The organism is Chelatococcus asaccharovorans (assembly GCF_003201475.1).
Taxonomy (GTDB): Bacteria; Pseudomonadota; Alphaproteobacteria; order Rhizobiales; family Beijerinckiaceae; genus Chelatococcus; species Chelatococcus asaccharovorans.
The window spans coordinates 1-115,343 of record NZ_QJJK01000014.1 but is presented as its reverse complement, the minus strand read 5'-3'; the positions used below and the strand labels follow the sequence as shown (position 1 = coordinate 115,343).

Sequence of the window (115,343 nt, the reverse complement as noted above, 5' to 3'; positions counted from 1 at the left end):
TCATTGCCATCGGCTACACGATGGTTTTCGGCATCATCGGCATGGTCAACTTTGCTCATGGCGATATTTTCATGCTTTCAGCCTTTATTGCGCTGATCTTCTTCATTTTCCTTACAAGCTGGCTCGGCATTGGCTCCATCGCCATCGCCCTCCTTATCGTGCTCGTCCTGGCCATGATCCTGACATCGCTCTGGGGATGGGCCGTCGAGCGCATCGCCTATCGCCCATTGCGCGGCTCCTTCCGGCTCGCTCCCCTGATCTCGGCGATCGGCGTTTCCATCTTTCTGTCCAATTTCGTCCAGGTTGTGCAAGGCGCGCGCAACAAGTCCATTCCGCCCATGGTCAATGGCGGCATAACCCTGTTCGAGGACAACGGCTATGCTGTCACTCTGGCGTACAAGCAAATCATCATCATGGCGGCGACTGCCGTTCTGCTCACGATATTTTGGTATGTCGTGCAGAAAACGCCGCTCGGCCGTGCGCAGCGTGCCTGTGAGCAGGACCGGAAGATGGCGGCACTGCTCGGCATCAACGTCGATCGCACGATCTCGCTCACATTCGTGATGGGCGCGGCGCTCGCGGCTGTCGCGGGGACCATGTATCTCCTCTATTATGGTGTGGTGAGCTTCTCGGATGGTTTCGTCCCCGGCGTCAAGGCGTTTACGGCGGCCGTCCTCGGCGGCATCGGCTCCCTTCCCGGCGCCGTCCTCGGCGGCCTGATCATTGGGCTCGTGGAGACCCTGTGGTCCGCCTATTTCTCGATCGAATACAAGGACGTCGCGGCGTTCTCCATCCTGGCAATCGTCCTGATCTTCATGCCGTCCGGCATCCTCGGACGACCGGAAGTCGAAAAGGTCTGAGATGCGCGAGGAGACTGAGCGATGAATGCCCCCTCCGCTGCGCCGACGACGGGGTCCCCCCCGCACGCTGCCACCAGGCCGGGGCAAGGTGGCAGCGAATTCCTCCCCGCGGTCAAGAATGCAGCCCTTGCCGCCCTGGTGATGCTCGGCCTCTCGATCCCGATCATCGCCTTCCGCACGGAAAACAGTATGGCCAACGAGCTCATACTGCTTCCGCGCTGGCGCGTCGTCGCCGTCCTCTGCCTGATCGTCTTCGCCGTTCGGCTCCTGCTCAATCTCGGCGGCATTCACATCGCCCGCCGGCGCTCGGCGAAACGCCGGGAAATCCTGGTCACGCGCGTCGAAGCGCCGACGACGCTCGGCCAGAGAATCTTCTTCTACGCTGCCCCGGTCCTGCTCGGCGTAGCCATCGGCTATCCGCTGATCACCACCCTCGTGAATGGCGGGCTCAGCGAATCCCGCTACTGGATCGACCTCGGCATTCTGGTGCTGACCTATGTGATGCTCGGCTGGGGCCTCAATATCGTGGTGGGACTAGCTGGCCTGCTCGATCTCGGCTATGTCGCGTTCTATGCGGTCGGCGCCTATTCCTATGCGCTTCTCGCAATCACCTTCGGGCTGTCGTTCTGGATCTGCCTGCCCGTCGCCGGCATCCTCGCGGCTTTGTGGGGCATCATGCTCGGCTTTCCCGTGTTGCGCCTGCGCGGTGATTATCTGGCGATCGTGACGCTCGCCTTCGGTGAGATCATCCGCCTTGTGCTGATCAATTGGGTTGATCTGACGAACGGCGGCGCCGGCATCGCGTCCATTCCGCGCGTCTCCTTCTTCGGCATCCCATTCACGGCCGACGAGGATGGCTTCGCGGCCACCTTCGGCCTTGAGTTCAGCACCATGCATCGCATCGTGTTTCTCTATTATCTCATCCTGGTGCTGGCGCTCGTCACCAATATCGTCACCATGCGCTTGCGGCGCCTTCCGGTGGGACGCGCATGGGAAGCGTTGCGCGAGGATGAGATCGCCTGCCGCTCGCTCGGCATCAACACCACCAGCACCAAGCTCACTGCCTTTGCCATCGGGGCCATGTTCGGCGGCTTTGCCGGGGCGTTCTTCGCCGTGCGTCAAGGGTTCATTTCGCCGGAAAGCTTCAACTTCCTTGAGTCGGCGATCATCCTGTCGATCGTCGTGCTCGGCGGCATGGGCAGCCAGATGGGCGTCGCCATCGCGGCGACCGCCATGGTCGCGGGGCCGGAAATGCTGCGCAATCTCGGCTTCCTCAGCGCCGTCTTCGGCGACGGCTTTGATCCGAATGAATATCGCCTGCTCCTGTTTGGCGCAGCGATGGTGGCAATGATGGTCTGGCGACCGCGCGGTCTCGTCTCGCACCGCGATCCCTCCATCGTGCTGGGGGAGCGCAAGGCCATTTCAGGCGCCCTGGTCAAGGAGGGCCACGGATGATGGCCAACCCAGATCTTGTTTCCAGCACGGATACCATCCTGACCGTCGATCACCTCACCATGCGTTTCGGTGGATTGATTGCGATCAATGACCTTTCCTTCAAGGCCCGGCGTGGAGAGATCACCGCCCTGATCGGGCCGAACGGTGCCGGCAAGACCACGGTCTTCAACTGCATCACCGGCTTCTACAAGCCGACCGAGGGCATGATCACCCTCACCCATACGGACGGCTCTCACTATCTCCTGGAGCGCCTGCCCGGCCATAGTGTGTCCTGGAAGGCCAAGGTCGCCCGCACCTTCCAGAACATCCGCCTGTTCTCCGGCATGACCATTCTCGAGAACCTGCTGGTCGCCCAGCACAACCGTCTGATGATCGCCTCCGGCTTCACCATCGGCGGGCTGATCGGCCTGCCGAATTTCAGGCGCGCGGAGGGCGAAGCGGTCGACAAGGCCAAATACTGGCTGGAGAAGGTCGGCCTCACGGACCGTGCCGACGATCCCGCTGGCGATCTGCCCTATGGCGCCCAGCGCCGGCTGGAAATCGCCCGCGCCATGTGCACCGGGCCCGTGCTGCTGTGCCTGGATGAGCCTGCGGCGGGGCTCAATCCCCGGGAAAGCCTGGAGCTGAACGAACTCCTCCTGTCCATCCGCGAGATCGACAAGACCTCCCTGCTGCTCATCGAACATGACATGTCCGTCGTCATGCAGATTTCCGATCATGTCGTGGTTCTCGACTACGGCACGAAGATCGCCGACGGCCTGCCCGAGGCGGTGCGCAACGACCCCAAGGTCATCGCCGCCTATCTCGGCGTCGAAGATGATGACGTCGAAAAGATCGAGGCACAGGTCGGCCTATGAGCGAAGCAAACAGCACCGCGCAAGCCCCCGCGCAGGCCTCCCCGCAAGCCGCACCGGCTGCAAGACCCCTGCTCACCATTCGTGGCGTCAAGACGTTCTACGGCAATATCATTGCGCTCAAGGGCGTCGATATCGATGTCAACGAGGGCGAGATCGTCACCCTGATCGGCGCCAATGGCGCGGGCAAGTCCACGCTGATGATGACGATCTTCGGCAATCCGCGCGCGCGCGAGGGAACCATCACTTATGCCGGCAACGAGATCACGCGTATGGCGACCCACGACATCGCCAAGCTGAACATTGCCCAATCGCCCGAGGGGCGGCGCATCTTCCCGCGCATGACGGTGTTCGAGAACCTGCAGATGGGTGCCTCGATCAACGCCTTCGCGCATTTCGAGCAGGATCTCGAACGCGTCTGCTCGATTTTCCCGCGCCTGAAGGAACGTCTGCACCAGCGCGGCGGCACCCTTTCGGGCGGCGAGCAGCAGATGCTCGCCATTGCCCGCGCGTTGATGAGCCGGCCGAAGCTCCTTTTGCTCGATGAGCCGTCGCTGGGGCTGGCGCCGCTCGTCGTACGACAGATCTTCGATGTGATCCGCGAGCTGAACCGCGAGGGCATGACGATCTTCCTCGTCGAACAGAACGCCTATCACGCCTTGAAGCTCGCCCACCGCGCCTATGTCATGGTGACGGGTTCCATCACCCTGTCAGGCACCGGGAAGGAGCTTCTCGCCGATCCGCAGGTGAGAGCGGCTTATCTCGAAGGCGGGAGGCACTGAGATGCAGGGGATCCTTTATGAGGAACCGTCGTTCTGGCTCTTTGCGCTGGTAACCTGCGTCATGGGGGGCTGGGCCGCGTGGATGACCGGCCGTGCCGTCGCCAAGACTTGGGGAACCGTGGCACAATGCGTCGTCTACCTGATGGGCCTTGGCTTGGCCGTGCGGTTCATCCACTTCGCATTGTTTCACGGAACGCTGCTTTCCGTGCATTATTATATCGTCGATACAATCGTCGTCGGCGCGATCGGCCTGGCAGGCTACCGATATACACGCGCGCGCCAGATGACGACGCAATATCGCTGGCTCTATGAACGGACCGGCGCATTCAGTTGGCGGGAGCGCCCGGAAGGCCGCGCCGATCAAAGCAGCGCTTAAAATTCGGGGTGAATACTGGCCGAAAGGTGAACAACGGCCAGTCGGAATCCGGATGACTTCGGGAAGAAAAGGCGCGACAGTTGTATTCAGGACGGGCCGAAGCCCGTCGTGCGAAGTCCCCAGGCTTCGGGGGAAATCCAGAGGAGTTGCCGTATGAATAAGAATTTTCTATTGGCAAGCGTGGCGCTGGGTTTGGGCTTGGCTTACAGCGGAATGGCGCTGGCCGATGTGAAAATGGGCGTGGCAGGCCCGATCACCGGCGCGAACGCGGCATTCGGCGCCCAGCTCAAGAACGGCGCCGAACAGGCCGTGGCAGACATCAACAAGGCTGGCGGCATTCTCGGCGAGAAGATCGTTCTGTCGGTCGGCGATGATGTATCCGATCCCAAGCAGGGCGTATCGGTCGCCAACAAATTCGCCGGTGAGGGCGTGAAGTTCGTCATCGGACATTTCAATTCCGGCGTGTCGATCCCGGCGTCCGAGGTCTATAACGAAGCGGGCATCGTCGCCATTTCGCCGGCTTCGACCAATCCGACCTTGACCGAGCGTAAGCTGTGGAACGTTTTCCGCACCTGCGGCCGGGACGATCAGCAGGGTGCCGTCGCCGGCGCCTATCTCGCCGACAAGTTCAAGGGCAAGAACGTCGCCGTCGTTCACGACAAGACGCCTTATGGCAAGGGCCTCGCCGACGAGACGCAAAAGGCGATGGAAGGCAAGGGCGTCAAGGCCGTCCTCTATGAGGGCATCAACACGGGCGACAAGGACTACTCGGCGCTCGTATCGAAGCTGAAGGCGGCGAATGTCGATGTCGTCTACTATGGCGGGCTGCACACGGAAGCGGGCCTCATCATCCGCCAGATGCGGGACCAGGGCCTCAAGGCGCCGCTGATGTCGGGCGACGGCATCGTCTCGAGCGAGTTCGTATCGATCGCCGGCCCCGGTGCGGAAGGCACGCTGATGACCTTCGCGCCGGATCCGCGCAAGAACCCGGCGGCGAAATCCGTTGTCGAGGCCTTCAAGGCGAAGAATTACGACCCCGAAGCTTACACCCTGTATTCCTATGCGGGCGTGCAAGTCATCAAACAGGCGGCCGAGGCGGCTAAATCCCTCGACCCGAAGAAAGTGGCGGAAGTGATCCACTCCGGCAAGGTCTTCAAGACCGTTCTCGGCGATCTCTCCTTCGACAAGAAGGGTGATATCACCCGTCCGGACTATGTCATGTATGTCTGGAAAAAGGACGCTGACGGCAAGATCGGCTACGCCGGCAACGAACTGACCAACTGATCTTTCGGGATCTTGCCCATTTGGGCGCCCGCCTCAGGTGACTGGGGCGGGCTTTTTCGTTGCAGCGGGCTTTAGGCGTTCAGCGACTGCGGCTCGATCGCCAGTTCCTTTTTGAGGCGCGCCCATGTCGCCTGCTCGAAGCGCTCCGGCCAGGCGATGCCGCGCGCCACTGCAAGCGCGCGTGCCCGGGGCAAATAGGCGGCCGCATAGGCGAGATAGGCCGGTATGATCGCCTCGCGGCGCGGGGTCAGCGCAGGCAGCGCTGCCAGAAGATCCTTCTGCTCGGCCGTGATCAGCCTGTTCAGATGCAGCGCGCCGCCCCTGTTGGGCGCGTCAGTCTCCTCGATCAGGAGATCAATCAGCAGATTGCGAAGGTGAAAGGCGCCCGTGACGGAATTGATATATTCCGCCCGCCCCAGCGCAAGCGGAAGCAGCCCCAGGATCCGGATGAACTCTTCGAACTGCCACTTCAAGCGTTTCGGCTCCGAACCACGTGGTCCCGACGAATGCGGCAGTCTTTCGTAGATGCCCTGGTGATCGAACAGCACTTTCAAGCTGTTGCGGGACAGCGCCGCCGTCTGCGCAGGCGTCGCGATCTGGACGTCGACGCGCAGCCATTCGGCGGTGACGGCGTTGATCAGCATCGGCTTGGCCTGCCGGTCCCACCAGAGAACGATTTCACCCGTCCGGCTGACGGCATCATGCCAGAGGCTGGCGAATGCGTCGGTCGGGCCGTCTGTGGTTACGGCGACGAAATCGAGATCGCTGTAGGCATCCTCGAGGCCTACGCCGAAGCTGCCGCCCAGATAAAGCGCCAGAACGTCCGGCTTGTCTTCGAGCGTCTGCGCTATGGTCGTGATCGCTGCGGCATTGTCCATGATCCCGGCTCCCGCTCCAGAGGCATGTTTGACAGGTACATGGTGCGGCCCCGATGGAGCAACCCCGGTCATGTCGGGCGCGATGGCTTCGTGGGAGTCGGCCACATGCCCTTCAGGACGACGGCGGCTTAGAGCATAATCCGCCCGGAGTGAAACGAGGATCGATAAGATTATACTTGAAATAAAAGAGGTTAGAGCGTCGATCTGATGCGATCAGATCGAAACGCGCCCTAGCCGAGTTGCCCGAGCGCCGGAAACGTCTCCAGCAGCCAGAAGGACATGTTGGTGATGCTGCCGGTGAGAAAGGCGATGCCGGTGACGACGAGGAGCGCCCCCATCGCCTTTTCGACGAGCGCGAGACGCGTGCGCATGCGCTTCAGGAAGGCGATGAACGGCGGCATCGCAAAGGCCGCGATGAGGAACGGGATGCCGAGGCCGGCCGAATAGATGGCGAGCAGCAATGCGCCCTGGCCGGCGGAATCCTCCGAGCCGGCCACCGCGAGAATCGCCGCGAGAATCGGCCCGATGCAGGGCGTCCAGCCGAGTGCGAAGGCAAGGCCCATCACATAGGCGCCGCCGAGGCCGGCCGGCTTCCGCACGGTCACGCGCGCCTCGCGATAGAGGAAGGCGAGGCGGAAAACACCCAGGAAATGCAGGCCCATGATGATGATCGCCGCGCCCGCGAGCGTGCCGAGGATATGCACGTATTGACGGAAGACCTGGCCGAGCGCCGAGGCGGTCGCGCCGAGCAGCACGAAGACCGTGGAGAAGCCGAGCACGAACAGCAGCGCGGTGACCAGGACCCGCCGCGTGACCTTCGGCGCGGCGCCCGCCCCGAGTTCGTCGATGGTCGTTCCGGCGAGATAGGTGAGATAGGGCGGGACGAGCGGCAGCACGCAGGGACTGAGGAAGCTCAGCAACCCGGCAAGCGCGGCAGCAGAGAAGGACACATGGGTCATGGCGGCAGTTCTAGCGAGCGCCCCTCAGTGGCGGAAGGGTGCATAGCGCCACATTGCACGAATGTGAGCGATGCACCCCGAAGGCGGGGGACGTCTATTGAAACCGACGCCGCATTTCGGGCAGTGTGCGCGCAGTTCGCGCCGCAACAGCATCACCGGGGGACCCCAATGAGCGACCGTCGCAACCTCATCACCGACGTCGCGGGCATCCGCGTCGGCAACGCCCACAACGAGGCGCTCGCCTCCGGCGTCACGGTCGCGCTCTTCGACGGCCCGACCACCGCCTCCTGGGTCGCCGTCGGCGGCGGCCCCGCGGCCCGCGACACCGGCTGCCTCGAGCCCGACACGGTTGCCGAAGGGGTCGACGCCATCGTCCTGTCCGGCGGGTCCGGCTTCGGCCTCGATGCGGCCGGCGGCGTCCAGGCCTGGCTGCGCGCGCATGAGCGCGGCTTTCTCGTCGGCTCCGTACGCGTGCCGCTCGTCCCGCAGGCGATCTGCTTCGACCTTTTGAACGGCGGCGACAAGGACTGGGGCCGCTACCCGCCGTATCGCGAGCTGGGCTATGCGGCCTGCGAAGCCATATCCGAAGACTTCGCGCTCGGAACCGTCGGCGGGGGCTATGGCGCGACCACGGTCAATCTCAAGGGCGGCCTCGGTTCGGCCAGCGCCGTCACGGCCAATGGCTTCACCGTGGGGGCCATGGTGGTCGTCAATGCCATCGGCTCCGCGGTCATCGACAGCGGCCCGCATTTCTGGGCCGCGGGCTATGAGGTGGAGGCCGAGTTCGGCGGCCTCGGCCTGCCATCCCATGTGCGCCCGGAGATGCGGCCGATGCACTGGAAAGGCGGCCCGCAGCCGGCCACCACCATCGCCATCGTGGCGACCGATGCCATCCTCGACAAGGCGATGGCCAAGCGCCTCGCCATGGCCGCCCAGACCGGCCTCGCCAAGGGGCTGCGGCTGTCGCATGCGCTCTTCGACGGCGACACCGTCTTCGCGGCGGCCACGGGCCGCAAACCGCTGGTCGACCGCTACAACGACATCATCGAGATCGGTGCCACCGCCGCCGATTGCCTGGCCCGCGCGATTGCCCGCGGCGTCTACGAGGCAACCGCCCTGCCCTTCCCGGAATCCCTGCCGGCCTGGCGGGACAAGTTCGGCCGGAGCTCCTGAGCCGGCGAGCAGTGGCGCGAGGGCCGATCACTTTCGTCCCCTCTCCACCCAGCACGGCAGTTGCCGTGTTGGGCTCTACCAGAATGCCAAGTTGGCAACAGCCAGCTTGGCTTGGGAGAGGTGGGAGCCTCACCCATAGGTTGGAGCCGCAAACGCCGATCGGTAGCGTCCCCTCTCCCGTTCGGGAGAGGGACAGGGTGAGGGTTACGACCGAAACTGCAAAGCACGTGCCCCCTCACCCGCTCGCTACGCGAGCGACCTCTCCCCGCCGGGGAGAGGCGGGAGCCCTGTCACCACGCCGTAGGCGCAAACGCCTATCGCTGGCGCCCCCTCCCGCCTCTCAGAACCGATCGACCCGGAAAGGCGTCGGATCGACGAAGGGCGTCTCGCCCGTGATCATCTCCGCGACCAGCCGGCCCGTCACCGGGCCGAGCGTCAGCCCATGATGGGCGTGGCCGAACGAGAACCAGAGATTAGGATGGCGCGGCGCCTTGCCGATGATCGGCATCATGTCCGGCGTGCAAGGGCGCGCGCCCATCCAGGGCTCGTTGTCGAGCCGCTCAGCCAGCGGGAAAAACTCCCGCGCGATCGGCTCGGCACGCGCGAGCTGCACCGGCGTCTTCATGCCGTCACGGCGCGCGAATTCAGCGCCCGTGGTCAGGCGGATGCCGCGGGCCATGGGCACGAGGAAGTAGCCGCGCTCGGTGTCGAGCACGGGATGGTTGAGCTTCGCGTCCCCCGCCGGCCGGTAATGCATGTGATAGCCGCGCTTCACCGCGAGCGGCAGCCGGTAGCCGAGCGGCTTCGTCACCATGTCCGCCCAGGGTCCGAGTGCCACGACCGCCGCACCGGCCGTCAGCGGCCCCTCGGGCGTCACGACACGCCAGCCCTGGCCCACATTCTCCAAGGTCGCGGCATTCCCCTGGACATAGCGGCCGCCGAGTGCCGCGAAATGGTCGAAATAGGCAACAGCCAGCCCGTGCGGGTCGTTGATCGTCGTGGGCTCGGTCCAGTGCAACCCGCCGATCAGGACCGGCGCGAGATGCGGCTCCTCCGCCTCCAGCGTCGGCAGATCGAGCGCGCGATAGGCGAGCCCGAACTCCCGATGCCAGCGCTCCGCCTCGGCGAGCCTGAGATCACGCTGCTGCGGCGTGCGGAAGACCTTGAACCAGCCCTCGCGCTTGAAGTAGTGCGTGGCATTCGCCTCGCGCGCCAATGCGTCGTGCTCGCTCACGCAATGGGCGATCAGCGTGGCATATTTCTTGGCGATGGCCGCATGGCGGGCCGGGCGGGAATGATGCCAGTATTTCCAGAGGAAGGGCGCGAGATCGAGCAGTGCCGAGGGATGGTAATGCGCATCGATCGTGCGATTGAGGCCGTAGCGGAGCAACGCACCGAAATCATGGGGGAAGCCGTAGGGATAAACCCCCTCGCTCTGCACCAGTCCGGCATTGCCGAAGGAGGTCTCCTGTGCCGGGCCGCGGCGATCGAGGAGCACGACGGAACGACCACGCTTCTGGAGATGAAGAGCGACGGAAATACCAACGATGCCCGCGCCAAGCACCACGACGTCAGATTGCATGGAAACCCTCGATAACCGCGCTGTATAATGACGCGCCTGCATAGCTTTTTCAGCGCCGAAACACCACCTCCTTGAGGCTTGATCGACGCCTGTGATTTGCCGCTCTGCGGCGGGCATGCTACCTGCCGATCTCGCACATCCCAACCGGTCCTCTTGGCAGCAACGGCAACCCTATCGATGAATCGCCCCATAACCATCGCCCCTTCGATCCTCGCCGCCGATTTCGCCCGCTTCGGCGAAGAGGTGCGTGCTATCGACGCGGCCGGCGCCGACTGGATCCATGTGGATGTGATGGACGGCCATTTCGTGCCGAATATCAGCTTCGGCCCCGAGGTCGTGCGCGCCATCCGCCCGCTCACCACGAAAACGCTCGACGTGCATCTGATGATCGCGCCGGTCGACCCCTATCTCGAGGCCTTCGCCAAGGCCGGCGCCGACCTGATCACCGTTCATGCAGAGGCAGGCCCGCATCTCCATCGCTCGCTGCAGACGATCCGCGCGCTGGGCAAGAAGGCCGGCGTCGCGCTCAATCCCGCGACACCGCCTGTCGCCGTCGCCCATGTGCTTGATCTCGTCGATCTCGTGCTGGTGATGAGCGTCAATCCGGGCTTCGGCGGGCAGAGCTTCATTCCCTCCGCCGTGGAGAAGGTCGCCGCGATCCGCGCCATGACGGCGGGCCGCAGCATCCATATCGAGGTCGACGGCGGCATGACCGCCGAGACGGCCCCGCTCGTCGCCGCAGCGGGTGCCGACGTGCTCGTCGCCGGCTCGGCGGTCTTCAAGGACGGCGCCCCCCATTATGCCGGCCATATCGCGGCCATTCGCAAGGCGGCCGAGACCGCGCGCGGCGAATGGGCGTGAGGCCCGCGCGGCCCTATAAGGTTTCATAAGCCAGGCCGCCGCGGCTAACGTGCAGCAGCCTTGTTCAACTGAGGAATAGGTGATGATCCCCCGCTACTCCCGCCCCGAGATGGTTGCCATCTGGTCGCCCGAAACGAAGTTTCGCATCTGGTTCGAGATCGAGGCTCATGCCACGACGGCGCTGGCGGATCTCGGCGTGGTGCCCAGGGAGGCGGCTGACAAGGTCTGGGAGAAAGGCTCCACCGCCACCTTCGACGTCGCGCGCATCGACGCCATCGAGCGCGAGGTCAAGCACGACGTCATCGCCTTCCTCACCCATCTCTCCGAGATCGTCGGGCCGGAAGCGCGCTTCGTGCACCAGGGCATGACGTCCTCGGACGTGCTCGACACCTGCTTCAACGTGCAGCTCGTCAAGGCGAGCGACATCCTCCTCAAGGATATCGACACATTGCTCGCGGCGCTGGAGCGGCGCGCCTTCGAATACAAGATGACGCCGACCATCGGCCGCTCGCACGGCATCCACGCCGAGCCCGTCACCTTCGGCCTGAAGCTCGCCCAGGCCTATGCCGAGTTCAAGCGCAACCGCGACCGCCTGGTGGCAGCCCGCGAGGAAGTCGCGACCTGCGCGATCTCCGGCGCCGTCGGCACCTTCGCCAATATCGACCCGCGCATCGAGGCCTATGTGGCCGAGAAAATGGGGCTTTCGGTCGAGCCGGTCTCGACCCAGGTCATCCCGCGTGATCGCCATGCGATGTTCTTCGCGACACTCGGCGTGATCGCCTCCTCGATCGAGCGGCTGGCCACCGAGATCCGCCACCTCCAGCGCTCGGAAGTCTACGAGGCCGAGGAGTTCTTCTCGGCAGGCCAGAAGGGCTCCTCCGCGATGCCCCACAAGCGCAACCCGGTGCTGACGGAAAATCTCACCGGCCTCGCCCGGATGGTGCGCAGCTATGCCCTGCCGGCCATGGAGAACGTGGCGCTCTGGCACGAGCGCGACATCTCCCATTCCTCGGTCGAGCGGATGATCGGGCCGGATGCGACCGTCACCCTCGACTTCGCGCTGGCGCGGCTCGCCGGCGTCATCGACAAGCTCGTCGTCTATCCCGAAAACATGCAGAAGAACCTCGACCGGCTCGGCGGGCTCGTGCATTCCCAGCGCGTGATGCTGGCGCTGACCCAGAAGGGCGTGAGCCGGGAGGACGCCTATCGCCTCGTACAGCGCAACGCCATGCCTGTCTGGCGCGGCGAAGGCGACTTCCTGACCTTGTTGAAGAACGACCCCGAAGTGATTCAACGGATTCCGGAATCCGAACTCGAGGCCTGCTTCGACCTCACCTATCACCTCAAGCACGTCGATACGATCTTCAACCGCGTCTTCGGCCGAAGCTGAGGGATCCCCATGCGCGCCGCCGATCTCGATATCCTGTTCGTGCCGGGCCTCGACGGCTCCGGGCCGGATCACTGGCAGACCCGGTGGGAGGAGAAACTGTCGACCGGCGCGCGGGTGGAGCAGGACGATTGGTCCCGGCTCGCGCTCTCGCCCTGGCGGGAGCGATTGGTGGAACGGGTCGCTGGTGCGACGCGGCCGGTCGTGCTCGTCGCCCATAGCGCGGGCGTCGCGGCGGTGGCCCATGCCGCTCCGCATCTGCCGGCGGGTGTGGTCAAGGGCGCCTTTCTCGTCTCGCCGCCAAGCCGCCGTGTCTTGCGGGATCTGAATGCTTGCGCGGCGGATTTTGCCGACGTGCCGGACATCGCGCTGCCCTTCCCCGCGCTGCTGGTGGCGAGCCGGACGGATCCCTATGCGAGCTTCGCGGAGGCCGAGGCCTATGCGCGCGCTTGGGGCGCGGAGCTCGCTGACGCGGGCGACAGCGGCCATATCAACGCGGAATCAGGCCATGGCCCCTGGCCGGAAGGCTTGATGCGTTTCGCCGGCTTCCTCAAGCAGCTCGGCTGACCGCATTCAGGCGGCTTGCGTTGATCGGGGGCCCAGAGCAGGTCCGTCGTCCGCGGACTTGCTCCGCGTGAGGGATAGACGGGCAAATTCATCGCCTTTGGATGGTATCAGACGATTCCATCCAAGCCGGATTTCGTTCTCGCCCTTGCCGGGACGACCCGGCAGGTTCATCCGAAACCGGTGGGGACGGCCCTGCCTCTGACGGAGCATCCCATCATGTCGTCCCCGGTCATAGCATGGGTCTATCTCTTCATCGCCGGCCTCTTCGAGGTGGGCTGGGCGATCGGTCTCAAATATACCGACGGCTTCACGCGTCTTTGGCCGACAGTGTTCACCGCCGCATCCATGGTCATCAGCGTGATCCTGCTGGGGCTCGCGCTCAAAACGCTGCCCGTCGGGACCGGCTATGCCGTCTGGACCGGCATCGGCACCGTCGGCACCGCCATTCTTGGAATCGTGCTGTTCGGCGATCCCGCCACCGTGGCGCGCCTCGGTGCCATCGCGATGATCGTGGCCGGGATCATCGGGCTGAAGGTTCTTTAGAGCATGCTGATTTATACGGAGCCACCGTGTCATTCCGGGACGGGCCGACAGGCCCGAGCCCGGAATGACAACGTGCCCCCTTCAAAACACAGCGGACTCTAGAGCATTTTCGAGCGAAGTGGACACCGGTTCGCGTGAAGAAAATGCGCTAAAACAAAGACATGGAGCATTTTCGCGATTCGGAGAAACGCGAAAATGCTCTAGCTGTTGTCGGCCGAAAGCAGGCTGCCGACCTTGAAGAGAACGCCGGCGATAGCCGCACCGATCAGCGGCGCCACAATGAACAGCCACACCTGCCCGAGTGCCCCCGGATTGGTTCCCGCGCCAACGATGGCAGGGCCAAGCGAGCGGGCCGGATTGACCGAGGTTCCGGTGATATTGATGCCGACGAGATGGACGGCGACCAGGGTGAAGCCGATGGCAAGGCCGGCGAACTGGGAGGGAGCGCCGGATTGCGTGACGCCGAGAATGCACACCAGAAACAGAAAGGTCGCAACCACCTCGAAGATCAAGGCGGAGGTCAGATTATACTCACCGAAATGGCCAGCGCCCCAGCCGTTTTGGCCGAGACCGCCATTCCAGCCGGACGCCTTGCCGGACAGGATGAGATAGAGCACCACGGCGGCGACAAGCGCCCCCAGGACCTGCGCGATCCAGTACACGATCAGGTCTCCGGCCGACATGCGCCCGGCAACGAAGACGCCGAGACTGACCGCCGGGTTGATATGACACCCGGATATCGGCCCGATACCATAGGCCATGGCCACGATCGACAGACCGAACGCCGTCGCAATGCCCAACACATCAATCGCCGTCGGCCCGGTCCCCATCCCCGCAATAACTGCCGCGCCGCAGCCGAAAAAAACAAGAGCGAATGTTCCGACGAACTCAGCCGCTGCCTTTTTCATGAGTAGTCCCTCATAAACCGCCGGATCCCCACCGGCATGCAAAAGCTAAGCGACGGCCGTGATAATCTGTCCATCCTCCCATGAGCACGCGCGCATAAAAGTTGTGCAGTGGCTCATCAAGGGCATGGTCTTTATACGCATAAGATGTACTTTTGATATGGAACAATCATAGGATGTGAAAAAACCCTCTGATATCCATGAAATATACGAACTTATGAGTTGATCTCGGCGAATCACCCGACGCGTGGCGGCACTGAACACCTGCAGCGCGTGCCGCGTGCCCGAAAATCAAGGCCTCTTGCGGACGAACCGCTGTTCCAGAACCTCCTTCCCCCATTGGGCGCCGCGGCGTTCCTCGACGCAGTCAAAGCCGTTCGCCTCGTAGAGGTGGCGGGCAGCAGTGAGACCCGCAAAGGTCCATAGATGCGTCTCGGCAAAGCCCGCGTCGTCGGCAAAAGCCAGCGCGGACGCAATGAGCCTCCTCCCGACACCGCCGCCGCGCACAGAATCGTCGACGATGAACCAGCGCAGATGCGCGATCCCTGGTCCGGGTCCCTGTGCCATGTCCTCGCCATCGATGGCGACCGAACCCACGATCTCGCCCGCGCGCATCGCCACCCAGATCGCGTTCACCGGATTCTCCAGGCGGTCGCAGAATGCGGCGAGGCCGCCGGCCACAACGGATTCGAACCTTCGGCCAAAGCCCGACGTGCGCGCATAATAGAGCGCATGCATCTGTGTGATGCGCGCGATCAGTCCCGTGCGGTAGCCGGACGCGATGTCGATATGTGACGAGCCGGACGGGCGCCCGGTAACGCCGTCCGACAGCGCCGCGGCATAGAGGCGAAGGCCGTCGAGCACGATCCGGTCCTGTCCGGGTTGAAGTCGCGCGAGCGCATCCACGATCTGAGAGCGGGCGAAATCGTGGATCGCCGCGACGCGCTCTCGTCCCGCGGCGCTCAATGACAGACGCTTGCGCCTACCGTCCGTTTCCTCGGCCGTCTCCGTCACGTCTCCCGACAGGACAAGCTTGCGCAACATCCGGCTGACGCTCGATTTCTCAAGGCGCAGACGTGCGCCAAGGTCATTCGCCGTCAGGCCCTCGCACGCCTCGATTTCAATCAGCGCATGCACGGCGGACGGCGAAAGGTCCGTGCCCGCGAAAGGACCGCCCATGAAACCAAGCGCGCGGACAATCCGGCGCGAGGCGATCCGGACAGGGTCGACGACAGATGGAAGGGCAGTCATGCGGGATCCCTATAGTTGCATGATACAACTATATGGATAATCCCCGCCGGGACAAGCCCTGAAAGAGCGACCGCTCCCCTTCTGTCGCGAATCCTGACTGCGCGAGAGACCCAATAAAAAAGCCGCCCGAAGGCGGCTTTCTCGAAACGGCAGAACCGTTGATCAGCGCGAATAGAATTCGATGATCAGGTTCGGTTCCATCTGCACGGGATACGGCACGTCCGACAGGGTCGGCACGCGCACGAACTTCGCGACCATCTTGGAATGGTCTGCCTCGACATAATCCGGCACATCACGCTCGGCGAGGCCCACGCTCTCCAGCACGATGACGAGCTGCTTGGAGGCTTCCTTGACCTCGATCACATCGCCGGCCTTCACGAGGTAGCTCGGGATGTTGACGCGACGGCCATTGACCTTCACATGGCCATGGTTGACGAACTGGCGGGCGGCGAACACCGTCGGCACTAATTTGGCACGATAGACCACCGCGTCCAGACGGCGCTCGAGCAGACCGATGAGGTTCTCGCCGGAGTCACCCTTGAGGCGGATAGCCTCCTGGTAGTAGCGGCGGAACTGCTTCTCGGAGATCGAGCCGTAGTAACCCTTGAGCTTCTGCTTGGCGCGCAGCTGCGTGCCATAATCCGAAAGCTTGCCCTTGCGGCGCTGGCCATGCTGGCCGGGGCCGTATTCGCGGCGATTCACGGGGCTCTTCGGACGGCCCCAGATGTTCTGGCCAAGACGGCGATCAATCTTGTGCTTCGCCGCAATTCTCTTCGACATCGCGTGTCCTCTCGACAACGAGCTGGTTGAGGAACGCGCCCTCCTCTTCACCCATCCGACCGGGATGGACAACGACAGATCCGGCGGGCCGGATCACGGGTGCGCAAAAAAGCAACACGCGGGCTGGGAAGCCCGCGCGAGCTGAGGTTCTCTATGGCGATCGGCGGGCGAAGTCAAGCACGCGCAGACGTCAGGCGCGTGACGCAGCCAGGGCCACGGCAACGGCCGGCTCGCTCCCGGCGAGCGGCATGGCATCGACGACGATATCCGGCAGCCCCCGCGCGGCAAGCGCAGCGCGGAGCCGGTCGGTGACGATCGCGCCGCCCGTGAAGACCGCTTTGGCGGGAGGTGACGCACCGGTCTCGCCAAGATGGGGTGCGAAGCCCTGCTCCAGAAGGAGCTGGACCGCGCGGCGGGCGATCGCCGGCGCCGAATCGATCCATGTGACGGGCCAGGGCGCGAGCCGCTCGAGCTCGGCCTGCAGCAGGGGATAATGCGTGCAGGCGAGTACGACGACATCCGTGCGCGCGCCCTCATCCACGACGAAGGCCGGCGCGATCTCCGCTGCAATAGCGACGTCGCCGACGGGCTGACCCGTCAGGGCGTCCTCGGCAAGCCCGGCGAGCCCCGGCGCGCCCACGAGGGTGACCGTGCAATCGGCGGCAAAACTCGCAATGAGCCCCTGCGTATAGTCGCGCTTCACGGTGCCGGCCGTCGCCAGCACGCTGATGCGCTTGCTTGCGCTCGTCGCCGCAGCCGGCTTGATCGCGGGCACGGTGCCGACGAAGGGCAGGCTGTAGCGGGCACGCAGACCGGGCAGCACCAGCGTCGAAGCGGTATTGCAGGCAATCACCACGATGTCGGGCTCATGCTGCGCGATCAGCCGGTCCATGACCCGATCGACCCGCGCGATGAGATCGCTCTCGCCCAGACGTCCATAGGGAAAACCCGCATCATCGGCGGCATAGACGAAATGCGCGTCGGGCCGCGCTTTGCGCAATTCGGCGAACACGGTCAGGCCGCCGAGCCCGGAATCGAAGACCAGCACCTTTGGCGGCCGCAGCGGCATGACGGCCGGCCGAAAGGCCGCGTCCGCGGGACGATCGATACGCATCAGGGCCTATCCTCGATCACACCCATTGATGACCAGATTCCAGCATATCGCGCGATGTCCGTTACCGAAGCCTTGAAATTGCGTCGGAATTCCGCACGGGACGGGAAATTATGATGATGCGTCGTCCGGCCCGGCCTGCGGATCCGCGGCCGGAGGCATCGCGGCCCCGGCATGCCGGCCTGGGTGAGGCGCGTTGCGCCCCCCGCGCCGGCCATTGACCAGTGCGACGACGGCGCCGCGCAGGGTGCGCAGATCCTGCTCGGTCATCTTCATCCGGTGAAAGATGTTGCGCAGGTTGCGGATCATCCCGGGCTTCTTGGGCGCCGGCACGAAGAAGCCGCAGCTGTCCAGTTCACCTTCGAGATAGTCGAAAAACGACAGGAGACCTTCACGGGTCGGGGGCGGCGAGCGCTCCGGCGTCGCAAAAAGAAGCGCGGTGCCGTTCATCTTCATCCACTCATAGCCCAGGAGCAGGACGGCCTGGGCGAGATTGAGCGAGGCGAAGGCGGGATTCACCGGGAAGGTCACGACCGCGTCGGCAAGCGCGATGGCATCATTCTCGAGCCCGGATCGCTCGCGGCCGAAGAGAATGCCGACGCCTTCCCCAAGCGCGCTGCGCCGCGCGACGTCGGCCATGGCCTCATCGGCCCCGAGGATTTGCTTCATCTGGCCGCGCTCGCGCGCGGTCGTCGCCAAAACAAAGTTGAGGTCGGCGATGGCCGCCGGCACGTCGGGATACACCCGCGCCGCATTGAGAATGTGCACCGCGCCAGCCGCGGCGGCTTCCGCCTGCGCATTGGGGAAGGCGTCGCGCGGCGCCACCAGCCGAAGGTCCGACAGGCCGAAATTCGCCATGGCCCGGGCAGCCATGCCGATATTTTCCCCGAGCTGCGGCGCGACGAGAATGATCGCCGGTCCGCCGCTGATCATTGCCTTCGAGCGATCCGTGCCAGCCATTCTTTCTCCGGGCGCCGATTCCAAGCTGCGTGTATCGAGGGTCTCTCGGAGAAGGCATATAGAACATGTCGGCCCGCCGAGGGAACCGACAGCTCGGCAATTCCCGACGCAGCGCCCTCGGCTCAGGCGCGATCCCCATCGACGATATCGACGATGCAGTACCGCGCGTCGCGACCACGACCGAGGCCCTCTTCACCCTGCTCCACTTTGGGACCAGGCGCTCTCCGGTCTCTTCACCAGTCGGCAAGGGAATTCCAGCATCCTATAGGTGTATTGCGAATTCGATACAGCCATAGCGGTTAGCGGATAACGGCGATGTCCCCGCTCGGATCTTCCCCTTGCAGGCGTTGGCGTGGCGGGCTCTGTCGCTCCCTCTGCGCCCTCCTGCGCAGCCGGACCGGCAATGTCGCGATCCTGTTTGCGCTCCTGAGCATCCCGATGATCGGCGCCACCGGCGTGGCCATCGACTATGCCCGGGCGCAATCGATGCAAACCCGCCTGCGAAGCGCGCTCGACGCGGCTGTGCTGGCCGGCGTCACCCAGGAGGCCGGCCACCAGGTCGATAAAGCACGGGCCGTATTCGCCCTCAATGTTCGGGAACCATCGCTCCTCGTCGACCTGGACTTTCGCGAGAATACCAATGGAAGCCTGACCGGCCTGGTCTCGACCGATATGGCGACCACGGTGACGGCCCTCATCGGCGTCGACAGCCTGCGCGTGGAAACGCACGCAACCGCCGCCCTGAGGCGCGACCAGAACCGCGTGTGCATTCTGACGCTGGATCGAAGCGCCTCGCCAGGGTTGCTCGTCAACAGCGGCGCCGAGGTCCTGGCGAGCGACTGTGAGATCCATGTGCGCGCGACGGGCTCTCCCGCCGCCACCATCAATGCGCTCACGATCCTCGACGTCCGGCGCATCTGCGTGAGCGGTCAGGATGCCCTGGTCAACGGCGGTGCGAGGCCGCCTGAGACCGGTTGCAACGCCATCGACGACCCCTTCAGGGGCACGCTGCCAACGCCCTCCCTCAGTTGCACGGTTTCCTATCCCCCGCCCTACACCGCAGCTGCCGTCACGCTCAGTCCGGGGACCTATTGCGGCGACCTCGTCTTCCACGGCAGCCCCGTGATCACCCTGTTGCCCGGCATTTATGTCATCCGCGGCCAGATGATGTTGAACGCCGGCGCTGTGCTGCGTGGCGAGGAGGTGTCCCTCCACTTTCCGGACAATGCCTCGACGCTGCAGGCGAACAACGCGGTCAGGATCGAGCTCTCGGCGCCCACCAGCGGCGCCTTCGCCGATATCCTCATGTCGGAACCGCCGGGCCTGCCGCGGTCGAGCTTGGTCATCAACGCCGGATTGGGGCAATCCCTGCGCGGCCTCGTCTATCTGCCGAGCCGGGACTTGACGGTCAACGCGATGACCGGTGCCAGCGACGCCGCCGCGCTCGTGGTGAACACCCTGATTCTGAACGAGGGCGTCTGGCGTCTCGACGGCGGCAACAAGCCCATGACGACGACATCCGGAGAGCACAGCGCCTATCTGGTCGACTGACCGACCGACCAGGCTGCACGAATTGACGACAATCTTTCGGCCAACTGTTTGTGGTTGAAGCCTTCCCCCGCGGCGAATGGCGCTGTAGAAGCAGCGGAACATCGGCGTGCGCATCTGTACACCGAGACCCAATTCCTTTTCCCAGCGTGCAGGGGACAATCAATGGCTAAGATCAAGGTGGCGAACCCGGTCGTCGAACTCGACGGCGACGAAATGACCCGGATCATCTGGCAGCTTATCAAAGACAAGCTGATCCACCCCTATCTCGACATTGATCTGAAATATTACGATCTCGGAATCGAACACCGCGACGCCACCGGCGACAAGGTCACCGTCGAGGCGGCCGAGGCCATCAAGCGCTATGGCGTCGGTGTGAAATGCGCCACCATCACGCCGGACGAGGCCCGCGTGAAGGAGTTCAACCTCAAGGACATGTGGAAGTCGCCGAACGGCACCATCCGCAACATCCTCGGCGGCGTCATCTTCCGCGAGCCGATCATCTGCAAGAACGTGCCGCGCCTCGTACCGGGCTGGACCCAGCCCTTCGTCATCGGCCGCCATGCCTATGGCGACCAGTATCGCGCGACGGACTTCAGGGTGCCCGGCAAGGGCCGTCTGACCATCAAGTTCGAGGGCGAGGACGGCACGGTCATCGAGAAGGAGGTCTTCAACTTCCCCGGCTCCGGCGTCGCGATGTCGATGTACAATCTCGACGACTCGATCCGCGACTTCGCCCGCGCCTCCTTCAACTACGGCCTCGCGCGCAAGTATCCGGTCTATCTCTCCACGAAGAACACCATTCTCAAGGCCTATGACGGCCGCTTCAAGGACCTCTTCCAGGAGATCTTCGACGCCGAGTTCAAGGCGCAGTTCGACACGCTCGGACTGACCTATGAGCACCGCCTGATCGACGACATGGTTGCCTCCTGCCTGAAGTGGTCGGGCGGTTATGTCTGGGCCTGCAAGAACTACGACGGCGACGTGCAATCCGACACGGCCGCCCAGGGCTTCGGCTCGCTCGGGCTGATGACCTCCGTCCTGATGACCCCGGATGGCCAGACGGTGGAGGCGGAAGCCGCCCACGGCACGGTGACGCGCCACTACCGCGAGCACCAGAAGGGCAAGGAGACCTCGACGAACTCCATGGCCTCGATCTTCGCCTGGACCCGCGGCCTCATGCACCGCGCCAAGCTCGATGACAATGCCGACCTCAAGCGCTTCGCCGAAACGCTGGAAAAGGTCTGCGTCGACACCGTCGAGTCCGGCTACATGACCAAGGACCTCGCCCTCCTCGTCGGCGCCGACCAGACGTGGCTCTCCACCACGGGCTTCCTCGACAAGATCGACGAGAACCTGCAGAAGGCGATGGCCGCCTGATCCAGCCTTCCGATCGCGAGCGCCTCGCATGACGATGAGCCGTCGGGCCCGGAAGCCCGGCGGCTTTTTTGTGCCGGCAAGACCTGCGCGAACCCTGAAGCAATCGACATTCAGCTTTCAGCTGTCATGGCCGGGCTTGTCCCGGCCATCCCGATGAACCGAGGCGCCTTTCCGGTCGGCATCGGCGAAACTCGGCTGTTGCCGAGTTCCTGATCAATACCGAAATCGGGTGCACCCGACTTCGGGGACAAGCCCGGTGATGACAATGGTATCTCTTGGGCAATTCTTGAATGTCGACTGGTCCTGGAGCATTTCCGGCGAAGTCCGGTTCACCGGAAATGCTCGAGGTCTTTGTTTCGACGCATTGTCTTCACGCGAACCGGTGTCCACGTCGCTCGAAATGCTCCGGGCAAGTCCGTCGGTTGCGGATCTGCATTCCGATAGAAGCGACGCGCAATCCGACTTGGCGGGCATCCGCGCTGTCGATCCAGGCCGGATGAGCCTCCTGCCGGCGAGCTTCACTCCCCTGTTCGATCGCAAGACCGCCGCCCGCCCATAGCGCCACGCGAAGCATAGGCGTGGCGATGATATGGCTGTATAGTGCCTTACGCGGGACACTGGAGACGCCCCGTGGATGGATGCCCTTGCGTAAGCTGGTTCAGCTGTGAGGACATCGCAATCGCGGGTCGGCGCAAGCGGTGGGACGAATCCGACCAAAAAGGCAGCCCGCACCGGCGACGACGGCATCGGAACAGCAAGCGGACAAGCAAACAGGGCAATTTGCGTCCCCACCAGGATTGGAACGATCGGCTTTGAACGGCGAGACGCGGTCTCGAGCGCAGCCTGACTGACTAGAGCAAATCCGACTGAGATGGAATCGTCTGATGCCATCTAAACATTTGAATTTGCTCGTTAATTTTTGAGCGGAGCAAGTCCGCAAAAGACGGACTTGCTCTAGACGCCTTATCCAGCCCCATCGGATCCTAAAGGACACCGGCCGGGGAAAGTATGGTCACATGCTGGGAGGTACCGGAGGATGCGATGCGCAAGGCAAGGACGAAGCGCGATGCTCCAGATGGGCAGTGACATATCGTTGAACGATACAGAGGCCCTGCGCATCCTTCTCGTAGAGGACCATCCGCTCGTGCGCCTCACGACAAGCGACTTGCTCAATGACCTCGGCCATACTGTCGAGGAGGCTGCCGACGCGCAATCGGCGATCGCCTTCGTGGAAACCGGCGCGCCGATCGATATCCTCATCACGGATATCGGCTTGCCGGACATCCGCGGTACGCTCCTCGCCGCGGAGTGCCGCCGACGCCTGCCGGAACTGAGGATCATTTTCATCAGCGGCAACGACGCCGCAGGCGCCGACGACATCCCCAACGATCCGCTTCACCGCTTTCTTGAAAAGCCGTTCATGACCAGCGACTTGCAACGTACGCTGAGCGAACTTGCGGCGCCCCCTCCTCCGCTCTCCTGACGAAGATGAGGGTGGGCGCGGCATAGTTCCCCGCGCGGTGTGAGGCGCGAGCGAAATACCCCACGCGGCAGCGCTGCGGACGAGCGCTCCTGCAAATCCGGCCTGGATGAGATCCTCTGATACCATCCAGGCCGCTGAATTTGCTTATCTATTCCCGTGCAAGGCCAATCCGTAACAGACGGACTTGCCCTAGCCGGCGATAGCAGCCTCGATCGCCGCCAGCGCGTCCTCAGCCCGGGCCCCATCCGGGCCGCCCGCCTGGGCGAGATCCGGCCGTCCGCCGCCGCCGGCACCGCCGAGAACAGCGGAGCCAGCCTTGACCAATGTCACCGCGTTGACGGTATCGACCTTGTCGGCCGTCACGCCGACGATCAGGCTCGCGCGGCCGTCCTCGGCGACACTGACGAAGGCCACGACGCCGCTGCCGATGCGCTTCTTCGCATCATCGACGATCGCCTTGAGTTCCTTGGCCGGTGTATTGGCGAGGACACGCCCCATGTAGGTGACGCCGGCCACGGTCTTCGTCGCCTCGTCGCCGCCACCCCCAGTCGCGAGTTGCTTGCGTGCATCGGCCAGGTCACGCTCCAGCTTGCGGCGCTCCTCCAACAGGACCTCAAGGCGCCCGAAGGCATCGGCCGATGGAACCTTGAGGAGGCCCGCCAGAGCCTTAAGTTGCTGCGCTTCTTCGTTGAGATAGCGGCGGGCCGCATCCCCGGTCACCGCCTCGAGGCGACGCACGCCGGCGGCCACCGCTCCCTCGGAGAGGATTGTAACAAGTCCGATATCACCGGTACGGCCGACGTGAGTGCCGCCGCAAAGTTCGACCGAGAAGGCCTGGTTTCCACCGGGCGCACGGCCCATCGACACGACCCGAACCTCGTCGCCATATTTCTCGCCGAACAACGCGCGCGCGCCAGAGGCAATCGCGTCGTCGACGCCCATGAGGCGCGTCACGACCTCGCTGTTGCCCAGGAGAACCGCGTTGGCCATGGTCTCGACGGCCGAAAGCTCGTCCTCCGAGATGGGCTTCGGATGGCTGAAGTCGAAACGCAGCCTGTCCGGCGCCACCAGCGAGCCCTTCTGGGCGATATGATCGCCGAGCACGCGCCGCAAAGCTTCATGCAGAAGGTGGGTCGCACTGTGGTTCGAGCGGATCGCCAGACGGCGGCGATGATCGACCGTGAGCTCGACGGGGAGCCCGACCTTCAACGCGCCGCTCTTCACCACGACGCGGTGGACGAACAGATCACCCAGCTTCTTCTGCGTATCGAGGACATCGGCCTGCAAACCGACGCCGGCGATCAATCCGGTATCACCGACCTGGCCGCCGGACTCGCCGTAGAACGGCGTCTGGTTGAGGACGACATAGCCCTCCTGGCCCGGCTCGAGCTCCGACACCTCGACACCGTCGCGCAGCAGAGCGGTAATGACGCCCTCGGCGGTCTCCGTGTCGTAGCCGAGGAATTCCGTCGCCCCGAGCCGGTCCCGCAGGCCGAACCAGACCGCCTCGGTGGCCGCCTCGCCAGACCCGGACCAGCCGGCACGCGCCTTCTCCCGCTGGCGCTCCATCGCGGCATTGAAGCGATCGACATCGACGCCGATATCGCGCGCCCGCAACGCATCCTGCGTCAGATCAAGCGGAAAGCCGTAGGTGTCATAGAGAGTGAAAGCGACCTCGCCCGACAGCTTGTCACCGGATTGCAGCGCCCGCGTCTCCTCCTCGAGGATCGTGAGGCCGCGCTCCAGCGTCTTCCGGAAGCGAGTCTCCTCGAGCTTCAACGTCTCGGTGATCAGCGCCTCGGCCCGCACCAGCTCACCATAGGCCTGCCCCATCTCGCGCACGAGCGCCGGCACCAGCCGCCAGAGAATCGGCTCGCGCGCCCCGAGCAGCTCGGCATGGCGCATGGCGCGGCGCATGATGCGCCGCAACACATAGCCGCGCCCCTCGTTCGACGGCAGCACGCCATCGGCGACGAGAAAGGCCGAGGCCCTGAGATGGTCGGCAATGACGCGATGGCTCGCCTTCTGCGGTCCATCGGGGTCGACGCCGGTGAGATTGGCAACCGCCACGACCAGCGCGCGCATGAGGTCGGTCGCGTAGTTGTCATGCGTCCCCTGCAGCACCGCAGCGATTCGCTCCAGCCCCATGCCGGTATCGATCGAGGGCCGCGGCAGCACCACGCGGTTGCCCGGCGCGAGCTGCTCGTACTGCATGAACACCAGATTCCAGATCTCGATGAAGCGGTCGCCGTCTTCATCGGGGCTGCCGGGAGGACCGCCCGGAATATGGTCACCGTGGTCGTAGAAGATTTCGGAACAGGGACCACAGGGTCCCGTATCGCCCATCTGCCAGAAATTGTCTGAGGTCGGGATACGGATGATCTTGTCGTCCGAAAGGCCCGCGATCTTCTTCCAAAGGCCGTGGGCCTCGTCGTCCTCGGAGAAGACCGTCACCAGGAGCTTCTGCTCCGGCAGGCCGAATTCCTTGGTCACGAGCTTCCAGGCCAGCTCGATCGCGTCGGCCTTGAAATAGTCGCCGAAGGAAAAATTCCCGAGCATCTCGAAGAAAGTGTGGTGACGCGCGGTATAGCCGACATTGTCGAGGTCGTTATGCTTGCCGCCGGCACGGACGCATTTCTGGGATGTGGTCGCGCGCTTGTAGGGCCGCGTCTCCACGCCTGTGAAGACGTTTTTGAACTGCACCATGCCCGCATTGGTGAACATCAATGTCGGGTCGTTGCGCGGCACGAGCGGGCTCGAAGGCACGACCTCGTGGCCGTTCTTGGCAAAATAGTCGAGGAAGCTCGATCTGATCTCGTTAACGCCGCTCATTCGGTCCACATCCGCACACCAGCGACGGCACGCCTCGCGCCGCCTTCTCACTGCCAGGCATTCTTTCGAGGGCGAAGCCCTGCCCGAAAAAGCGGACATACTGGGAAAGCGATGAGCTTGGCAACAGCCGGTGTTTCTAGAGCGCCAGCATCAACCTGTCGATAGGCTCGATAGCCTGGTTCGCATGGTGACCTGCGAACCGCCGCAAAAGCGGCCCCCGCGCAACACCCCGGCAGCAGCCTCCCTGACGATGCACGCCCAAGCTCCGCCCGCCGAGCCATGACGCTCAAGTCAATTGGCAGATCAGGCCGCACCCTCGTCCAGATCTTCTGCCGTCGGATCCGCATTTTCAAGAATGCGGTCGGCGAGCACGCCGGAGTTCTGCCGGATGGCCATCTCGATCCGGTCGGCCACATCGGGATTGTTGCGCAGAAACTGCTTGGCATTCTCCCGACCCTGACCGAGCCGTTGGCTGTCATAGGAGAACCACGCGCCTGACTTCTCGACGATGCCGCCCTTGACACCAAGATCGACGAGTTCACCCACCTTGGACACGCCCTCACCATACATGATGTCGAACTCGACCTGTTTGAAAGGCGGCGCCACCTTGTTCTTCACCACCTTGACGCGCGTGGTGTTGCCGATGGTCTCGTCGCGATCCTTGATAGCGCCGATGCGACGGATATCAAGGCGGACCGATGCATAGAACTTCAAGGCATTGCCGCCGCTCGTCGTCTCGGGCGAGCCATACATCACGCCGATCTTCATGCGGATCTGGTTGATGAAGATGACCATGGTATTCGAGCGCGAAATGGAGGCCGTCAGCTTGCGCAACGCCTGGCTCATCAGGCGCGCCTGCATGCCGGGCTGCATATCGCCCATCTCGCCCTCGATCTCCGCCCGCGGTGTCAGGGCCGCGACCGAATCGACCACCAGAACGTCGATGGCGCCCGAACGCACCAGCGTGTCGGTGATTTCGAGCGCCTGCTCGCCGGTATCGGGCTGCGAGATGAGAAGATCGTCGAGCTTCACGCCGAGCTTGCGGGCATAGACGGGATCAAGCGCATGTTCGGCGTCGATGAACCCGCAGACACCGCCCTTCTTCTGGGCCTCGGCGATGGTGTGCAGCGCCAGCGTCGTCTTGCCCGACGATTCCGGGCCGTAGATCTCAACGATGCGGCCCCGCGGCAGCCCGCCGACGCCCAGCGCGATGTCAAGACCGAGCGAGCCCGTCGAAACCGTCTCGATCTCGATCGGCTTGTCGTTCTTGCCAAGACGCATGATCGAGCCTTTGCCGAAAGCGCGCTCGATCTGCGAGAGCGCGGCGTCAAGGGCTTTCGATTTATCCATGGAGCTGCCTTCCACGAGTCGCAAGCTGGACTGGGACATCAATGTCGTCCTTATGGCACGAGGCGAGAATGAAACTCAACGCTTAGAGCAAACCCGACTTGAGTGGAATCGTCCGATACCGATCAAGGCTATGAATTTACTCATCTATTTCTATGCGGAGCACGTCCGCGACAGACGGACTTGTTCGACGCGGGAAGCGCTGGGCGAAAGCTTGTGGGCAATCTGACCCGCCCTGAAAATGTACCCTTTTTGTTCTCTTTCGCAAGTTCTTTTTTTGTTCTCTTCAGCAAACCCGGCGTATCGGGCTCGGGAAGCGCGGCGGCGAAGCTGAGACGCCCCGGCAGCGGCCCACGGGCGCCTCACGCCTTGCGATCGGAAGCCTCGGGCAAATCCGAGCTGGATGGAAACGTCAAATTCCGTGCAAATCTTTGAATTTATTCGTCTATTTCTATGCGGAGCACGTCCGCGGCAGACGGACCTGCCTTAATGCGCGAGGCGAAGATCCATGCCATGAGGCTCAGCCCGAAACGGACGCGTCAGCAAGGCCGCCATGACATCGGCTATGGGCTGCCCGTCCAGCACCACGGCCCGCACGGCCTCGCAGATCGGCATGCTGACATTCAGGCTCCGCGCAAGATCCGTCACCGACTGCGCGTTCTCGACGCCCTCCACCACGACCGGGCGGCCGCCAAACATCTCCGCCGCCGAGCGGCCGGTCGCGAGCCCCATACCGTAGCGCATGTTGCGCGACTGCTCGCTGGAGCAAGTCAAGGTCAGATCGCCGATGCCGGAAAGGCCGGTCACCGTGTCGCGGCGCCCGCCGAGAGCCTCCGCCAGCCCCTTGATCTCGTCCAACCCACGCGTGATCAGCGCGGCACGGGTATTGGCGCCGAAGCCGAGCCCGGTCGCAATGCCGCAGGCGATCGCCAGCACATTCTTGACCGCGCCGCCCACCTCGACGCCGACCACGTCATCGGACACATAGGGACGGAAAGTCTGCGTCCCCAGCGCCACGGCGACAGCCGCCGCAAGCGACGTCTGCGGATCGGCCGCCGCATCGGCAGAAGCCACCGTGATGGCCGTCGGCATGCCGGCAGCCACCTCGCCCGCAAATGTCGGTCCTGAAAGCACGGCAAGCGCATGGCCCGGCAAGGCTTCCTCGATGACCGCCGCGAGCAGGAGGCCGCTGCCGCGCTCGATGCCCTTCGCGCAGATGACAACCGGTGTCCCCGGCCCGAGATGCGGGCGCAACGCCACAGCCGTCACGCGCAGAAACTGGGAGGGAACGACGATGAGAACGACATCGGCCCCCGCCACGACGGCAGCCAGATCGCTCTCCACGGAAACCGCCTCAGGAATGCGATGTCCGGGCAGGAACAACGTATTCTCGCGGGTCTCGCGAATGCTCGCCACGACCTCCTGTTCGCGCGCCCAAAGGCGCACGGAACGGCCCGCCCGCGCGGCGGTGATGGCAAGCGCGGTGCCCCATGCTCCGGCCCCGATCACCGCGACGCTGTCGAGGTGCCGGGCACCCTGCCCTTTCGCCCTATGCTCCGAGGTCATGGCCCCGACCCCTTCTCTCGTCCTGCATCGTCCTGTGTTTCTCTCCGGGCGCCACCGCCCGAGCCCGGCGCGCCCTGCCCCGCGCCGTCAGCGGACGACCATCGCGCCCTTCACGGCTTCAATGAGCTGCTTCAGGCTGAAAGGCTTCGGCAGGAAGGTGAAGTCCTCACCCTCCGGCAGGTGTTTCCGGAACGCGTCTTCCGCATAACCGGACACGAAGATGACCCTCAGGTCGGACTGCCTGGCCCGCAGCTCGCCGAGAAGGGTCGGCCCATCCATTTCCGGCATCACGACGTCCGAGACGACGAGATCGATCGGGGCATCACGCTCGTCGATGACAGCCAGCGCCTCGCGGCCGGAGCCCGCCTCGAGGACGGTGTAGCCACGGGTGGCGAGCGCACGCGCGGCGAAGGCACGGACCGCCTCCTCGTCCTCGACCAGGAGGATCGTGCCGCGTCCCGTCAGATCCGGCGTGGCGACCTTGCCAGCCGGGATCTTGACCGGCTCTTCGACGACGACCGGCTGGTGGCGCGGCAAGAAGATCGAGAATGTCGTGCCGACGCCAGGCTCGCTGTGGCAGAAAATATAGCCGCCGGTCTGCTTGACGATGCCATAGACCGTTGAAAGGCCAAGCCCGGTGCCCTTGCCGATCTCCTTCGTGGTGAAGAACGGCTCGAAGATCTTGTCGATCACGTCGGCCGGAATGCCGGTTCCCGTGTCGGACACCTCGATCAGCACATAATCAGCCACCGGCATGGACTTCTCGCCGCGCTTTTCGCTCTCGGCGGCTGGCACATTCGCCGTGCGGATCGTCAAAGTGCCCCCGTCCGTCATGGCATCGCGGGCGTTGACGGCCAGATTGACCACCACCTGCTCGAACTGGTTGACATCGGCCTTGACGAGCCACAGATCGCGGCCGTGGCGCAGATCCAGGGTGACATGCTCCCCGAGAAGCCGCTTCAGCAGGAGCGACAGATCGGACAGGCTGTCTCCGAGCTGGATCACCTGCGGACGCAGGGTCTGGCGACGCGAGAAGGCCAAGAGCTGGCGCACCAGGCTCGCCGCCCGGTTCGCATTCTGCTTGATCTGCATGATGTCCTGGAAGGAGGGATCCGTCGGACGGTGATTGGCGAGAAGGAGGTCCGAATAGCCGATGATCGCCTGCAGCACGTTGTTGAAATCATGCGCGACGCCCCCGGCGAGCTGCCCCACGGCCTGCATCTTCTGCGCCTGGGCGAATTGCGCTTCGAGCACGCGCTGTTCCGTCGTTTCCAAGGCATAGATGATCGCCACCTCGCCCGCGCCGTCTCCTTCGGTGTCTTCCACGCCAGTGATATAGAGCCTGGCCGAGCGCCCTCCGTCGCCGTCGACGGTCACCTCGATCGGCGTGATTTCGTCCCGGCCGGCGGCCGCCGAGGCCAGCGCGTTGCTCAGGGCTTCACGGTCCCGCTCGACCACCAGATCGAACAGCGAGCGCTCGCCGGCGCTGTCATTTTTGGCGAGCGCCGCGCCGAACAGGCGTGCGAAGGAGCCGTTTGATCCTGTGATCGCGCCATGGCGGCTGACGGTGGCGATGGCGACGGGCGTATTGTTGAAGAAGCGCGCGAAGCGGACTTCGGCGGCGCGCTGGCCCTCCGCGACATCCTCGCCGGGCGAGCGATTGAGCACGAGCGTGCGCGAGGGCCCGATGGCGCCGTCCGCACCGATGGCGACACGGTGGAACAGCCTGACCGGGAGAGACTTTCCGCCCCGCCGCCGCAGGTCGACATCGAGGATCTCGGTATGGACGTCGCCCGGCGCACCCTTGGCGGCGGCAATCAGCGCCGCCGCGTTGGCGGGCGCCACATCGCCCAGCTTCAGCCCGCCCGAGCCCACCTGTGCGAGGTCATGGTCGAGCCAGGTGGCGAGCGTCGCGTTCATATAGACGATGTCGCCGTCGGCATCGACGGAGAGGAAACCGGCCGGCGCATGATCGAGGTAGTCGATGGCGTGCTGGAGTTCCTGAAACACATTCTCCTGACGTTCACGGTCGCGGGTCACGTCCACGACGCTCCACACCGTCGCCGCGCGCCCCCCCGGCCGCGGCAGGGGGCGAACGCGCACGCGATACCAACCGGCGTCGCTGCCGGTCAGGCCCGGCTGCAGGCGTATCTCCTCCGTCGCGGGCCGGGATTCGCGCGCCGCCTGCGCGAGACGGTAGATGGCTTCCGACACGTCCGCGGTGCCGGAGAACAACCGTTCGACGATGCGCACATCCGCGGCCTTGGTCGTGCCGGAGAGCGTCAGATAGGCGTCATTCGCATAGATGACGCGGCTGTCCGGACCGACGACGACGATCCCCTCGGGCGCGGTATCGGCAAGATGCTTGGTCAGATCGTTGCGGGTGCCGCGGCCGGCAAGCTGCACGAAACCGATGGCGAGGCCGAACAGGCTGAACACGCCAACCATGGCAAGCAGGGCGAGGAACCCGACGATGAGCGGCTGCGCCGCATCGCTGGCAACGAAGCTCAAAGCCACAACCGCGCCGATCAGAACGATCGCGAGCAGCAGCACGAAACCGGCATGGCCTGGGCGGTCAGATCGGTCGATCGACCTGTTCACGCTCGTATCGCTCATCCCCCGACCTTTCGCACGCAATCGCCCCTAGCGGACACGCCAGCCCTTTCCTTGCCCATAAGGCTCTTGCACAAAAGGCCATCCCCCAAAAGCCCCCCCTGCAAAAGGCCTTCATGCAAAAGGCCCTCATGCAGAAGGCCCGCCTGCAAACGACCCTTATGCACGACGCTCGTCTTCCAACGGATCGGGAGCATCATCGCGTCCACGCCCCAAGGCAAGCTCGGCCACAGGTGGCGAGCCAGCCGCATGAAAAAGCCCCGACACCCGCGTTCGCAGGCACCCTCCACCCCTCCAGCATAACCCGAGCGATGGGAGAACGCCCCCTATACTCGCCGATCGAGAGCGTGTCCTGATCGAAAAATCGGGTCTGTCCTCGGATCAAACCCGAGGGCGACTTCTCCCGGATCATGCTCTGGCGTCCGTCCGCTTTGTGCCTGTTTGCGCCAAGAAGCGCCAGCGTGAGGTGATGATGTGGCAAAAAATCTATGTGGTTTGCATTAACCGTGGGTTAACCTTGCATTGCAAAAACCGTAGTGTTGCAACGTCTCGAAGTATCCCCGTATGCCGGTGGTGGGACCAACGGGAGACGCGCAGTGCAGTCGTTTTTTGGCTTAGAGATTTCAGCGGCGGTTCAGTATGTTATCGCGCTGATCATCATATTCGCGCTCCTGGCCGCCTTTGCTGTCGTCCTGCGTCGCATCACCGCGCCCCGCGCCAGAGGCGCGAATCAGGCTTCGTCGCGCACCAGGCAGCCTCGCCTTGCGGTGGTCGACACCTTTGATCTCGATCAGCGGCGGCAGTTGATCCTGTTGCGACGCGACAATGTCGAGCATCTCGTGATGGTCGGCGGTCCGACCGACATCGTCGTAGAGAGCGGGATCCTGCGCGGCGGCCAGCGCGCGCTTGCACCGGTCGGCAACCTGCCGTCGTCGATGGACGAGCACACCCCGCTTCCCCTCGATGTCGCGCTGTCTGCGATCGGTCGCAGCGCTGCGGGCGAAGCCACGGCCGAGAGCGCCCCCGAACCTGCCGGCCAGCGCCGGAGCGAAGCCCAATTTACGCCATTGCCGGATCTGCGCCAGGCCGGTGCGGCGGACAGGCGTAAAGCAGCGGTGGCGCCGCCCCAGACGCGGGATCCGCTGGGCAGTTTCAAGCGAGAGATGTCTCCCGCCACGGAAAAGCCGTCTGCGGAACGCCCCGGCTCCACCGATATAGGCGATCTGGCCGGTCCGCCCGGTTCGCCGACCCGCTCTGCGACGGCCCCGACGGCCCCTCCCCCAGAACCCGTTCAACCCGTCCGGCCCGTCACGTCCCCCTTGCCGGAGCCACGGCCAAGTGCTTCCCGGCCAAGTGCTTCCCGGCCAAGTGCTTCCCTGCCAAGTGCTTCCCTGCCAAGTGCGTCCCGGCCGAATGTTGTCCAACCTCCGCCCGCCAGACCTTCTCCGGCTGGGCCTGCGCCCGTCCGGCCCGATCCCGCCGCCCCCGGGATGGCAGCCTCGGAGTCCGAACCGATGTCCGCCATGGCACGCGAACTCGAACGGGCCCTGCAACGGCCCTTTTCCAGCGTGCGACCCAATGCGCCCGTTGCCACACCTTCTGGACCAACGCCGCCACCGCGGCCCAACGCACCCACAGGCAATAGCCCATTCGGCAACACATCTCCCGGATCGGCCGCCACGTCCGGCTCACCACTGGCCGGCGCCGCGCCCCAAGGCGCTATTCAACCGGCAGGCGCCGTCCGGCCCCGGTCCACGGCACCGAATGCGCCGTGGGATCAGTTGTCCGCAGCGACGAAGCGCCCCGTCCCGTCGGACGCTGCCGCCGTCGCAGCCGCTCCTGCCGACAAACCTGCCGGCCAACAGCCGGGCCCGGCGGCCGCGCATCCACCGAGCAATGAGTGGCCCTCGCCCGCCAAGACGACCTCGCCCGCCAAGACGACCTCACCTGGCAAGACTACCTCACCTGGCAAGACTACCGCGCCTGGCAATCTCGCAACTGACGAGCGCTCTTCTGCCAAGAACGAGGCTTCGGGGGCCGAGGCGGCGCCTCCCCAGAAGACGAATGTCGATCCTTTCTCCGTCGACGACATCGAAGCCGAATTCGCTCGGCTCCTCGGACGCACACCGCCGACACGGTGAACGTTGCTCGCGCAAATCCGGCCTCGATCGAATGAACTCGGACCTTCCGAGCCGGTGAATTTCCTCATGCGGTGTGGAGCGGAGCAAGTCCGCCATTGAGGGGCTCGCTCTAAGGCATTGCCGGTAAGGCAAAAAAAGAGGCGCTCCCGGTGATCGGAAGCGCCTTTTTTGTCGTGGGCAAGTACCCGCCGGACCATGACACCAAGGCCAGGCGGCACTCCCGCACCCATCCGTCAGTCATCGCGATAGACACGCTCATTGCGTTCGTGCCGCTCTTGCGCCTCCAGCGAAAGCGTCGCTATGGGACGCGCCTCAAGCCGCTTCAAGGAGATCGGCTCGCCGGTCTCCTCGCAATAGCCATAGGAGCCGTCCTCGATCCGCAGCAGCGCCGCCTCGATCTTGGCGATCAGCTTGCGCTGGCGGTCCCTGGCCCTGAGTTCAATGGCCCGGTCCGTTTCCGATGAAGCGCGATCGGCCAGATCCGGGTGATTCTCGCTCTCGCTTTGCAGCGCGACCAACGTCTCGCGGCTTTCCCGCAGGATGTCCTCTTTCCAATTCAGAAGCTTGCGTCGAAAATATTCTCGCTGACGCTCGCTCATGAACGGCTCGTCTTCTGACGGGCGGTAGCTCTCGTCGATTACGATATCCGACATGCGTGGCTTTGCTCTTATCCCCTGAGCCCCTCGTGAGGCGCCGCCTATATAACGAGCCAAAGCCGCGGCGACAACGCGGATTACAGTCACCTTTTGGTGCAGGGTGGCAAAAAGTTTGAGCCATTGGCCCCAAATTGCGCAGGCCGCCACTCAAAACATTGATAATAAACATATTCTAAAACAAGGTCGCAGATGGCCCTCAGGGCTTCGCCGCACGCTCGTCTTGGACGGCCGCCGCAATTTCGGCCTCGATGCGCCTGGCAAGGGTCTTCCGATAATGCGTATGGTCGAAGAAATTGCCGGGGTCCCGATTCTCCGGACGGTCGAAACGCCAATCGATGATCCGGGTGTTGGGGCGTGCCGCGGCGAGCTTGGCGAAGACATCGCGGCATACCGTTTCCGCCTTGGCAGCCTCCGTGCCCGGCTCGGGCAGTCCTGTAATGTAGACAGGGGGCCGAACGAGAATGACGACGGTCTCGGCAGGCAACGCGGCAATGCGCGCCGCAACGGCATCCGCTGCGGGAAAATGCGAGCCAAGATTAACGTCCGCGGTCCCCTGCGGCTTGTCGAGTTCCGCACGCATATGGGCAAGCTGTTGGGGCGTCCCTACGCCGTAGACATTCTCATAATCCCAGAAACCATCGGGCCGTGCCTGAGGTCTGTGCCCGATGAGATAGGAGAAATAGTTGCGCAGCCCGCTGAGCGACGACGAGCGGAACAGGCCCTGGAGATACTCAAGGGTCGAGCGGCTGTAGAGCCAGTAGGGGAAGGGATTGACCTGTTTCGACAGGTCGTCGCTGCACCAGACGCCGTCGATGCCGAGCACCATGACCTTGGGCGGCGCGCGGCGATGGGCCATGAACCAGTCCCAGGTCGTCAACAATTCCTTCGGCAATCCGCCCTGCACCACCAGCGCGACGAAAGGAATGCCGGTCTCCTCGGTCAGCGCAGCAGGATCGATCATCTGTACCCGCGAGTTGCCGATGATCGCCGAGTTGTAGGCCTGATCCCGCGCTCGGCTGACGTTGGCCGTGCGAGGCCCCTGCTGCGGCACGCCCTCCTTCAGGCGCAGAGGAGAACGCCCGGTGTCGAAGGGATCGACGAGGAACATCAGCGCGATCAGGCCCGCGAGGAAGCCGAATGACGCCACCGAGAAAATGAGGGTGAAGCGCCACCAGGTTGCCGGGTTGACATCACGCATCGGCACGGCGAGCCGCCGCCCGAGGCGGCTGACCAATTCTCTTTGCGCTTCTGTAGCCGGGAGATGCATTCAATCGACTTTCTGAACGATGAGGCGGGCAGCGTCCACAGCCGTGGATCAGCTGTCCGGTGGCCGCGTCTTGTTGAGAATCGCGGCGATATCGGCCTCCATCAGACGGGCCAGCCCCTTGCGGTAGTGGCTGTGGTCAATGAACGCGTCGCGGTTGCGGGTTTCCGGCCGGTCGACGCGCCAGTCGATCAGATAGGTATTCGGCCGCCCCGCAGCCACCGCCTCATGGGCTGCCCGGCAGGCCGCATCGGTTCTTGCCATATCGCTTCCGGGGGCACCGAGCCCGGTGACATAGACGGGTGGACGCACCAGAATGACGGTCGTTTCCGGCGGCACGTAGGCGAGGCGCTCGGCCAGCGCTTCCGCCGCACCGAACCGGCCGGTGAGATTGATCTCGATCTCCGTGTCGGGTCCCAGCAACGCCTGCCGCCGCTCCGGCGTGTCATAGCCCAGGGCCGCATAGACCGGCTCGTAGTCCCAGTAGCCGTCGGCGCGCGCGCGGTCGCGCAAGCCCATGAGATAGCCGAGATAGCGGGGCAGATAGTCCGCCAGCACGCTGTAGCGGAAGAGCCCGTCGATATAGGCGACCGGGGATCGATCATAAAGCCAGAACGGGAAAGGATCTGTCGGGCTCGCCGAGACGCGCGCATCGCACCAGGGCATGTCCAGCCCGATGATGATCGCCCGCGGCGGCGTTGTACGCGACTGCATGAACCAGTCGAGCACCGCCAGTTGCTCGCGCGAGCGGCTGGCCTGGACAACCAGGGAGACGAAGGGGATGCCGGTCGCCTGCCGGAGCCGCGCGGGCTCCAACGCCTGAATGCGTGAATTGCCAATGATGGCAGCCTGGAAGGCCGGATCCCGGCCGCGGCTGGCATTCTCGAGGCGACTGGTGGTCGCGTTCTCGGCATCCGGCGCGGCAATCCCGGGGGCGCGGGAAATGGGCGAACGGCCGCTGTCGAAGGGATCGATCAGGAATAACAGCGCCAGGACGCCGACGAGGCCCCCTGTCGCGGACACCATGAAGATCACCGCGAACCGTCGCCATGGCCCGCTCCAGCCCGTGGCGCCGGCCTGGCTCGGGCCTCGCTCAGAACTGGAAGTAGATGAATTCATAGGACTCACTGTCCCCGATCTTCAACAGCAGCACGATGAATATGACAGCTAACGCCACGGCGAGCAGCGGATGCGGCTGCGGCTTGTGCACGAGCACCCAGGCGGTCGGGCCGATCATGGCGAAAGCCGCGGCCCAGGCAATCGTCCGCCACTTGAAGCCGGTGCCAAGCTGGGACAGTCCGAAGAGTCCCTCGTAGATGTTGAGCGCCCCCTGGAAGCTTTCGGCACGGAACAGAACCCAGGCGAGCACGACGAACAGGAAGGTGAGAAACCACCCGATCACCGGGTGCATGGGCCACCCGGCCCGCCGCCAGAGGAGGCCTGCGCCGAGGCCGACGCCGTGGGCCACGCCCCAGGCCACAAAAGTCAAGCCTGCCCCATGCCAGAGGCCACCCAGCGTCATGGTCGCGAACAGGGCAAGGAGTTGCACCGCCAGGCCGTGGCGGTTGCCGCCGAGGGCGATATAGAGATAGTCGCGCAGGAAGCGTGACAGCGTCATGTGCCAGCGCCGCCAGAAATCCTGCAGCGACAGCGCGCGATAGGGCCTGTCGAAGTTCTGCGGCAGCACGATGCCGAACATCAGCGCGATGCCGAGCGCCATGTCCGTATAGCCCGAGAAATCGAAATAGATCTGGAAGGCGAAGGACAGCGTCCCCTGCCACGCCTGGACAACCGTCACCGCACCAAGCTCGGCCGCGGCGAACACGGGATTGACGTTCGCGGCCAGTTGGTCGCCGATCAGCACCTTCTTCGCCAGACCGACGATCAGCAGCATGATCCCGCGTGCGAAGCGCTCGGCCGCATCGCTGCGCTGGTAGGGGCGTTCGTCGAACTGGTGCATGATCTCGCTCCAGCGCACCAGTGGGCCGGCAAGAACCTGCGGGAAAAAGGCGATGTAGAGGCCGTAGCGCAGGAGATCGAAAGGCTTTGTCCTGCCCGCTTTCAGATCCGTCAGATACATCACGTGGTGGAAGGTGAAGAACGAGATTCCGAGCGGCAGCGCCAGCGACAGCTTCGGGAGGGAGACCCCGGGCAGCATATTGGCAAGCCCGGCGAAGAAATCCGCGTATTTAAAGATCGCCAGGACGAAGAGATTGGCGATGATGGCGATGACGATCAAGCTCTCACGGCGCGTCGATGCAAACAGCATCGCAACCGACCAGTTGATCACGATCGACAGGATGATCAGCGGGATGAAGCGCCAATCCCAATAGCCGTAGAATACAATCGAGAGGACAAGCAACAGCGGCAGGCGCCCTGCGGGCTGGAAACGCTCGACCAGGGCATGCAGCGCGAGTGCGGCTGGCAGGAAGACAATCAGGAACGCATAAGAATTAAAAAGCATGGACCGGCTGCATCCCCCCGCTTCCTGGCACGAGACGCGGCAGGAAACATTGGCTCGCGGCTGTCATGATGTTGAAATCCGGTCGCAACCCGCGCTGCACCCGAACCGCGACGCCAACTCGCCTGTGATTCTGACCCACGATCAAGGTCGAATGGATTGACTGTGTATGTCATGGAGCTTGGCGATACCGTCAACTGATTTTAGGCCGCTAACAAATCCGCCACGGGCCAATCGGTCGATTATCCCGCGCTGTGTTGCCACGGCGACAGGGGCAAGGCCGCAGGCGGATGTGGGAAGCCATGCAGCACGGCTTGACCCTCAGGCTCATCCCGTCTCTCTTTTGGGCAGACGGGATGGGATATGTGGGTTCCGAAGGCGCATGTTGTGGCGACGGGCTCGCGGGGAAGGAAACCAAGGATATGACCGAGATCACCTGCATTGCCCGGATGGCGCACAAGGTGGGCGAATCCGCCGTTTGGGATGCCGAGCGCGGCCATCTCCTGTGGTGCGACATCATGGAGCCGGCGATCTACGCCCTCGACATCAAGAGCGGCGAACGCCAACGCTGGGGTTTCGACGATCCCGTCGGCAGCTTCGGGCTGACGGTGAGCGGCAAGCTCGTGGTGGCTCTCGGCTATGATGTCCATATCTTCGATCGCGACACGGGAGAGCTGTCGCACCTGGCCAGGGTGGAGACCAATCCGGGCACCGCGCGCCTCAATGACGGCAAGATCGGCCCGGACGGCGCCTTCTGGGTGGGCAGCATGACCCCGCCGGACAGCCCCTCCGTCGCCGCGCTCTACCGTGTGACCGCCGATGGGAAGGTCGAACGCAAGATTGAAGGCCTCGCGACATCGAACGGCCTCGCCTGGTCGCCGGATGGGCGCATCATGTATCACTCGGATTCACGCGCCGCCTGGGTCGACCGCTGGGACTTCGATGCCGCGACCGGCACCATTTCCAATCGCCAGCGCTTCCGCACGCTGAGCGATGGGGAAGGACGGCCGGACGGCGCCGCCACCGACAGCGCCGGCAACTACTGGAGTTGCGGCGTCTCGGCGGGATGCCTGAACTGCTTCGCGCCGAACGGCGGCCTCCTCGCCCGCATACCAGTGCCGGTGCCGCGGCCGACCATGCCCTGCTTCGGCGGCTCGGACCTGAAGACGCTCTATTTCACCAGCCTGAGCTCCAATCTGAGCGACGAGGTCAAGGCGCGCTACCCGCTGTCCGGCAGCGTCTTCAGCATGCCGGTCGAGATTGCCGGCGCGCCGGTGCCGCGCTTCGCCGACTGAGCCGTCCCGCGGCGGCCTTGTCACGGTTGGCTTGTCAGGATTGGCTCGCCGGCGCGTCCGCACCACGGTCGAACAACCCCGCCGCGACATCCTGCAGGCGCGGTTCCTCGACCCCGATGAAGGGCATCGGCCGGCAGACCGCGATGGCGGCGATGCCGACGCGCGCCGTCAACAGGCCGTTCAGGGCGCCCTCCCCGAGCTTGGCGGAAATGCGCGCCGCCAGGCCAAGGCCGAGCACCTGCTGGACGATGTCATCGCCAACCGCGACGCCGCCCGTGACGGCGAGATGCGACAGCACGTTGCCGGACAGCCGGAGGAAGCCGAACAGCCCCGGCCGGCCGCCATAGACGGCGGCGACCCGCCGGACCAGCCGCACGCAAGCGAACAGCACGAAGCCGATATCGACGATGGCGCGCGGGCTCACCGCCGTGACGAGCGACACCTGCTTGGCACCGTTGGCGACGATCCGCCTCGCCTGCCGGTCCAGGGGTTCAAGGAGCTCGCGCTCAGCGACGGTCAACCGGTCGCTCGCATCGACGATGTCATCCGCCATCCCTAAGAGCACGTCACGGCCACGCGCGGTCTCCGGCCGATGGGCGTAGAGCCCGCACAAGGCCGTCACGATCGCCCCGGCCTCGCGGTCGTCTCTGGCAAGAAGGGCCTTTGCCGTTCGCGCCCTGAGCGTCTCGATGCGCCGCTCGCGGAAGATGCCGAGCGCCTCGCGCATAACGATGGCGAGGAAGGTGATGCCAGCCACCGCGGCGAGCCCGATGGCCACCCAACCGAGCGCCGGATAGGCGCTCATGAGATCCTGGATCAGGCGCTCGAGCGCAAGACCGAGACCGAGGACGGCAAGCCCGCCCAGGGCGGAGGCCAGCCAGGCGCCCCAGGCGATCTTGCGCCGGCGCCGCGGAGCCATGATCGTGTCCGCCTCGTCGAAGGGCGCGTCCTCCTCCGCCACGACGATTCGCGCACCACGCTTCAGGTCTTCGCTGGCGGCGTCGGCGCCCGGTCCGTAGGCGGCGACCGCCGGGTCGTCGAGACGGAACGCCCGCGGCGCGCGCGGACGGCTCTCGGAACGGTTATCGACCATGGGCCTCGTACCTTTCCATCACGCCAGCCTGTCCCCCAGCAGAAACTCCAGCGCACGATCAAGCCGGATATGGGGCAGCGGCGCGAGACGCCCGCCATGGTCGCGCGCCCGGCGCGGCGGCCGGAAGCGTGGGAAACGCAGCGCACCGGACGGCACGGCGCCCGAAAACACCGTCTCGGGATTGTCGGGCAATTCGCCGGGGAAGATCGCCGCCTCGGTTTCGCCGTCGAAGATCTGGCCGTCGATCTCCTCGCCGGCCGCCGGTGTGCCGACGATCGCCGCCAGATTCTCGCCATCCTCGCGGACGGTCGCCTCACGGGTCGCGCGAATCGCAGCGAGCGCCACCGTGCCGACGGTCCCTCCCGCGCCCTGCGTGCGGCGCATGGAGCGATCGACGAGCAATTTGAGGATGGCCTCCAGCCGCTGGTGGTCGGCCCGGTGCAGATGGTCGGCCTTGGTGGCGGCGAACAGCACCTTGTCGATGCGCGGCGAGAAGACGCTCGACAGGAAGCTGTTACGGCCCGCGCGGAAGGCGAGCAGCACCTGATCGAGCGCGGTCTCGAGCTCTGCCAGCGCCGCGGGCCCCGCATCGAGCGAGGCGAGCACGTCGACAAGAACGATCTGGCGATCGAGGCGCGCGAAATGCTCGCGGAAGAACGGCCGCACCACCCGCGCCTTGTAGGCCTCGTAGCGGCGTTCCATCTGGCTCGCGAGGCTGCGCGGCGGCGCGACGAAGCCCGGTGGCAGATCGAGCGGCGCGAAGGTCAGGGCCGGCGAACCGGCGAGATCGCCGGGCATCAGGAAGCGGCCCGGTGGCGTCGTCGCGACGGCCTCGGGGCCTGCCCTCAGCGCCTTCAGATAATCCGTGAAGGTCGCCGCGAGCTGACCGATGTCGGCCTCGCCGACCGCGCCCGCCGGATCGCGCTTGAGCGCCTGCTGCCACGGCCCGGCGATACCAGCACGCTCGGGCCTGCGGCTGCTGGCGACGGTCTCCCGCGACCATTCGGCGAAGCTCTTGTCGAGGAGCGCCAGATCGAGCAGCCATTCGCCGGGATAATCGACAATGTCGAGGGCGAGCGTCGAAGGGCCGCTGCGCCATCCGGCGGCGCGCTCATAGTCGATGCTGACGCGCAGCTCGGCGATCCGCCGCGTCGATTCCGGCCACTGGCGCTCCGGCTCGGCGAGCGACGCCATATGCTCCTCGAAGGGAAAGCGCGGCACCGTATCGTCGGGCTGGTCGTCGAGCCGGGCCTTGCGGATGCGTCCCTCGGCAGAGGCGCGGAAGACCGGCATGGCGACCGAGGCCAGGAGGTGATGGACGAGGGCCGTGGTGAAGACCGTCTTGCCCGAGCGCGATAGGCCCGTCACCCCAAGCCGCAGCCGCGGCGAGACGGTCGAGGCGGCGTAGTGGCCGAGGTTGCGGATGGCATCGACGGTGCCGTCGAGGAAGGATAATGCGTTCACGGCATAGAGATAGGTAATAACGGACGATCAGTCATCCTCACCGCCAAGACTTTTCGGCGTCACGAAGCGGTCGAGCCGGCCCTTGAACGGCGCAAGCTCCGACCAGCGGCCGGTAAAACCGATGACCGATAGCGCAGCCGTCGGAAATTTGCGCTGCAACTCGGCAAGTTGGTGACTGTCGCCGGCTCCCGACAACAGCAGCGTCAGCTCAGCCATGCCCGGATTGTGGCCGACGACGAGGAGCGTCTTGACGTCATCCCGGACCCCGCGCAGCACGGTGAGCAGGATCTCAACCCGCGCCTCATAGATGCGCGGCTCCGTCTCCGTCGCTATGTCGTCCCGCCGTGAGCGATTGGCCCGGGCCTTTGCAAGCACCGGCGCCACCAGGGCCCAGGTATCCTGCGTCCGTCTGGCCGAGGACACGAGCGCAAGATCGGGAATGAGCCCTTCCGCCACCATATAGTGGGCCATCAGCGGCGCGGTCTTGCGGCCGCGCGCTGCGAGAGGTCTGTCGTGATCAGCCACGCCGTCGGGCCAGTCGGACTTGGCATGGCGCATGAGGATAAGCCGGTGCATGGCGCCACGTTACGGCGGATTGCCGCGCACGGAAAGATGCGAGCAGCACGTCGGCGCGACGTGAAAGATCCCAAACGACCCGCTCCGGGCAGGAACTGCCATGCGGCCCCCCTCGTTACCTCTTACATTGGCGCGCATATCGGCAAGCGGTGCCGAGATCGGAGGATCTCTTCATGAGTGCGTCGGATTACCACAAGGACCATCTCGGCAATCAGAAGCTGCATCCCGAGACGCTGATGCTCGGCTACGGCTATGATCCCGCGCTCTCGGAGGGCGCCGTGAAGCCGCCGGTCTTCCTCACCTCAACCTTTGTCTTCAAGTCCGCTGAGGACGGCCGCGATTTCTTCGATTACACGGCCGGGCGCCGGGTGCCGCCTGAGGGCGACACGGGCGGGCTCGTCTATTCCCGCTTCAACCATCCGAACAGCGAGATCGTCGAGGACCGGCTGGCGATTTTCGAAGGGGCGGAAAGCTGCGCCATCTTCTCGAGCGGTATGGCGGCCATCGCCACCACCCTGCTCGCGGTGATGCGTCCCGGCGATGTGATCCTGCATTCGCAGCCGCTCTACGGCGGCACCGAAACCCTGATCGCCCGCACCCTGAGCCCCTTCGGCATCGGCGCGGTCGGTTTCAGCGACGGCGTCTCGCCGGAGGCGATCGCCTCGGCGACGGCCGATGCCCTGGCGGCCCGCGGGCTGGCGCGGGATGGGGCCACCGGCAAGGTCAGCGTGATCCTGGTGGAAACCCCGTCGAACCCGCTCAACACCCTCGTGGACTTCCAACTCATCGCGCGCGCCGCCGACAGGATCGCCGAGACGCAGGGGTCACGCCCCCTCGTCGTCTGCGACAACACGCTGCTGGGGCCCCTCTTCCAGAAACCGCTCGCCCATGGCGTCGATCTCGTCGTCTATTCGCTGACGAAATATGTCGGCGGCCATTCGGACCTCGTCGCCGGCGCGGTCATCGGCGGACGCGAGACGGTCAAGCCCGTCAAGCTCCTGCGCGGGGCGATCGGCAACCAGCTCGATCCCCATTCCGCGTGGATGATCGGCCGTTCCCTGGAAACGCTGACGCTGCGCATGACCGCAGCCTGCCGCAATGCGGAAGCCGTCACCCGCTTTCTGGCGGGTCATCCCAAGGTCCGCCATGTCTACTATCCGGCCTTCCTCCCGGAAGGCAGCCCGGAGCGCGATGTCTATCGCAGGCAGTGCATGGCGGCAGGGACGACCTTCGCCTTCGATATCGCCGGCGGCGAACGCGAAGCCTTCCGCTTCCTGAACGCCCTCAGGATCGTCAAGCTCGCCGTCAGCCTCGGCGGCACCGAATCGCTCGTCTGCCATCCGGCAACGACGGTCCATTCCGGCGTCCCGCGGGAGGTGCGGGAACGTATCGGCATTTCCGATCAGACCATTCGCATGTCGATCGGCATCGAACATGCCGATGATCTCGTCGCCGATATTGCCCAGGCACTCGCCACGTTAGAACAAGCATAGAAACGCTGCAGGTCTCGCGAATAACGACGAGACTGGGGCTATTCCTTGCTGCATTCGGAGCCAAATTACGCCATAAGTTGCACGCGGCTGGCAGGATGCTTGCCGATCGGGGACGAGCGTTCAGCAGGCGCCAGCCATCGCAGCTTGGCCGCGAAGCAATGCGTAACGAGGGAGACGTAAACGTGAAGAAAGCTTCAATAGCGGTGCTGACAGGCATCGCCCTGATGTTGGGCGCCTGCGTGGGAGCCGTCCAGGACAAGGAAAACATGATGACCGCGGCCGGCTTCAACGTGCGGCTGGCGGACACGCCCGACAAGATTGCGGCACTCAAGAAATTGCCGCCGCATAAGTTCTTCGCGCAGAGCAAGAACAACCAGGTCGTCTATTTCTACGCCGACCCGACGATCTGCCGCTGCCTGTATTACGGCAACCAGCAGGCCTACCAGACCTATCGCCAGATGGCCTTCCAGCAGAACCTCGCCGATCAGCAGCAGATGACAGCCGAGATCAACCAGCAGACGGCCTTCGATTTCGGCCCCTGGGGCGATCCCTTCTGGTACTGAGGACAGCGCCGCGTCCGGCCCAGGTCCCCATCGACGAGAAAAGCAGGCTTCGCGCCTGCTTTTTTGACCCTGGCGATCAGGACGAGGCCGCGCCCTCTTCGGCCCTGATTGTGAACCGCGCAGCTCGTCCGGGATTGCCACCCTGCGGCAGGCGCACGGCCGCGATCAGCGCGATGCCGAACCCCACAGTCATCACCCACCATGCGGGGCGGATGGCTGTCTCAACATCAAGATTGGCCGCGAGGATGAACTGCCAGGGCGCCCCGGTCGTCGCCGCGTACCAGGCAGTCTCCACCAATGCGGTGAGCGCACCCGTCAGAAGCGCCGCACCGGCCAATGGCGCTGCCCTCAGGGGAATGGCAAGGCGATGCATCAGGCGATAGGCGAAGGCCAATCCAAAAAGGCCCGTCATGAACACCGCCTCGGTGACGTCGATCTTCGATTGCAGGTAGAAGTGGATGAGCGCCAGCGGCGTGATGACGTAGATGGCGCGGTGCAGCGTCTGCCACCGGCGCCCGAGACGCCGGATCATGGCGTCGGTTGAGGTGGCTGCCAGCACCGCGAGGCCAAGGAGCGCCACGAAGCCGATGGTGAGATAGATCCGCAGGGCGATCTCGCTCGCCACCCGGCCGAGATCGAAACCCTGATCAAGACAATACAGCGCGAAGTGGATCGCCACATAGACAAAGGCGGCCACGCCGAGCATGCGCCTGATCAGAATGAGCTTCGGCCAGTTGCCGATGCGCCGCAGCGGCGTCACCGCAAGCGACGCAAGGATGAGGCGCACCGCCCATAGCCCGTTCTGGTGGATGGCCTCCGTCACGGGCTTGGGCGCGTACCATCCCATCGCCCAGGCGAGGGCAATCCAGACGCCCGGCGCAAGAACGGCCAGGAAGGTGACGCCCTTGAGCGGCGAGAATCGTCCGGCGCGGTCGCGCCAGGGAAGCCTCGCCGCGCGCGGCGTCGAACGAGCGCTGGATATGCGGCTGGACGTTCGGCTGGACATGGGAATGGCTCTTGTCCTCGTCGGCTCTCGACCGCGGCAAGCGCCGCGACAGATCTTTTGCAACGCCCGCGGGAGCGAACCACTCTCGCGGATGGCATGAAATTGGCAACATTCGACCTCGGAACGCAAGCTCTCAAATACGTCACAAAACACACATCACCGTGACAAATATTTCCGTAATAAATCATGAAAAACAATACATATTGAAACAAACTGAAACAATTCATGAGCGAGATATACTCTTATAATTTTCCATATATAGAATTTATATTTTTAATAAATACGGAAATGAACAATTCTTTAAAATATGTGGCGGCTTCATGGCGCCAAATTACCGAAATTTAATTTGAAAAACATGCGGTTACATCCCAATCTGCAATCCTCTCGAAGGAGGCAAAGATATGAAGAAGACGATGATCGCCGCTCTGGCCACACTGGTCGTCGCCGGTTCGGGCGCATTCACGGCAAGCTACGCGCAGCCCGCCAACGCGCCGGGCGCCGCGCAGCAGGACGCCCGTCATGAGCGCGACCATAGCCGCGGCCCGATGCGGCTGTCGGCGGAAGACCGGAGCGCCTTGCTCGATGCCCGTCTCGCGGGTTTCAAGGCCGGGCTGAAGCTCACACCCGAGCAGGAAAAGGCATGGCCAGCGCTTGAGACCGCCATGCGTGACATCGCCAAGGAGCGCGGCGAGCGGATGGCCAAATGGCGCGAAGCGCGCGAAGAGCGCGGCAAGAAGGACCGCCCGGACTTGATCGAGCGCCTTCGCAACGGCGCCACGATGATGGAAGAGCGTGCCAAGACGATGAAGACGATCGCCGATGCGGCGGCTCCGCTCTACGAGAGCCTGGACACCGCGCAGAAGCGGCGCTTCAACGTGATGGCACGCGAGATGATGAACCGGCACGGCGGACCCCGTCTCGGTGGCCCGGAGCGCGGGATGCACGATCGCGGCTGACCCCGGCAATCGATGGATCGAAGTGCTGCGGCACTTCGATCCGGACCTGCCCCGGACGGCGGCAATGGCGATACCCGCGCCTATTCCCTGACGACGAGCACCGAGCAGCCTGCGTGGCGGACGATGGTCGCGGCATTCGATCCGATGAGATAGGTCGACATCCCCGGCTTGTGCGAACCGACGATGATGAGGTCGGCCTTCATTTCCTCGGCCTCCTGCAACACCTCGTTGTAGATCGAGCCGAGGCGCACCACGTGGCTGACCGAGATTTCCGGCGCCACGATCGACTTCGCGAGGGCCGCGAGATCAGCCTCGGCGCTCTCCTGCTGCTCGGTGTCGAAGTCCGGCGGCACGAATTCCATGAAGGTCACCGGCAGGATCGAGCGCACATAGATGAGGCGCACCGCGCCCGCCGTCGCACTGGCGAAAGCCACCGCCTTGTCGATGGAATGGCGTGAGAAGCCCGTGTCGGAGATGTCGATCGGCACCAGGATATTCTTGTACATGCATTGCCTCCGTCATTGTGACCGGGCCGCGGCTCCAGGGCTTGGAGCTGCCGGCCCGCAAACCTCCCCCGGATCCGCGCCCGGGGTGAAGCGTTCTTAGCAACAATCCGCTATCAGGCGCTTCGGCACGACCCGATAGATGCCCCGCGCCGGCGAGAAAAACTGATGCCGCGATCCCATCCTATCCCTGGCGCGCCGGGGTGTGCACGACAAGGCCATCGAGATCAGGCGTGAGCCGGATCTGGCATGACAGCCTCGACCGCGGCTGAACATCCGACGCGAAGTCGAGCATGTCCTCTTCCATCCCCCCGGGGGGACCGACCCGGTCCCACCACGCCTCCTCGACATAGACATGGCAGGTGGCGCAGGCACAGGCGCCGCCGCATTCGGCATCAATTCCGGGCACTCCGTTGCGGATAGCCGCCTCCATCACCGTGGAGCCGGCTTCGGCCTCGACGGTCCTTGCCGTTCCGGCGGCGTCCACGAAAGTCACGGCTGTCATTGTCGGTCCTTCGGCACTTGGAATCCATTCGGTTTGAGATCGGGGAGCGCGGGCCGGAATGCACGGCCAGGCGTTCGGATGAAGCGTTCCCTGATCTGATGCTTGCACAGCAGCGATACGGTACCGTCCCGTGGGCGTGCGACCGGCTGCGAGATCATAGCGGACGGGCGGCGAGGATAGCCCGCATCGCAGTGTCAGCGGCGTTGAGGGCCGCGTCGAACCGCTGGAAAAGCATCTCGAGTTCCGGCGTCGCGGGATCGGCAAGGGCACCCTCGATGTCCTCGACGATGGCAGCCACCTTCCATGCGCCGATCGCGCGCGAGGACCCCTTCAGGGTGTGGGCCGCATCGCTGCGTGCGCGCAGTTCGCCCCTGCCCGTGATGACCGCATATTGCTGTCGGACCTGATCGCGATAGAGGCCAATGATCTCGCGCGCCAGCTCGCGATCGCCTCCCGTCTGCTGGTCGAGGTAGGCCTCGTCAATATCCACAGCATCTTTCGCCGGGGGTACCTCATCGAATCGCTCGCTCATAACCCGCTCGTTGTTCACGCAGATGTTGCACGCAGACTGGGCCACCATGCAGCGCTATCGCCGCTCCATCAACATTCTTCGCTGCCCCCTGTCCCACCGACAGCAGCGTAGATCGTGGGCGCCGAAAAGGGTAAAAAAGCCGTTAACGAAACTCTCAATTGCCTCTCGCCTCGGGTTTCAATTGCCGCGGCGGGGGGCTAAGCTCTCATGGTAAACAGCGGTATTTGCTGAATGTTTGTCGATAGCGGCGACTGCAATCAGCAAGATCGGGGATGAGGCCCCCTGATCACCGCATGGAATTGGGGGCGATGCGAGGCGGCGACATGGCCAAAGACAATAAACTCGTTGATCCGACGCAGGAAGCATTGTCGGCGCTGGAACAGGCTTTGAGCCTGAACGTCGCGGACATGCAGGCGTCGGGCTCCCAGGCGAAAACCGCCGACGCCAAGGATGTCAAGGACACCAAGGATACCAAGGACATCCGGGAGGCGCGGCTGCCAGACACGCGGGACGACGAGACACTCGCTGGCAGGCGCCAGGACGCAGCGCCCGCGGAGCCCGTACGCCCTGAGCCCCACCATATCGACCCACCCCGCTCGGCCACCGTCATCGCGCCTGATCCCTCCCGCGTCGCCAACGACGATCGCCAGTCTGTCGGTGCGCTGCTCCAGACGCTGCAGCAGAAGCCCTCGCGCGAGCCGCTCTGGTTTGCCGCCCTGGCATCCTTGTGCTGGCTGGTCGCCATGGGGGCCTTCCTCAATGCACGCTACGGCTTGACCGCCACCGGCGTAGAGGACGTGATCGCCACCCTTGCTCCGACCGACTGGGGCTTGATGGGCGTGTTGCTCATCGGGCCGGTGCTGCTGTTCTTCGTTCTGGCGATTCTGAGCCTGCGCACCCAGGAAATGCGCCATGTCGCGCGCGCCATGACAGGCGTCGCCGTGCGCCTCGCCCAGCCGGAGACGCTGGCATCGGAGGCGGTTGTCAACCTGTCGCAGGCCGTTCGCCGTGAAGTCGCGGCCATCGGCGATGGCGTGGAGCGCGCGCTCGCCCGCGCCGGTGAACTGGAGACGCTGGTCCGCAGCGAGATCTCCACGCTCGAACGCGCCTACCAGGGCAATGAAATCCGTATCCGCACCCTGATCGACGAATTGGTCGCCCAGCGGGAAGCGATCGTCGCCAATGCGGACCGCGTGCGCGGCTCGATCACCGGCGCCCATGAAAATCTCACCCAGGAACTTGAGGTCGCCGGCCGCAACCTCGTGCAGGCCGTGACCTCGGCGGGCACGAAAGCCGCCGAGTCCCTAGGCTTCAAGGGCGAGCAGATCGCCCAGACGCTGGACCAGATCAGCGATCGGATGCTCAACGAGATGCAGAACCGCGGGACCGGTCTCGTCGATCGCCTCAGCACCACCGCAGAGAGCGTCAACGTCCGTCTCGCCACGGCCAGCAACGAGGTCACGGCGCTTCTCGACAGGAAGGGCCTGGAGATCTCGCAGTCTATCGAGCAGACCGGCCATAAGCTCAACGCCGGCCTTCAGGAGAGCTCCGTCGAGGTCACGCGCAAGATCGCCGCGACCGGCTCCGAGATCGCCGAGACCATCGCCCGCAAGGCACTCGAGGTGAACGACACGCTGAAGACCACCGGTGAGGCCCTTGGCGTGGCCCTGGGCGAGCGGGGCGCGGAAGTCAGCCGTCGCATCGAGGAAGTCGGAGCGGGCGTCGCGACGACGATTTCCAACCAGGGCGGCGAACTCAACGAAACCATCTCGGTCGCCGGCCAGAAGGTCGCCAGCACCATCGTGCTGCGTGGCAGCGAAGTCACGGAGCGCATCGAGGCGGTCGGCCGCGGCGTCACCGAAACCATCATCGAACGCGGCGGCAGCCTCGCCGATCGCCTGGCGTCGACCGGCGACCGCATCCACGAGACGATCACCACGAACGGCCGCACGCTCGAGGAGACGCTGTCAGCCACAGGTGAGCGGGTTGCCACGCTGATCGGCGAGCAGGCCAGCGGCGCACAGGGCGCTTTTGAGGCCAGTGCCAAGCGTTTCGCGGATGATTTCACCACCCGCACCGAGGAATTCAGGGCGGTCATCACCACCAAGACGAGCGAAGCGCAGGAACTCCTCAGCGGCACGGGCAACGAGATCGTGCTGGCGGTGGCGGCACAGGGCACGCGCGTCAACGACACCCTTGCCCGCAATGCGGAAAACCTGGCGCGCACCATCAGCGAGCGCGGCAGTGCCCTCGACGAGACCCTGCTGCAGCGCCTTGCTGCCTTCGAGGCGAGCATCGAGTCGGGCGGCGGCAAGCTCGCCTCTTCGCTGGAGGGCCGCCTGGCGGCTTTCGAGGCAAGCATCGCGACGGGCGGTGGGCATCTGACGGCCGCCCTGGACGGCCGGCTGGCGGCTTTCCAGTCCGGTATCCAGGACGGCTCCGGCCAGTTGGCATCCACCATCGCGGAACAGTTGGCGGCCCTGTCCAGTGCCCTGCAGAGCGGGGGCGACCAGCTCGCCGAGACGCTCGAGGGACGCATCACCACGCTGAAATCCAGCATAGCCGAGGGGGGCCAACTGCTCTCCACGACGCTGGATGGCCGGATCACCACCTTCGTCAAGAGCGTGCAGGCCGGCACGCAGCACCTGTCGGCAGCGCTCGAGAGCCGCCTGAACGCCCTCAATACGAGCATCGACACGGGCGGCCGGCAGATCGCTGCCTCGCTCGACGAGCGCCTGTCCGCCTTCGGGCTCAGGCTGGACGAGGGCAGCAAGCAGCTTGCCGGTGCCTTGGATGAGCGCCTCGCGGCCCTCAACGGCGGCATCAATGAAGGGGGCGCTAGGCTTGCCTCGACCCTCGATGGGCGGCTTGCGGCGCTCAATGCCAGCGTCAACGAGGGCAGCAGCCAGCTCGCCGCGACGCTGGACGAGCGCCTCGCCGCGCTCAACGCCGGCATCAGCAGCGGCAGCGGGCAGCTGGCCGCGACCCTCGACGAACATCTGTCGATCTTCGGGAGCCGCATCAGCGGGACCAGCGATGAGCTGGCCGCAACGCTCGACGAACGTCTCGCGTCGTTCAGCACGGCGATCAATGCAGGAAGCGAGCAACTCGCGACGACCCTCGACGCGCGGCTTGGAACCTTCAACAGTCACATCGAGGACGGCGCTATCCGCCTCGCGGATACGCTCGACACGCGCCTTGCCGTATTCGGCGACACGATCGGCGATGGCAGCACGCGCCTCGTCGCGACGCTCGACGACAGGCTGGCGGAATTCGGAAACCGGATCGACGGCGGCAGCAGCCAGCTTGCCGCGACGCTGGACGAGCGCCTCGCCGTTTTCGGCAGCAAGGTCGATCAGGGCAGCGAAAAACTCGCCACCACGCTCGACAGCCGGCTGGCCGCGTTCGGCAACCGTGTCGACGAAGGCAGCGACAAGCTCGCGACCACGCTCGACGAGCGGCTTTCCACCTTCGGTAGCCGTATCGAGGACGGCGCGAGCCGCCTGGCGGAGACACTGGACGCACGTCTTGCGGCCTTCGACACGACCATCCACGGCGGTGGCGACAGGCTCACCGCGGCGCTGGACGGCCGGCTGGACGCCTTCGGCAGCCTCATCGACACCGGCAGCGGCGAACTCGCGAGCACACTCGACACGCGCTTGGCAAGCTTCAGCGCCACGCTCGACACGCGTCTCGCAGGCTTCGGCTCCACGCTCAGCGACGGCAGTGAGAAGCTCGCCAGCACGCTCGATGAGCGCCTGGCGCTGCTCAACAGCCACATCACGGAAAGCAGCGGCCAGCTCACCAGCACGATTGACGAGCGAATCTCGACCTTCATAGAAGGGATCGAGGCAGGTAGCGCGCATCTCGCAACGACCCTTGACGGCCGCCTCTCGTCCTTCGACGCGAGCATCAAGGACGGCAGCGGCCAGCTCGCCACGGCGATCGACGACCGCATCAGCACCTTTGCCCGGACCCTGGCCGATGGTGGGGAATACCTTGCCACCACCGTCGAGGGCCGGCTTGCAGCCTTCGACAGCAGCGTCAAGACGAGCGGCGGCCAGCTTCTGCAATTGCTGCAGGAGCGCCTGTCGACCTTCGAGACGACCGTCGACGGTGGCACGAGCCGCCTGACCTCGGCGCTCGACGATCGCCTGACGATCCTTGAGACGAGCCTCGAAAGCGGCAACGACCGCCTCAACTCGACCCTCGAGGGCCGGCTGGCCGCCTTCAGGGACAGCGTGGTGTCCGGGGGACGGCAACTCGACACGGTTATCGGCGAGCGCATCGCCGGCTTCGAGGACGTGGTCGAGACGCGCGCGCGCTCGCTCGATTTCGCGCTCGCCTCGCGCCTCGCAAGCTTCGAGACCCTCGTCAATACCGGTGGGCAGGAGCTCATCGCCACCCTGGGCATGCGCATCGGCAGCCTGCAGGAATTGATGGAAAGCCAGGGCCAGAAGCTCGACACGACCCTGACCAACCACATCGGAACCCTGCAGGAGACCGTCGTCATTCACGGCAGCACGCTCGTGGATCGCATCGCGAGCGACACCGGCCGCTTCACCGCAGTGGTCGAGGCACAGCTCGAGGCCGTGCGCGAGCTGTTCTCCACCCACGGCGAGGAGCTTGGGAAAGCGCTCGTCGAACGCAGCCGCGCAGCCGCCGAGGTCATGGAACAACAGATCTCCGCGATCGAGCAGCGCTCGGCTGCCAAGAGCGGCGAGATCGCCAAGAACCTCGACACCCTCATCACCGGGATCGACGAGGGACTGGGCGCCCGCGCCAATGCCTTGAGCGAGGCGCTGGTCCGCCACACGAGCGGCATCGCCCGCGTGCTCGCCGAGGGCGGACGCGAGGTGACCCATGCGCTCGAAGCCAAGGCCGACGAGATCGGCAGCATGGTCTCCGGCAAGAGCGAGGCCCTCACCGAGATCCTTTCGCGCAAGGCGGAAGAGATCAACCAGACACTCGGCGGCCGTGCCCTGGAGATCGCCTCCACGCTCGACCAGCGCGTTGCGCGCTTCGAGGAGCGCGTCGTCGACCGCCTGGACTCCGTATCGACGACCCTGGACGAGCGAGGCCGGCGCCTCAGCGAAGAGCTCACGCTGCGATCCGAGGCCATCGATTCGAGCCTCGGCAACCGCATGGCGGAACTGGCATCGCTGTTCGGAGAGAAGGGAACGAACCTCGTCGTCACCCTTGGCGACCAGGGCGAGGCCATCGCACGCGAACTCGCCTCCGTTGGCGAAGCGGTGGTCCGCACGCTTGAAGCCCGTGGCCTTTCGGTCGCCGATGCCGTGCGCGAGCGCAGCGAGCATATGACCGAGCTCTTCGCCGCATCGAGCGAGGGTCTGCGTCAAGCGATCGATGCCGGCACCGGCCAGTCGATCGATGCCCTGGTGGCCACCAACGAGCGCCTGCGCAATGAGCTGTCCGGCGTCCTCAGCCGTCTGTCGGAGGCCAACCAGCTCCTGCAGCAGCTCACGGCCGGCGCAAGCACCAACCTCACGAGCGTCGAGGAAGGCCTCGGCCAACGCGTCAACGAGCTTGAGAACGTGCTGAACACCCTGACGCACGAGGCGCGGCGCGCGACCAGCGAGGTGGGCGCGCAGGTGGAGGCGCTGCGCGAGGTGTCGAGCGGATCCGTCCAGGAGGCCAACAGCCTCGCCAAGAAACTGGCGACCCAGGGGCAGTCGGTCGCCCAGATGACGACCGACCATGTGCAGGCCCTCGCCAATGCGGCTGCAACGCTGGATGGCGTGGAGACGCGCCTCGGCGCCGCGCTCGACAAGCGCCGTGCAACGCTGGAGAGCCTGCTCGGCGCCGTGGCGGAACGCACCGGCGATATCGAACAGATCACGGGCTCCTTCAACGTGCTCCTGGCCGAATCCCTGGAAGATGCCCAGAAGAAGGCACGCCAGATCGGCGCGCTTCTGTCCAGCAACGCCGCATCCGCGACCCAGTCGATCGCCGAACAGTTCAACCAGATCCGCGCGACGACAGACCAGGAGCGCGAGCAGACCGCTGCAGCGCTGCGCAGCGCCTACGAGCAGGTCGTGAAGGAGATGAGCGAAGGCCTCGGCAAGGCGACCGAACGCTTCCACGGCATTGCCGAGGACATGCGCTCGGTCTCCGGCGAAATCCGCCATGAGCTGGAGTCGACGCGCAAGGAGCTGCAGCGCGGCATGGTCGAGCTTCCCCGCGAGACGCAGGAAAGCGCCACAGCGATGCGCCGCGTGGTCGCCGATCAGATCAAGGCCCTCAACGAGTTGACCGATATCGTGTCCCGCCAGGGCCGGTCGCTCGACGTGGCCGAACCGCGGACGAGCCAGCGCAGCGATCCGACACCGCGCGGCGACGCCGGCTCGCGGCTTGAGGCGCCCCCGCGCCGCATGCCCCCGCCCGCCGAGGGTCCCACCCACCGTGCGAGCGCATCGCAACCCCCGGCACCGCCGCGTTCGGCAACGACCGCCGTCGCTGATAACTTCACCGAGGAAGCGGCCCGCCTCGCGCCGGTCCGTCGCGAGGATCCTGCCGCGCCGGCCCCGACGCGCGACAGCAGCCAGACGGGCGCCCGCGGCTGGCTCTCCGACCTCCTGGTACGTGCCTCGCGGGATGATGCCGGCGCAAAAGGCGCGGACCTCGCCGCCAAATTGGTGGATTCCCCCGCCCCGGCAGCACCGGATCGCAGCGAGCGCTCGCCGCGCCATACCATCGAACTCCTCGATTCGATCTCGGTCGATATCGCCCGGATGATCGACCACGACGCGGCCCTTGAATTGTGGGAGCGGTACAAGCGCGGGGAACGCAATGTCTTCACCCGCCGGCTCTACACCCTCCAGGGCCAGCAGACCTTTGAGGAAATCCGTCGGAAGTACCGTCGCGACCCCGAATTCAGAGACACCGTGAACCGCTACATCGAGGAATTCGAGCGCCTGCTCGCCGAGGTGTCGCGCAAGGACCGGGACTCGGTCATGACCAAGACCTACCTGACCTCGGAAACAGGCAAGGTCTATACGATGCTCGCCCACGCAACCGGGCGGTTCGACTGACCAGCCTCCCGACGAAAAGCGGGCCCGATCAACAGGATCGGGCCCGTTTTTGATTCTAATCCTGTGCCGACGCAGCCCACCGGTTTGCAGAGCCCGTGAACGGGCACCGCCCCTCATGTATCGACCTCTGATGTCAAAACGGACAGGCAGCGGGGAAGCGCCCTGATCCTGGCCGCCGTCCGATCGTGGCCAGCCCCCGAAGCCGGCCGATCCGAGAAAGAATCCGCAATCAAGGAGATAGGCCCGCTTCCGGAATCGAAATAACAACCGAATGCATCACCGGCTGCAGAAATTGCATATGACCTGACCGACGGCTGGACGCGCTCCATCCCCGCTAGAGCAAATCCGGCTTAGATGATGTCAGACGATTCCATCTAAGCCGGTGAATTTGCTCGTCGATTTTTGAGTGGAGCAAGTCCGCAAAAGACGGACTTGCTCTAGCGCCGGGATGGCGAGATGCATGCTGTGGTTTTCTGGAATCCCGCCGTCATTCCGGGGTCTCGCGTCAGCGAGGAGCCCGGAGACCATGGGCACGCGGTCTGAGAAGAAGGCGCATCGGACTGTGCCTCCCGGTCGAGCGTGGTGTTGTTGAACGTGGTGGTCATGGGTTCCGGGCCCGGGCCTGTCGGCCCGCCCCGGAATGACGACGGAGGTTCCGTATCAAACCGGCGCGTGCGGACGGGATCAAGGTTCAGATCACGCCCAGCGCACGATATCCTTCAGAACGATGCCCAGCGCCGCGTCAAGGGCCGCCGCGCCGGCCGGCCCCGTGAGGGTCGCGACGGGAACCTTGGCCGTGAAGATGCGGGCCGACACCACCTGCCCGGTCGAGGCGTCAATGATACGGGCGGCGATCTGGACCACGGCCTCACCAGTCCCGGCGGTGATGTAGAACTGGCGCAGTTCGGTCGCCAGCTGGTAAGCCGCAATCGTGCCATCGCCCGGGCGGCCCACCCTGCGCAGCTGGCCAGCATTGGCGAAAGTCTGGATCAGACGCGTCTGCACCAGAGCCGGCAGCTTGTCGCTCCATTGGGCGCCGCTCAGGCTGGAGACGGACCCCGCGCTATCGTGGACGATGATCTGCTGGCTGTTGAGCGTCTCGAGAGCGACCGGCTCCGTCACGGCGAGCTGCCGCCCGCCACGGGCGCTCAAGCCACTGCTCGGTGCGGTCAGATCGAAGGTCGGAGGGGGCGGCGATGCGCAGGCAGCCAATCCCAGGGTGGCCGCAAGCGACAGGGACCGCGCGCTCCAGCCGAGCCTCTCCCATCTCGGGCGACCGGGATTGCCGTTATGCGGCTCGCTCGCGGGACCCATCATGACGCCTCCAGAGCGCGAGTGTTGTGAACCGAGCCGCCGCATCAGCGTGGGCCGCTATAGGCTGGCAAATTCGGCTTGGCGCCGAAAATGAACTGCTGCGGATTCCGTTGCACGCTCTGTAAGGTGCGGTTGAGGTCGTTCAGCGTCCGGCGCGCATCGCTCGTCAAGGCCTCGACATTGCCAAGACCGGGGCCGGTGAAGCGCTTGATGCCTGCCGTGATTTCGGCGGTCCGCGAGTCAAGATTGACCGCGAGCGTACGGATCGACCTCGCCGCTTCGGCGATTTCGTCAAAGGCACCCTTCCCATCCGGCGAAGACAGCAGGCCCTGCGCCGCCTTCAACACGCCCTCGACCTGGTCGGCGGCCCGGTCGAGCTTGGCCGTCAGCGAGCTTGCATTCTTCAGGATGGTCCCAACGTCGCCGGAATTGTCGCCGAGCGCCTTCGTGAAGCGATCGACATGGGCGATGATCTCGGAGACCTGCTTGGGATCGACGGCCCGCACGGCCGCGTCGAGGCTTGTGGACAGGCTCGACAGGTTCTTGGCGGTTTCCCCAGCGCTGGACAGGAGCTCGTTCACATTGCCGGCATTGTCACCCAGGGCCTGGGAGAACTTCTCGACATTGCGCACGGTGTTGGCGATCGGCGATTGCACATCGCCAACAACGGAATCGATCTTGTTGAGGATATCATCGGTCCGCCGGGCCAGACGCTGCGCCGTCTCCAGGAGATCCTGGAAATCGGACCGGTCGGCATAGATCGTCGGCATCGGTTGACCGGGTGCCGCGACCAGCGGCGCCGCCTTGGGATCCCCGCCCGTCATCTGGATGGAGGCGACGCCCGTCAACCCCTGATACTCGAGGCGTGCTTTGGTATCGGAGTTGATCGGCACGCCGGAATCGACATCGACGATGGCGACCACATGGCGCGGATCTTCCGGCAGCAGGCTGATGCTGCGCACTTCACCGACCCTCAGGCCGTTGAAGAGCACCGAGGCACCCCGCGAGAGACCGGACACGGATCCCGTAAAGATGACACGATAGGATTCGCGCGCGCCGCCGCTGCCCAGTGCCGCGAACCAATAGACGAACAGGAACGCACCTGTGACGACGGCAACCGTAAACAGCCCTATCAAAGCGTAGTTGGCGCGTGTTTCCATGGCTAGCTAACGTTCGTCCATCACTGCGCGCGCTCTCTTGCCATGGAAATATGCCTTCACCCAGGCATTGTCAGATGCCAGCATAGCCTCGATGGGCCCTTGGGCAATGATACGTCCTTCGCCCAGTGCTGCAATCCTGTCGCACACCGAATGAAGACTGTCGAGATCGTGCGTCACCATAAACACAGTGAGACCCAAGGTCTTCTGCAGGGTGGCAATGAGATCGTCGAACTCGCCGGCGCCGATCGGGTCGAGGCCCGAGGTCGGTTCGTCGAGAAAAACAATCTCCGGATCAAGGGCCAGCGCACGGGCAAGCGCCGCGCGTTTGATCATTCCGCCGGACAGGTCGGAGGGATATTTGTCGGCGGCATCCGCTTTCAGGCCGACCATCTCGATCTTCAGCATCGCCAGTTCGTCAAGCAGACGCTCCGACATGTTGAGATATTCCCGCATCGGCACCTGGATGTTCTGCTTCACGGTCAGCGACGAGAACAGGGCACCTTGCTGGAACAGCACCCCCCAGCGTCGTTCCACCGCCCGCCGCGTTTCCGGCCCGAGATCATCGAGATCTTCCCCAAAGACCTCGATGGTGCCTTGGGTTTTGCGCACGAGCCCGAGAATGGTCCGCGTCAGCACCGACTTGCCCATGCCCGAGGCTCCGACGAAACCCAGGATTTCTCCGCGATAGACGTCGAGATCGAGACCTTTCATGATGATCTTCTCGCCGAAACCGACCTCCAGGTTACGAACGCGTATCACGGCTTCGCGGTTCGGATCCCCCGCGCGGTCGCTCGCCTCTCTGGCATAGCTTGATTCGGGCGAGCCGCCCTCGGCCGATGCAACCGGTCGTTGGTCCATACACACCTCAGAAGCGGATCGCCGCAAAGAACATCGCGAACAGGCCGTCCACGACAATCACCATGAAGATCGATTTCACGACGGCTGCCGTCACCTGCCGGCCTAGCGATTCGGCCGATCCCTGTACGGCAAGCCCCTCGAGCGAAGCGATCAGGCCCACGACCAGCGCCATGAACGGCGCCTTGATCATACCAACGAGAAAGGTGTTGACATCGATAGCCGATTGCAAGCGCGCCAGATAGATCTCCGGGCTGATGCCTCCATAGACCCAGGCGACGAGCCCCCCGCCGAACAGAGCCGCGATCTCTGACAGGAAGGTGAGCATCGGCAGGCCGATGATCAGCGCCAGGATCCGCGGGATGATCAGGACCTCGATGGGGTCGAGCCCCATGACACGCAGTGCGTCCACCTCCTCCCGCATCTTCATGGAGCCGATTTCAGCGGTAAACGCACTGCCGGAGCGGCCTGCCACCATGATCGAGGTCAGAAGCACGCCAAGCTCGCGCAGGACCAGGATGCCGACGAGATCGACGACGAAGGTGACGGCGCCGAAGCGCTGGAGTTGGAAGATGCCCTGCTGGGCGATGATGCAGCCCACCAGAAACGAGATCAGCATGATGATGGGCACACCCCGAAAGGCGACCTGTTCGAGCTGATTGACGAGCGAGGTGAAGCGGAAGCGCCGCGGATTGGCAAAGACGCGCGCAAGTCCGGCTGTGGTTTCGCCGAGAAAGCTGACGCCGCGCGCCATATCCCGCCCGGCCTCGACCACCGCCTCGCCGATCTCCGCCAGAAAGTCGACCAGCCGGGATTTCCGGCGCTTCTCCAGTTCCTGGCCGCTGCGATAGGCAATCTCGTTGAGGAGAATGCTCTGCTCGGGACGGGCACCGACGAAATCCGCATGCAGACCGCGATCGCCAAGCTCATGGCGCGTCCTGTCGAGCACCCAGGCCCCCAGAGTGTCGAGGCGCTGGATACCGGAAATGTCGAGGATGACGCGTCCGGCACCTTGGGCCGCATCAATCACGGACTGCGCTTCTTTCTCGACAGCAGCCGCGTAAGGTGCTGTCCAAAGCCCGGAGAGCGTCGCCCTGATTTCGCTGCCAGCCTCCTCGGTCGCGGCGGTGGGTCCTGCGTTCATGCACCTGTCTTGCCAGCCGACGTCCACGCGCGGCGGACATCATGATCTCAGTCTAAAGCCTCAACATTCACCGATAGCGACGATACCCCGCTGTGTCGAGCCAACCCATGCCGCCACCCTGGAATAAGTGATAAAGCTGCATCCCTGCAACATCACGCTGCGAGCCGTGATCGTCGCCTTCCAGGGTCTGCCGAGAGGTCTCCAATGCCGCGCCATCTCACCCTCGCCGTCGAACACTTCGCGATCGCGGGGCGATTCGTCATCTCCAGGGGCGCCCGGACGGAAGCCGTCGTCGTGACGGCCACCATCACCGATGGCGACCACCGCGGACGCGGCGAATGCGTGCCCTATGCCCGCTATGGAGAGAGCGTCGAGGGTGTCGTGGCGACCATCGAGAGCCAGCGCGTGGCGATCGCGGGCGGGCTCGATCGGACAGGCCTGCAGGAGGTCTTGCCGGCCGGTGCTGCCCGCAACGCCCTCGACTGCGCCCTTTGGGATCTCGAGGCCAAGATCACCGGCGTGCCGGCCCATGTTCTAGCCGGCATTGCGCGCGTTCCCCGCACCACGACGGCCTATACCATCAGCCTCGGCACCCCCGAGGCCATGGGGTACGCCGCGCAGCGCAGCCGGCGCCCCATCCTCAAGATCAAGCTCGGCGGCGCCGGCGATCCCGCGCGCATCGCCGCCGTGCGCGCCGCCGCGCCCGATGCGGTGATCATCGCCGATGCCAATGAGGCCTGGACGCCCGACATGCTGGCTGACAACCTCGCGGCCTGCGACCGGGCGGCGGTGGCGCTCGTCGAGCAACCCCTGCCCGCCGGCGATGACCAGCATCTCGCAGCCCATCGCGGCCTCATTCCGTTCGGCGCCGACGAAAGCCTGCATACCCGTGACGACCTCGACCGGCTGGCCGGTCTCTATGACGTCGTCAACGTCAAACTGGACAAGACCGGCGGCCTCACCGAAGCCTTCGCGCTCATCGCTGACGCCGAGGCGCGCGGCCTTGGCATCATGGTCGGCTGCATGGTCGGCACCTCGCTCGCGATGGCGCCGGCCATGCTCCTCACGCCCAGGGCGCGTTTCGTCGATCTCGACGGTCCTCTGCTGCTGGCAGAGGACAGGCCCGACGGCCTCCTTTACGAAGGCAGCGTCGTCAGCCCACCGACACCGGCCCTCTGGGGGTGAGCAAAAATTCGATTCAGTCCCCAGCGTAAAGGATCCTTTACGCTGAGGCCCCTATCGTTGGGACGAATGAGCCTGCACGCCGACGCGCCTAACGACCCGAGCACCCCATGCTGACATCCGAAGCCAGTTCCACCGAGGCATCACCGAGCTACGATGCCATCGCCCGGGCCCTCAGCGAGACCGAGCGTGGACGCTGGTTTCTCGCGGAATATGTGCGACGCCAGCGGCATGCCGACCTGCAATCCCTCATCGACGCGTTGGGCCGCCTCCAGGGCACGGCCCCCCGCCCCGGGCAGACGGCGGAGGATGACCGTGATCGGCTGCGTTTCCGGCTTGTCCAGATGCAGCGCCTGATTGAACGGACGCGTATCGAGATCGCGCTTGCGCCGGGAAGCCAACCGACGCTGGATCGCGAAGTGAGCGGAGATCCGCTCACGGCCCTGGCGCGTGCCCAGGAGAAGACGACGGCTGCCATCATCGACGCCGCCGAACTCATCCAGGAAATGGCCTGGAATCAGGAGCCGCCGCGGACTATGGCCGGCGATGTCACCGGTAACGTCGTTCGGGATCGTCTTGCCGGCCTCTATGCGGTTGCGGCGAACAGCATGGCGATCAGCGAGCGTTTCCGCCTGCTGGCGCGCCTGGTGGACCAGATTGAACAGCGGTTGGCGAAAGCGGTCGAAGCCTGCGACGCGCCGGCGAGGCCCGAGCCGCCCCCCCGCCGGGAAGAGGCCGCAGCGCCGGAGCTTCCGCAGACGGTGCGGCTCGTCGTCAACAACGCCGGCCAGCCCGCAAGCGAGCCGCCCGTCACCCAGTCAGCCGCCAGTATCCGGGAGCAACTCCAAGCGCTGGTGGCCCGGCAAGCAGCCGCGGCGCCGCAGCCGCAAGAGCGTGGCAAACCCGTTCGCTCACCCGGCGAGATCCTGGCCGGGCTCACCGCCCTGACCGCCTCCGAGAAACTGCGCCGCTTCACCTGAAAAGCCGGGCGTCTGCCGACCTCACGAGGCGATCGCAAGTCTGCCATCCTCTCCGCCGCCATCTCCGCCATGCGCGAGGCGGATGTTGTCGAGGAACTGACGGGCACTGGCACGCCAGGTGAAAGTCAGCCCATAGGCGCGGCAGCGGTCACGCGGGATCGCCAGCGCCATGAGCGCCGCGCGCTTGAGATCATGATCGAGGACGCCGCATTGCGATGAGCCGATGACGTCGACAGGTCCCGCCACCGGGAAGGCGGCGACAGGCAGGCCGCTCGCCAGCGCCTCGAGCAGCACGATGCCAAAGGTGTCTGTCATGCTGGGAAAGACGAAGACATCCGCGGCCGCATAGACGGCCGCCAGCGCCTCGCCCGTCAGGCTGCCAAGAAAGCGCGCCTCGGGATAAGCCGCCTGCAAGGGAAGCCGTGCGGGGCCGTCGCCCACCACGACTTTCGTGCCTGGCAGATCGAGCCTGAGGAAAGCCTCGATGTTCTTGTCGACGGCGACCCGCCCGACATAGAGGAACACAGGTGCCGGAAAGGGCCTTCCCGCATCGGGCCGAGGCCTGAACAACGACGCGTCAACGCCGCGCGACCAGCGCATCAGCGGCCGGAACCCCCTCGCTGCCAGTTCTCTCTCAATCGTGCCGGTGCTCACCATGATACCGGCGCCGGCATTGTGGAACCGCCTGAGCGCCGCATAACTCCAGGCCATCGGCACCGGCAGACGCGCCGCGAGATATTCCGGGAAGCGCGTGTGATAGCTCGTCGTGAAAGGCAGGCCTCCATTCAGACAGGCGCGCCGCGCGGCGAGCCCGATCGGCCCCTCGGTCGCGATATGCACGAAATCCGGTTTGAGCGCCGCCATCCTGCGCTTGACCGGCGCAGCAAAGGCGACAGCCAGCCTGATCTCGGGATAGCTGGGCATCGGCCAGGTTCTGAACATGTCGGGCGTCAGAAAGGCGATCTCCGCACCGAGCGCCGGTGCCTCGCGCGCCACATGCTCAAGCGAGCGCACGACACCGTTGATCTGTGGGTGCCAGGCATCCGTTGCGACGAGGACGCGCATCAGGCTGCGGCCTCCTGAAGCGGAATAACGGCGCTTGGCTCCGTCGAGCGCCCCCAATGCACGATCTCGAAGCGGCCGTCATAATGCTCGACGAGAGCCGTGCAGGATTCCACCCAGTCGCCCGTATTGATGTAGCGGACGCCATAGTCGTCATGCATCGTGGCGTGGTGGATATGGCCGCAGATGACACCCTGCGCCTCATGGCGGCGCGCCTCCGAGGCGAGCAGCTCCTCAAAGCGGCCTATGTAATTCACCGCATTCTTGACCTTGAGCTTGGCCCAGGAGGACAACGACCAATAGGTCAGGCCGAGGCGACGGCGCGCGGCGTTGAGATAGGTGTTCACGAAAAGGGCGAAGCCGTAGGCGCGATCGCCGAAGAAGGCGAGCCAGCGCGCATGGCGCACCACCATGTCGAATTGATCGCCATGCGTGACAAGATACCGGCGGCCATTCGCGGCTTCATGGATTGCATAGTCCATGATCAACACGCCGCCGAAGTTCGATCCGACGTAATCACGAAGAAACTCATCATGATTACCGGGAATATAGATGATCTGGCAGCCTTTGCGTGCTTTGCGCAACAGCTTCTGCACGACGTCGTTATGCGCCTGCGGCCAGTACCACTTCTGTTTCAGGCGCCAGCCATCGACCATGTCACCGACCAGATAGATCGTGTCGGCGTCGTGGACACGCAGAAAATCGAGAAGCAAATCCGCCTGACATCCCTTGGTGCCGAGATGCACGTCAGAGATGAACAGGGCTTTCGTTCGCAAAACGTCGTTCCGCAAGGCTCCAGCCTTCCGCGTCAGCTTGCTCGGATCACGGCGCGCGTGCAACCGTGTTGGCCACCAGAAACCTGATTCCGATTGCAGTTTCGTGACGCGGGATAAAGCGTGGATCAAAAATGCCAAAAGCCCGGCGTGATCAGATGATGGCAGGATTATGACTTAATATGGACATCGTTAACAAGAATAAACCATATTTATTCTTGAACTCGCAATAGATCCATTAATTTCCTCTTAAAAGAAACTTGACGCAATACGCACCATCGCGCCGGACGCATAGCTGACCTGCCGCTTTCGATCTTGGCTCTCCAGGAGCTGCCCATTATGAAAGCAGCATCTGCATGAATTTGGTCTTCAGCCGTGAACCCCCTCCTAGGAATATCGCTCAAGGTCGTATCGGCGCTGTTTTTCACGCTGATGGCCGCGGGCATCAAAAGCGTCGGTCAGGATTTCCCGACCGGCCAGATCGTGTTCTTCCGCTCCTTCTTCACCATCCTGCCACTCATCGTCTGGCTCGGCTTTCGCCGCGAGATCGTGGCGTCGATGCGCACGGAGAACATCGGCGGACATATCAAGCGCGGGCTCATCGGCGGCTGCGGCATGTTCCTGGGCTTCGCGGCGCTCGCCAAGCTGCCTCTGTCGGATGCGATCGCCATCGGCTATATCGCGCCGCTGCTGGTGGTCGTCCTGGCGGCGATCTTCCTGCGGGAGAAGGTTCAGGCTTATCGCTGGCTGGCGGTCTCAATCGGGTTCGTCGGCGTGCTCGTGATGCTGACCCCCCATGTCGCATCGAGCGCGCTGATGTCGGGTACGGCGTCCTCGGCCGTCACCATCGGCCTCGTCTTTGCCCTCCTGGGGGCGTTCTGCAACGCCAGCACGACCATCGAGGTCCGCAAGCTCGTCAATACCGAGCGCACAGGCTCCATCGTCTTCTATTTCGTGGTGCTGATGAGCACGCTTGGTCTGAGCACGATCCTGCTCGGCAACTGGGTCCTCCCCTCACCCCGTGAGTTTGCCCTGTTCGTCGCCATTGGCGTCGCCGGCGGCATCGGCCAGATCCTGCTCACCATGAGCTACAGGCATGCCGACACGTCGCTGATCGCGCCGTTCGAGTACACCACGATGATCTGGGCCTGCCTGATCGGCTGGTTCCTCTTCGCGGAGCTTCCGGTGCCTGCGGTCGTCTTCGGCTCGGGCATCATCATCGCCTCGGGCGTGTTCCTGGTGTGGCGCCAGCATCACCACAGCTACGCCGAGCGCGCCGCCCGCAAGGCGGGACCTACCCATACCGTTTGAGCTGACCTCCCTGCTCAATCGCCTTGATGCCGCGGCGGATCATCCGTCGCGGCTCTTTTTTTGTATGGGGGGTGCGGGTTCCTGCCCCTGCCTTCTTGGGGTGACTGCGAAGGCGAGGCGCGATCGTTATGCCCGCAACAGCTTGCCAAGGCGCGCTCTTCTTGCCATGACCCATCGTGCAAAACCGCCCGCAAGGGACGGCGAGACCCATTGCAATGGTCGCCTTCCGCCGTTGACGTCGGGGGAGTGATCCGGACACCGGCAAACGAGGGTAGTGATGCCACACGTCGACCTACGCGTTTATGCGATCCTCGATCCCAAACGCACGAAGGGACGCCCGTTGCCCGAGCTTGCCCGGGCGGCGGTCGACGGCGGCGCGACGCTGCTGCAATACCGGGACAAGGACAGCGAGACGCGCCAGCTTGTCGAGACGGCGCGCGCCATCCGCGCCGCAGTTGCCGGCGCCGGCGTGCCGCTGCTGATCAACGACCGTGTCGATGTCGCTCTTGCCGCCGGCGCGGAAGGCGTCCATATCGGCCAGAGCGACATGATGGTCACCGATGCGCGCCGCCTTCTCGGCCCCGAGGCGATCATCGGATTGACGCTGAAGACGGAAGCCGACGCGCGCGGCATGGAGGGCCTGCCCCTCGATTACGGCTGCATCGGCGGCGTCTTTGAAACGGTCAGCAAGATCAATCCGGAACTGCCGCTCGGTACGCGCGGTTTCGCCAGTGTCGCCGCCGTCGCCCGCGCAGCGGCCCCGGGCAAAGCGATCGGCGCCATCGCCGGGATCGACCCGACCAATGCCGCGGCGATCATCGCCGCCGGCGCGGATGGGGTGGCCGTGATATCCGCGCTGTTCATGCAGAACGACGTCGCGGCAGCCACGGCCCGGCTGCGCGCCATCGTCGATGAGGCGCTCGCCGCACGCGGCGGGCTGACCTGAGTTTTTGGCACCAGACGGCGAAGTGACCTTATGGGAGTTGAGTTCATGACACCGATCGCGGTCACCATCGCCGGCTCCGATTCCGGTGGCGGCGCAGGCATTCAGGCCGACCTGAAGACCTTCTCGGCGCTTGGCGTCTACGGCGCCAGCGTCATCGCCGCCCTGACCGCCCAGAATACGCACGGCGTCCGCGGCATCCACGATGTCCCGCCGGAGTTCGTCACCGCCCAGATCGACGCCGTGTTCTCCGATCTCACCGTCGCGGCGGTCAAAATCGGCATGCTGTCGCAGGCCGGCGTCATCGCCGCCGTTGCGGAGGGGCTGGAGCGGTATCGCCAGCGGCAGGTGGTGCTCGATCCTGTCATGGTGGCCACCAGCGGAGACCGGCTGCTGGCACCCGACGCCATCGCCGCGCTCCGTCGGACGCTCATTCCACGAGCCCGCATCATCACGCCGAACCTGCCCGAGGCCGCCGCGCTCGTCGACAGACCCATCGCGCGCAATGAGGACGACATCATCGCGCAGGGTAGGCTCATCCTCGCGCTTGGCCCCGAAGCCGTATTGATCAAGGGGGGCCACGGCGATGGCCCGGACAGCGTCGACCTCCTGCTCGACCGCAACGGGATGCATCGTTTCAGCGCGCCCCGCATCGCGACCCGCAATACCCACGGGACAGGCTGCACTTTGTCCTCGGCCATCGCCGCGGGGCTGGCGAAGGGACTCGATCTCAACACCGCCGTCGGCGAAGCCAAATCCTATGTCACAGCGGCGCTCGCGGCTGCCGACCAGCTCACCATCGGCTCCGGCCATGGTCCCGTGCATCACTTTCACCGGTGGTGGACGAACAAGGCTTGATTGATCCGCACGAGGCGGTCACATTGCGTCCGTCATAGCAAACGCTTGTTCGCTATTCCGAAATTATGGGGCATCTGGATGGCCGTCGAAGGCAAGGATCGCACGCGAGAGATGGAGGCTGGCGCGCAGCTCTTGTCTGGCCAACTCGGCAAGACGGTGCAGCGGCTGCGCAAGGCCTATAATCTGTCGCTGTCGGAGCTCGCGGAGCAGTCGGGCGTTGCCAAATCGATCATCAGCCAGATCGAGCGTAACGAGACCAATCCGACGCTCGCGACCATCTGGCGCCTGAGCCAGGCCCTCGATGTGTCGATCGAGCGCGTTCTCGCCTCCGGCGACGACGAGCCCTTCATCGAGAAATCATCGCGAGCCGATACGCCGATTCTCGTCTCCGACGACGGGCGCATGCGGCTTGCCATCATCGGCTGGATCAAGACCGTCGAATGGCTGCAATGGTACGATATCCAGGCTGATCCCGGCGCCGTGCTGGAATCCGAAGCGCACCAGCGCGGCTCGATCGAGTGCCTGTCGGTCATTGAAGGCGAGTTCACGGTCGAGGTCGCCGGTGTCCTCCAGTTCGCCCGGGCCGGCGAAAGCCTGCGCTACCGCTGCGACCGTCCGCATACCGTGCGCTGCACCAGCGACGGCCCGGCGCGCGCCGTCATGGTCTGCATTCTCAAGGCAGCGGTGATGGACTGAGGCTGAAGCGACATTCAAGATTTGCCGCAAGATTTGCCGCAAGAGTTACCGCCGTCATCACCGGGCTTGTCCCGGTGATCCCGATCGGAATGGCGCTTCGATAGATCGGGATGGCAACGGAACTCGGCTGTTGCCGAGTTCCGCGTTGGACACATTGAAGTCGGGCAAGCCCGACTTCAATGACGAGCCCGGCCATGACGGCTGAAGGTGCTGAATCGCGGTTAATTCTGAAGCGCATTCGGTAAACACCAATTCACCAAATGCCTTCATGCTCTTGTTGTCACGCTTTCTGTTCAGGCTAGCCAGCGTTCACGTCGCTCGACAATGCTCTAACGCGTCAGTTGGCGCGCGGCGTCGCCGTCCGTGGCGGCAAGGACAGGATGTACTCGGCCATCGCCTCGCGATCGGCGGCACTGAGCTGGGAGGTCCCGGCCACCACGGCCGCCATGCTGCCGCCGACCGAGTCGAAGGTCGGCGTGAAACCCGTGGTCAGGAGCTCAACGAGCTCCTCCTTCGACCACTTGCCGATCCCGGTCGCCTCGTCCGGCGTGATATTGGGAACATAGCCGCGCCCTTCCGGATGGGGCCCTCCGGCAAAGCGTCTGTCAGCGACAATGCCTCCAAGCGCATCGCGCGGGCTGTGGCACTCCGCGCAATGGGCGACAGCCTCGACGAGATAGGCGCCCCGGTTCCAGGACGCGCTGCGTTGCGGATCGGGCTTGAACACCTCGCCATCGAGGTAGAGGATTTTCCAGAAGCCGACGCCGCGCCTGATGGCGTATGGAAATTTGAGGTCGTGGCCGGGCGCCTGCCCCTCGACCGGCGGCAAGGTCTTGATGAAGGCGAAGAGATCGCGCAGGTCGCGCGCCGTCATCCGCTGAAAGGAGGCATAGGGAAACGCCGGATAGAGATGCCGGCCGTCAGGGTCCTCACCCGCATGCATCGCCCGCGCGAACTGCTCGACCGTCCAATTGCCGATGCCGTCGCGCGTATCGGGCGAGATGTTCGGCACATGGAACGTGCCGAAACCGAATGTCATGGCGAGCCCACCGCCGAGCCTCAGCTTGTCGTCCTGCCCGGGCGTCGCATGGCAGCCCATGCAGTCGGCTGCCATGAAAAGGCTGCGGCCATTGTCCAGGTCCGGCGCATCCGTGGGAATAGGCCCGATATCCTGCGATTGCCAGCGGGGGCTCGTCAGCACCCAGAAACCGCCCGCGCCGATGATCGCAAGCAGAATCAGACCGCTCAGAAGCCGTTTCATGGCCACCTCGACAGATACGGCCCCCGGGGATCATCCTGGACCGATTCGACGGTAAGGGCTGGGATAGGTCTTCGTGCGCTACGGCCCGTTAGCGCTATCCCAGAACCCGACCGGCATTCACGCTTCAGTTCTGCTTGACGCGGAAACCTTCGTGGCAGGCACCGCAGGTGCGACCGACCGCAGCAAAGGCAATCTTGAACGACTCAAGGTCCTTTGTCTCGGCGAGACCCTTGCGCGCTTCGGCGCCGAATTTCGCCAGCGCCGCATCGAACCCGGCGCGATCGTCCCAGATCTTCGGGGACGCCGCCGTCTTGCCGGTCTTCGAGCTTTCGGGAAAGAGCTTACCCAAGTTGTCGGCGGTGTGAATATAGGTGTTGAACACCTGCTGGGCCTTTGCAAGATCGAAGGGCTCCTGCCCACGAACCATGCCGGCGCCGATGCGCGAAGCTTGCCCGTTGTTCTTCATCTCCTGCTGCCGCGCGGCAATGGGATCCGTCTGCGCGATACCGACCGTTACGCCAAGCAATAAACCCGCAGCAACCAAAGCACTTCGAATCATGAGCTTTTCCCGGACCATAGAGACCATCGCTCATGATTAACATCGAACTGGACGTATTCTAATGACGACCTTGTGAACGGTTGTCATTACCACAGGGTGCGGCATTTACGCCGCGGCCACGTCCGCCTCGGACAGGACCGCGAAGATACGGTCCGGCGTCGCCGGCATATCGATATGCATGATGCCCGTGGCACGCTGCAGGGCATCGACCACCGCGTTAATCACCGCAGGGCAGGCGCCGATCGCGCCCGCCTCGCCGGCGCCCTTCATGCCGAGCGCATTGGTGGTCGAGGGAACGTTGCGCGTCGAGAAGGAGAAGGATGGAATGAGATCGGCACGCGGCACGCCGTAGTCCATCATCGACGCAGTGATGAGCTGGCCGTCGGCGTCGAACATTGTGCGCTCGAGCAACGCCTGCCCGATGCCCTGCGCGGCGCCACCATGCACCTGTCCGGCAAGAAGCAGCGGGTTCATCGCCCGGCCGAAGTCATCGACAACGGTATAGCGCTGGATTTCAACCGTGCCCGTATCGGGATCGATCTCCAGCTCGCAGATGTGGCTGCCGTTGGGATAGGTCGGCTCCGGCGGCGTCCATGCCTCGGCGGACGTCACCGCCGCCGGCGTCGCGGACGGGAGCGCCGCGATCTCGCTCAAGGCCATCGCCCGGTCCGTGCCGGCAATACGGATGCGCCCGCCTTCGATCTCCAGATCGGCGACGCCGGCCTCGAGAGCCTCGGCCGCCAGCCGCTTGAGCTTGTCCGCAAGGTCGTCGCTGGCGCGCGCCAGCGCCGCGCCGCCCACCGGGATCGAGCGCGAGCCACCCGTCCCGCTTCCCGTCGCGACGGTGTCGGTATCGCCCTGGAGCACGGCCACCGCGTCCAGCGGCACGTCGAAATACTCCGAGACGATCTGCGCATAGGCCGTCGCGTGGCCCTGCCCGTTCGACTGCGTGCCGATCGCGACCTTGAAGGAGCCATCCTTTTCCAGGCTGACCGTCGATGCTTCGGCACCGCCACCGGAACAGGCCTCGATATAGGTGGCAAGCCCGATGCCGCGCAGCCGGCCTGCGCGCCGGGAGGCCTTCAGCCGGTCCTTGAAGCCGGCCCAGTCGGCCTTCTCCATCGCCTCGCGCATATGCCCCTCGAACTCGCCGGTGTCATAGAGACGGCCCGTCTGGGTGCGATGCGGCATGGCCGACGGCTTGATGAAATTCAACGCCCGGATCTTGTCCGGCGTCGAGCCGATCGTGCGCGCGATATGATCGACGAGGCGCTCGATCATATAGGCCGCCTCCGGACGGCCGGCGCCGCGATAGGCATCGACCGGCGTGGTGTTGGTATAGACGCCGCGCACCCGCCCGAAGAAGGCCGGAATGTCATAGCATCCCGGCGACATGCGGATCCCCTCGGTCGGGATATAGGGCGCGTATTGCGAAAGATAGGCGCCGATATCGGCGCGCAGATCGACCTTGAGGCCGAGAAAACGCCCTCTCTTGTCGAGGGCCATTTCGGCCCGTGTGGCATTCGCCCGCCCATGGGTATCGGCGAGGAAATGTTCGCCCCGGCCGGCCACCCAGCGGACGGGCCGCCCCAGCCGCTCGGCGGCCACCGCGCAGAGCGGATATTCGCGATACATGAAGATCTTCGTGCCGAAGCCGCCGCCGACATCCGGCGTGATGACGCGGATCCGCGACGGATCGACCTTCAGGAGGTTCTTCGCGAGGTTGTCGCGGATGTCATGGCTGCCCTGGCTGCCCAGGGTGATGGTCCAGCGGCCGCTCTCCCTGTCGTATTCGGCGAGGCAGGCGCGGGTCTCCATATAGTTGGAGACGAGGCGGTTGTTGACGATGTCGAGGCCGACCACGCGATCGGCCTTGGCGAAGATCGCATCGATCGCCGCCTCGTCGCCGATCTTCGTCTCGAAGGCGATGTTGTTGCCGAGCTCAGGCCGCACGAGAGGAGCGCCCTCAGCCAGCGACGCATCGATCTCGACGGCGGCCGGCAGCGGCTCCCAGTCCACGACGATCGATTCGGCGGCCTCCTGGGCCTGAAGTTCCGTTTCGGCCACGACGAAGGCGACCGCATCGCCCACATGCAGCACCACGTCCCGTGCCAGCACCGGATAGGAAGTGCGATTGAGCGGCGAGCCATCATGGTTCTTCACGCCGGCAAGGCACTGCAAGTCGCCGATCTCGGCGATGTCGGCAGCCGTCAGGATCATCAGCACGCCGGGCATCGCGCGCGCCGTCGCCAGATCCGCGATGCTGAAACGCGCATGAGCATGGGGACTGCGCAGCACGACCGCCTGCGCCGTGCCTTCCGGAAGAATGTCGGAGGTATAGGTGCCGACACCGGTAATGAAGCGAAGGTCTTCGAGACGACGGGCAGGCTGACCAATACCGAACTTACGTGCCGTCATCGTCTCGACCTCCTATGGCTTCATGCGTGCGTCGACGCCGTTGGCTCCTCGGCCACCTTGTCGCGGCTCGGTCGCAGCCAGAGGGTCAGCGACCTCAGGACCACGTAGAACACCGGCGTCAGGAACAACCCGAAGAATGTCACACCGGTCATGCCGAAGACAACCGCCGTTCCCAGTGCCTGGCGCATTTCCGCACCCGGACCTTGTGCAATCGCCAACGGAATGACGCCCAGGATGAAGGCGAAGGCCGTCATCAGGATCGGGCGCAAACGCAGACGACACGCCTCGACCACAGCCGCCACCGGTCCGTTGCCGTGATTCTCCGCCTGGCGCGCGAACTCGACGATCAGAATCGCGTTCTTTGCCGCCAGGCCAACCAGCACCACGAAGCCGATCTGCGTCAGGATGTTGTTGTCCATCCCGCGGATCATCACGCCCACGAGCGCCGACAGCACCGCGAGCGGCACGATCAGCACGATGGCAAGCGGCAGCGTCCAACTCTCGTATTGCGCGGCAAGCACGAGGAACACGAAGAGCACCGCCAGGGCGAAGATGAAGACGGCGGTATTGCCGGCCTGCTGCTCCTGGAAGGCGATGTCGGTCCACTCGTAGCTGATGCCGGGCGGCAAGAGTTCGTCCGCGATGCGCTCCATGGCGGCGATGCCGGCGCCAGAGGACACGCTCGGCGCCGTATCGCCCTGGATCGGCACGCTCGTGTACATGTTGTAGCGCTGGATCAGGTTGGGGCCGGCCACATTGCTGACCTCGATCAGCGAGCCGAGAGGAACGAGCCCACCGGAAGCGTTGCGGACCTGGAGGCGTGAAATCTGGTCGGTCTCGATGCGGAAACGCGCATCCGCCTGGGCGCGCACCTGGTAGATGCGGCCGAAGGCGTTGAAGTCGTTCACATAGACCGAGCCGAGATTGACCTGCAGCGCCTCGAAGATGTTGGAAACCGGCACGTCCAGCATGCGCGCCTTGGTGCGATCGATGTCGATATAGACCTGCGGCGTGTTGGCGCCGAAGGTCGTGAAGACGCGCACGAGGTTCGGATCCTGGTTGGCCCGCGCGATGATGTCGCCGGCGGCCGCAAGAACCTGACGCACGCCGACGCCGTTGCGATCCTCGAGCTGCATCTTGAAGCCGCCCGCATTGCCGAGGCCCTGGACCGGCGGCGGCGGAATGGCGATCGTGAAGGCCTCCTGGATCGCCTGGAGACGCCCGACGAGCACGCCGGCGATGCTGTTGGCCGTCTGGCCCTTCGCCAGGCGCTCCTCGAAGGGATCGAGCGGGGTGAACACGACGGCCGAGTTGGACGACACCGTGAAGGTGGAGCCATCGATGCCTGGCACGCCGATCACGTTGGCGACGCCCGGCACGTCCAGCGCGATCTTGGTCGCCTTCTGCACCACCGCGTCCGTACGCTCGAGCGAGGCCCCCGGCGGCAACTGGACGACCATGATGAGATAGCCCTGGTCCTGGGCCGGGATGAAGCCGGTCGGAACGATACGGCTCGAGTGAACCGTTGCGGCGATGAGCCCGCCGTAGATGCAGAGGGCAACGAGAAGGGTGAGCTTGTGGCCGACGATGCCTTTGACGGTGCGGGCGTAGCCGTTGGACGTGCGGTCGAAACCGCGGTTGAACTTCCCGCCCAGCCAGCTGCCGATCCGCACCAGGGGATTGCGTGACCTGTGATGGGGATCGTGCGCCTTCAGGAGAAGGGCGCAAAGCGCCGGCGACAGCGTCAGCGAGTTGAAGGCGGAGATGATCGTCGACGCCGCGATCGTCAGCGCGAACTGCTGGTAGAAGCGGCCGGAGATGCCGGGAATGAAGGCCGTCGGGATGAACACCGCTGACAGCACCAGCGCAATGGCGATGAGGGCGCTGCCCACCTCGTCCATGGTGCGATGCGCCGCGTCCCGCGGTGACAATCCGAGCGAAATGTTACGCTCGACGTTCTCCACCACGACGATCGCATCATCGACCACGATGCCGATGGCGAGCACGAGGCCAAACAGGGTCAGCGTATTCAGGGAGAAGCCGAAAGCCGCCATCATGGCGAAGGTGCCGATCAGCGACACAGGAATGGCGATGATGGGAATGATCGCCGTTCGCCAGGATTGCAGGAAGACCAGAACCACGATGACGACCAGGATGACCGCCTCGAACAGGGTCTTGTAGACCTCGTTGACGCTGGCCTGGATATAGTTCGTCGGGTTGTAGACGATGGCATAGTCCATCCCCGCGGGGAAGTCCTTCTTCAACTCCTCCATCTTGGCGATGACGTCGTTGGAGGCCTGCAGCGCGTTGGTCCCGGGACGCTGGAAGACGCCGATGGCGACCGTTTCCTTGCCGTTGAGATAGGAACTGGTGGTGTAGTCGCGTGCGGCAAGCTCGATCCGCGCGACGTCGGACAGCCGGACGAGACGCCCCGCCTCGCCGGCCTTCACGATGATATTGTTGAACTGCGAGACATTGCTGAACCGCCCCTGCGTCTGCACGGTCAGCTGGAATGCCGACTTGGCATCGGCCGTCAGCGGCGGCGCCCCGAGCGCGCCACCCGACACCTGGACGTTCTGCTCCTGCAGCGCAGCGACGATATCGCCGCCCGTCAGGCCATAGGAGGCGAGCCGGTTCGGATCGAGCCACACCCGCAGCGAATATTCGCGCGCGCCGAAGACCTGGATGTCGCCCACGCCGTCGAGGCGCAGCAGCGCATCGCGCACGCGCATCAGGGCATAGTTGGAGAGATAGAGCTGATCGAACGCATCATTCGGGGACTGGATGTTGACGATCATCAAGAAGTCGGACGACGCCTTGCGGGTGACGATGCCGAGCTGCCGCACTTCCTGGGGCAGGCGCGGCTCGGCGACCGCCACGCGGTTCTGCACGAGGACGTTCGCCTGGTCGAGGTCCGTACCGATCTTGAAGGTGATCGTCAGCGTCATCGAGCCGTCGGAGGCGGAATAGGAAGACATGTAGAGCATGTCCTCGACGCCGTTGATCTCCTGCTCGATGGGGGTCGCGACCGTCGCGGCGACGGTCTCGGCATTTGCGCCGGGATAGGTCGCGCGCACCGTGATCGTCGGCGGCGCAATCTCCGGATACTGCGCGATCGGCAGTGCGATATAGGAGATATAGCCGACGATGACCAGGATGATGGACAGGACCGATGCAAAGATCGGACGATCGACGAAGAAATGCGTGAACTTCATCGGAAAAAATTCCCCAGAGCATTTTCGAGCGAAGCGGACACCGTTCGCGTGAAGAAAATGCGTAGAAACAAAGACGTGAAGCATATCCGGTGAACCGGAGTTCACCGGATATGCTCTAGCGTACAGGCGGCCAACCGACAGGCCTAAGGACCCGCCGCGCCGTCATGCCAGTCCTGTCGGGAAAGGCACGGTTTGACTGTCAATCCGCCACCTCCGTCACGCGACGGGGCGGCGACCTCACCGCTATCGCTTCGGCGGCAAGGTGCTCATCTGCGGGGTGACCTTGCCGCCAGGCCGCACGCGCTGCAGGCCGACGACAACGATCGTCTCATCCCCCTTCAAGCCGTCGCGGATGACGCGGTAGCCATCGGACTTCGGGCCGAGGCGTACGATGCGCGGCGAGACGGTGCCGTCATCCGCAACGGCCCAGACAAGGCGGCGGTCCTGATCGGTCGCGATCGCCTCGTCCGGCACGAGGACAGCTTCATATTCCGGCGATCCCGGAAACAGCACGCGCCCGAACAGGCCAGGGGAGATCTTGAAATCAGGATTCGTGACGATGGCGCGCGCCCGCATCGTACCGGTCGCCTGGTCCATGCGGTTGTCGACGAAATCGAGCGTACCTGCGTGGCTCGGCTCGCGTTCGTCCGTCAGCGCAATCTTCACCTCGACCGGCCGCGTCTTCGTCATGCTGTCAGCAACGAGGTTGAACACCTTGTTGTAGGCAAGGAACGACCGCTCATCGATATCGAAATAGAAATAGATGGGGTCGCGCGACACGATGGTTGTCAGCAACGTGGTGTTCGCCGTCACCAGATTGCCGACACTGACCAGCTTGCGGCCGATTCGCCCGGAGATGGGTGCCCGGATTTCGGTGAATTCATAGTCGAGCCGCGCCTGGCGCACCGCCGCCTCGGCCCCGTCGATATCGGCCTTCGCCGTGAGGAAGTTCTGCTGGCGCTGATCGAGAAGCTGGTCCGAAATGTTGCCGGACCGCGACAACGACTGCGCGCGCTCCAGGTCCGCCTGGGCGAACTTCAAGCGCGCCTGGGCAGACACCAGCGTGGCTTCCGCCTGATCCAGCGTCGCCTTGAAGGGGCGACGGTCGATGACGAACAAAAGATCGCCCTTGTTGACGTAAGCGCCATCTTCGAAGTCGACGGATTGGAGATAGCCGCCCACGCGGGAGCGAATCTCGACGGCGTCGATCGGCTCGAAACGCCCGGTGAACTCATCATAATCGATGATCTTCCTGACGAGCGGCTTGGCAACAGTCACCGGCGGCGGAGCCCCGCCCGGCTGTTGCGCCGACGCCGACGCAAGACCGGCGACGAAAAACGCCGCCGCAAAGAAAGAACGAGCAAACATTCTGGTTTGCATGACTTCTGCCCTGTCTCGACGGTCGGCGACTTCAAAGCCAAGCAAACGACACGCCCCAAAAATTGTGCCATATACGTGCCGCACTTCAGCCAAATTACAAGTGCGTGAGCGCACATAAGTATCGGCACACGCTGCAGCGCACAATGCCGAAACCCTCATCGTTGTGCCTATTTGCGCAGGGTGTGTTCAAAAGGCGCGACGCGGACCAATCGTCCGCGCGGCTGGCGACAGGCCCCACTCGCGCGAGCCAATCCGCGAAATCGCCGCGATAGGGCTCCCGTAGCCGATGCCCTGCCTGCCGCATCAGCGCCACGGCCTGCGCGGAACGGGCACCGGCCTTGCAAGAGAATACGATCCGCCGGCCGCGCCCACCCGGGATGGCCGGCCTTGGGGAATTGTTGTCGGAATTGTTACCGGGCCTCAGCGCGCCAGTTTGCAAATCGCCAGATCGGAAATCCGCAAGTCTCGTCAAATCATACCCGCCCGCGTTAACTATAACGCCGTCATGACATGGGCATCGTCGCGACAAAGTCTGGTGAAAGCCGTTGCCAAAGGCGCTGACGTAGCGCAGATTTCAGCCATTCGGAGACGGTGGGCGGTATCATGAACAAGAGTTGGCAATCATTAACGGGATATCTTCGCGTCGGTCTTGTGGCAGCTTTGGCCACAGGCGCGCTCATCACTGGCGCATCCGCCGAAGTCACCTATCGGCGTGGCAACGCCGGCGACCCGAAGACACTGGACCAGCACCAGACCTCGATCGACGTCGAGGCCAATATCCTGCGCGATCTCTACGATGGCCTGCTCGCTTATGATTCCCGCGGCAAGGTGACGCCAGCGGCCGCCGCAAGCTGGAGCATTTCCCCGGACGGCAAGGTCTATACCTTCAAGCTGCGCGAGAACGGCAAATGGTCGAACGGCGATCCGGTCAAGGCATCGGATTTCGTATTCTCCTTCCGCCGCATGCTCGATCCGCAGACGGCCGCCCGCTATGCCGCCCTGCACTACCCCATCAAGAACGCCCGTGCGGTCAATCGCGGCGAACTTCCGCCTGCCGAGCTCGGCGTGAAGGCGATCGATGACAAAACGCTCGAGATTACGCTCGAGCAGCCGACCCCGTACTTCCTGGAGCTGTTGACGCACCAGACAGCGCTGCCCTTGCATCAGGCCAGCGTCGAGAAATACGGCAAGGACTTCGTCAGACCCGGCAACCTCGTCTCGAACGGTGCCTTCAAGCTCTCCGAGTTCGTCCCGAGCGACCACATCAAGGTCGTGAAGAACCCGAACTACTTTGATGCCAAGGACGTGAAAGTCGATACCGTGATGTTCTATCCCACCGAGGATAGCGCCGCCGCGGTGCGCCGCTTCATGGCCGGCGAGCTGGACACCAACTACCAGTTCCCCATCGACCAGCTGAACTTCCTCAAGCAGAAGCTCGGCAGCCAGGTGCGCACGGCCCCTTATCTGTCGATCGAGTACTACGCCACCAATGTCCAGAAGCCGCCGTTCAACGACCCGCGCGTGCGGCACGCCTTGTCTCTGGCCATCGACCGTGACTTCCTCGCTGAGAAGACCTGGGGTGGCGCGGCCGTGCCGGCCTATCGCATGACCCCGCCCGGGCTGCAGAACTACACGCCGCCCGAGATTGCGGCGGCCGGCGAGACGCAGCTCGATCGCGAGGACAAGGCCAAGGAACTCATCAAGGCTGCCGGTTACGGCCCGGGGCAGAAGCCGCTCAAGATCGAGATCCGCTACAACACCAACGACAGCAACAAGAACACCGCAACCGCCGTCGCCGATATGTGGAAGTCGGTGCTGGGCGCCGAGGTCACGCTCCTTAACAGCGACATCAAGAGCCACTACGCCTATCTGCAGAACAAGGGGGATTTCGACATTGCCCGCGCCGGCTGGGTGGGGGACTATGCCGATCCGCAGAATTTCCTGTTCCTTGGCCTGTCGGATAACGCGGTCAGCAATTATTCGCGCTACAAGAACCCCGACTACGACGCGCTCCTCAAAAAATCCGACGAGACCGGCGATCAGGCCGCGCGCATGAAAATCCTGTCGGACGCGGAAGCCATGTTCATGAAGGACGAGCCGGTCATCCCGCTGATCTATCGCTCGTCGCTTCACCTCGTCTCACCGAAGGTAAGTGGCTATGAGGACAACGTGCAGAACGTGCATCGCAGCCGCTATATCAGCATAGCACCTTGACCCGGGCTTTAGCCCCCGCCACAAGGCGGGGGCTATCCTGTTCAGCGAGCGGGGGGCCATGCTCATCTATACATTGCGACGGCTGGCCAGTGCCGTTCCGACGTTGTTCATCATCGTCACGGTGGCCTTCTTTCTCGTGCGCTTCGCGCCGGGCGGCCCATTCGACATGGAGCAGCCCGTGGCGCCCCAGGTGCTGGAGAACCTGAAGCGCGCCTATAGTCTCGATCAACCCCTCTTCTACCAGTATCTCGACTACCTCGGGAAACTGGTCCGCGGCGACCTCGGGCCGAGTTATTCGGCGCTTGACTTCACCGTCGGCGAGATGCTCATGCGGGGTCTGCCCTACTCCATCTCGCTCGGCTTCGGCGCCCTTATCCTGGCCGTCTTCGGGGGCGTGACGGCCGGCGTCGTGGCGGCCCTGCACCAGAACTCGGCCAGCGACTACTCGGTCATGACGGTCGCAACCGTCGGTGTCACCGTGCCGAATTTCGTGGTGGGGCCACTGCTCCAACTCGTCTTCGGCCTGATGCTCGGCCTGCTCCCCCTCGGCGGATGGGGCGGCGGCGACCTCAGCCATCGCATTCTGCCGACCATCGCACTTGCCCTCCCACAGATGGCCGTCATCGCCCGGCTGACACGCGGCGCGATGATCGAGGCGCTCAGGGCCGACCATATCCGCACGCTCCGCGCCAACGGGCTGTCGAACAGCATCATCATCACCCACGCCCTGCGCGGCGCGCTCCTGCCCGTGATCTCCTATCTCGGTCCTGCGGCCGCCGCGCTCGTCACCGGCTCTGTCGTCATCGAGAAGATCTTCGCCATTCCGGGCGTCGGCGCCTATTTCGTGGATGGCGCCCTGAACCGCGACTACACCCTCGTGATGGGGACCGTCGTGATGCTCGCGGGCTTCGTCGTGGTTTTCAATCTCATCGTCGACCTGCTCTATGCTGCCCTCGATCCACGGGTGCGCTATGAGTGACACAGCCCTCGCCCCGCCCGGCGACACGTCGGCGTCTGCCGGCCGCAGCCTTGCGACCTTGGCGATCCTGCGCCTGCGGCGCAACCGCGCGGCCGTCGTCAGCTTCATCGTCCTCATCGCGATCACGCTGTTCTGTGTCGTCGGCCCGTGGCTGTCGCACCATGCCTATGATCAGGTCTACCGGTCCTATGTAGGCTTGCCACCGAGCCTGAGCCCCTACCCTGCGCAGAACACGCTGGAAGATGCGATGCGGGGCGCGCTGGACCGCGCCCGCATCGGCATGCGCGACTTTACCATCTCCGGCTCGACCTTCAGGGTCACGCTGACCTCGCCCAATCCGATCGACCCGCGCAACACGCGCTATATCGACCGTGTCGACCAGTTCCGCGATGCCAAGGTGGTCGCAACGGAAGATGGCGGCAAAAGCCTCGTCGTCGAAGGCACGGTGCAGCGCCAGCTGTTCCTGATGGGAACGGACCTCGCCGGGCGGGACCTGATGACGCGCATCATGGTCGGCGGCCGGGTGTCGCTGCTCGTCGGCCTCCTCGCCACCTTCGTCAGCCTGGTGATCGGCGTCAGCTATGGCGCGGCGGCCGGCTTTTTCGGCGGACGCATCGACATGGTGATGATGCGTGTCGTCGATGTGCTCTATTCCCTGCCCTTCGTCTTCTTCGTGATCCTGCTCGTCGTCTATTTCGGCCGGGATTTCGTGCTGATCTTCGTCGCCATCGGCGCGGTCGAATGGCTCGACATGGCGCGCATCACCCGGGGACAGACGCTCGCCCTGAAGCGCCGGGAGTTCGTGGAAGCCGCCCATGCGCTCGGCGTTTCGGAGCTTTCGATCCTGCGCCGGCATATCATTCCCAACCTATTGGGACCGGTCGTCGTCTTCATGACGCTGATGGTGCCGAAGATCATCCTGCTGGAGAGCTTCCTCTCCTTCCTCGGGCTCGGCGTGCAGGCGCCGCTGACCAGTTGGGGCGTGCTCATCGCCGAGGGCGCCAACAACATCCAGAACGCGCCCTATCTCATCATATTTCCCGCCATTTTCTTCGTGTCCACGCTGTTCGCCCTGAATTTCATCGGGGATGGCCTGCGCGACGCCCTAGACCCGCGAGACCGCTGATGGTTGCGCAGAGCCTCGTCCCGGCCGAGCGCCGCGAAGCGATGAACGAAGACCTCAAGGATCCCATTCTCGCGATCCGCAATCTGAAGGTGGCTTTCGCGACCTATGACGGCGTCGTGGAAGCCGTGAAGGGCATCGACATCGATATCGGCGCCGGCGAGACGGTGGCGATCGTCGGCGAGTCCGGCTCGGGCAAGAGCCAGACGATGATGGCGACCATGGGCCTCCTGGCCGCCAACGGCCAGGCGCAGGGGTCGATCCGCTACCGGGGCGAGGAACTGCTCGGCCTGCCGCCCAAGGCGCTCAACCGCTATCGCGGCAAGACCATCGCGATGATCTTCCAGGAGCCGATGACGTCGCTCGATCCCCTGTTCAAGATCGAGCGGCAGCTCATCGAGCCGCTGATGGCCCATTCGGGCCTGAGCCGCAGCGCCGCCCGCGCCCGCGCCATCGAGCTCCTGACAAAGGTGGAGATCCCGAACCCGGCCGAGCGCATCGACTCCTATCCGCACGAAATGTCCGGCGGCCAGCGCCAGCGTGTCATGATCGCCATGGCACTGGCCAACAAGCCCGATGTGCTCATCGCCGACGAACCGACGACGGCGCTCGATGTCACCGTGCAGGCCCATATCCTGGAGCTGCTGCGCGGTCTCCAGCATGAATTCGGCATGGCCATCGTCTTCATCACCCACGATCTCGGCATCGTGCGACGTTTCGCAGACCGCACCTACGTCATGCGCCAGGGCGTGGTGGTCGAACAGGGCGACACCGGCGAGCTGTTCACGAAGCCGCGCGACGCCTACACCAAGATGCTGATCGAGGCGGAACCCGCGGGCCGCAAGGCACCCGTTCCGCCGGACAGCGCCATCGTCCTGTCCGCGCAGGGCATGCGTGTCACCTTTCGCCAGCGGCGCGGCCTGTTCGGCACCGATGTTCGCACCGTCGAGGCGGTGAAAGGCATCGACCTCACGGTTCGCCGTGGCGAAACCATCGGCATCGTCGGAGAATCGGGGTCCGGCAAGTCGACGCTCGGGCGGGCGATCCTCGGCCTCGTGCCTGCCGACGGCGCGGTGCGCTACGACGGCGCGCTCATCCACCCGACCGATCGGCACGCCATGCGGCCACTCCGGCGGCATCTGCAACTCGTTTTCCAGGATCCCTACGGGTCACTGTCGCCCCGCCTGACAGCGGGCGAAATCGTCACGGAAGGCCTCCTGGTGCACGAACCCGGGATCAGCCGCGCCGAGCGTGACCGGCGGGCGGCGGGCGCCTTCGAGGAGGTCTGGCTCGATCCCGCCACGCGCCATCGCTTTCCGCACGAGTTTTCCGGCGGGCAGCGCCAGCGCATCGCCATCGCGCGCACCATGATTCTCAAGCCGACGCTCGTCGTCCTCGACGAGCCGACGTCGGCCCTCGACAGATCGGTGCAGAAATCGATCGTCGAGCTGCTGCGGCATCTCCAGACGAAATACGGGCTCGCCTATCTGTTCATCAGCCACGACCTCGCCGTCGTCCGCGCCCTCTCCGACGAGATCCTCGTGATGAAACAAGGCGCGGTCGTCGAGCGCGGCACCGTCGACACGATCTTCACGAACGCGCGGGAAAGCTATACGCGCGAACTCATCGCCGCCGCCTTCCTCGACAATCCCGACGGGCGCAGCTTCACATAGAGGGCGAGGGTTCAAGAGACATTCAAGGATGGCTCAGTGGACACCATCGTCATCACCGGGCTTGTCCCGGTGATCTCGATCGGAAGGGCGATTCTATTCATCGAGATGGCCGGGACAAGCCCGGCCATGACGGCTGCGAACGCTGGATGCGATTGAACACCTAGACCGTAATGGTTTCCGTCCAAACGCAGCATGCTCTCATAACGCCACCACCAAAATGACGCAGCCTCCCCGTGTGGGGGAGGCCGTCAGTCACATCCCCTGCTGGCGATCAGAGGGCGGGAATGCGCAGAACCTGACCCGGGTAGATCTTATCCGGGTGGCTCAGCATCGGCTTGTTGGCTTCGAAGATCACGGTATATTTGGCACCATTGGCCTTGCCGTAATTGGCCTCGGCGATCTTCCAGAGCGTATCGCCCTTCTTCACCGTATACATGACCGCCGCGGCGGTTTCCTTCTCGACCATGAGGCCATCATCGACGCTCGCGACACCGATCGTGTTGCCAAGTGCCAGGATGATCTTTTCCGCTTCTTCGGTCGATACGGCCTTGCCCTTGACAGAAACCTTGTCGCCATCGACGGCGATTTCAAGACCGTCAGCCTTCAGGCCATTCTTCTCGATCTCTTTCTTCAGCTCTTCAGGCGTGGCGGCTTTCGCCTCGCTGGCGCCGAAGAGCTTTTCACCGGCCTCCTTGATGAAGCTGAACAATCCCATTGCATCTCTCCCTGCGCGTTCATGTGCGGCTGGGATGCCGCACGCCCAACCATAACGCACCATATCGGGACTTGTGCCGTCTGTCCTGTGACAGTCTCAACACCGAGCATAAATTACATGATTAATCTGTTTTTATGACGCTCATCCGCGTTCTCATGGACAATGGCCCGATGCTATCCTATCTGGATGGAGTTCCGTCGCAGTCCACCGGGAGGCTTCCGCCATGTCCTTAGCTCCAAGGTCCTTAGCTCCAAGGTCCTTTGCCCCAGGGTCCTTTGCCCCCAGCGTGATCGATCTCATCGGCAACACGCCGCTGATCCGCCTCAAGCGCGCGTCGGAGCTCACGGGCTGCACCATTCTCGGCAAGGCCGAGTTCCTCAACCCCGGTCAATCGGTGAAGGACCGTGCGGGGCTTTACCTGATCAAGGACGCCGTCGCGAAGGGCGAGCTGCGCCCCGGTGGCACGATCGTTGAGGGCACGGCCGGCAATACGGGCATCGGCCTTGCCGTGGTGGCGAACGCGCTTGGCTTCCGGACAGTCATCGTCATCCCCGCGACGCAATCGCAGGAGAAGAAGGACGCGCTGCGCCTCCTTGGCGCCGAGCTCATCGAAGTGCCGGCGGCGCCCTACGCCAATCCGAACAACTACGTGAAGGTCGCCGGCCGGCTGGCGGAACAGCTCGCGGCCGAGACGCCGGAAGGCGCGGTCTGGGCCAACCAGTTCGACAATGTAGCCAACCGCCAGGCGCATCTGGAGACCACCGGGCCGGAGATCTGGGCCCAGACCGACGGCAAAATCGACGGCTTCATCGCCTCCGTCGGCAGTGGCGGCACACTCGCCGGCGTGGGTCTCGCCCTGAAGGAGCGCAACCCGAAGGTGGTGATCGCGCTCGCCGATCCCATGGGCGCCGCGCTGCACAACTATTACACCCATGGCGAACTGAAGTCGGAAGGATCCTCGATCACCGAGGGCATCGGCCAGGGACGCATCACCAGGAACCTCGAAGGCGCGCCGATCGATCTGTCATTTCAGATTCCGGACGCCGAGGCCCTGCCGGTTATCTTCGACCTGCTGCAACACGAAGGCCTGTGCCTCGGCGGCTCCACAGGCATCAACGTGGCGGGGGCGATCCGCCTCGCGCGCCATCTCGGGCCCGGCCACACCATCGTGACGGTGCTCTGCGACTACGGCAATCGCTACCAGTCCAAGCTGTTCAACCCTGTTTTCCTGCGCGAGAAGGGTCTGCCCACCCCGCCCTGGCTGGAGCGTGCGACGACGATCAAGCCGCCGTTGGAGTGAGGCGACCACCCCTTCCGCCAAAGGCAAAGGACGGCAATCCCGCCCCCCGCTCTCGGCCTGAGACCTTGCCAGCGGAGCGGCGGAATGACCATTTGACAATGGGGCCACGACGCCGTGTTGTGCCGGCCATCCGCTGGCGCGCGGCTGCGTGGATTCGCGAGCGGGAGACTTCTTGGCGGGAGGCTGTGCACGGTCATGACGGATGCGCTTTTCATCGGCATCGATGGCGGCGGCACCCATTGCCGGGCGCGTATCCGTGATGCGCAGGGCGCGCTCGTCGGCGAAGGCCGCGGCGGCCCTGCCAATATCCGGCTCGGGCCGGAGACGGTGATGGCCTCCATCCTCGCCGCTGCGCGTGCGGCCGCAGCCGCCGGCAATCTCGGCGAAGAGAACGTCCACCGCATGCATGCGGGACTTGGCCTCGCCGGCGCCGCCCAATCCAAGCCTCTTGCCCTGTTCAAGTCCCTGCCGCACCCCTTCGCCAGCGTCAGCGTCGACACGGATGCCTACACCGCCTGGCTCGGCGCGACAGAGGGCGCGGAGGGCGCCATCCTGATCCTCGGCACCGGCTCCTGCGGCTTCGCCGTCGTTGAAGGCACGCGCCATTCCGTCGGCGGTTACGGCTCCATCATCTCCGACGGCGGCAGCGGCGCGGTGATCGGCCGCGAGGGCCTCCGCCGGGCCGTGCTCGCCTTTGACGAACTCGGCCCCCGTTCCGCCTTGACGGACGAGTTGCTCGGCCACTTCGGCCATAGCGTCGAGGCGATCGTCGATTGGGCGGACGTGGCAACGCCCGGCGACTTCGCCGGCTTCACGCCGACGATCCTCGCCCATGCTGCGGCCGGAGATCCTGTCGCGACAGCCATTATCGCCGCCGCCGCCGCCGAGGCCGACACGCTGATCGCGCGGCTCTTGGCGCTGGGCGCCCCGACGGTAGCCTTGCTCGGCGGGCTCGCCGGCCCGCTCACGCCGTGGCTTTCCCCGCACGCGCACGATCACATCGTCGCAGCTCGCGCCGATGCTATGGACGGCGCCATCCTCATGGCCCAGCAGCATGCTATGACCTGCGCGAGCGACTTATCACCGAGGATCCGACCATGATGTCCGACGCTGCCACCCCTGACACCGCCATGCTGCGCGAAAGCCGCGAGGCGCCCGCAGCGGTCGCCCGCCTGATCGCCGGAAACGGTGCCTTGACGGCGGCCCTCGGAGAGCGGCTGCGCAGGGATCCGCCGCGTTTTGCCGTCACCTGCGCGCGCGGCAGCTCCGACAATGCCGCGACCTTCGCCAAATACCTGTTCGAGATCCGTCTCGGTGTCGTCACCGCCTCCGTCGGACCGTCGATCAGTTCCGTCTACCAGGCGAAACTCCGCGTCGCGGATGCCCTTTTTCTCGCCATCTCCCAGTCCGGCCGCAGCCCGGACCTGCTGCATCTCGCCGAAAGCGCGCGCGAGGAAGGTGCGACCACGGTCGCGGTCGTCAACGACGCCACATCGCCATTGGCTGACCTGTCGGAGGTCGTCCTTCCCCTGCATGCGGGGCCGGAGCGCAGCGTCGCCGCCACGAAATCCTTCATCACCTCGCTCGCCGCCGGCTTGATGATCACGGCGGACTGGAGCGACGACAGCACGCTCAAGAGGGCTGTCGCGGCGTTGCCGGAAACCCTCGCGTCGGCGCTCGACCAGGATTGGAACGGCGCCATCGGCCCGCTCGTCGCCGCCCGCAATCTCTATGTCGTCGGGCGCGGCACGGGCTTCGCCGTGGCGCAGGAGGCCGCCCTCAAGCTCAAGGAGACGGCGGGCCTGCATGCAGAAGCCGTCAGCGCGGCAGAAGTCATGCATGGGCCGCAGGCGCTCGCCGGCCCGGAATTTCCTGTGCTCGTCCTCAGCCAGCCCGATGAAACGCTGAAAGGGACACGCGAACTCATCGGTCGCCTGAGGGACCGCGGGGTCCCGGTCATCATCGCCGGCCCCGCCGGTGAGGGGCTGCGCGAACGCGGCGTGGTGACCCTGCCGCTCGCTGCCGGCGTCGATCCGCTCGCCGCCCCGATCGCCCTGATCCAGAGCTTCTATCCGCTGGCCGACGCGGTCGCCCGCGAGCGCGGCTTCGATCCGGATCGTCCGCCCCATCTGAACAAGGTGACCGAGACCGTCTGATGGCGCACGCATCCGCCCCGGCACGCCCTGTCCTCCCGGATCTCGGCCGGCGTCCGCTGATCATGGGCATCCTGAACGTCACGCCGGATTCCTTTTCGGACGGTGGACGCTTCGCGACGCACGAGGCAGCGCTCGCCCAGGCCGCCCGCATGGTGGGTGAAGGCGCCGACATCATCGACATCGGCGGGGAATCGACGCGGCCGGGCTATACGGAGATTTCCGCGGAGGAGGAGATTGCCCGCGTCGTCCCGGTGATCACCGCGGTGGCGGCGCGGCAGGAGGTGCCGATCTCGATCGACACCTACAAGGCGAAGACGGCGGAAGCGGCGATTGCGGCCGGGGCCGTCATCATCAACGACGTCTGGGGCCTCCAGCGTGATCCGGCCATGGCCGCGGTAGCGGCCGCGCATGGCGTGCCGGTGGTCGCCATGCACAATCGCGACACGATCGATCCGGCGCTCGATATCATCGCCGACATGAAGGCGTTCTTCGCGCGGACCCTCGACCGCGCGAAGAACGCCGGCGTGGCGCCCGGCGCCATCATCCTCGATCCAGGCATCGGCTTCGGCAAGACACCTGAGCAAAACCTCATCGCGCTGCAACGGCTGGCAGAGCTCAAGACGCTCGGCTGCCCCCTTCTGGTCGGCGCCTCGCGCAAATCGACCATCGGCCTCGTGACCGGCCGGCCGGCCGGCGAACGCCTCGCCGGCTCGCTCGCAGCCCATGTCCTGGCGCTTGCCCATGGGGCCGACATCATTCGCGTCCACGACGTCGCCCCCCACCGCGACGCCTGCCGGATCTTCGAGGCGGTCCAGGACCCGTCCCGCCTCGCTGTGCTGACCGGGGAACCAGCCCCAAGGAGTGCGCCATGACGACGACACGTCCCCTCGATCATATCCTCATCCGGCGCATCGCCGTCTTTGCCTATCATGGCAATAATGATGAGGAGAAGAAACTCGGCCAGCGCTTCTACGTGTCACTCGATATCGGCTTCGATGCCGCGCCTGCCGGCCATAGCGACGACTGGAACGAGACCGTCTGCTACGGGCAGATGACGGCGCTGGTGACGCGCGTCGCCACCAGCCGGCGCTTTCGCCTGATCGAGGCGCTGGCGCAAACGGTCGCCGACGAAGCCTTGGCGGAATTTCCGCGCGTCGAACGCATCAGCGTCGAGGTCGAGAAGCCGTCAGCGCCGGTCCCGGCGATCATCGACAGCGTCGCCGTGAAGATCACGCGGGTGCGCGGTGGCTGAGGCCTATATCTGCCTCGGCAGCAATCTCGGCAACAAGCGGGCGACCATCGCCAGGGCGCTCCAGATGCTGACTGAGACGCCTGGCGTCACGCTGGCGGCGCGCTCGGCCGACTATCGCACGCCCCCCTGGGGCAAGCTCGATCAGGACTGGTTCGTCAATGCCTGTGCCCGCATCGACACCACGCTTGCGCCTGACGCGCTGCTCGCCCTGTGTCTCGCCGTCGAGCGGCAGCTTGGCCGTGAGCGGCGGGAGCGCTGGGGTCCGCGCGTCATCGATATCGACCTTTTGACCTATGACGACCGCACCATGACGACAGAGTGCCTGACCTTGCCCCATCCCCGTCTCACGTCGCGGGCCTTCGTGCTCGCTCCACTCGCCGAGATCGCGCCTCAACTCACGATCGGCGATCGCTCCGTGACGGACTGGCTCGCAGACGCGGATGCGACCGGCATCGAAAGGATGGCCCCATGACATGTGGCGCCGTGACATTTCACGCCCGGAGACCTGCCGTCCGGAGGCTTGTCCTGCCGGCATTGACCATTGCGTTGACCGTCGGATTCGGACTGGTGGCCTCCTTTAGCGTCCCTGCCCAGGCGCAGGACGCGGCGGCGGGCGAGGTCGTGTTCCGTAAATGTCGGGCCTGCCATCAGGTCGGGGAAGGCGCGCGCAATCTGGTGGGGCCGCAGTTGAACGGGGTCATCGGCCGGCCTGCGGCGACCGTCGAAGGCTACAGCTATTCGCAGGCCATGAAAGAATCCGGCATCACTTGGGACGAAGCCAATCTCAAGCATTGGATGCAGAACCCGCGCGATGTCCTGCGCGGCACCAAGATGGTCTTCGCCGGCCTGCCGAAGGATGAGGAGGTCGCCAATCTCCTCGCCTATCTCAAGAGTTTCGATCGTGACGGCAAGAGCGTACGCTAGTGGTTCTGCTCCGACATTTGCATCCGCCTGATACGGGCCTTGGAGCAAATGTCGGAGTCAAGAGAACCACTAGCAAGTTATTGGTTCTAGTGGAGCTTTTGAATTTGACATTTGATCTGGAGCTTGATGTCAGGCGGGACTCAAATGTCAAATTCGCTCCACTAGGGCATGCTGATTTCATACGGAAGGACCGCGTCATTCCGGGGCCTCGCATCAGCCTATCCCAGCGCGGCACGCGGTCTCCAGAAGCGGGCGAGCATGTCGTGAAGCAAGGCAGAGGCACCAGCGAAACGGCCGAAACGCGCCAGCCACCCCAGGCGGAGGCGGAGGCGTCTTGCGCCTATGTGCCGCCGCTGCCGCCGGGAACCGAGGCGCTGGCGGTGGCCGAGGCGCTCAGCCCTCTCCGGCATCTGACCTTCCTCGACAGCGCCATGCGCCATGAGACGCTTGGCCGCTATTCCTATGTGGCCGTGGATCCCTTCGGACGTTTCGCGATCGAGGGCGGACAGGCCTCCTGGTCGGCGCCCGATTTGGGCGAAGCCATCGATGTGCCCGCGAGCAAGGCCTTCGAGCTCCTGGGCGAACTCCTTCAACGCTTCGCGAGCCCGCGTTTGCCGGACCTGCCGCCGTTCCAGGGAGGCTTTGCGGGATATTTCGCTTATACGCTGGGGCAAATTCTCGAATACCGCCCGCGTGCGGTCGTGCCCCCTCCCTGGACCAAACCGATGCCGGCCGCGGTTCTCCATGCCTATGACGTGGTCGTCGCCTTCGACCATGCAACCGGTGACGCCTCCATCATCGCGACGGGATGGCCGGAGACCGATCCGGCCGCGCGCGCGATGCGCGCCCGCTCCCGGGCAGAGGCGATCGGCGCGCTGATCGCCAACAGCCCGCGGCAGATACCGGCCGCCAATGCTGCGGTTTCGCGCGAGGCCTGGCGCTCCAATTTCACCCAGGCCGACTATGAGATGGCGATTGCCACCGTCATCGAGCGCATTCTCGCCGGCGACATCTTCCAGGCCAATGTCGCGCAGCGCTTCCGGGCAACCCTCCCGGAGGACTTCGCCCCCTGGGAGTTCTATCGTCGCCTGCGCGCGGCCAATCCGGCGCCTTTCGGCGCTTATCTCGCCGGCGATGGCTTCACGCTGGCGTCAAGCTCACCCGAGCGCCTCATGAAGCTTAGCGGCGACCGTGTCGAGGCCCGCCCCATCAAGGGCACGAGCGCGCGCAGCGCGGATCCGGGCGAGGATGCGCGGGCGCGGGCCCTGCTCGCAACGTCCGAGAAGGACCGCGCCGAGAACATCATGATCGTCGATCTCCTGCGCAACGACCTCTCTCGCGTCTGCCGGCCGCACAGCGTGGCGACGCCTGTCGTCTGCGGCCTCGAGACCTATGCGTCCGTGCATCATCTCGTATCCGTGGTGACCGGCCAGCTCATGCCGGGCCGCGGGATCGCCGATCTTCTGGTGGCGGCCTTCCCCGGCGGTTCCGTGACCGGCGCGCCCAAGATCCGCGCCATGGAGATCATCGCGGAGATCGAGCGCGAGGCCCGCGAGGCCTACTGCGGATCCATCGGCTTTCTCGGCTTCAACGGCGAGGCGGACCTCAACATCCTCATCCGCACGGTGATGCTGGGCGAGGGCGAGGCGCTGGTCCACGCCGGCGGCGGCATTACGGCCCTGTCCGACCCGGCCGCCGAATATGCCGAGAGCCTGGCGAAAGCCGAGCGCATCTTCGCAGCCTTTGCCGAGCCGGCAGCCTTTGCCGAAAGGGACGAGGCGCGCCGATGATCATCGTGATCGACAACTACGATTCCTTCGTCTTCAACGTGGCGCGCTATCTGCAGGAACTGGGCGCGGAGACGACGGTCCTGCGCAACGACGCCGTCACCGTCGGCGACGTGAGGGCGCTGGCCCCCGAGGCCATCGTCATCTCGCCCGGGCCCTGCACGCCGGCGGAGGCGGGCATATCGCTCGATCTCGTGCGTGAGCTCAACGGCGTCGTGCCGATCCTCGGGATCTGCCTTGGACATCAATGCATCGGTGCGGCGCTCGGCGGCCAGATATCCCGGGCGCGGCACCCGATGCATGGCCGGGCCTCCGACATCCTGCATGACCGGCGCGGTCTGTTCACCGGACTGCCGACGCCGCTCCAGGCCGGTCGATATCACGCGCTTGTCGTGGAACTGGACGGGCCGGGACCGCTTCTCGTCAGCGCGCGCTCGCCGGAGGGCGAAATCATGGCCCTGACGCACCGGACGGCGCCGACCTACGGCATCCAGTTCCACCCGGAATCGATCCTGACACCGCATGGCCATGCCATCCTGCGCAACTTCCTCGCCCTCACGCGCCCTGCGCATGAGAGCGGCGCGCAACAGAGCGGCGCGCATGAGAACGGAGATGAGAACGGAAACGCGAACGGGAGCCATTGACCATGCTGTGGCACGATGGCGCGCTCCATGAGAGCGGCATGCTCACGCTGGCCGCCGGCGACCGCGGCCTCCTTCTGGCCGACGGGCTGTTCGAGACCGTCCTGGTGGTGGCCGGCCGGCCGTGGCGCCTCGCCGATCACCTCGCGCGGCTCAAGCGCAGCGCCGCAGCCATCGGCATGCCGATCGACGCGCGTCCGGAGGAGGCCATCCTGGCCTTGTCCGCCTATGCCGCTGCCAGCCGCGAGCTCACCGGGCTTGCCGCCATCCGGGTCACCGTCACGCGAGGCGCCGGTCCGCGCGGCCTGAAGCTGCCGCCCCATCCCTCGCCCAGCGTCTTCGCCACGCTCGCGCCCTGGCAGCCGGCCATGGCCTTCCAGCCGGTGCGGCTCCATCTGACCGCCATTCGCCGCAACGAATTCTCGCCGCTCTCGCGGATCAAGTCGCTCTCCTATCTCGACAATGTGCTCGCGCTCGAGGACGCCGTACGCCACGGCTGCGACGATGCCCTGCTCATGAATACATCGGGCGCGGTGGCCGCAACCAGCGCCGGCAATGTCTTCGCGCTTTTCGGCGAGGCGCTCGTCACACCGCCCATAGAAGACGGCGTGCTGCCCGGGATCACGCGTCAGGTCGTGCTCGCCGCGGCAACCGAGGCCGGCCTTGCCGTGCGCGAGCAAAGCCTTACAGTCGCCGCCCTGGAGACGGCCGACGCGGCCTTCGCCACCAACAGCCTGAGATTGCTCTGTCCGATCACCGCCCTCGATGGCGGCGACATCCGGCGTGATGCGCGAACGATCGCCTTGATGGAAGCACTCCGCGCCGACATCCAGGCCGACTGCGGCATCGATCCCTTCGCGGAGCCTGCCAAAGCCAGCCAGTTCCTTTAGACAAGCGCCTCCCCGCAAGGGACCGCTCAGGCCTTGTCCTTGAGATAGGCGGCGCCGGGATCTTCCGGCGTCCCCTCAAGAATGCCGTCGCGCGCCGGCTGCCAGAGCACGACGGCATCGATCTGCGCGGCCAGCGCAAAATCGCGCGCCGTGATACCCTTCGGGGAATGCGTCGATAGGCGCACCTCGACACCGCCGTACGACACGACCAGATCCGGGTGATGCCAGGCGACCTCCGCGAGATGACCAATCGCATTGGCAACCATCAGCGAGCCCTTCCAGCCGTGGGTGGCAAAACGCCGTCGGAGTTCCCCATCCACCAGGCGCCAGCCCGGCAAGTCCCGCGCGAGGCGCTCTTCGACCTCCTGCGGCGTCAGCGGCTTGATCACGATTGCAGCCATTCACGTTCTCCTTGTGATTCAACCCGATCGCGCAGGCGCTCGCGCGGAACACCCGCGGCGGAACAGGCCAGCTCCGGCCCCGGACATGTCCTGCAGCGGCCATTGCGCGCTTCTGGGCCGAATGGAAAGAGATCTCCGGGCAGTCGGAGCGCCGACGGCGCTTACGCTACGCCGATAGGCGAAGCGATCCTATCTGTGCTATGGGACGATTCAAATGTGCAATTCCGGCAGATGGGGCCCGCGCGAGCAAATCCATCTGTTGCGGCCTTGCTCCGCATAGAAGTAGACGAGCAAATTCATTGACTTGTGTTGAATCAGCTGATTCAGCGAAGCCGGATTTGCTCTAGGGATTGACAGGGAATGCTGACCAAAAAAGGCAAATACGGGCTAAAGGCGATCGTCCACCTCGCCAAGCTGCAGCGCGGCCAGTCTGCGCTCGTCGCAGATATTGCCGAAGCCAACACCATTCCGAAGAAGTTCCTCGACGCAATTCTCGGCGAATTGCGCAATGCCGGCTACCTGCACAGCAAGAAGGGCAAAGGCGGCGGCTATATGCTCGCCAAGCCGCCAGAGGAGATCTATATCGGCGACGTCATCCGCGTGCTCGACGGGCCGCTCGCCCCCATCCAGTGCGCCAGCCGCACCGCCTATCGCCCGTGCGACGATTGCCCTGACGAAAAGCGCTGCGCCGTGCGCCTCCTCATGCTCGATGTACGTGAGGCGATATCCGGCGTGCTCGACAATTACACGCTCGACCAAATGCAAGACCTGACCCACGGCGAGATGGACGCTTTCGTCTATCACATCTGACGTCCGGAGCGTTTCAGCCTGAATGAAGCGTCTGATACCATCCAATGCTGTGAATTGCCTCATCTGTTCTTGAATTGAGCACGTCCGCAGCAGATGGACTCGCGGCAACGGCCGATCACGACGCCGATCATGGCAACGGCCGATCGTCCGTCCTATGCGGCGCAGCGGCGGCTTCCCGCCCTCTCCCCTTTCACTCAGCGGCCTCGGGGGTGGACAGACGTTGCATGCCGCGAAAGAGGCGAATTCGTCCCGGCCGGATGCCGACGGCCCGCCGCGCACGCAGATCGCCCGATTGCGACGTGTCCATGATGGCGTTCGGAGCGGCCGACGGCTCCAAGCTCGGCTGTTGCTCCCAACTCTCTTCTTGCCCAGAGTTCTCTTCTTGCCCAGAACTCGCCTCCTGCCCAGAACTCGCCTCTTGCTCCCAGGACGGGGGCATGACCCCGGTGAGTTGCCGCGGCCTGCGGACTGCGACAGACAGCGCAACCAGAGGTGCGGCGCCGTCACCCGCCCGCGCAACAAGCGCCTGCGTCGACGAGACGACGCGGCTTCCATCGGCGAACGACGCCTCCGCATTGAGCGAATACCGCCCTGCCTGTTTGCCGACGAGACGGATGAACAGGCTCCCGATGGCTCCGCCTGCCCCGCGCGACCCCGCGAAATCGCCGGTCAGCGTCTCGTCCGTCGCACTTCCGGCCGACGCGCTGCAGCCATAGGCGAGATCAACGCCCACAGGCCGGCGCGGCCAATGGATGGCGAACCCCTCGATGGTATGGCCGGAGCGCGCCTCCCCCAGTCGCTGTCCGGCCTTGAGAGACAAGGGGCCGATCCCCGCGATATAGCCCGACAGGAAAATGGGCACTCCCCTGTCCAGGCCAGCCTCCCCGCCCCGGCCGGGGACGGCTGTCCGCAGCAATTCACCGTCGCGCGGCGTCAGTCGGTCGATCTGATCGAGCTTCAGCTTCACGCCATCGGATCGCGCATGCTCGCCCACGAATGTGGTGACCACGATGATCGCATCGCCCTGCGACACCACCACCGCCGCGTCACCCGGCTTGCTGAGAAAACCCCGCTCTGCGTCAGGCCCCCCGATGATCGTGACATCCTGCCCCCGGTATGGACCCGTCTGAATGCCGATACAGGGAGGCCGCTGCTCGTCCTCAGCCGCAAGATAGCGCAAGGTGAACAAGCCGCGAGACAGCTTCAGCATACGCGAAAAGACCCGCGCCGGGCTTTCGTCGGCGCCCGCAAGCGCCTCTTTCAAGTCAATCGCCATTCCGCCCCCCGACGGATATAGTATTCGCAATAGATAAATGATCTAAAATGCTGAATATCGACGTCGGATTGGTCGACCGACGGATTTGGCCGCCATCGCCGAACCGAATGGATAAAGCTGAAAGAAGCCTTGGAAAGGCTGAATTAAAGGGAGCTGTGCACGTTCATGGCGTCTCAACCGCAACGAACAATTGCCAGTAACAATGAAAATTCCTGAACTATTCACCTCGACAATGAAATAAAAGAGACGATGAGTTCACCGAACCAATACCGCGCCATTGCAGACCAAAACCCGGAAACCAGCACTCGCCGCGTTACGTATCAACGACAGGACAACCAGAACGCGTTACCCAGATCAGCCATTTTTTATGCAGACATTAAAGGACGGCATCGAGCGAGGGCCGACGGCTTTTGGAGCGAACAATGACCTGATGGCAATCAATTACCGTAGAATAACGGCATATCCTGATCGCTTGTCAACCACCTTCTTGGGCCTTCCCCGCTGACGCTCTGCGCAGCAACGGCGCCTCGCGCGTGAAAACAATGCCGCGTCAAAAAAAGCACTCGACTTGCAACGTGAAGTCAGTTTGTATGTTTGGTACTTGCTTTCAATGCGTCGGCAGCCTTGCTGCCTGTCATCTTTTCATTCACGCTATCCGTTCATAAGTTCGCCGTTTCCCACTGGTCTTTCCCAGGCTGATAACGTTCGCCTGTTGCTGGATGCGGGCAATCGGCGACGTCTCTCGAATTGCATCCGTTCAGACGTTCGCCGAGCCTTCGCGCGGAGCACGGCATGCGGCGGAGCGAAATCTATTGCGAGACCGTCATTGCCATTCGACTCGCGTCCACCACACCGTGCCATCAACCCTTCACGACCGCGCGCAATACGGCGGGGCGAACCCTCCGCCACGCCGGGCAGCCAGCCATCCAGCGGGATGCGTGGAGAGCCCGCGGTCGCTCCACATTCCGGTGGCGCCGTCATGCCGCTCGCCGCGGCGCTCGCGCCGCTACGGCCGGGCATCATCGCCGTGGTTCTGCTGACGAGCGCCACCAGCCTCATTGGGCTGACGGCTCCGCTCTACATGATGAATGTCTATGAGCGGGTCTTGCCGAGCCGCAACATGAACACGCTGATCGCCCTCACGGCGGTCGCCCTGTTCCTGCTCCTGGTCGAGGCGGCCATCGGGCGGACGCGGGAGAGCCTCCTCGAGCGGCTTGGGCTTCATTTCAACCGCACCGTCGCGGCCAGTCTTTTTGCGGCGCTTCAAGGTGCGGCGGCGAGCCATGGGGAGGGCCGCAATGCCGGCCCCCTGCGCGATCTCGATACATTGCGCGGGTTCTGGGTCAACGGCGGGCTGACAACGCTATGCACCCTCTCCTGGTCGCCGCTGTTCCTGCTGGCGCTCTTTATCCTCCATCCCGTCCTCGGCGGCATCGCGATGGCCACGCTCGCGGCGATGCTGCTGCTCGCGGTCGCCACCCGGAAGACAATGGCCGCGGATCTGCGCATGTCGGCCGAGGCCGAGGCGATCGCCTCCGGCATCGCGCGCCGCTCGCTCGGTGCCTGCGAGGCTGTCCAGGCCATGGGCATGGGAATGACCGCGGCGCGGTCCTGGCACAGGGTGCACGAGCAGGCGCTCATCCATCATATCCACGCCGGCGAGCGCGCTGGGCCGCTCGTATTCCTGTCCCAGTTCATCATGGCTGCATCGTCCTTCCTGGTGCCGGCCGCAGCGACCGCGCTTGCCCTGCAGGGCAAGATTTCGCCGGCCGCGATCTATGCGGCCATGCTGATCGGTCGCCATGCGACCGAACCGGCGCGCAAGGCCATTCACCAATGGCGCGGCTATCAGACCGCGCGCCTTGCCTATGGCCGGCTCGACGCCCTGTTGATGACCGCGCAGCGCGCGTCGCCTGGATTGACGCTGCCGCGTCCGCACGGACAGATCCGGGTGGAGGGGCTCACCCTGTCGGCGCCCGGCACGCGCCAGGTTCTTCTTCGCAATCTGTCCTTCGCGGTCGATGCCGGTACGGTCCTGGCCGTTGTCGGCCCCAGCGGCGCGGGCAAGTCCGCGCTGGCGCGGGTGCTCGTGAATATATGGCCGCCCACCCTCGGCCATGTCAGGATCGACGGCGCCGACTACAGCCATTGGCGGGGCGACGCGCTCGGCGCCCATATCGGCTATCTCCCGCAGGACATCGCCCTGATGACGGGTACGGTCGCCGAAAATATCCAGCGGTTTGGCTCCCGTGACGACGACGGTGTCATATCAGCCGCCCGGCTTGCCGGGGTGCACGACGCCATCCAGACCCTGCCGGATGGCTATGCGACGGTCGTCGGCGAAAATGGCGCCTGTCTGCCCGCCGGACAGCGCCAATTGATCGCACTCGCCCGCGCCCTCTACGGCCATCCGGCGCTTGTCGTCCTCGACGAGCCCAATGCGCATCTCGACAGCGCCGGCGAGGTCGCCCTGGCAGAGACGATCGCAGCGCTCAAGGCGCAGAACGTGACTGTCGTCCTCATCACCCACAAGGCCCAGCTCCTGGCCTCCGCAACGACGATAGCCGTGTTGGGCAAAGGCACGCTGGTCCAGTTCGGCGCGCGGGATGATGTCCTCGCGCGGCTCAGCCGCCCTGAGCCCCCAGCGCGCAAGAGTCGCATCCGCATGGTGGCCCGCTCATGAGGACAGGCCGCGTCCCCGCCGCGCAGCTCTCCGCGATGGGCACCGTTGCGCCCGGCCGCGCGCGTGCCGATGATGAGGGGCCGCGCAACGCTCTGCAACTTCTGCAGGAACTTGCCCGGCTCCAGGGCATTGCGGAGGTCGCGGAACTGGCCCGCTATGTCAAACCGGGACAGAAGAGCGGTCGGATCGAGCGTCGCGGCGCTCTTGCCGGGCATGGAACCCCTGCCGGGCATGATGCTCTTTCCGGGCATAATGCTCTTGCCGGGCATGGAGCTCTTGCCGGACGCGGCGTTCTTGCCGGGCGGAGCCGGGAACGCGCCGACGCCGATGCTGTCCTCCCTCCCTCGCCCGCCCCCGCCTCACCCAGTGACCTCGACTGGCGGCGCCCGGCAAGGCTGGGCTTCACCATCCTTGCTGTCGCGCTCGGCGGCGGCGGAGCCTGGGCCGCTCTGGCGCGCCTCGACGGAGCAGCAATCGCGCCAGGTGTCGTCGCGGTCGAGTCGCGGCGTAAGACGGTTCAGCATCTGGAGGGGGGCATCGTCAGGGCCATCCATGTCCGGGATGGCGACAGCATCACCCAGGGCCAGTTGCTGCTCAGCCTCGACAAGACCCAGGCCGCGGCCACGCTCGATACCATCCTCAATCAGCGCGCCGCAGCGCTTGCAGAGGAGGCGCGGCTCGTGGCCGAGCGCGACGGCGACACCATCGCCTTTCCCCCGGAAGTCGCCGACCGCGGCATGGTGCCGATCGTGCGCCAGGCCATGGAAGACCAACGCCATGCGCTGGAGGAGGCCACCGCGCGCTTCGCCAGCCAGCGGGCGTCCCTGGCCGCGCGCTTGCGCCAGGCGCAGGAGCAGCGTGCAGGTTCAGAACAGGCCCATCGCGCCGCGCTCAAGCAACTACACTGGCTCGACCGGGAATTGCCGGCCCTGCGCCGGCTCTATAGCCGCGGCCTGGTGCAGTGGCCGCGCATTACCACCCTGGAGCGTCAGCGCGCGGAAACCGAGGGGGTCATCGGCCAGACAGCGGCCGCCATGGCCCAGAATGCGCAGGTCATCCGGCAGGCGGAGCTCGACCTGATCGAGGCGGTTGGGCGTGATGTGGCCGAGCGCCTGTCGATCCGCGCGCCACAGTCGGGCGTCGTCCAGAGCCTCAAGGTCACAACGCTCGGAGCCGTTATCAAGCCCGGCGAAGCCCTGCTCGATATCGCCCCGGTCGACGAGCCCTTGGTCGTGCAGGCCCGGATCGATCCGCGCGACATGGGGGTGGTGACCATGGGCCTGAAGGCGGAAATCCAGTTTCCGACCTTCCAGGCCGATGGTGCCGCGATCTTCGGACGCCTGCGCAGCCTTTCAAACGACAGCCTTCTGGACGACGCGAGCGGCCGCAGCTACTTTGCCGCGGAGGTCGAGGTGGATCCAGACAAGATCCCTCGGTCGATCGCCGGAAAACTTCGGGCTGGCCTGCCGGCCGAAGTCTTCATCGTCACCGGCGAGCGAACCCCCCTCTCCTATCTCCTGGAACCTCTGACCCGCCGCCTGGCCACCACGATGCGGGAGCGGTGAGCCGCTTAGCCGACAAGGCGCTTTGCAACGAACCGCTCGGCCGACAAGGTGCTTGGCGGCGCTCGCCCGTCTCGATACAAGCGCAGGTGCAGGCATAAGGTGGCGGGCGCAGTTGGATAGTCGCACGCCATACGCATCGCCCGCGGCGCAGAGGTAGAACGCGTGATGAACGACGGCAGGATCGACAACGACGGGCCCATCGACAAGGTCATCGGCATCATCGGCCTCGGCTATGTCGGCCTGCCGCTGGCGCTCGCCGCCGCGGCGGCCGGCTATCGCGTCGTCGGCTTCGATGTCGATGCCGGCAAGGTCGAAAGTCTGAGGGCCGGCCGCAGCTATATCAAGCATATCGGCGAGGCTGACCTGCGCGCTGCGACGGCCGCCGGGCGTCTCGACGCAACGACCGACTTCGCCGCTCTCAGAACGGTCGACGCCATCATCATCTGCGTGCCGACGCCGTTGACGGCGCATCGCGCCCCCGACCTCACCTATGTCATCCGCACCACGGAAGCGATCGTCCCCCATCTCCGGCGCGGCCATCTCGTCGTCCTGGAATCGACCACCTGGCCAGGCACGACCGAGGAGGTGATGAAGCCCATTCTCGAGCGCACCGGGCTGAAGAGCGGCGAGGACTTCTTCCTCGCCTATTCGCCGGAGCGCGAGGACCCGGGAAACCCGGCCTTCACCACCCGCTCCATCCCCAAGGTGGTGGGCGGCGATGGGCCGGTGGCGCTCGCACGCGCCGATGCGCTCTATGGCGCCATCGTCGCCGGCACGGTGAAGGTCTCCTCCACGCGGACCGCCGAGGCCGTGAAGCTCACGGAGAATATCTTCCGCGCCGTCAATATCGCCCTCGTCAACGAGTTGAAGGTCGTCTACGAGCGGATGGGGGTCGACATCTGGGAGGTGATCGAGGCGGCCAAGACCAAGCCCTTCGGCTATATGCCCTTCTATCCCGGCCCCGGTCTCGGCGGCCATTGCATCCCGATCGACCCCTTCTACCTCACCTGGAAGGCGCGCGAATTCGAGACGTCGACGCGCTTCATCGAACTGGCCGGCGAGATCAACACGGCCATGCCGCATTATGTGGTGGAGCGGCTGGCGCGCGCCCTCGATGCCGCGACCGGCCGTGGCCTCAACGGCGCGACAATCCTCCTCCTCGGCCTCGCCTACAAGAAGAACGTGGACGACGTCCGCGAGAGCCCGGCCTTCAAGCTCATCGAGCTTCTGGAGCACAGGGGTGCGCGCGTGGATTTCCACGATCCTCACGTGGCCGCGATCCCGCCGATGCGCGAATATCCCCACTATCAGGGCCGGCCGCGCGTGGCCTTGACCGGCGCGGCGATCGCTTCTTTCGACGCCGTGCTGATCGCGACGGACCATGACGACGTCGACTATAAGCTGGTGGCCGACAATGCCCGGCTCGTCATCGACACGCGCAACGCCTGCGCACGGGCCGGCTTGACCGCGCCCCATATCGTCAAGGCCTGACGCCGGGAGATCGTCGCATGCGTGTTCTGGTGACAGGAACGGCCGGCTTCATCGGCTTCCACGTGGCGAAAAAGCTCGTCGCCGCCGGCCATGAGGTCATCGGCATCGATGGCATGACGGCCTATTATGACGTGGCGCTGAAGCGGCGTCGCCATGCCATCCTGCTGCAATCGCCGGGCTTTTCCGCCCATGAACTGATGCTGGAGGACGAGGCGGCGCTGGGCGCGGTCTATGAGGCGGCCAAGCCCGACATGGTGATCCATCTCGCGGCCCAGGCGGGCGTGCGCTACAGCCTGGCGAACCCCCGCGCCTATGTCGAGACGAATCTCGTCGGCACCTTCAATCTCATGGAATGCGTGCGCCGCGCGCCGCCCCGCCATTTCCTCATCGCCTCGACGAGCTCGGTCTATGGCGGCAACACGAAAATGCCCTTTGTCGAGAGCGACCCGTCCGATCATCCGCTGACGCTCTATGCGGCCAGCAAGAAGGCGACCGAGGTGATGGCACATTCCTATGCGCATCTCTGGGACATCCCGACCACCGCCTTCCGCTTCTTCACGGTCTATGGTCCGTGGGGCCGGCCGGACATGGCGTTGTTCAAGTTCACCAAGGGGATCGTCGAAGGCACCCCGATCGATATCTACAACAACGGCGATATGGCACGCGACTTCACCTATATCGACGATCTCGCGCAGGCCATCGTGCTCCTCGCGGAGGCGATCCCGCAGGATCCGCGCGCCTTCCCCGAGGACGCAGCGGAGCTCGGGCTCAGCCCTCTCGCGCCCTATCGCGTCGTCAATATCGGCAATGGCGCGCCGGTCAGGCTGCTCGACTTCATCGAGGCCATCGAACAGGCGATCGGGCGGCCCGCAATCCGCAACTATATGCCGATGCAGCCGGGCGATGTGCCGGCCACCTTCGCGGATACGAGCCTGCTCGAACGCATCACCGGCTTCCGCCCGGCGACACCGGTCACCGTCGGCGTCCAGCGTTTCGTCGCCTGGTACCGTGACTACTTCAACCTCTAGAAGAACTGCCAGCTGCGGGCGTTCTGGCGGGAACACGGCCAGTCACCTCCCGCGATCACAGATACTCACAGCGGCGCCAGCCGCTCGCGGATGACGTCGAGGATATGAAGCGCGCGCCTGTCGAAACTATGCCGGTCGCGCACCATCTCCTGCAGCCCCGCGGCGCGTGCCTTGCGCGCCACCGGATCGGCTCGGAGCGTTGCGAGGACGGCGGCCAGATCATCCGGCCCGGTGCAGACGGGGATGGCCTCGCCGAAGACCCTGTCCAGCCCCGCGACCGCGTCGCTGACGATCGTCGCACCACAGGCGGCGGCGTCGAACAAGCGGTTGGCCAGAAAGCCCTCACGGGCCATATCCGGCCAATGGTCGGCGAGGAGAATGCTGCCCGCGGCGTAGTAGCGGAACAACTCGCGGTTCGGGATGTGCGGCGCCAGCAGCCGTCCAGCCGGCAGCAGAGCATCCCAGCCCTCCCCGATCACGGCACAATCGATGCCGGCGGCAAGGGCATCACGCAGCATCGGGCGTTCAACGCCCCGCGAATTGCCGACGAACAGGGCCTCGGGCAGATCCGCGACGGGGGCGAGTGCCGGGTGGAAGATCTCGGGATCCGTGCATTGCAACAAGGCGGACACGCGGCCGCCATGACGCGTGGCGAGCTTGTCGGCATAGGGTTCCGAGGCGACGAACACATGGTCGAAGCCGGCGATCTCGTCGTCGTCGACCGCGTCGGGATGGCTGATGAGCCACATCAGGTTCACCGTGCCGGGCACGGGCCGGTAGCGTGACAGCCCGCGCAGCACGAGATTCACGTCATCGCCTGCCGTGACCCCGGACGACCAGTCGGCCAGGCAATCGATGCGCACCTGACACCCCAAGCGCTCCAGCGCCTTGCGCAGTCCGGTCGCGAAATGCCAGTCGCCCCAGTTGTCGCGCCGCGCCGGATCCGGCACGGCAATCTTGATGGCGACGCGATAGCACCGCGAGGCTGCGCTCAGCGCGGTGCGCAGGACAGGCGCGCGGTGCTCATAGCGATGCGCGCGCAAGACATGGCCGCGCAGGCGGGCCACCAGCGCGCGGCGCTCATTCTCCGCCCCGAGATAGCGCGCGAGAAGGTCATTGAGCTGCCGCCGCGTCGTGAAAGAGGGCAAAAGACCGTCGAACATCTCCGCGGCCCCTTCGACGCAATTGGTGATGACCAGCGCGCCTGCGGCCGACGCATCAAAGACGCGGGAGTTCAAGGAGGCCCAATCGCGCGCCACGGGATGGCCGTCGTCAATCACGATGCGGGCCCCCGCATAGGCGCGGGCGACCTCATCATAGGCCAGAGCCCCCTGCCAATAGGCGCCCCAGCGGGGATGCCCTTTCCAGCCATGGCCGAAGATGGCGAGGGAGGGACCAAAACGGTCGAGGTCGATCTGGTCGAGCGCCGTGCGCGCCGCGCCCCAGTTGTTGCCGGTGAAGACGATGTCGGACCGTCTGGCCAATGGCTCCCGGCCGGGATCAAAGCGCGCGGCATTGGCGGCGATCGGCAGCAGGGTCACATCACGGCCGGTCTGCGCGACAATCGCCGCGCACGCCTTGCGCGAGGATGCCAGCACGACGTGGTAGGCGGCGAAGGACGGGCTCGCCAGCCATTCATCGACGCGGTTCCTCACCCAGGCGACGGCGATGAGCCCGGGATTGGCCCCGCGCCACCCCCGGAGATCGACGTCGTGGCGCATGACGACGACGATATCGGCACGGGCGAGATCCAGCGTTCGATAGCCGGCGAACAATACCTCCCAGCCGAACTGAGCGCGCAAGGCCGCCCCGAATTCCCTCGCCGTGAAGACGTCCCCGGCCGTTGCCGTTTCGCTCGCCTCGGTGACGATGAAAACGACCCGCAACGGCGCGACCCGCCAGGGCATGCCGCCCCCGATGAGCGTATCGAGCGCCATGCGCCGCAGACGGGGGGCGAAACGCGACGCGAGCAGGTTCCGGTTGCCGGCCTGGCGATCGAGCACCGCCGCCATCGGCTCCGGCGCGTCCCGGCGTGGGGTGCCGCGTGTCGCGCCTCGCCCATGCAACGCCGCCACACCGGAGTCGCAGATGACACTGCCGCCCAGCATGCCACGCAGCCGCAGGCAGAGATCAACATCCTCCTGGCCATAGACATAGCTTTCGTCAAAGCCGCCGATGGCCTGGAAATCACTGCGGCGCACCATCATCGCGGCCGCCGTCACCGCCGGTATGCCGCAGGCGCCCACCGACGGCTCTCCCTCTTTCGAGACCTCGACCGGCCGGTAGAGGGCGCCTTCCCCATCAACTTCCACCACCTCAATCTGGATGCCGTCGTGATGCACCCGCTGCCGCCATCGCTCACCGGCCGGCCGCTGCTCCCACAGCCGCATGCCCACCGCGCCGACCGTGGAATCGGCCTCGAGCCAGGCGGCCAACCGGCGGACGCAAGGTTCCAGAAACGTGATGTCGTTGTTGACGAAAAACAGGAAATCCCCACGCGCCCAATCGGCAGCCAGGTTATTGGAGGCGGAGAAGGAGTAGTTTGCATCACGGGCGATGACCGTGAGGGCAAGCGCCCCGGTGAAGCGCGCCGCCACGGCCTGGCTGCCGTCATCGGAGGCATGATCGACCACGATCACCTCAAGCCCTTCCCCCTGTCCGGTGGCGACGATCGACGTCAACAGGCGGTCCAAAAGGGCCGCGCCATTCCAGTTCAGAACGATCATGCTGACGCGGGGACGCCTGCGCTTCCGCCAGGGCGGGGTGGCGGGAACGATCCGTGTCCGGTGGTCGATGGCTGGACAGTAAGGCGCGGGCCGGACCGGCTCGGCCCGACCAAGGAGATCGACCAGCGGGAAATCAACAATCGTCACAATGGCCCCATCGGACAACGTCAGTGGCGTCCCGTCGGCGATGCAGCGAACCTCGACCTCACGCATGGCGCCGTTCATCAGGCGTGCCGGCAAGGCGACCGCGAAGCCATGAAAACCCGAGCCTGTCACGACGACAAGATCCGGCCGATACGCGTCCGCCGTCACCACCATCTCCGCGAGCCCGTCGATGACGATCGCGATCGCGACTGGACGGCCGGGCTCGCCGAGATCGGCCGCCCAACCGCGGATCCCATGACAATCGGCCTTCTCGATCCGCCCGGCGAACGACGGGGCGGACCGGGCGGCCGCACCGCCGCGTGGCGGGGACAGCCGCGTCGGCAGCACCGCATCGCCGGCGCTCATCAGCACGGTGTCGCCGGCCCTGAGCCGCAGGGCGTGCTCGCGCCCGTCGAACAGGCGCCGCGGCAGGACAATCGCAAAGCCGTGGTCGCCGGGAATGCCGAAATGGGCATTCACATCGGGGCGGGCGACGGCGGCCTCAGCCGTCGCGATCAGGCTGTCGCCGTCATAGAGCCCGATCTCGACGCTTCTGCCGGGGAAAGCGACGTCATAGACCCAACCGGTGATGAGGCCGTCGGCGCAGGTGTCGATGGTGCTGCGCAGCGTCTGCCGGAAGACCGAAACCTCCGCGCCATCCGCGCCGGGGACGGCCCGGCCGTCGGGCAGGCGCAGATGAATGGGGTGCCGGGCGCCATCGATCAGCGGCATCGGCAGGAAGAACTGCCATGGCGTGGGGCATCCATCCTGGGCGGCGACGCGCACGCGGCCCAGCAAGGACTCGCCGTCATAGACGGCCAGGATCACGGCCGCGCCGGACATGCCCGCGATCGTGCCGGCGACGCGTGCGCCATCGAGGGCCCAGCGTACCACCAGGGATTGCATAGCCTTGGGTTGACCTGCCGGGGCCTGCGACGAAAAGTCCGCGTCGTCGAGAATGTCGATTTCGCCGGTCATGCGGAGGACCGGCCGTATACCGCCTCCCATCGCGCCGTAACGGCCTCGGGTGCGAAGCGCGCCGCAAAGTTCCGGCCTGCCGAGCCCATGGCGAGCCGGCGCGCCTCGTCCCCGAGCAGGGTGGTGACGGCAGCGGCGAGATCCCGAGGCTCGCGGCAGGAAACGAGAAGGCCGGTTTCCCCGGCCTGCATCGCCTCCGCCACGCCGCCGACGTCCGGCGCCACCACGGGCACGCCCCGCGCCTGCGCCTCGATGAGAACGTTCGGCAGCCCTTCGAAATGCGACGTCAGCAGCAAGACGGCGAGCCTATCGTAGTGATCCGCGAGATCCCCGGCGACCATTCCGGCAAGCGTGATCCGCCCGGCGAGGCCACGCCGATGAACCTCTGCCTCCAGCAGCGGGCGCAGTCGCCCGCAGCCGATCAGGAGGCCATGCAGGGCGGGATGCCGCCCACAGAGCCGGGCCACCACCTCCAGCCAGAGCTCAGGATCCTTCTCGCGCTCCAGCCGCATGACGCCGCCTATGACGATGGCGTCCGGCGCGATGCCGTAGCGGCGATGCAGAGCGCTCCCAAATCCAGGGCGCCCATGTCCAGGGAACATACTTCCCGGGCACACACGTCCCAGGCCGGGACCCCGCAGCCAGTCGGCGTCAATGCCGTTGGGTACCGTGATGGCCCGCGCACCCAACACGTCGGCTTCGAGCCCGAGCCAGTCCAGCCAGTCCGCGAGGTTACGGCTGCTGTTATTGGCGAGGATAACGCTGCGATCGGCGAGTGCGGCCCGCAGCAGCCGGCGCATCACCGCATGGCGCGCGCGCTCCCCCTCATCGTCACCGTCACGACGCCCGGGAGCGATACTGCCGCCGCGCATAACGACACGCGGCACACCCGCAATGATCCCCGCCAGCGCCGCATGCGCAGCGGCCTGTGGGGTCCAGGCCTGCACGACCTCGGGCCGCAATTCCATGATGGCAGCCGCGAGATGGGCGATCTCGCGCAGATTGACCAGCCCGCGCACCGGCTCCGGCGGCTCGGCCAACAGCGGGACCTTGTGTGTGACGCCCGCTGCCACGGCCGCGTAATCGGCGAGGGTCGCGACCCGGACGCCAGCTTGCCGCAGCCCGTTACGAAAGAACGCACCACGGCCGCCGCGCCGCGGATCCGTGCAGATCACCTCGACCTCCCGCCCTTGCGCCTTCTGCTGCCCCGCGAGCAAGGCGCATTGCCGCTCGGTTCCGCCCGCGCCAAGCGAGTTCAGGACATGGAGGATCGCGCCCGGCCGCGCCTCATAGGCCAGCGGCCGTCGCGACCGCCTGATCCGGTCGATCCCCGCAAGCCAACTGCTGATCCAGTCGTGGGTAGGCAGTTCATGAGGGAGCAGGTTCGGGCTGGACGGATGAGACAAGCCGCCACCCGCATGGTGGAGGCGCTGGTGGGCGGCACAGGCGGCGACCGCGTCGATCAGCGCGTCGGGCGCCTCCGGCCTGCGGGCGTAGCTGGAAGCCAGCGCAACCTGGCCCTGCGCCAATGCGAGCAGGCCCAGGCGCTGGAGCACCTGCGCCCGTGCCGCGCCCTGCCCGGCGGCCGAGCCTTGCTCCGCTGCTGCTCCCTGCCCCACCAAAGGTTCGAGGAGCCGGCGCGCTCGCTCCACAGCACCTGTGGCGGCGAGCACATCGGCAAGGAACAGCCGATCCGTGCGGTCGGGAGCGCCGGCGAAGCGCTGCCACATCCGGCGCAGGACACGGCTCTTCAGCCCCGGTCCGTAGCAGGCGCCGATGAGCTCCAGAACGAGCTGCCAGAGCGCGACCGCGCGGGGCGCGCCGACCAGCGCCTCGCACAGGAGTTGCCGCGCAGCATCAAGCCGGCCCGACCACAAGTAGTGCTGTGCAAGAAGACGCAGCGGACGCACGTCTGCCGGCCGCAGGGCAGCAGCCCGCAGGAGACAGGTTTCTGCATCAGCCAGACTTATGATGCCTGGCGGATGGTCCGCTCCAGCTGCGCCCTGGACGCCGGCCTCGCCACATCGCAAGAGGGCCTCGAAGTCCTCTGGCAGGATAGAAAGCACGCGTAGCCACGCGGCGACGGCTTCGGCCTGGCGAGAGAGGCCGCGCAGCGTGCGAGCCAACCAGCGCGGCCCGTCGGGATGATCCGGCCGCAGCCGGCCAGCCGCCCGGAAATGGACATGCGCAGCCGGCAGGTCGCCCTTGCGAAAACAAGCAATGCCCGCGGCCAGCGAAGCGGCCGCACCGCTGGCCCGTTCGGTTGCCGGCGCGCCAGACGCCACAACCCTCTGTTGCGCGCGTAGGACGTGCGCCGCCGCGACCCGCGGGAGAGCGCCATCAGGCCTACAATCCGTGATTGTATACATCAAATCAATACAGCCTTTGATGAATATTCCTCAAAAATCGAAAAAGACGTCTCTAAAAAAGGTTGCTGCAATCCCTGCAATATGCATGCTTATCTCCAGCATAGCAATTGCCATACGCATAAAACTCTCATGTATATTATGATTTCAGGCAACTGTAGTTCGTATAGGGCCTTCGAGACAGGCCGCATAAGAGAATATCAGTTTTCCTGATCGTCAAATACTATATTTTGAGGAATTCTTATGGGCATCATGGACCTGCTCTCGACCAGGGCCGAGGGTGCGCTTTGCGCCGGCCAGCGTTTGCTTCATGAACAATCCTATCGTGAGGCGGAGGCAGCCTTCGTGCTGGCCCATACGGCCGAGCCACGCGCCGAAGCGCCCTTGCTCGGCCTTTGCCGCGTCAGCTACGCCACACGGAACTGGCGGGATCTCGACCGCTGGACTCGCCGGCTCGTGGCCTTGGCGCCCTCCAATCTCGAGGGCCAGTTGCTTCGCGCCCGCGCTTGCAACGCCGAGAGGCAATGGCCCGCCGCGGCGGCAGCCTGGGCTGTCGTCGCGCAGGGGCGCCCCGACTGGCCGGAAGCCCAGTTCCAGCTCGCCCGTGCCCGCTTGCGCAGCGGCGACGTCGCCGGCGCCGATGAAGCCGGGAGCCGGCTCGCAGGGCTGTCACCGCGCACGCCGCTCAACGCCGACCTCCTCGGCCAGCTCGCGCTCGAGCGGGGCCAATGCGAGGCGGCAGCCTCCTTTTTCAAGGCCCTGGCAAAGGAGGACCCGGCCGCCGGCCGGCGCCGGTTCGAGGCGATGTGTCAGGCCCGCCATCATCGCGGCATCGCTATCATGGCCCGCACCGTGCTGGAGGGAGAGCCGGGAACCGACGCAGGTCGCGCCCCGGCGATCCAGCACGGCCTGCAGGAGGGCCTACAGGAGGCCCCGCAGGAGGCCTTGCAGGAGGCCTTGCAAGCGCTCGCCGCCCGTGCGGTCGCACAGGAGCGGAACGGCCATCTCGACGAAGCCTTCCAGGATCATACCGCCATTCTCCTTGCGGACCCCGATGACGTCTCTGCCCAGCGTGGCCGCACGCGCATCCGGCGCATCCTTCAGATCGCGGCCCAGGACGCCTTGCGGTCGGAGGATTGGAACGCCGCGCTCGGCGCTTTCCGGAGGCTCGTGCAGCTCGACGGCAGCGATCTCGACAGCCATATCCAGCTCGGCAGACTGCTGATGCGGCAGCGCGATTGGGCCTCAGCTGTGCCAGCCTGGCAGACCGTCGTCGCGGCCAGCCCACAGCTGGTGGAGGCCCAGATCCAGCTCGCCCGCGCACTGGATCGCAGCGACAGCCCTGGCGCGGCGCTCTCGCAATGGCACCGTGTCCTGGCGCTCAGCCCCGACAATGCCGAGGCGCGGGAGATGCTGGAGCAGGCGCCCCGGCGCATGCTCGACCATGTGCGCCGGCTCGTCGATGCCGGAGACCTGACCCAGGCAGTCGAGGCCCTCAAGCTCGCGCAGACATTCGCACCGGACGATCCCGATCTCATCCGCCGGACCGACCATGTCGGCCGCCGACTGCTCCAGGCCATGCGCGCCGCCTTCAAGGCGTCCGACTGGGACGCGATCCTGGCGATCAGCGCGGCGACACGCGCGCTGCGGCCCGATGATGCCGAAGTCCATCTGCTGACCGGCCGCGCAGCCATGGCACGGCGCCAGTATGACCTCGCGATCCCGGCCTGGAACGCGCTTGCCGTGATCGATCCCGCCAGGGGGCCGATGTGCCGGCTGCAACTGGCACGGTGCTATGTCCGCTCGGGCCGCTTTCCGGAAGCCGGGCCGATAATTGGCGCGATCCTCGCCGAGACGCCCGACCATGTGGAAGCCCAGGCCATGCGCAGCCAGTTCCTCGCGACCGGGCGGGACAATCACGCGGATGCACGCATGCGCACCGAGCCTAGAGCAAATCCGACTTAGATGGAATCGCGTGACACCATATAAGTCGATGAATTTGCTAGATAATTTTTGAGCGGAGCAAGTCCGCAAAGACGGAGTTGCTCGACGTGAGCCGGAGGTTGCCCTGGGCGAGATCGCCTGGACCTGCGCTGCGGCAGGCGTCAATCCCGCTCGCGCGCAACGGTCTGAACCGAATGGGGCTCGCGCCATGCATGCAACGGTTCCGCCGCGCCTGCCCGATGCGCCACCCCCAGCAACGCTAACCACCGGATGGCCCGGACATGTCACGCTCCTGCGCCGGCAGGCGCGCCTGCTCATGGACCGCGGCGATCACCGCGCCGCCCGGCCGATCTGGGAAAGCCTGAGGCGCAGCCTGCCTCGCGACACCGAAGCCAGGCACTGCCTGGCGCAGATCCGAAGCCTGCTGCAGCGGGAGGATCAGGCGACGCGTCGATCAGCCGACGTTCCGCCTCATGAGCTCCCCTGGGACGCCGCCCCGCCGACGCGGATGCCCATGCCAGCCGGGTCCATGCCAGCCGGGTCCATGCCATCCGAGCCCGTGCGTGCCGCGTTCACGTCAGCCGAGCTTGTGCCGGCACGCTCAGCAACCCTCCACGCGCCGTCTGCCCGATCCTCATCGGCCGCACGGTCGTCGAGCCGGGATCTGACGGTCGCGCCTGCGGAGGTGCCCCAACGGTTGGATGACACCCTGCTGGATGTCCACGCCGCAGCCCGCGCGCAGGATCACTCTGCCCTGCTCGTGGCACTGGAGGCTGCCCGCGCGACCCTTCCCACCGAGGAGGCAAGGGACCTCGTCGCGCTGCACGGGCCCCCACTCCTCACATGGCTCGGCCGGCTCGAGCACAGCGACATCGCAATGCGTGAAGACCTCGAGCGGCGAGCCGCACAGCTCTTCGCCCGGCACGACCGCCTCATGCTCCGCCTTTTCAGGCAGATCGCCGAGGACGGGCGCGTCGACGCGATCATAACCCTTCTGGCAGAGCTCACGTCCCGGCCACCGCCCGCTCCCGGCGACCCCGCGACCGCCCTACGCCTCGTCTCGCTGCTCCTGCCGGGCTATGCCGAGGAGGCGCAGGGTGCAGCGCTGGCCGCGCTCCTTCTCGGTAACGGTGGCCGTCACCGCGAGGCCGTCGACTGGTGGCGGAAGGCGCTCTGCCGCGAGGCAGGGACGGCCAATCGACGTGGCCTCCTTGCCGCGCTGCGCGCTGCCGGCGATGATCACGCCCTCGCCCGGGAGATCGGGTCGTGGCTCGCGGATGACGCGACGCCCGCGGCGCGGGCCGGAGGCGAACGCAGTGCCGTCATCGCGGGCGTGCGCCATCTCGTTCAACGCGCCCAGCAGACGGGTGACGCCTCGACCCTGGAGGCGATCGAACTTTACCTGGCCGATCAACCGCCCGGTCCCCTCGCGTCGTGGATCGCCGCGAGTTGTGCGCTCGCCCGCAACGACGGCCGCGCCGCCCTCAGCCACCTCGACGCCGCACTGCGTTGTTCCGGCGGAACCGCCTGCCCTCCGCTCGACCTCCATGCCGAGCGCGCGCTTGTCCTGATGCGCGACCATCTCTACGGCGAGGCGCTGGAAGCCTTCGCCCTGGCGGATCCGGCCAGCAATGACGGGCTTTACGCACGGCGGCGGGAGCACTTGCAGGCAATCGCACGCTTCTGCAAATCCGCCCCGCACCCATTGCGCTACCCCGAGTGCCTCGTCGACGTCATCATGACTGAAGTGGCTGCACGCCCCGTCCGCTATCGGCCGCGAAGAGGCCATGTCGTCATGGTGGCCGGCTCACTCGGCCAGGGCGGGGGCGAGCGCCAGACCCAGACGATGGTCCGGCGCCTTCTTGGCGAACCGCGCATCGCGCGATTGACGCTGCTCGTCCGCTCGGTGCATCTCAAGCCGGGCGATGACTTCTTCTACGACAGCGTGAAGGCGCTACCGGTCGCGCATCACGTCTATGGGCGCGACTGGGCGCAGCCGAGCACGATCGCGACAGTGCTGCCGGAGCTTGCGAACCGCCCTCACCTCGCCCGGGCCATCGCGCTCATGCCCCACAACATGCGCGAGGAGATCATCAGGCTCTGTCGGGCGCTGTGGGATCACCGCCCGCAAGCGGTCCATATTTGGCAGGACATGCATGCCGCCGCACTCGCGTGCCACATCGCGGGCGTCCCGCGCTTCTTCATCCATCGCGGCTCGCTCTCGCCGGATTACTGGGCGCAGACCGGCCACCAGACCGCCACCCACTTCCGCCCGATGCGGCACTGCTATCGCCGGCTTCTGGAACGGCCCGACTTCGTGATCCTGAACAATTCGCAGGCCGGCTGCCATACGGACCAGGAATGGCTTGGCTGGCCAGACGCCAGTCGCTTCCGCGTGATCTACAATGCGGTCGACTTTGCCGCGCTGGGTCCGGAGCAGGGCCGGAATGTCGCCCTGCGCGAGACGCTCGGCATCGCCGACCCGGCCGCGCCCGTGATCGGCGGCGCGTTCCGCCTGCAGCCGGTGAAGCGCCCGCTGTGGTGGGCCGAGGCCGCGCGCCTCATCCTGCAGGCGGCGCCCGACGCCCATTTCCTGATCATCGGCGACGGCGACATGACGGAGACCGTGGCGGCCTTCGCGACAGCGCACGGGTTCGGTCACCGCCTGCACCTGCCCGGCCGGGTCGCGAATGTCGGCGACTGGTATCGCGCGATGGACATCAAGCTGCTGACATCGGAGCGCGAGGGCATCCCCAATGCCATCATCGAAGCGCAACATTTCGGCGTACCGGTCGTGGCAACCGATGTCGGGGGCGTGGCGGAGGCGATCGCCCAAGGCGAGAGCGGCTTTGCGATCAAGGCGCAATCCCCGGCGGATTACGCCGATGCCGTCATCCGCATCCTGCGCGATCCCGCCTGGCAGGCCAGGGCACGGCTCCAGGCCCCGGCGCATGTCCACGCCATGTTCAGCCTGGACACCGTGGTCGACCAGCTGTGCGGGTTCTATGGCCTGTCCCGGACATGCCGGAGCGACGCGGATACCGGTTCGCGTCGAGACAATGCGTAAAAGCAAAGACCTGTCGCGTGGTCTCAGACCACGCCGATGCGCAGGAGTTCGTGAATATGGATGACACCCGCCGGGCGCTTGCCGTCCATCACGAAGAGGACGGTGATGCTTGCGGAATTCATGAGGGCGAGCACCTCTTGGGCCAGCATGTCGCCCGTCACCGTGATCGGCGTGCGCGTCATGACATCGGCCACCGGGCAGTCGGTGAAACCGTTCCTGAAGGCGCGGCGCAGATCGCCGTCCGTGATGAGCCCCACGAGGTCGCCTTGCGCATTGACCACGCCGGTCACCCCCAGCCGCTTCGACGACATGGTGAGCACCGCCTGCGACAGGCTCGCGACATCGGCAACGAGAGGCATGGCCTCCCCCTGCACCATCACGTCCCGTGCGCGCTTCAGGCGCGCGCCAAGCTTGCCGCCGGGGTGGTAACGGCGGAAATCATCGGCGGAGAAACCGCGGTTCGACAAGAGGCAGGTGGCCAGCATGTCACCGACGGCCAGTTGCATCAGGGTCGAGGTGGTGGGCGCCTGGCCGTTGGGGCAGGCTTCCGGCATGGCCGGTAGCACCAGGGCGATATCGGCGGCCCGCGCCAGGGTGCTGTCCTCGCGCGACGTAATGGCGATCAGCGGCACCTTGAAGCGATGGGTGTAATCGATGATGTCGGACAGTTCCGCCGTCTCGCCGGACCAGGACAGGACCAGCACCACATCGGTCTCGTGGATCATGCCGAGATCGCCGTGGCTCGCCTCCGCGGCATGCACGAAATAGGCGGCCGTCCCGGTGGACGCGAGCGTCGCGGCAATCTTGCGGCCGATATGGCCGGACTTGCCGATGCCGGTCACGATCACACGGCCAGCGCTCCGGTGGATGAGCGCGATCGCCGCGCGCAGGCGCTCGCCCGTCTCGCCCGCCAAGGCGTTTTCAATCGCCGCGAGCCCGTCCATCTCCAGACGCAGCGTACGCCGTGCGACATCGATGACATCATCGCCGGCCTCTTGGCTGGTCGAGGTTACGACAGACAACTCCGCCATCACCGTTCTCCCGCCGTTGCCGCGAAGATGCGGCGCGCCCGTTCCAGGTCGGCCTGCGTGTCAACGCCCAACGGTACGGCATCGACTTCGACGGCATCGATGCGCATGCCGGCTTCGATGGCGCGCAGCTGCTCCAGCTTCTCGCGCAGCTCGAGGGGCGACGGCGGCAAGGCGATGAAGCGCGCCAGCGCCTGCCGGCGCCAGACATAGAGGCCGATGTGGTGGTACAGGGGCCCCTCGCCCCACGGGGCCGTGGCACGCGTGAAATAGAGCGCCCGGAAGCGCCGCGCGGCGATCGGCGACCCGATCATCTTGACGACGCTCGGCGCCGTCTTCTCCTCCTCGAGGGTGATCTCCACCACCGGCGTGCCGATGGCCACATCCGCATCGGCGAGGGGTGCCATCGCATCACGGATCGTATCACGGGCGACCGTCGGCAGATCACCCTGGATGTTGACGATGACGTCGTAATGCTGATCCGGATCCCGCAGCGAGATCGCTTCGAAGACACGATCGGACCCGGAGGGATGGTCGGAGCGCGTCAGAACCGCCTCGCCGCCGACGGCGCGGATCGCATCGGCGATCTCATCATCGTCGGTCGCGACCAGAACCGGCCCGACATCAGCCTCGATGGCACGGCGCCAGACGTGCACGATCATGGGCTCGCCGGCAATATCCGCCAGGGGCTTGCCCGGGAGCCGGGTTGCGGCGCGGCGTGCGGGAATGACGACGATCGGGTTCACGTCTGTTGTCCTTTCGTGGCAGCCGCGAGAGCGCCCTCCGCCGAACCACCCTTCGCCAAACCGCCCTTCGCCAGACGGTCGAAGGCCATGAGCGTGCTCACCAGGTCCTCGAACGCGCTCAGTGGAACCATATTGGGGCCATCGCATGGCGCCCGGTCCGGGTCGGGATGCGTCTCGATGAAGACGGCCGCGACGCCCACGGCCACGGCCGCCCGCGCCAGAACGGGAACGAACTCCCGTTCCCCCCCGGAGCTGTCGCCCTTGCCGCCGGGCTGCTGCACGGAATGGGTCGCGTCGAAGACCACGGGCGCGCCGGTTTGCGCCATGATCGGCAGGGCGCGCATGTCCGACACCAGCGTGTTGTAGCCGAAGGATACGCCGCGCTCGGTCAAGAGGACCTGCGGATTGCCGGCTCCGGTGAGCTTGGCGACCACATTCTTCATGTCCCAGGGCGCAAGAAACTGCCCCTTCTTGACATTGACCACCCGTCCGGTGGCAGCGGCGGCCAGCAGCAGATCAGTCTGCCGGCAGAGAAAAGCGGGGATCTGGAGAACATCGACCGCCTCGGCAACCGGGGCACACTGCCCGATATCGTGCACGTCCGTGAGCACCGGCAGGCCGACCACACTGCGGATTTCAGCGAAGATCGGCAGGGCATCGGCAAGCCCGACCCCACGCGCGGCATTGGCGCTGCTGCGGTTGGCCTTGTCGAAGGAGGTCTTGTAGACGAGCCCTATTCCGAGGCGGGTCGCGATCTCCTTCAGGGCGTGCGCCGTTTCCAGGGCATGCTGGCGGCTTTCCAGCTGGCAGGGGCCGGCAATGACGGCAAGCGGCAGGGCATTGCCGATCAGCACCGGCGCCGTCGATATCTGTCCTGCCGGTCTCTGGCCAATTTCAACCACGTGAAGAGGAGACTGGGTCATGGGCCTCATTCCGGGGCGCCATAGCCCCTTCCAATCACACGTCGCCAGGCGACGCCTGTCATGGCCGCCCGGTTTCACTCATCACCCCTCCATAGCTCCGCCGGTTCGGCGCGGCAACCGGGAGGCTGGCTGGAGCCACGCGGAATCGTCGCCTGCACCCATCACCCGCGCTCATAAGCATAAGATTAAAGAAGGAGTTCTAGGATCAGGATGTGCCGCGGATTGCCATGACCGGTCGAAGGCCTACAATTGCGCGGCGAAGAACCCGGGCGAGCCACTGAATGGTTCAGGTTTCGCCCCATTTGCAAGCCATGTGAACGGCGGGATCACCACGCGCCGTCTCAGCTGGAGTTTGACGCAAGCATCATGACCGTAACCCCTGTCTCTCCTCACGCCGGCGCCAAGGCCGCTGCGCCCCGCCGGATCCGCAAGGCGGTGTTTCCTGTGGCAGGCCTTGGCACGCGGTTTCTGCCGGCGACGAAGGCGATGCCGAAGGAGATGCTGA

Annotated in this window: 90 protein-coding genes and 1 pseudogene (1 of these 91 running past the window's edge); 48 read left to right on the top strand and 43 right to left on the bottom strand. The window is 65.2% G+C overall.

Going from position 1 to position 115,343, the window contains the following annotated elements:
* The 6 genes from C7450_RS27785 to C7450_RS27760 form a co-directional block, all read left to right on the top strand.
* A protein-coding gene (locus tag C7450_RS27785; RefSeq protein WP_110377742.1) for a branched-chain amino acid ABC transporter permease crosses the window boundary here: on the top strand, positions 1-860 show its 3' portion. 58 nt of this gene lie to the left of the window's left edge; 860 of the gene's 918 nt are visible here — the last part of the coding sequence; its start codon lies off the left edge, out of view; its stop codon occupies positions 858-860.
* Positions 861-881: 21 nt separating this feature from the next.
* The gene (livM, locus tag C7450_RS27780) at positions 882-2,315 is read left to right on the top strand and encodes a high-affinity branched-chain amino acid ABC transporter permease LivM (RefSeq protein ID WP_110377741.1); all 1,434 of its coding nucleotides are present in this window, start codon (positions 882-884) and stop codon (positions 2,313-2,315) included.
* Positions 2,312-3,172, top strand: coding sequence for an ABC transporter ATP-binding protein (locus tag C7450_RS27775; RefSeq protein WP_110377740.1), 861 nt, complete (start codon positions 2,312-2,314; stop codon positions 3,170-3,172). Before livM ends, C7450_RS27775 begins: the two co-directional genes overlap by 4 nt.
* A complete protein-coding gene (locus C7450_RS27770) occupies positions 3,169-3,951 on the top strand; it encodes an ABC transporter ATP-binding protein (RefSeq protein WP_110377739.1) in 783 nt (260 codons plus the stop codon). Before C7450_RS27775 ends, C7450_RS27770 begins: the two co-directional genes overlap by 4 nt.
* 1 nt (position 3,952) lies before the next feature.
* Positions 3,953-4,327, top strand: a complete 375-nt coding sequence (locus C7450_RS27765; RefSeq protein WP_110377738.1) for a DUF6867 family protein — start codon at positions 3,953-3,955, stop codon at positions 4,325-4,327.
* A gap of 153 nt (positions 4,328-4,480) precedes the next feature.
* Entirely contained in the window at positions 4,481-5,611 is a 1,131-nt protein-coding gene (locus C7450_RS27760; protein ID WP_110377737.1) for a branched-chain amino acid ABC transporter substrate-binding protein, read from the top strand.
* Positions 5,612-5,682: 71 nt separating this feature from the next.
* Here the strand turns inward: C7450_RS27760 and C7450_RS27755 are convergent, their stop codons facing one another.
* Both C7450_RS27755 and C7450_RS27750 read right to left on the bottom strand, forming a co-directional pair.
* Positions 5,683-6,489: a nucleotidyltransferase domain-containing protein gene (locus tag C7450_RS27755; protein ID WP_110377736.1), complete on the bottom strand. Its 807-nt coding sequence runs from the start codon at positions 6,487-6,489 to the stop codon at positions 5,683-5,685.
* A 230-nt stretch (positions 6,490-6,719) separates the two neighbouring features.
* Positions 6,720-7,448, bottom strand: a complete 729-nt coding sequence (locus C7450_RS27750; RefSeq protein WP_110377735.1) for a cytochrome c biogenesis CcdA family protein — start codon at positions 7,446-7,448, stop codon at positions 6,720-6,722.
* A gap of 168 nt (positions 7,449-7,616) precedes the next feature.
* Here C7450_RS27750 and C7450_RS27745 point away from each other — a divergent pair, with 168 nt between their 5' ends.
* Positions 7,617-8,621 carry a P1 family peptidase gene (locus tag C7450_RS27745; protein ID WP_110377734.1) on the top strand — a complete coding sequence of 335 codons (1,005 nt, stop codon included), beginning with the start codon at positions 7,617-7,619 and terminating at the stop codon, positions 8,619-8,621.
* A 340-nt stretch (positions 8,622-8,961) separates the two neighbouring features.
* Here C7450_RS27745 and C7450_RS27740 read toward each other — a convergent pair whose 3' ends face one another.
* Positions 8,962-10,203, bottom strand: a complete 1,242-nt coding sequence (locus tag C7450_RS27740; protein WP_110377733.1) for an NAD(P)/FAD-dependent oxidoreductase — start codon at positions 10,201-10,203, stop codon at positions 8,962-8,964.
* Between the two features lie 177 nt (positions 10,204-10,380).
* On the opposite strand from C7450_RS27740, the gene rpe reads away from it, so the two are divergent.
* The 4 genes from rpe to sugE all read left to right on the top strand — a co-directional run bounded on the left by rpe (position 10,381) and on the right by sugE (position 13,561).
* Positions 10,381-11,064, top strand: a complete 684-nt coding sequence (gene rpe / locus C7450_RS27735; protein ID WP_110377732.1) for a ribulose-phosphate 3-epimerase — start codon at positions 10,381-10,383, stop codon at positions 11,062-11,064.
* 82 nt (positions 11,065-11,146) lie between these two features.
* On the top strand, positions 11,147-12,454 hold the full coding sequence (purB, locus tag C7450_RS27730) for an adenylosuccinate lyase (protein ID WP_110377731.1): 1,308 nt from the start codon (positions 11,147-11,149) through the stop codon (positions 12,452-12,454).
* A 9-nt stretch (positions 12,455-12,463) separates the two neighbouring features.
* Positions 12,464-13,018, top strand: a complete 555-nt coding sequence (locus tag C7450_RS27725) for an RBBP9/YdeN family alpha/beta hydrolase (protein ID WP_110377730.1) — start codon at positions 12,464-12,466, stop codon at positions 13,016-13,018.
* A gap of 231 nt (positions 13,019-13,249) precedes the next feature.
* Entirely contained in the window at positions 13,250-13,561 is a 312-nt protein-coding gene (gene sugE / locus C7450_RS27720; protein ID WP_110377789.1) for a quaternary ammonium compound efflux SMR transporter SugE, read from the top strand.
* 200 nt (positions 13,562-13,761) lie between these two features.
* On the opposite strand, the gene C7450_RS27715 is transcribed toward sugE, so the two are convergent.
* The 5 genes from C7450_RS27715 to C7450_RS27695 form a co-directional block, all read right to left on the bottom strand.
* Positions 13,762-14,469 (bottom strand): MIP family channel protein, encoded by a 708-nt coding sequence (locus C7450_RS27715; RefSeq protein ID WP_110377729.1) that lies wholly within the window; start codon positions 14,467-14,469, stop codon positions 13,762-13,764.
* A gap of 288 nt (positions 14,470-14,757) precedes the next feature.
* Positions 14,758-15,717 carry a bifunctional helix-turn-helix transcriptional regulator/GNAT family N-acetyltransferase gene (locus C7450_RS27710; protein ID WP_110377728.1) on the bottom strand — a complete coding sequence of 320 codons (960 nt, stop codon included), beginning with the start codon at positions 15,715-15,717 and terminating at the stop codon, positions 14,758-14,760.
* A gap of 162 nt (positions 15,718-15,879) precedes the next feature.
* Positions 15,880-16,497: a 30S ribosomal protein S4 gene (gene rpsD, locus C7450_RS27705; protein WP_110377727.1), complete on the bottom strand. Its 618-nt coding sequence runs from the start codon at positions 16,495-16,497 to the stop codon at positions 15,880-15,882.
* 190 nt (positions 16,498-16,687) lie between these two features.
* The gene (gene murI, locus C7450_RS27700) at positions 16,688-17,611 is read right to left on the bottom strand and encodes a glutamate racemase (RefSeq protein ID WP_110377726.1); all 924 of its coding nucleotides are present in this window, start codon (positions 17,609-17,611) and stop codon (positions 16,688-16,690) included.
* Between the two features lie 108 nt (positions 17,612-17,719).
* Positions 17,720-18,568, bottom strand: coding sequence for an RNA methyltransferase (locus C7450_RS27695; protein WP_110377725.1), 849 nt, complete (start codon positions 18,566-18,568; stop codon positions 17,720-17,722).
* Between the two features lie 315 nt (positions 18,569-18,883).
* On the opposite strand from C7450_RS27695, the gene C7450_RS27690 reads away from it, so the two are divergent.
* The 3 genes from C7450_RS27690 (at position 18,884) to C7450_RS27675 (ending at position 22,979) form a co-directional block, all read left to right on the top strand.
* A complete protein-coding gene (locus tag C7450_RS27690) occupies positions 18,884-20,119 on the top strand; it encodes a TadE/TadG family type IV pilus assembly protein (RefSeq protein WP_110377724.1) in 1,236 nt (411 codons plus the stop codon).
* Positions 20,120-20,281: 162 nt separating this feature from the next.
* The gene (locus C7450_RS27685) at positions 20,282-21,496 is read left to right on the top strand and encodes an NADP-dependent isocitrate dehydrogenase (RefSeq protein WP_110377723.1); all 1,215 of its coding nucleotides are present in this window, start codon (positions 20,282-20,284) and stop codon (positions 21,494-21,496) included.
* Positions 21,497-22,589: 1,093 nt separating this feature from the next.
* A complete protein-coding gene (locus C7450_RS27675) occupies positions 22,590-22,979 on the top strand; it encodes a response regulator (RefSeq protein WP_170147480.1) in 390 nt (129 codons plus the stop codon).
* A gap of 189 nt (positions 22,980-23,168) precedes the next feature.
* Here the strand turns inward: C7450_RS27675 and alaS are convergent, their stop codons facing one another.
* The 5 genes from alaS to C7450_RS34775 form a co-directional block, all read right to left on the bottom strand.
* Positions 23,169-25,811, bottom strand: a complete 2,643-nt coding sequence (gene alaS / locus C7450_RS27670; RefSeq protein ID WP_110377720.1) for an alanine--tRNA ligase — start codon at positions 25,809-25,811, stop codon at positions 23,169-23,171.
* A gap of 303 nt (positions 25,812-26,114) precedes the next feature.
* Positions 26,115-27,200, bottom strand: a complete 1,086-nt coding sequence (gene recA / locus C7450_RS27665) for a recombinase RecA (RefSeq protein WP_110377719.1) — start codon at positions 27,198-27,200, stop codon at positions 26,115-26,117.
* Positions 27,201-27,644: 444 nt separating this feature from the next.
* The gene (locus C7450_RS27660) at positions 27,645-28,724 is read right to left on the bottom strand and encodes an NAD(P)H-dependent glycerol-3-phosphate dehydrogenase (protein WP_110377718.1); all 1,080 of its coding nucleotides are present in this window, start codon (positions 28,722-28,724) and stop codon (positions 27,645-27,647) included.
* Positions 28,725-28,811: 87 nt separating this feature from the next.
* The gene (gene cckA / locus C7450_RS27655) at positions 28,812-31,340 is read right to left on the bottom strand and encodes a cell cycle histidine kinase CckA (RefSeq protein ID WP_110377717.1); all 2,529 of its coding nucleotides are present in this window, start codon (positions 31,338-31,340) and stop codon (positions 28,812-28,814) included.
* Positions 31,341-31,960: 620 nt separating this feature from the next.
* On the bottom strand, positions 31,961-32,395 hold the full coding sequence (locus tag C7450_RS34775; protein WP_245450151.1) for a hypothetical protein: 435 nt from the start codon (positions 32,393-32,395) through the stop codon (positions 31,961-31,963).
* A 723-nt stretch (positions 32,396-33,118) separates the two neighbouring features.
* Here C7450_RS34775 and C7450_RS34770 point away from each other — a divergent pair.
* Positions 33,119-33,478: a hypothetical protein gene (locus C7450_RS34770; RefSeq protein WP_146227568.1), complete on the top strand. Its 360-nt coding sequence runs from the start codon at positions 33,119-33,121 to the stop codon at positions 33,476-33,478.
* 233 nt (positions 33,479-33,711) lie between these two features.
* Here the strand turns inward: C7450_RS34770 and dksA are convergent, their stop codons facing one another.
* The 4 genes from dksA to C7450_RS27620 all read right to left on the bottom strand — a co-directional run bounded on the left by dksA (position 33,712) and on the right by C7450_RS27620 (position 37,862).
* The gene (dksA, locus tag C7450_RS27635) at positions 33,712-34,131 is read right to left on the bottom strand and encodes an RNA polymerase-binding protein DksA (RefSeq protein ID WP_110377714.1); all 420 of its coding nucleotides are present in this window, start codon (positions 34,129-34,131) and stop codon (positions 33,712-33,714) included.
* Positions 34,132-34,330: 199 nt separating this feature from the next.
* Positions 34,331-35,401, bottom strand: a complete 1,071-nt coding sequence (locus tag C7450_RS27630; RefSeq protein WP_146227566.1) for a hypothetical protein — start codon at positions 35,399-35,401, stop codon at positions 34,331-34,333.
* A 48-nt stretch (positions 35,402-35,449) separates the two neighbouring features.
* Entirely contained in the window at positions 35,450-36,424 is a 975-nt protein-coding gene (locus tag C7450_RS27625) for a hypothetical protein (RefSeq protein ID WP_146227564.1), read from the bottom strand.
* 67 nt (positions 36,425-36,491) lie between these two features.
* Positions 36,492-37,862 (bottom strand): MBOAT family O-acyltransferase, encoded by a 1,371-nt coding sequence (locus C7450_RS27620; protein ID WP_110377711.1) that lies wholly within the window; start codon positions 37,860-37,862, stop codon positions 36,492-36,494.
* Positions 37,863-38,281: 419 nt separating this feature from the next.
* Between C7450_RS27620 and C7450_RS27615 the strand changes: the two genes are divergently transcribed.
* On the top strand, positions 38,282-39,154 hold the full coding sequence (locus C7450_RS27615; RefSeq protein WP_110377710.1) for an SMP-30/gluconolactonase/LRE family protein: 873 nt from the start codon (positions 38,282-38,284) through the stop codon (positions 39,152-39,154).
* A 34-nt stretch (positions 39,155-39,188) separates the two neighbouring features.
* Here the strand turns inward: C7450_RS27615 and C7450_RS27610 are convergent, their stop codons facing one another.
* Genes C7450_RS27610 through C7450_RS27600 form a run of 3 tightly spaced genes read right to left on the bottom strand, consistent with a single transcriptional unit; the run spans position 39,189 to position 42,287 of the window.
* Positions 39,189-40,247: a YcjF family protein gene (locus tag C7450_RS27610; RefSeq protein WP_110377709.1), complete on the bottom strand. Its 1,059-nt coding sequence runs from the start codon at positions 40,245-40,247 to the stop codon at positions 39,189-39,191.
* An 18-nt stretch (positions 40,248-40,265) separates the two neighbouring features.
* Positions 40,266-41,711 (bottom strand): YcjX family GTP-binding protein, encoded by a 1,446-nt coding sequence (locus C7450_RS27605; protein ID WP_110377708.1) that lies wholly within the window; start codon positions 41,709-41,711, stop codon positions 40,266-40,268.
* Positions 41,712-41,738: 27 nt separating this feature from the next.
* A complete protein-coding gene (locus C7450_RS27600) occupies positions 41,739-42,287 on the bottom strand; it encodes a SixA phosphatase family protein (RefSeq protein ID WP_110377707.1) in 549 nt (182 codons plus the stop codon).
* A 173-nt stretch (positions 42,288-42,460) separates the two neighbouring features.
* Here C7450_RS27600 and C7450_RS27595 point away from each other — a divergent pair, with 173 nt between their 5' ends.
* Together C7450_RS27595 and C7450_RS27590 are read left to right on the top strand one after the other, a co-directional pair.
* On the top strand, positions 42,461-43,780 hold the full coding sequence (locus C7450_RS27595) for a cystathionine gamma-synthase family protein (protein ID WP_110377706.1): 1,320 nt from the start codon (positions 42,461-42,463) through the stop codon (positions 43,778-43,780).
* 182 nt (positions 43,781-43,962) lie between these two features.
* A complete protein-coding gene (locus C7450_RS27590) occupies positions 43,963-44,343 on the top strand; it encodes a hypothetical protein (protein WP_110377705.1) in 381 nt (126 codons plus the stop codon).
* 76 nt (positions 44,344-44,419) lie between these two features.
* Here C7450_RS27590 and C7450_RS27585 read toward each other — a convergent pair whose 3' ends face one another.
* Entirely contained in the window at positions 44,420-45,349 is a 930-nt protein-coding gene (locus C7450_RS27585; RefSeq protein ID WP_110377704.1) for a protein-methionine-sulfoxide reductase heme-binding subunit MsrQ, read from the bottom strand.
* Between the two features lie 401 nt (positions 45,350-45,750).
* On the opposite strand from C7450_RS27585, the gene C7450_RS27580 reads away from it, so the two are divergent.
* Entirely contained in the window at positions 45,751-46,305 is a 555-nt protein-coding gene (locus C7450_RS27580; protein WP_110377703.1) for a Spy/CpxP family protein refolding chaperone, read from the top strand.
* Between the two features lie 80 nt (positions 46,306-46,385).
* Here C7450_RS27580 and C7450_RS27575 read toward each other — a convergent pair whose 3' ends face one another.
* From C7450_RS27575 to C7450_RS27565, 3 genes are all read right to left on the bottom strand, one after another.
* Entirely contained in the window at positions 46,386-46,811 is a 426-nt protein-coding gene (locus C7450_RS27575) for a universal stress protein (protein WP_110377702.1), read from the bottom strand.
* A 181-nt stretch (positions 46,812-46,992) separates the two neighbouring features.
* Positions 46,993-47,313 carry a 2Fe-2S iron-sulfur cluster-binding protein gene (locus tag C7450_RS27570; protein WP_110377701.1) on the bottom strand — a complete coding sequence of 107 codons (321 nt, stop codon included), beginning with the start codon at positions 47,311-47,313 and terminating at the stop codon, positions 46,993-46,995.
* A gap of 154 nt (positions 47,314-47,467) precedes the next feature.
* Positions 47,468-47,845, bottom strand: a complete 378-nt coding sequence (locus C7450_RS27565; RefSeq protein ID WP_170147477.1) for an Hpt domain-containing protein — start codon at positions 47,843-47,845, stop codon at positions 47,468-47,470.
* A gap of 323 nt (positions 47,846-48,168) precedes the next feature.
* Between C7450_RS27565 and C7450_RS27560 the strand changes: the two genes are divergently transcribed.
* Complete coding sequence (locus C7450_RS27560; protein ID WP_170147476.1) at positions 48,169-54,897, top strand: apolipoprotein A-IV repeat region-like domain-containing protein; 6,729 nt, start codon at positions 48,169-48,171, stop codon at positions 54,895-54,897.
* Positions 54,898-55,593: 696 nt separating this feature from the next.
* Here C7450_RS27560 and C7450_RS27555 read toward each other — a convergent pair.
* Genes C7450_RS27555 through C7450_RS27540 form a run of 4 tightly spaced genes read right to left on the bottom strand, consistent with a single transcriptional unit; the run spans position 55,594 to position 59,370 of the window.
* On the bottom strand, positions 55,594-56,214 hold the full coding sequence (locus C7450_RS27555; RefSeq protein WP_245450149.1) for an ABC-type transport auxiliary lipoprotein family protein: 621 nt from the start codon (positions 56,212-56,214) through the stop codon (positions 55,594-55,596).
* Between the two features lie 41 nt (positions 56,215-56,255).
* Positions 56,256-57,371, bottom strand: a complete 1,116-nt coding sequence (locus tag C7450_RS27550) for an MlaD family protein (protein WP_110377698.1) — start codon at positions 57,369-57,371, stop codon at positions 56,256-56,258.
* Positions 57,372-57,377: 6 nt separating this feature from the next.
* The gene (locus C7450_RS27545) at positions 57,378-58,229 is read right to left on the bottom strand and encodes an ABC transporter ATP-binding protein (RefSeq protein ID WP_210206559.1); all 852 of its coding nucleotides are present in this window, start codon (positions 58,227-58,229) and stop codon (positions 57,378-57,380) included.
* Between the two features lie 7 nt (positions 58,230-58,236).
* Entirely contained in the window at positions 58,237-59,370 is a 1,134-nt protein-coding gene (locus C7450_RS27540; RefSeq protein ID WP_110377697.1) for an ABC transporter permease, read from the bottom strand.
* 204 nt (positions 59,371-59,574) lie between these two features.
* Here C7450_RS27540 and dgcA point away from each other — a divergent pair, with 204 nt between their 5' ends.
* Positions 59,575-60,555, top strand: coding sequence for an N-acetyl-D-Glu racemase DgcA (gene dgcA, locus C7450_RS27535; RefSeq protein WP_110377696.1), 981 nt, complete (start codon positions 59,575-59,577; stop codon positions 60,553-60,555).
* A 107-nt stretch (positions 60,556-60,662) separates the two neighbouring features.
* Entirely contained in the window at positions 60,663-61,532 is an 870-nt protein-coding gene (locus tag C7450_RS27530; RefSeq protein ID WP_110377695.1) for a hypothetical protein, read from the top strand.
* Positions 61,533-61,553: 21 nt separating this feature from the next.
* Here the strand turns inward: C7450_RS27530 and C7450_RS27525 are convergent, their stop codons facing one another.
* Entirely contained in the window at positions 61,554-62,597 is a 1,044-nt protein-coding gene (locus tag C7450_RS27525) for a glycosyltransferase family 4 protein (RefSeq protein WP_110377694.1), read from the bottom strand.
* Positions 62,597-63,370 carry a UDP-2,3-diacylglucosamine diphosphatase gene (locus tag C7450_RS27520; protein WP_245450147.1) on the bottom strand — a complete coding sequence of 258 codons (774 nt, stop codon included), beginning with the start codon at positions 63,368-63,370 and terminating at the stop codon, positions 62,597-62,599. The genes C7450_RS27525 and C7450_RS27520 overlap by 1 nt, the downstream gene beginning before the upstream one ends.
* 372 nt (positions 63,371-63,742) lie before the next feature.
* On the opposite strand from C7450_RS27520, the gene C7450_RS27515 reads away from it, so the two are divergent.
* The 4 genes from C7450_RS27515 to C7450_RS27500 all read left to right on the top strand — a co-directional run bounded on the left by C7450_RS27515 (position 63,743) and on the right by C7450_RS27500 (position 67,175).
* Entirely contained in the window at positions 63,743-64,678 is a 936-nt protein-coding gene (locus tag C7450_RS27515) for a DMT family transporter (protein WP_245450145.1), read from the top strand.
* Positions 64,679-64,955: 277 nt separating this feature from the next.
* A complete protein-coding gene (gene thiE / locus C7450_RS27510) occupies positions 64,956-65,624 on the top strand; it encodes a thiamine phosphate synthase (RefSeq protein WP_110377693.1) in 669 nt (222 codons plus the stop codon).
* A gap of 45 nt (positions 65,625-65,669) precedes the next feature.
* Positions 65,670-66,479 (top strand): bifunctional hydroxymethylpyrimidine kinase/phosphomethylpyrimidine kinase, encoded by an 810-nt coding sequence (gene thiD, locus C7450_RS27505; RefSeq protein ID WP_110377784.1) that lies wholly within the window; start codon positions 65,670-65,672, stop codon positions 66,477-66,479.
* 78 nt (positions 66,480-66,557) lie between these two features.
* Positions 66,558-67,175 carry a helix-turn-helix domain-containing protein gene (locus C7450_RS27500; protein ID WP_110377692.1) on the top strand — a complete coding sequence of 206 codons (618 nt, stop codon included), beginning with the start codon at positions 66,558-66,560 and terminating at the stop codon, positions 67,173-67,175.
* A 337-nt stretch (positions 67,176-67,512) separates the two neighbouring features.
* On the opposite strand, the gene C7450_RS27495 is transcribed toward C7450_RS27500, so the two are convergent.
* From C7450_RS27495 to C7450_RS27475, 5 genes are all read right to left on the bottom strand, one after another.
* The gene (locus C7450_RS27495) at positions 67,513-68,436 is read right to left on the bottom strand and encodes a c-type cytochrome (protein WP_110377691.1); all 924 of its coding nucleotides are present in this window, start codon (positions 68,434-68,436) and stop codon (positions 67,513-67,515) included.
* Positions 68,437-68,560: 124 nt separating this feature from the next.
* A complete protein-coding gene (locus tag C7450_RS27490; RefSeq protein WP_170147475.1) occupies positions 68,561-69,013 on the bottom strand; it encodes a c-type cytochrome in 453 nt (150 codons plus the stop codon).
* 87 nt (positions 69,014-69,100) lie between these two features.
* Positions 69,101-71,413, bottom strand: a complete 2,313-nt coding sequence (locus C7450_RS27485) for a xanthine dehydrogenase family protein molybdopterin-binding subunit (RefSeq protein ID WP_110377689.1) — start codon at positions 71,411-71,413, stop codon at positions 69,101-69,103.
* A 20-nt stretch (positions 71,414-71,433) separates the two neighbouring features.
* A complete protein-coding gene (locus tag C7450_RS27480; RefSeq protein ID WP_110377688.1) occupies positions 71,434-74,628 on the bottom strand; it encodes an efflux RND transporter permease subunit in 3,195 nt (1,064 codons plus the stop codon).
* A 243-nt stretch (positions 74,629-74,871) separates the two neighbouring features.
* Positions 74,872-75,996 carry an efflux RND transporter periplasmic adaptor subunit gene (locus C7450_RS27475; RefSeq protein WP_245450143.1) on the bottom strand — a complete coding sequence of 375 codons (1,125 nt, stop codon included), beginning with the start codon at positions 75,994-75,996 and terminating at the stop codon, positions 74,872-74,874.
* Between the two features lie 615 nt (positions 75,997-76,611).
* Between C7450_RS27475 and C7450_RS27470 the strand changes: the two genes are divergently transcribed.
* From C7450_RS27470 to C7450_RS27455, 4 genes are read left to right on the top strand one after another with little or no spacing between them, the layout of a single operon-like run.
* Positions 76,612-78,222, top strand: coding sequence for a peptide ABC transporter substrate-binding protein (locus C7450_RS27470; RefSeq protein WP_110377686.1), 1,611 nt, complete (start codon positions 76,612-76,614; stop codon positions 78,220-78,222).
* Positions 78,223-78,280: 58 nt separating this feature from the next.
* Complete coding sequence (locus C7450_RS27465; protein WP_110377685.1) at positions 78,281-79,201, top strand: ABC transporter permease; 921 nt, start codon at positions 78,281-78,283, stop codon at positions 79,199-79,201.
* On the top strand, positions 79,194-80,327 hold the full coding sequence (locus C7450_RS27460) for an ABC transporter permease (protein ID WP_110377684.1): 1,134 nt from the start codon (positions 79,194-79,196) through the stop codon (positions 80,325-80,327). The genes C7450_RS27465 and C7450_RS27460 overlap by 8 nt, the downstream gene beginning before the upstream one ends.
* Before the next feature lie 41 nt (positions 80,328-80,368).
* Complete coding sequence (locus tag C7450_RS27455) at positions 80,369-81,997, top strand: ABC transporter ATP-binding protein (RefSeq protein WP_110377783.1); 1,629 nt, start codon at positions 80,369-80,371, stop codon at positions 81,995-81,997.
* A 271-nt stretch (positions 81,998-82,268) separates the two neighbouring features.
* Here C7450_RS27455 and lysM read toward each other — a convergent pair whose 3' ends face one another.
* Positions 82,269-82,712, bottom strand: a complete 444-nt coding sequence (lysM, locus tag C7450_RS27450; RefSeq protein WP_146227562.1) for a peptidoglycan-binding protein LysM — start codon at positions 82,710-82,712, stop codon at positions 82,269-82,271.
* Positions 82,713-82,935: 223 nt separating this feature from the next.
* Between lysM and C7450_RS27445 the strand changes: the two genes are divergently transcribed.
* The 10 genes from C7450_RS27445 (at position 82,936) to C7450_RS27400 (ending at position 91,662) form a co-directional block, all read left to right on the top strand.
* A complete protein-coding gene (locus C7450_RS27445) occupies positions 82,936-84,012 on the top strand; it encodes a cysteine synthase A (protein ID WP_110377682.1) in 1,077 nt (358 codons plus the stop codon).
* 195 nt (positions 84,013-84,207) lie between these two features.
* Positions 84,208-85,113, top strand: a complete 906-nt coding sequence (locus C7450_RS27440; RefSeq protein WP_110377681.1) for a glucosamine kinase nucleotide-binding domain-containing protein — start codon at positions 84,208-84,210, stop codon at positions 85,111-85,113.
* Positions 85,110-86,168, top strand: a complete 1,059-nt coding sequence (locus C7450_RS27435) for an SIS domain-containing protein (protein ID WP_342588551.1) — start codon at positions 85,110-85,112, stop codon at positions 86,166-86,168. Before C7450_RS27440 ends, C7450_RS27435 begins: the two co-directional genes overlap by 4 nt.
* Positions 86,168-87,040 carry a dihydropteroate synthase gene (gene folP / locus C7450_RS27430; RefSeq protein WP_110377680.1) on the top strand — a complete coding sequence of 291 codons (873 nt, stop codon included), beginning with the start codon at positions 86,168-86,170 and terminating at the stop codon, positions 87,038-87,040. Before C7450_RS27435 ends, folP begins: the two co-directional genes overlap by 1 nt.
* Positions 87,037-87,420 carry a dihydroneopterin aldolase gene (folB, locus tag C7450_RS27425; RefSeq protein WP_110377679.1) on the top strand — a complete coding sequence of 128 codons (384 nt, stop codon included), beginning with the start codon at positions 87,037-87,039 and terminating at the stop codon, positions 87,418-87,420. The genes folP and folB overlap by 4 nt, the downstream gene beginning before the upstream one ends.
* A complete protein-coding gene (gene folK, locus C7450_RS27420) occupies positions 87,413-87,892 on the top strand; it encodes a 2-amino-4-hydroxy-6-hydroxymethyldihydropteridine diphosphokinase (RefSeq protein WP_110377678.1) in 480 nt (159 codons plus the stop codon). Before folB ends, folK begins: the two co-directional genes overlap by 8 nt.
* A gap of 95 nt (positions 87,893-87,987) precedes the next feature.
* Positions 87,988-88,344 (top strand): c-type cytochrome, encoded by a 357-nt coding sequence (locus tag C7450_RS27415; protein ID WP_245450141.1) that lies wholly within the window; start codon positions 87,988-87,990, stop codon positions 88,342-88,344.
* Between the two features lie 344 nt (positions 88,345-88,688).
* Positions 88,689-90,134 carry an aminodeoxychorismate synthase component I gene (pabB, locus tag C7450_RS27410; RefSeq protein WP_110377781.1) on the top strand — a complete coding sequence of 482 codons (1,446 nt, stop codon included), beginning with the start codon at positions 88,689-88,691 and terminating at the stop codon, positions 90,132-90,134.
* Positions 90,131-90,775 carry an anthranilate synthase component II gene (locus tag C7450_RS27405; RefSeq protein WP_110377676.1) on the top strand — a complete coding sequence of 215 codons (645 nt, stop codon included), beginning with the start codon at positions 90,131-90,133 and terminating at the stop codon, positions 90,773-90,775. The genes pabB and C7450_RS27405 overlap by 4 nt, the downstream gene beginning before the upstream one ends.
* A 2-nt stretch (positions 90,776-90,777) precedes the next feature.
* The gene (locus C7450_RS27400; protein ID WP_110377675.1) at positions 90,778-91,662 is read left to right on the top strand and encodes an aminotransferase class IV; all 885 of its coding nucleotides are present in this window, start codon (positions 90,778-90,780) and stop codon (positions 91,660-91,662) included.
* Between the two features lie 26 nt (positions 91,663-91,688).
* On the opposite strand, the gene C7450_RS27395 is transcribed toward C7450_RS27400, so the two are convergent.
* Positions 91,689-92,063, bottom strand: a complete 375-nt coding sequence (locus C7450_RS27395) for a 4a-hydroxytetrahydrobiopterin dehydratase (RefSeq protein ID WP_110377674.1) — start codon at positions 92,061-92,063, stop codon at positions 91,689-91,691.
* Between the two features lie 360 nt (positions 92,064-92,423).
* Here C7450_RS27395 and C7450_RS27390 point away from each other — a divergent pair, with 360 nt between their 5' ends.
* Positions 92,424-92,873, top strand: a complete 450-nt coding sequence (locus C7450_RS27390; protein WP_110377673.1) for an RrF2 family transcriptional regulator — start codon at positions 92,424-92,426, stop codon at positions 92,871-92,873.
* Positions 92,874-93,063: 190 nt separating this feature from the next.
* On the opposite strand, the gene C7450_RS27385 is transcribed toward C7450_RS27390, so the two are convergent.
* Positions 93,064-94,149 carry a hypothetical protein gene (locus C7450_RS27385; protein WP_110377672.1) on the bottom strand — a complete coding sequence of 362 codons (1,086 nt, stop codon included), beginning with the start codon at positions 94,147-94,149 and terminating at the stop codon, positions 93,064-93,066.
* 979 nt (positions 94,150-95,128) lie between these two features.
* Between C7450_RS27385 and C7450_RS27380 the strand changes: the two genes are divergently transcribed.
* From C7450_RS27380 to C7450_RS27365, 4 genes are all read left to right on the top strand, one after another.
* Positions 95,129-96,832, top strand: coding sequence for a type I secretion system permease/ATPase (locus C7450_RS27380; RefSeq protein WP_170147474.1), 1,704 nt, complete (start codon positions 95,129-95,131; stop codon positions 96,830-96,832).
* Positions 96,829-98,397 (top strand): beta-barrel domain-containing protein, encoded by a 1,569-nt coding sequence (locus C7450_RS27375; RefSeq protein WP_146227560.1) that lies wholly within the window; start codon positions 96,829-96,831, stop codon positions 98,395-98,397. The genes C7450_RS27380 and C7450_RS27375 overlap by 4 nt, the downstream gene beginning before the upstream one ends.
* A 165-nt stretch (positions 98,398-98,562) precedes the next feature.
* Positions 98,563-99,888, top strand: coding sequence for a nucleotide sugar dehydrogenase (locus C7450_RS27370; protein WP_110377669.1), 1,326 nt, complete (start codon positions 98,563-98,565; stop codon positions 99,886-99,888).
* A 17-nt stretch (positions 99,889-99,905) separates the two neighbouring features.
* Positions 99,906-100,916, top strand: a complete 1,011-nt coding sequence (locus C7450_RS27365) for an NAD-dependent epimerase (RefSeq protein WP_110377668.1) — start codon at positions 99,906-99,908, stop codon at positions 100,914-100,916.
* A 65-nt stretch (positions 100,917-100,981) separates the two neighbouring features.
* Here the strand turns inward: C7450_RS27365 and C7450_RS27360 are convergent, their stop codons facing one another.
* A complete protein-coding gene (locus tag C7450_RS27360) occupies positions 100,982-104,764 on the bottom strand; it encodes a glycosyltransferase family protein (protein ID WP_110377667.1) in 3,783 nt (1,260 codons plus the stop codon).
* Positions 104,761-107,049: a glycosyltransferase gene (locus tag C7450_RS27355; RefSeq protein WP_110377666.1), complete on the bottom strand. Its 2,289-nt coding sequence runs from the start codon at positions 107,047-107,049 to the stop codon at positions 104,761-104,763. The genes C7450_RS27360 and C7450_RS27355 overlap by 4 nt, the downstream gene beginning before the upstream one ends.
* Positions 107,050-107,373: 324 nt before the next feature.
* Between C7450_RS27355 and C7450_RS27350 the strand changes: the two genes are divergently transcribed.
* Both C7450_RS27350 and C7450_RS27345 read left to right on the top strand, forming a co-directional pair.
* Positions 107,374-109,095: a tetratricopeptide repeat protein gene (locus tag C7450_RS27350; RefSeq protein ID WP_110377665.1), complete on the top strand. Its 1,722-nt coding sequence runs from the start codon at positions 107,374-107,376 to the stop codon at positions 109,093-109,095.
* Between the two features lie 187 nt (positions 109,096-109,282).
* Positions 109,283-112,141, top strand: coding sequence for a glycosyltransferase (locus tag C7450_RS27345; protein ID WP_110377664.1), 2,859 nt, complete (start codon positions 109,283-109,285; stop codon positions 112,139-112,141).
* A 23-nt stretch (positions 112,142-112,164) separates the two neighbouring features.
* On the opposite strand, the gene C7450_RS27340 is transcribed toward C7450_RS27345, so the two are convergent.
* Genes C7450_RS27340 through kdsA form a run of 3 tightly spaced genes read right to left on the bottom strand, consistent with a single transcriptional unit; the run spans position 112,165 to position 114,838 of the window.
* A complete protein-coding gene (locus C7450_RS27340) occupies positions 112,165-113,172 on the bottom strand; it encodes a KpsF/GutQ family sugar-phosphate isomerase (RefSeq protein ID WP_110377663.1) in 1,008 nt (335 codons plus the stop codon).
* The gene (locus tag C7450_RS27335; RefSeq protein ID WP_170147473.1) at positions 113,172-113,915 is read right to left on the bottom strand and encodes a 3-deoxy-manno-octulosonate cytidylyltransferase; all 744 of its coding nucleotides are present in this window, start codon (positions 113,913-113,915) and stop codon (positions 113,172-113,174) included. The genes C7450_RS27340 and C7450_RS27335 overlap by 1 nt, the downstream gene beginning before the upstream one ends.
* Positions 113,912-114,838, bottom strand: a complete 927-nt coding sequence (gene kdsA / locus C7450_RS27330) for a 3-deoxy-8-phosphooctulonate synthase (RefSeq protein ID WP_210206558.1) — start codon at positions 114,836-114,838, stop codon at positions 113,912-113,914. The genes C7450_RS27335 and kdsA overlap by 4 nt, the downstream gene beginning before the upstream one ends.
* Positions 114,839-115,204: 366 nt before the next feature.
* On the opposite strand from kdsA, the pseudogene C7450_RS34765 reads away from it, so the two are divergent.
* A pseudogene (locus C7450_RS34765) lies at positions 115,205-115,343 on the top strand (UTP--glucose-1-phosphate uridylyltransferase); the annotation flags it as partial.

What these genes read in the sequence shown, in the direction of transcription:
- livM (WP_110377741.1), top strand. Translation starts at nt 882, where the DNA reads ATGAATGCCCCCTCCGCTGCGCCGACGACGGGGTCCCCCCCGCACGCT.
- C7450_RS27775 (WP_110377740.1), top strand. Translation starts at nt 2,312, where the DNA reads ATGATGGCCAACCCAGATCTTGTTTCCAGCACGGATACCATCCTGACC.
- C7450_RS27770 (WP_110377739.1), top strand. Translation starts at nt 3,169, where the DNA reads ATGAGCGAAGCAAACAGCACCGCGCAAGCCCCCGCGCAGGCCTCCCCG.
- C7450_RS27765 (WP_110377738.1), top strand. Translation starts at nt 3,953, where the DNA reads ATGCAGGGGATCCTTTATGAGGAACCGTCGTTCTGGCTCTTTGCGCTG.
- C7450_RS27760 (WP_110377737.1), top strand. Translation starts at nt 4,481, where the DNA reads ATGAATAAGAATTTTCTATTGGCAAGCGTGGCGCTGGGTTTGGGCTTG.
- C7450_RS27755 (WP_110377736.1), bottom strand. Translation starts at nt 6,489, where the DNA reads ATGGACAATGCCGCAGCGATCACGACCATAGCGCAGACGCTCGAAGAC.
- C7450_RS27750 (WP_110377735.1), bottom strand. Translation starts at nt 7,448, where the DNA reads ATGACCCATGTGTCCTTCTCTGCTGCCGCGCTTGCCGGGTTGCTGAGC.
- C7450_RS27745 (WP_110377734.1), top strand. Translation starts at nt 7,617, where the DNA reads ATGAGCGACCGTCGCAACCTCATCACCGACGTCGCGGGCATCCGCGTC.
- C7450_RS27740 (WP_110377733.1), bottom strand. Translation starts at nt 10,203, where the DNA reads ATGCAATCTGACGTCGTGGTGCTTGGCGCGGGCATCGTTGGTATTTCC.
- rpe (WP_110377732.1), top strand. Translation starts at nt 10,381, where the DNA reads ATGAATCGCCCCATAACCATCGCCCCTTCGATCCTCGCCGCCGATTTC.
- purB (WP_110377731.1), top strand. Translation starts at nt 11,147, where the DNA reads ATGATCCCCCGCTACTCCCGCCCCGAGATGGTTGCCATCTGGTCGCCC.
- C7450_RS27725 (WP_110377730.1), top strand. Translation starts at nt 12,464, where the DNA reads ATGCGCGCCGCCGATCTCGATATCCTGTTCGTGCCGGGCCTCGACGGC.
- C7450_RS27715 (WP_110377729.1), bottom strand. Translation starts at nt 14,469, where the DNA reads ATGAAAAAGGCAGCGGCTGAGTTCGTCGGAACATTCGCTCTTGTTTTT.
- C7450_RS27710 (WP_110377728.1), bottom strand. Translation starts at nt 15,717, where the DNA reads ATGACTGCCCTTCCATCTGTCGTCGACCCTGTCCGGATCGCCTCGCGC.
- rpsD (WP_110377727.1), bottom strand. Translation starts at nt 16,497, where the DNA reads ATGTCGAAGAGAATTGCGGCGAAGCACAAGATTGATCGCCGTCTTGGC.
- murI (WP_110377726.1), bottom strand. Translation starts at nt 17,611, where the DNA reads ATGCGTATCGATCGTCCCGCGGACGCGGCCTTTCGGCCGGCCGTCATG.
- C7450_RS27695 (WP_110377725.1), bottom strand. Translation starts at nt 18,568, where the DNA reads ATGGCTGGCACGGATCGCTCGAAGGCAATGATCAGCGGCGGACCGGCG.
- C7450_RS27690 (WP_110377724.1), top strand. Translation starts at nt 18,884, where the DNA reads ATGTCCCCGCTCGGATCTTCCCCTTGCAGGCGTTGGCGTGGCGGGCTC.
- C7450_RS27685 (WP_110377723.1), top strand. Translation starts at nt 20,282, where the DNA reads ATGGCTAAGATCAAGGTGGCGAACCCGGTCGTCGAACTCGACGGCGAC.
- alaS (WP_110377720.1), bottom strand. Translation starts at nt 25,811, where the DNA reads ATGAGCGGCGTTAACGAGATCAGATCGAGCTTCCTCGACTATTTTGCC.
- recA (WP_110377719.1), bottom strand. Translation starts at nt 27,200, where the DNA reads ATGTCCCAGTCCAGCTTGCGACTCGTGGAAGGCAGCTCCATGGATAAA.
- C7450_RS27660 (WP_110377718.1), bottom strand. Translation starts at nt 28,724, where the DNA reads ATGACCTCGGAGCATAGGGCGAAAGGGCAGGGTGCCCGGCACCTCGAC.
- cckA (WP_110377717.1), bottom strand. Translation starts at nt 31,340, where the DNA reads ATGAGCGATACGAGCGTGAACAGGTCGATCGACCGATCTGACCGCCCA.
- dksA (WP_110377714.1), bottom strand. Translation starts at nt 34,131, where the DNA reads ATGTCGGATATCGTAATCGACGAGAGCTACCGCCCGTCAGAAGACGAG.
- C7450_RS27630 (WP_146227566.1), bottom strand. Translation starts at nt 35,401, where the DNA reads ATGCATCTCCCGGCTACAGAAGCGCAAAGAGAATTGGTCAGCCGCCTC.
- C7450_RS27625 (WP_146227564.1), bottom strand. Translation starts at nt 36,424, where the DNA reads ATGGTGTCCGCGACAGGGGGCCTCGTCGGCGTCCTGGCGCTGTTATTC.
- C7450_RS27620 (WP_110377711.1), bottom strand. Translation starts at nt 37,862, where the DNA reads ATGCTTTTTAATTCTTATGCGTTCCTGATTGTCTTCCTGCCAGCCGCA.
- C7450_RS27615 (WP_110377710.1), top strand. Translation starts at nt 38,282, where the DNA reads ATGACCGAGATCACCTGCATTGCCCGGATGGCGCACAAGGTGGGCGAA.
- C7450_RS27610 (WP_110377709.1), bottom strand. Translation starts at nt 40,247, where the DNA reads ATGGTCGATAACCGTTCCGAGAGCCGTCCGCGCGCGCCGCGGGCGTTC.
- C7450_RS27600 (WP_110377707.1), bottom strand. Translation starts at nt 42,287, where the DNA reads ATGCACCGGCTTATCCTCATGCGCCATGCCAAGTCCGACTGGCCCGAC.
- C7450_RS27595 (WP_110377706.1), top strand. Translation starts at nt 42,461, where the DNA reads ATGAGTGCGTCGGATTACCACAAGGACCATCTCGGCAATCAGAAGCTG.
- C7450_RS27585 (WP_110377704.1), bottom strand. Translation starts at nt 45,349, where the DNA reads ATGTCCAGCCGAACGTCCAGCCGCATATCCAGCGCTCGTTCGACGCCG.
- C7450_RS27580 (WP_110377703.1), top strand. Translation starts at nt 45,751, where the DNA reads ATGAAGAAGACGATGATCGCCGCTCTGGCCACACTGGTCGTCGCCGGT.
- C7450_RS27575 (WP_110377702.1), bottom strand. Translation starts at nt 46,811, where the DNA reads ATGTACAAGAATATCCTGGTGCCGATCGACATCTCCGACACGGGCTTC.
- C7450_RS27570 (WP_110377701.1), bottom strand. Translation starts at nt 47,313, where the DNA reads ATGACAGCCGTGACTTTCGTGGACGCCGCCGGAACGGCAAGGACCGTC.
- C7450_RS27565 (WP_170147477.1), bottom strand. Translation starts at nt 47,845, where the DNA reads ATGAGCGAGCGATTCGATGAGGTACCCCCGGCGAAAGATGCTGTGGAT.
- C7450_RS27560 (WP_170147476.1), top strand. Translation starts at nt 48,169, where the DNA reads ATGGCCAAAGACAATAAACTCGTTGATCCGACGCAGGAAGCATTGTCG.
- C7450_RS27555 (WP_245450149.1), bottom strand. Translation starts at nt 56,214, where the DNA reads ATGATGGGTCCCGCGAGCGAGCCGCATAACGGCAATCCCGGTCGCCCG.
- C7450_RS27550 (WP_110377698.1), bottom strand. Translation starts at nt 57,371, where the DNA reads ATGGAAACACGCGCCAACTACGCTTTGATAGGGCTGTTTACGGTTGCC.
- C7450_RS27545 (WP_210206559.1), bottom strand. Translation starts at nt 58,229, where the DNA reads ATGGACCAACGACCGGTTGCATCGGCCGAGGGCGGCTCGCCCGAATCA.
- C7450_RS27540 (WP_110377697.1), bottom strand. Translation starts at nt 59,370, where the DNA reads ATGAACGCAGGACCCACCGCCGCGACCGAGGAGGCTGGCAGCGAAATC.
- dgcA (WP_110377696.1), top strand. Translation starts at nt 59,575, where the DNA reads ATGCCGCGCCATCTCACCCTCGCCGTCGAACACTTCGCGATCGCGGGG.
- C7450_RS27530 (WP_110377695.1), top strand. Translation starts at nt 60,663, where the DNA reads ATGCTGACATCCGAAGCCAGTTCCACCGAGGCATCACCGAGCTACGAT.
- C7450_RS27525 (WP_110377694.1), bottom strand. Translation starts at nt 62,597, where the DNA reads ATGCGCGTCCTCGTCGCAACGGATGCCTGGCACCCACAGATCAACGGT.
- thiE (WP_110377693.1), top strand. Translation starts at nt 64,956, where the DNA reads ATGCCACACGTCGACCTACGCGTTTATGCGATCCTCGATCCCAAACGC.
- thiD (WP_110377784.1), top strand. Translation starts at nt 65,670, where the DNA reads ATGACACCGATCGCGGTCACCATCGCCGGCTCCGATTCCGGTGGCGGC.
- C7450_RS27500 (WP_110377692.1), top strand. Translation starts at nt 66,558, where the DNA reads ATGGCCGTCGAAGGCAAGGATCGCACGCGAGAGATGGAGGCTGGCGCG.
- C7450_RS27495 (WP_110377691.1), bottom strand. Translation starts at nt 68,436, where the DNA reads ATGAAACGGCTTCTGAGCGGTCTGATTCTGCTTGCGATCATCGGCGCG.
- C7450_RS27490 (WP_170147475.1), bottom strand. Translation starts at nt 69,013, where the DNA reads ATGGTCCGGGAAAAGCTCATGATTCGAAGTGCTTTGGTTGCTGCGGGT.
- C7450_RS27485 (WP_110377689.1), bottom strand. Translation starts at nt 71,413, where the DNA reads ATGACGGCACGTAAGTTCGGTATTGGTCAGCCTGCCCGTCGTCTCGAA.
- C7450_RS27480 (WP_110377688.1), bottom strand. Translation starts at nt 74,628, where the DNA reads ATGAAGTTCACGCATTTCTTCGTCGATCGTCCGATCTTTGCATCGGTC.
- C7450_RS27475 (WP_245450143.1), bottom strand. Translation starts at nt 75,996, where the DNA reads ATGTTTGCTCGTTCTTTCTTTGCGGCGGCGTTTTTCGTCGCCGGTCTT.
- C7450_RS27470 (WP_110377686.1), top strand. Translation starts at nt 76,612, where the DNA reads ATGAACAAGAGTTGGCAATCATTAACGGGATATCTTCGCGTCGGTCTT.
- C7450_RS27465 (WP_110377685.1), top strand. Translation starts at nt 78,281, where the DNA reads ATGCTCATCTATACATTGCGACGGCTGGCCAGTGCCGTTCCGACGTTG.
- C7450_RS27460 (WP_110377684.1), top strand. Translation starts at nt 79,194, where the DNA reads ATGAGTGACACAGCCCTCGCCCCGCCCGGCGACACGTCGGCGTCTGCC.
- C7450_RS27455 (WP_110377783.1), top strand. Translation starts at nt 80,369, where the DNA reads ATGAACGAAGACCTCAAGGATCCCATTCTCGCGATCCGCAATCTGAAG.
- lysM (WP_146227562.1), bottom strand. Translation starts at nt 82,712, where the DNA reads ATGGGATTGTTCAGCTTCATCAAGGAGGCCGGTGAAAAGCTCTTCGGC.
- C7450_RS27445 (WP_110377682.1), top strand. Translation starts at nt 82,936, where the DNA reads ATGTCCTTAGCTCCAAGGTCCTTAGCTCCAAGGTCCTTTGCCCCAGGG.
- C7450_RS27440 (WP_110377681.1), top strand. Translation starts at nt 84,208, where the DNA reads ATGACGGATGCGCTTTTCATCGGCATCGATGGCGGCGGCACCCATTGC.
- C7450_RS27435 (WP_342588551.1), top strand. Translation starts at nt 85,110, where the DNA reads ATGATGTCCGACGCTGCCACCCCTGACACCGCCATGCTGCGCGAAAGC.
- folP (WP_110377680.1), top strand. Translation starts at nt 86,168, where the DNA reads ATGGCGCACGCATCCGCCCCGGCACGCCCTGTCCTCCCGGATCTCGGC.
- folB (WP_110377679.1), top strand. Translation starts at nt 87,037, where the DNA reads ATGACGACGACACGTCCCCTCGATCATATCCTCATCCGGCGCATCGCC.
- C7450_RS27405 (WP_110377676.1), top strand. Translation starts at nt 90,131, where the DNA reads ATGATCATCGTGATCGACAACTACGATTCCTTCGTCTTCAACGTGGCG.
- C7450_RS27400 (WP_110377675.1), top strand. Translation starts at nt 90,778, where the DNA reads ATGCTGTGGCACGATGGCGCGCTCCATGAGAGCGGCATGCTCACGCTG.
- C7450_RS27395 (WP_110377674.1), bottom strand. Translation starts at nt 92,063, where the DNA reads ATGGCTGCAATCGTGATCAAGCCGCTGACGCCGCAGGAGGTCGAAGAG.
- C7450_RS27390 (WP_110377673.1), top strand. Translation starts at nt 92,424, where the DNA reads ATGCTGACCAAAAAAGGCAAATACGGGCTAAAGGCGATCGTCCACCTC.
- C7450_RS27385 (WP_110377672.1), bottom strand. Translation starts at nt 94,149, where the DNA reads ATGGCGATTGACTTGAAAGAGGCGCTTGCGGGCGCCGACGAAAGCCCG.
- C7450_RS27380 (WP_170147474.1), top strand. Translation starts at nt 95,129, where the DNA reads ATGCCGCTCGCCGCGGCGCTCGCGCCGCTACGGCCGGGCATCATCGCC.
- C7450_RS27375 (WP_146227560.1), top strand. Translation starts at nt 96,829, where the DNA reads ATGAGGACAGGCCGCGTCCCCGCCGCGCAGCTCTCCGCGATGGGCACC.
- C7450_RS27370 (WP_110377669.1), top strand. Translation starts at nt 98,563, where the DNA reads ATGAACGACGGCAGGATCGACAACGACGGGCCCATCGACAAGGTCATC.
- C7450_RS27365 (WP_110377668.1), top strand. Translation starts at nt 99,906, where the DNA reads ATGCGTGTTCTGGTGACAGGAACGGCCGGCTTCATCGGCTTCCACGTG.
- C7450_RS27360 (WP_110377667.1), bottom strand. Translation starts at nt 104,764, where the DNA reads ATGACCGGCGAAATCGACATTCTCGACGACGCGGACTTTTCGTCGCAG.
- C7450_RS27350 (WP_110377665.1), top strand. Translation starts at nt 107,374, where the DNA reads ATGGGCATCATGGACCTGCTCTCGACCAGGGCCGAGGGTGCGCTTTGC.
- C7450_RS27345 (WP_110377664.1), top strand. Translation starts at nt 109,283, where the DNA reads ATGCATGCAACGGTTCCGCCGCGCCTGCCCGATGCGCCACCCCCAGCA.
- C7450_RS27340 (WP_110377663.1), bottom strand. Translation starts at nt 113,172, where the DNA reads ATGGCGGAGTTGTCTGTCGTAACCTCGACCAGCCAAGAGGCCGGCGAT.
- kdsA (WP_210206558.1), bottom strand. Translation starts at nt 114,838, where the DNA reads ATGACCCAGTCTCCTCTTCACGTGGTTGAAATTGGCCAGAGACCGGCA.